This is a genomic window from Tardiphaga sp. 813_E8_N1_3 (genome assembly GCF_051811025.1).
GTDB lineage: Bacteria > Pseudomonadota > Alphaproteobacteria > Rhizobiales > Xanthobacteraceae > Tardiphaga.
Window position 1 is genome coordinate 5169332 of the sequence record NZ_JBPWQE010000001.1, and the last position, 114888, is coordinate 5284219.

Genomic DNA, 114888 nt, shown 5'->3' on the forward strand with positions numbered 1-114888 from the left:
TTGCTGCTGTCCGGCGTCACCACGGTGGTTGATCTGTCGATGCCTCATCCGCAGTGGCTCGATCTCGCAGCGGAAAGTGGCCTGCGCGTCTATATTGCTCCGGGATTCCGCTCGGCGCGCTGGTTCACGCCGAATGGCACGCTCGTCGATTACGAATGGAACGAGAAGGCCGGCGAAGAGGCCATGCTGCAGGCTTTCGCGCTGATCGATGCCGCCGAGAGCCATCCGTCCGGCCGTCTCTCCGGAATGATGTATCCCGCGCAGATCGACACCTGCACGCCGCAACTGATGAAAGACAGCTACGCCGAAGCGAAGCGCCGCAACATTCCGTGGCAGACCCATGCGGCGCAATCGGTATCGGAATTCCACGAAATCGTCCGCCGCCATGGCATGACGCCGATCCAGTGGCTCGGCGAGCTCGGCGTGCTCGGCCCGACCTCGCTGGTCGGCCACTCCATCTTCGTCGACGACCATCCGCTGACTCCGTGGCACACCAAGCGCGACCTCGCACTGCTGGCCGAGACCGGAACGACAGTGGCGCATTGCCCCACCGTATTCATGCGCCGTGGCATCGCGCTGCGCGATGTCGGCCGCTACCGCGCAGCCGGCATTTCGGTGGCGATCGGCACCGACACCTATCCGCATAATATGATCGAAGAGATGCGCAACGTGACGATGACCTCGCGGCTGATGGCCGGGCATCCGCGCGGCCTGAACTCGACCATGCTGTTCGAGGCGGCCACCACCGTCGGCGCCAAGGCGCTCGGCCGCAACGACATCGGCAGGCTCGAGGCCGGCTGCAAGGCGGATTTCGTGATGGTCGACGTCACCCATCCGATGATGCAGCCGCATCGCGATCCGATCCGCAGCATGATCTATGCGGCAGCGGAACGCGCGGTGCGTCACGTCTATGTCGATGGCCGGCAGGTGGTGAAGGACGGCGTGGTGCAGACGTTCGACTATCCGGCCGCGGCGCTGCGTGTGCATGAAGCGCAGATCCGCGCGGAAGAGCGCACACCGGGTCTCGACTGGGCCGGCCGCAAGCTGACGGAAATCTCGCCGCTGTCGTTCCCGATGGCGTGGCCTTCAAACGAATGAGCCGGACGCTTTCGCGCCCGGCTCATTCGGATTAGACGAGTTAGCGGCGTTATACGCGCTCGATGATGATCGCCGGTGCCATGCCGCCGGCGGCGCACATGGTGACCAGACCGCGCTTCAGGTTGCGGCGCTCAAGTTCGTCGAGAACCGTGCCGATCAAGATCGCGCCGGTAGCGCCGATCGGATGGCCGAGCGCAATCGAACCGCCATTGACGTTGACCTTGCTGCGATCGAGATCGAGGTCGCGGATGAACTTCTCGGCGACCACGGCGAAGGCTTCATTGATCTCCCACAGATCGATGTCTTCCTTCTTGAGACCGGCCTTTGCCAGCACCTTCTTCGCAGCCGGCACCGGCGCATTCAGCATCAGGGTCGGGTCGTCACCGATATTGGCCATGGCCACGATGCGTGCGCGCGGCTTCAGGCCATGCTTGTCGGCATAGGACTTCGAGGTCAGCAGCAAGGCTGCGGCACCATCGACCACGCCCGACGAATTGCCGGCGTGGTGGAAATGCTCGATCTTCAGATCCGGATACTTCTGGTTGATCTGCTTGCGGAAGGTCATGCCGCTTTCATCCAGCGGATGATCGGCCATCGCAGCGAAAGCAGGTTTCAGACCGGCGAGACCTTCGGCAGTGGTTTCCGGACGTGGATATTCGTCCTTGGCGAGCACGATGTTGCCCTCGTCATCCTTCACCGGGACGATGCTCTTGTCGAAACGGCCTTCCTTGATCGCGATCGCGGCGCGGCGCTGGCTTTCCAGACCGAGCGCGTCGAGCGCTTCACGCGAAATGCCTTCCATCGAGGCAATGGCGTCGCCGCAGATGCCCTGATGCGACTGCGGATGCACCTTGGCGAGGCGCTTGTTGCCCGAGCCCATGCCGAGCGGCGCCTTGCCGGCGGCCATGTCCTCGGCGGCCATCGCACCGGTGAGCGACATCATCTCGGTGCCGCCGGCGATGACGACGTCTTCCATGCCCGACATGATCTGCGCCGCGGCGAAGTTCACCGCGGTGATGCCGCCGCCACAGAAGCGATCGAGGGTGGTGCCGGACGCCTTGATGTCATAGCCGGCATCGAGCGCGGCCATGCGGCCGAGATCGCCACCCTGCTTGCCGCGCTGGGTCGAGGTCGACCAGATCACGTCATCGACGTCAGCGGTGTTGAGTTTGTTGCGCTCGGCAATTGCCTTGAGCACGGTGGCGGCGAGATGCTGCGGATGTTGCTCGGCGAGCTTGCCCTTGCCCACTTTGCCGATGCCACGCGGCGTGCGGACTGCGTCGATAATATAGGCGTCGGCCATGATCTTCTCCCAAGAGTTTTGAAGTGTTTTTCTGACCGCGAGATTGGCCAAGCGACCCGTGAAGTCAAGGTGCGCAGGCGGCATGCACGTCTGCCAAAATTGGCGGGCATCCGGTGCAATTTCATCCACTACTGGAAAATTGGCACAACCCAGGCACGATATTATAACCATACCGGTGCTATGTGGCAGAGGCGGCCGCGCCGCTGCACGCTCATTGCGCTCAACAGCCAGAAATCCAGGAACAATCTTCATGGATCAGCCTCATGTCACCCGCCGACGCTCGCGCGTATTTACGCCCGGCCTCGCCGTTGCCGCGCTGCTGCTTCTGCTGCCTGTAGCGGTATGGCTCGACCTGACCAATCTGGTTGACGCCGCCTTGCGCCGGCAGGCCAATGACCTGAACTCCGTGATCACCAGCGTGCGTGGTTATTACGCAAGCAATGTGGTCGGGCGCGTACTGGCCCATCAGGGCACGACGCAGGTGGTTCACAATTATGAAAGCGTACCGGGCGCGATCCCGATTCCGGCGACGCTGTCCCTCGAACTCGGCCGCGTCATCGGCGCACAGCAGGAGAATATCAACTACCGCTTCGTGTCAGATTATCCGTTCCAGAACCGCGCGCCGCACCAGCTCGACGATTTCGAAAAGACCGCGCTGCGCAGCCTGCGTGACAATTCCGAGCAGAAGATCATCGACACCAAGGCGTCGCTGTTCAGCGACACGGTCCGCATCGTCGCGCCGGTGCTGATGGGCCCGGCCTGCGTCAGTTGCCACAACAGCCATGCGGAAAGCCCGAAGAAGGACTGGAAGGTCGGCGACGTGCGCGGCATCCAGGAAGTCATCATTACCCAGCCGATTGCGGCCAATCTGTTCTCGTTCAAGTTCCTGCTGGCCTATTTCGCGCTGGCAGCCGTCAGCGGCGTCTCGTTCCTGACACTGCAACGCCGTCAGTCGCGGCGCATCGCTGGGATGAACCAGGAACTGGAAGCCAATAACGATTTCCTCGCCACGCTCTCCATGAAGATCTCCCGCTATATCTCGCCACAGGTCTACAAGAGCATTTTCAGCGGCCAGAAGGACGTCACCATCCATACCGAGCGCAAGAAGCTGACGATCTTCTTCTCCGACATCCAGAATTTCACGGCCACGACTGAGCGGCTGCAGCCGGAGCTGATCACGCATCTGCTCAACGAATATTTCACCGAGATGTCGGCGATCGCACACGAGCACGGCGGCACCATCGACAAGTTCATCGGCGATGCGATGCTGATCTTCTTCGGCGACCCCGAGACCAAGGGCGACCGTCAGGATGCGCAGGACTGCCTGCGCATGGCGTGGCGGATGCAGCGCCGCCTGACCGAACTGAACGCGAAGTGGCGCACCGAAGGCATCGAGGAGCCGTTCAAGGCCCGCATCGGCATCAATTCCGGCTATTGCAATGTCGGCAATTTCGGCAGCAGCGACCGCATGGACTATACGATCATCGGCGCCGAGGCGAACCTCGCAGCGCGGCTGCAGTCGATCGCGGAACCCGGCGGCATCGCCATCAGCTATGAGACCTTCGCGCTGGTGAGCGACATCATCACCTCGCATCCGCTGCCGCCGATTACCATGAAGGGCATCAGCCGCGAGGTCGTGCCCTATGCGGTGGACAGCATCATCGACGACAAGCCGGTGCAAACCGATATCGTCGTTGAACGCATGCCGGGGCTGGATTTCTATCTCGACCCGTCGGCCGTGCGGCCCGGCGACACCGAACGCCTGCGCTCGGTGCTGAACGAGGCGCTCGCCTCGCTGGAGCGCAAGGTATAATCGGCGCAAAATCAACGCCCCAGCGCCACACAGCTGTGTCTATCGCCGGCAGGCAGGTTGCCCCGATTCAGCGAACACCATAGTCATGGCTGAACGACGCTGCGCCTGAAGAACTGCCCGGAATCAGATGCTCCAAGACGATCTTAGCCTGCAGGACGATCCCGGCCTTGCCGCCATGGCGGACACGCTCGCCAGATCCACCGACTATCGCGTCCTCCGCCGGCTGATCCCGCGCACCGAATTCGCGCCGGCCAATGGCCAGCCGACCCGATCCGGAATCCTCCTCGACGTCGAGACCACCGGTCTCGATCAGGTGCGCGACGAAGTCATCGAGCTTGCGATGGTCAAGTTCGACTATCTGCCGGATGGCAACATCACGCGCGTCGCGGATGTCTTCACCGCGTTCAACGAGCCGTCGCGGCCGATCCCGCCGGAGATCACCGAGCTGACTGGCATCACGGACGAGACCGTTGCGGGACACCGCATCGATCCCGATGCCGTCGCCGCTTTCGCCGACGACGCCGTCATCGTCATTGCGCATAATGCGGGTTTCGATCGCAAGTTTTCAGAGCGCTATTGGCCGGTGTTCCAGCACAAGGCCTGGGGCTGTTCGGCGACTGAAGTCGACTGGCGCAAACACGGCTTCGACGGCTCGCGCCTCGGCTATCTGCTCGCCGGCGCAGGCTTCTTTCACCAGGCCCATCGGGCGATCGACGACTGTCATGCGCTGCTCGAGATTCTTGCATTCGAATTGCCCGATCTCGGTGCGCCGGCACTTGCGGTTCTTCTGGAACGCGCCCGGAAGAAAACGATGCGGGTCTGGGCAGAGCAGTCGCCCTTCGATCTCAAGGACGAGCTGAAGCGGCGCGGCTATCGCTGGAGCGACGGCTCCGATGGCCGGCCGAAGTCCTGGTATATCGATGTCGAAGAAAGCAAGGAAGCGAGCGAAATCGAATTCCTGCGCAAGACAATTTACATGCGCGATGTCGAGCCGCGCGTGCAGGCGCTCAACGCGCTGAGCCGGTTTTCGGTACGAGCGTAATACAGCGCGCAGCGACGCTATGTTCACCTCTCCCCACCGGGGAGAGGCGAACAGGAATACTACACCGGCTGCAGGCCGAGCGCCTGTGCTGCCTCGATCCAGACCGGCAGCTCCTTCTGATACAGCGCATTGGTCTCCTTGAAGCCAAGCGCCGGCTCAAGCACGAAGGTCTTCAGCACTTCCTTCACTTTGGGATCGCTGTTGGCGGCGACGTAAAGCTGCGATAGCCGATCGACGATCGGCTGCGGCGTCGCCTTGGGTACGGCCCAGCCCGTGAAGCCACTCACCGTGAAGAACTTCGACGTCGCCCCCTGTTCAGGCAGCGTCTTCACGTTGGGGATGGCGTCGACCTTCTTCGAATGCACGGCGAAGACGACACCACGATCGCCTTGCAGCACGGTCTGCGCAGCGGTGTAGCTGCCCATCGCAAAATCGATCGAGCCTTCGGCCAATCCCGTCCACATCGGCGCTTCGCCACGATAATGAATCGGCTCGATCTTGAGACCGTACTGCTTGTTGAGTTCGTTGATCGTCATGTGCGGGGCCGAGCCAACGCTATAGGTGCCGAAGTTCACCTTGTCGTTCTTGCGCGCGAAGGCGACGAAGTCTTCCAGCGTCTTGACGCCGGATTTCGGACTGGCGACCAGCGGCAATCCGGCACCGGGAATAACGCTGACCAGCGTCAGGTCTTTGTCCATGTCGTAGCCGGGCGTCTTCAGCATCACCCGGTTCATCACATAGGTGGTCGAGATGGAGCAGAGAATCGTGTGGCCGTCTGGCTCGGCGCGCGCAACTTCCGCTGTGCCAATGGCGCCGGACGCGCCGGCCTTGTTTTCGATGACGACAGTCTGCCCGACCTGTTTGGAAATATATTCACCGAAGGCGCGCGCGAGCAGATCGGTCTGGCCGCCGGCTGGATAACTGCAGATCATGCGGATCTGCCGTGATGGCCACGCCGCTTGTGCGGACGCGCCGCGCGCGACGAACGGCATGGCGGCGGCGGCTGACCCGGCAGCAATGAAGTGACGACGATTGATGATCGCAGACATGTTTCCCTCCCTTGTTTTTTGTGACGGTACCTGATCGCTCCCTCATTCGCCACGACGATAGGCGGGACAGATTGGCGCATTGGAAAAGCAAATCGCTTCCAGCTCTGCACGTATCGACTCACGCCATCTGGATCGAAACGCAGCGGTGCAGTAGTGTCCGCGCAACTAAAAATGCCGGACCGTTCGGATCTGGCGCGCACACATCACTTGAGGAACGAAACACCATGGCGCGGAATATTCTGATTCTCGGAGCTTCATACGGCTCGCTGCTGGCAACGAAGCTCCTGATGGCGGGTCATAACGTGACCCTCGTGTGCCGGAAGAAGACCGCTGAACTCATCAATCGCGATGGTACTGAAGTGCGCATCAAACTGCGCGACGAACCAAACCACCGCGCCATCTTCTCACGCGACCTGCCAGGCAAACTGGATGCGACCTCACCGGATCAGGTCGACCTGTCGCGCTACGATCTGGTCGGTCTTGCGATGCAGGAACCGCAATATACCAACCACACGATCCGCGTCCTGATGATCAAGATCGCCGCGGCGAAGCTTCCATGCCTGTCGATCATGAACATGCCGCCACTGCCCTATCTCAAGCGCATTCCGGGGCTGGCCGACATGAAGCTCGAAGAGGCCTATACCAATGCCCAGGTGTGGGAGCGCTTCGAGCCCGGCCTGGTCACGCTGTGCTCGCCCGATCCGCAGGCCTTCCGGCCGCCGGAAGAAGCCGCGAATGTCCTTCACGTCGGCCTGCCCACGAATTTCAAGGCATCGGCCTTTGCCGATCCGGCTCACAACAAGCTGCTGCGCGAACTCGAAGCGGACATCGACGCCGTGAAGCTCGATGGCCAGGACGTGCCGGTGAAGCTGAAAGTATTCGACTCGCTGTTCGTGCCACTGGCGAAGTGGTCGATGCTGTTGACCGGCAACTATCGCTGCATCACGCCCGAGGAGCCGCAGTCGATCCGCGAGGCGGTTCACGGCGATCTCAAGGTGTCGCAGTCGATTTACGAGCATGTCGATGCCGTTGCACGGCGTCTCGGCGCCGATCCCGAGGATCAGGTCCCCTTCGCCAAATACGCCAAGGCAGCGGAGAGCCTGCTCAAGCCGTCATCGGCGGCACGCGCCGTGGCGGCTGGTGCGCCTTTCATCGAGCGGGTCGATCTTCTGGTGAAACTGATCTCGCATCAGCTCGGAATGACCAATGCAAATATCGACCGCACGGTCGAAGTCGTCGATCAGAAGCTCAATGAGCGGCTGGAGTCCAGCGCGGGAATCTGACGCGCTGGTGTGACGGCGCTGCGAGACTATCGGCTTCGCGACTGATGTCAGACGCGAAGCCACCGCCGCGACGGGATCCTCTATTTGATCGATATGATCTCGAGCTCCTGGGCGCCCGCACCGACGACATCACCGACGGCCTTGCCCATCAGCGATTTCGCCACCGGCGAGACGAAGGAAATCGAGCCGGCCTTGGGATCCGCCTCGTCCTCGCCCACGATCCGATAGGTCTGCACGCGTCCGTCGTTGCGGGAGAAGGTCACCGTGCTGCCAAAGGCCACGGTGTCGGTCGATGTCGGGGCTGGAACGAGCTGGGCCGTGCGAACGCGGGCCGCGAAATAGCGCATGTCCCGCAGCGGGATCGCCGCCTGACGCCGTCGCTCGTTCACGTCGTCGATCGCGCTCGCCGCGTCATGGGCCTCGCGCGCCTGCTGGAGCTGCGTCTCCAGCGCCTGCAAACCTGCCTCGGTCACGAGGTTCGGATGAGGCGAGATCGGGCGGTCGGGCAGCAGGGTTTCCGCAGCCGTTTCGGCACTTTCTTCCTTGGTGAAGGCAACGCTCAATCTCGAACTCCGTATCGACGCGATCCGCTGTGACGGCGCAGGAAGCGATTACCCCATTGGTTTGTCAAAACCATGCAGAAATAGCCTGATTGCGTAAATGGCACCCGGAATTTTGCTGCTTTGCGGCACCGGGCGGCGACAAGGCAGCCTTGTTCCAGCAGAGGGGCAATCCGATTGTGTTTGCGATCTTCGGGGGTTATGCACTGGCTAGACCGATCCTAAATTGGATCGTGGACGGACCCTGCCCTGACCGCAGGGTCTGACATGCGCCCATGCCGAGCGCCGGCAGCGGTGCATTCAAGCCTCGCAGATCAAGAACGCCGTCAGGAAGGAATTCGTCGTGTCCAAGTCGCCCGTCGTCACCATCGACAACCATCCCGGCCGCTCCGCGCAGACCATTGGCATGGCGCGTGTGCTCGGCACGGACGAGACGCTCATTCATGAGCCGTCGGTGGGCGTGGTAGGCACCAAGGGCGACAGCCAGTGCTATATGGGCGTGATGTCCAAGGTCGACGCGATCCATGAGAGCCTGAAGAAGCGGATCGGTCGCGGCAACGGTCAGCTCCCCTATCGCCTCGTGCAGCCGGAATACACCATTGCGACCTCGGACGGCATCCGCAACGGCACCCGCGAGATGCGCTATTCGCTGATCGGCCGCGAAGTCACCAACGACTCCATGAGCGAGCATCTGAGCGCCACCGGCCTGCTCGGCACCATTGCCGTGGTCGCCTGCGACAAGCCGCCAGTCGGCACGCTGGCCGCGCTGCTCGAACACAACGAGCCGTCGATCATCATGTCGGACGGTTCGATCCATCCCGGCACCGATCCGAACAATGGCGAGAAGCTGGACATCGTCAGCGCCTATCAGGTCGCCGGCAGTCCGGACCCCGAATATCGCCACCACATCGCCTGCCATGCATGCCCCGGTATCGGCAGCTGCGGCGGCATCTTCACCTACAACACCATGCAGACCTTCATCGGCGTGGTCGGCATGCAACCACTGCACATGGTGGCGCCGCCATCTGACGATCCGCGCCGCCTGAAGGAATTCCCGGAGCAGCTCGTCAGCTATCTCGCCAACATGATCGCCAAGGGCATCAAGCCGCGCGACATCGTGAGTCGTGACTCCATCCGCAACGCGGTGATCGTGTCGATGGCGATCGGCGGTTCGACGAACGTGACGCTGCATGCGCCGGAAATCGCGCGCGCCGCAGGCTTCGCCGACTTCTGGAAGGAAGTCATGACGCCGGCAGAGTTCAACTATCTGTCGCAATATCTCGTGCCGGTGCTCACCGACGCGCGCCCCTATGGCAAGTATTCGATGGTGGACATCGACAATGTCGGCGGCGTGCAGGTGATCGTGCGCGAGCTGATGGAAGCCGGCCTTATCAATGGCGACGTGCTGACCTGCACCGGCGAGACGCTGGCCGAGCAGATCAAGCGCCTCGAGACCAAGCCAGCCGACGGCAAGGTCGTCTACACCGTTGCCAAGCCCTACAAGCCGACCGGCGGGTTGCGCGTGCTCGGCGGCAACCTGTCGCCGGAATTCTCCGCCATTCTCAAGCTCGCCGGTGTCGAGGGCGGCCTCGAGGACAATCTGTTCCGCGGCACTGCGCGCGTGTTCGAAGGCGAGCGCGGCCTGATCGCAGCGCTCGACAAGCATCCGGAGAAATTTGCGAACCACGACATGGTGATCGTGCGTTACGACGGCCCGGTCGGCGCGCCCGGCATGCCGGAGATGCTTGACCCGACCTCGCGCATCACCACGCTGTGCCGCGAACGCAATATCGTCGTCGGCCTGATGACCGATGCGCGCTTCTCCGGCGGCTCAGTGGGTCTGGTGATCGGCCATGTCGGACCGGAAGCAGCACTGGGCGGCGCCATCGCGCTGATCGAGGATGGCGACGAGATCATCGCGGATCTCAACGTCAACGAGTTGAACTGCACGCAGCTCAAGGATCCCGCGGTCTTCAAGCAGCGCAAGGCGGCATGGGACAAGGTGGTCGCGGACAATGGCGGCATTCATCCGAGCTGCGGCGAGGCCGATACGCGCCTCTTGCATCGCGCCCGCACCAGCGCCGTGCCCGCGACCCGCGGCGCCGGCCTGCATCCCAATCGCGAGGTCTGGGTGCGCAACCAGCGCGAAGCCACGCGCTCGGGCTTCGTGCCGAAAAATACGCATCGGCCGGACTCCAACAAGGCTTTCTAGACCTGCGGACGGACAGTCAGGGCCGGGTTTGCTGCAAAGCTCCCGGCCCGAGCCATTTCCCTTCATCTTCCATCAGCTCTTCCCAAAGCGGCTGAAGCATTTTTCTCTATTGACGCAAGATCTTATCCGAAAACCGGCAGCCACTTTTCGGGATCAGCTCTAGCCCTCTCCCGCTTCAAGCATTTTGAGCGCCTCGCGGTTATCGGCGGCGCGCGCATCGTCGATATAAGCGACGAGCAACCGGTTGATGGCGACCGAATCAAGCAGCCTGAATTCGCGGGGCCTGATCCAGCCATCGAAATAGCGGTCGATATAACCGATAGGGCTGTCGCGCTCCTCCACCCAGTTCGGCCCAATCAGGCCTTGGGGGTGCCGTTCCCAGTAGCAGGAAATGAGGTGGCCGCCCTGGGCACCACCTTGGGCAGAGTGGCCAAGGATCCGCTGACCGTCGCGTGGCGCCTCACTAATCGGCCGAAGGAAGTGGCCGTATTCACGTAAAATCCGCTCAACCTGCATGCAACGCGATTCCATTCACGGAGGCGCCGACCGGCACCACGCAAACATCTAACGGGTCGCGCGTTTTTTGTTTCCAATGTCAGATGGGGCGGCGGCGCAATCCACGTTTTCGCACCGTGAGACGGACGTGCCAAACGTGATTCGAGAAGTTGCGGACGACGCAAACGGAGCGCTGTGGTTTAGGTGATCACAATAAATCTATCTGGAGTAAAACCAAACTAGTGCGGGTCAGCGCGAGCGGTACCAGCGTCCTCCAAACCCCTGTAAATTAAGGCCTCTTTCAGCTTTTATTAAGGCGCCGATAAGCATGCCGTTTCGCCAATCCGGATTGTGTCGGGTTGTCGATTGCTGTGGCGAATGGGTGACAGCATTTTACGCAAAAGCTGTCTAAGTCCACGCCATAGACGGAGCGAACGCGCTCTCGCTCTAAAATGGTTTTCTGGAGAAGAAGAAAATGAAGAACTTCCTGATGGGCACCGTTGCCCTGATCGCCCTGGGCGCCTCGGTTCCGGCAATGGCCGCTGACCTGGCTGCTCGTCCCTACACCAAGGCTCCGGCTTACGTTGCAGCCCCGATCTACAACTGGACCGGTTTCTACATCGGCGGTCACGTCGGCGGCGCATTCGGCGGCAACAACGGCTTCGCCGGCGTTGCTTCGAATAACAGCGATGGCGTGTTCATGGGCGGCGTGCAGGGTGGTTACGACTACCAGTTCGCCCCGAACTGGGTGCTCGGTATCGAAGCTAACTACAGCTGGACCGGCAACAGCTCGAACAACGTTGCTCTCGGCGCCTACACCTACAACAGCAACCTGAAGGGCCTCGGCTCGGTCACCGGCCGCATCGGCTACACCTGGGGTCCGGCTCTGCTGTACGTCAAGGGCGGCTACGGCTTCGCCGACCTGAACCAGTCCGCTGTTGGCCCGCTGGCCGTTGGCATCAACACCAGCAAGGACGGTTACACTGTCGGCGCCGGCCTCGAATACATGTTCACCCAGAATTGGTCGGGCAAGGTCGAGTACCAGTACTACGACTTCGGCAAGACCACCTTCACTGCTCCGGCAGCGCTGGTTGCCTTCGGTTCGTCCCGCAACGACGAGCACACCGTCAAGGCTGGCCTGAACTACCGCTTCAACTGGGGTGGCCCGGTCGTCGCGAAGTACTGAGCTTCACGCCTGATTTCAGGCTCATGACTACGGAAAGGCCGGCGGAAACGCCGGCCTTTTTCGTTTTACCCTTTGGTAACCTCGCAAGCCCCGCGACAGCCAAAGGTTGCCGATTTACCCGAATATTAACCCGGTACCGACATACTCTCTGCGTGATCCGCCCCCAGCACGGCGGACGTGGGGGCATCATGGCACTGACGTCATTTATCGGAAAATTTGGACGGTTTCGGTTCTCGCGGCCCCGTTGGGGCATCCGCGGCAGCCTGTTCGCCGCCTTTGCTGTTATTGCGGGCATGGCGATCCTGATCAGTGCCGGCGCCGGCATGATTCTCGGTCAGCTCGGCGGCATGATGACGGAGCTGAACGGCCGGGACATTCCGAAACTGACCGCCAGCCTTCAACTGGCCACCGCCAGCGAGAGCCTAGCCAGCCAGGGCCCGATGCTGCTGGCATCGAGCAGCCCCGATGTTCTGAAGGAACGCTCGCAGCGCATGCGGGATACACACAAGATTGCAGTCGAGAGGCTCGACACCATCGCCAAGCTCGGCGCCGACAAGGCCGTGGTCGCCGCCCTGGCCGAGACCGTTAAGAACATCGAAGACACGATTCGCAGCCTTGGCGCTGCTACCCAGGAACGTCTCGATGCCGTCGCCCAGCATCAGAAGCAATACGACTCCCTGCGCGCCGCCGCGGCGAACTTCGTCAAGATGTCGGAGCCAGCCGCCACCGACGCCCAGAACGTGATGAACGACACGCTGCGGGCAACAGTCTTCTCGGCCGAAGATTCCGGCGAAGCCGCGCGCGTCATCGTGCAGGTTGGCGAAGTCGTCGCCAGCACTAACCTAATCTCTTCCGATCTGATGGCTGCGCTGTCGGCCGGTTCGTCCGAAGCACTCTCTCCGATCGAAGAGAGCTTCAAGGCCGCCCAGACTCGCGTCAAATCGAATCTCGATGCTCTCGTCGGCATCAAGGGCACGAAGGAGCTGAAGGAAGCCGCCTTGCAATTGCTGGCGATCGGCGACGGCAAGAACAGCGTCTTCAAGGTGCGCCAGAAAGAGATGGACACCGTCGAATACGGCGAACTCATCCTCGACGAGACGCGCAAGCTCAATGTCGGCCTCGGTATGAGCGTCAAGCAACTGGTCGACAAGGTGCGCAGCGAAACCGACGCCGCCACGACACAGGCGCAGACGACAATCACGCTGGCGACGCAGGTGATGCTCGGCCTCGGCGCACTGACGCTGATCGGATCGGCATTGTTCGTCTGGCTCTATGTCGGCCGCAGCATTCTGCGCCGCCTCGCGCAATTGCAGCGCGCGATGCAGCGGCTGTCTAGCGGAGATCTCGACACCGAGATCGCCCGCAGCCGCCAGCAGGACGAAATCGCAGCGATGGCGGGCACGCTCGAAGTGTTCCGCGACAGCATGATCAACGCCCGCACGCTCAGCGCGGAGCAGGATCAGGACCGCATTGCCAAGGGCGAACGCACGTCGCGCATCGAAGCCCGCATCGTCGACTTCGAGAGCAAGGTGCGCAACGCTTTGGAGAAGCTGCAGACCTCGGCCGATTCCATGCAATCGACCGCGCAGAGCATGACGGCCACCGCCGATCGCTCCAGCGCGTTGGTCAGCGCCGTCGCATCGGCCGCAGAGGAAACCTCGGTGAACGTCCAGACGGTGTCGGCCGGGACCGAGCAGCTGTCGTCATCGATCAACGAAATTAGCCGACAGGTCGTAACGTCAACCGAAATCGCCGCAAAGGCCGTCAACGAGGCTGGCGAAACCGATGCAACGATGCAGGGCTTGGCCGACAACGCCAATCGTATCAGCGTGGTGATCGATCTGATCCAGACCATCGCGTCGCAGACCAACCTTCTGGCGCTCAACGCAACCATCGAGGCGGCACGCGCGGGCGATGCAGGCCGGGGTTTCGCCGTGGTGGCCTCCGAGGTGAAGAGCCTTGCCGATCAGACCGCAAAAGCCACCGACGAGATTCGCACACAGATCGTGTCGATGCAGCAGGTCACTTCCACAGCCGTCGGGGCGATCCGCAACATCGGGCAGACCATCGCCGAGATCAATCATGTGAGCGCTGCCATCGCCACCGCCGTCGAACAGCAGGGTGCGGCAACACGCGAGATCGCACGCAACATCCAGCACGCCGCCGGCGGCACCAGCGAAGTGTCGAGCAACATCATCGGCGTCAGCGATGCATCGACGCAGGCCGGCACAGCTGCCAACGACGTGCTCGGCGCCTCGGGCGAACTGCGCCGCGAGGCCGACGTTCTTCGCGGTGAAATCGACGAATTCCTGTCGAGCATCCGCGCGGCATAGGAGCGGCGATCCAGCGCATGGCTGCACCCGGCCAGCGTCATTGCTCCAACCCTCAAAATCATGGACTGCTTTCACAGCAGCCATGATCGGTGGCTGCGCAGAATGTAAGGATTGCGTGAATGCCCCCAACACCCTCTGCATGGACCTCGACCGAACTGCGCCACGACTGGCAGCGTCATGAAGCCCAGGCCCTGTATGACTTGCCGTTTGCGGACCTGATTTTCCAGGCGCAGAGCACCCACCGCAGCAATTTCGATCCGAATCACGTCGAGACTGCGAGCCTGCTCAGCATCAAGACCGGCGGCTGCGCGGAAGACTGCGGTTATTGCTCGCAAAGCGCCCACTACAACACTGACGTCAAGGCGACCAAGCTGATGGATCGCGACGCCGTGGTCGCCACGGCGCAGCGCGCCAAGGAAGCCGGCGCGAGCCGCTTCTGCATGGCCGCGGCCTGGCGCAATCCCAAGGACAAGGATCTCGACCGCGTCTGCGACATGGTCAGCGCGGTGAAGGATCTCGGCCTCGAAACCTGCGCGACGCTGGGCATGCTCACGGAAGATCAGGCCAAGCGCCTGCAGGACGCCGGTCTCGACTTCTACAATCACAATGTCGATACCTCGCCGGAATTCTACGGCAAGATCATCACCACGCGGACGATGGAAGATCGCATCGAGACATTGGCGCGGGCGCGCCATGCCGGTCTCAAGGTCTGCTGCGGCGGTATCATCGGCATGGGCGAGCAGGTCGAGGATCGTCTGGGCATGCTGATGCTGCTGGCCAACCTGCCGCATCATCCGGACAGCGTGCCGATCAATATGTGGAACGAAGTGAAGGGCGTGCCGGTCAACGACACCGCCGAGCGCCCCGATCCGATCGCACTCGTCCGCATGATTGCCGTGGCGCGTATCATGATGCCGAAGAGCGTGGTGCGGCTTTCCGCCGGACGGCAATATATGACCGATGAATTGCAGGCACTGTGCTTTGTCGCCGGCGCCAATTCCATCTTCATCGGCGACGTGCTGCTGACCACGAAAAACCCGCAGACGGACCGCGACGCCAACCTGCTGGACCGGCTCGGCATGACCTCGCGGCTCGCCGACGTGAGCGGAAAAAGCACGCCGGCTCTCCCGGTTACCGCTTCAGCACAGGCGGATATGCGCGCCAGCGCATAAACCCATGCCCTGCGCCAGCCGAATTTGTGCTGGCGCAGGGGTCCTTGGCCCGCTAAGCCGGATGAAAAGGACATTGTGACAGAACCGATGCATTCGAAAACAGACGCCAGCACAAAGCCAGCCGATGACCTCCGCTATCCCTGGGAGAACCATCCCGGGACCGATCAGGTGGTCGAAATTGCTCCGGGCGTTCTCTGGATCCGGCTCGACCTGCCGTTTCGCCTCAACCATGTGAACATCTATCTGCTCGCCGACGGCGATGGCTGGGCCATGGTGGATACCGGCATCGGCAATGACGCGACCATCGCTGCATGGACGAAGCTGTTCGAAGGTCCGCTGAAGGGCAAACCGATCAGCAAGGTGATTGTCACCCACGCGCATCCCGATCATGTCGGCCAGGCCGGCTGGATGGTGCAGAGGTTCAACTGCCCGTTCTATATGTCGCAAGTCGAATACCTGCAGGGCGTCTATCACCAGCACCGCCGCACCGAAGAGCGCATCGTCAATATGCGGCAGTTCTTCCATCGCCACGGCATGGATGCAGATATCACCGAGCAATTGCTCGGCCGCGGCCAGGAATATCTCAAGAAGACGGTGCCGCTGCCGGCGGCCTATCGCCGGCTCTCTGATGGCGACGATCTCGTGATCGGCACGCGTACATTCCGCGTGCTCACAGGCGCCGGCCATTCGCCGGATCAGGTGATGCTGTATTGCGAGGCCGACAAACTGTTCCTGTCGGCCGATCAGGTGCTCAGCAAGATCTCGCCCAATGTCAGCGTCTGGGCCCATGAGCCCGACGAGAATTCGCTTGGCTCCTATCTGCATTCACTGAAGCGCCTTGCGGATACGCTACCCGACGATGTGCTCGTCCTCCCCGGTCACGGCGTGCCATTTCACGGCCTCAAGATCCGCATCAAGCAGCTCGCCGACCATCATGAAGAGCGCTGCCAGATGATTGCCGCCGCATGCAAGGATACCGGCAAGACCTCGGCTGAGCTGGTGCCGGTGGTGTTTCACAAGCACAAGCTCGACGCCCACCAGACCGGCTTTGCCGCCGGCGAGTTGATTGCGCACGTCAATCACATGCTGGCACAGAAGCGGCTGACCTCGACAATGGGCACCGATGGCATGCTGCGGTTCAAATCGGCGTAACCTGCAGCGCAGCAAAAATTAGTGAATGACCTCAGGCTCTTGATGCACATCAAAAGCCGCAGGACTTGGTCAAATTGACCAATTGCGCCTCGACAGCCAAGCTGGAAAAGCTCTAAAACGCACCTGACGCAGGGTTCGGGTTCGGTTTTTGGGTCTTTTGCGATGGATTACAGCAAGTTCTTCAGTGACGCGCTCAATCGTTTGCATGACGAGCGCCGCTATCGTGTTTTCGCCGATCTTGAGCGCATTGCCGGTCGGTTCCCACATGCGGTCTGGCACACGCCCCAAGGCCCGCGCAATGTCGTGATCTGGTGCTCCAACGATTATCTCGGCATGGGCCAGCACCCGAAAGTGGTCGGCGCCATGGTCGAGACCGCGACCCGCGTCGGCACCGGCGCCGGCGGCACCCGCAATATCGCAGGCACGCATCATCCCCTCGTCCAGCTCGAGGAAGAACTCGCCGACCTCCACGGCAAGCAGGCGGCCCTGCTGTTCACCTCTGGCTATGTCTCGAACCAGACCGGCATTTCGACGCTTGCCAAGCTGATGCCGAATTGCCTGATCCTGTCCGACGCTCTCAATCATAATTCGATGATCGAAGGCATCCGGCAGGCCGGCTGCGATCGCGTGGTGTTCCGCCATAACGATGTCGCGCATCTCGAGGAACTGCTGAAGGCCGCCGATCCCGCGCGGCCGAAGCTGATCGCCTGCGAGAGCCTTTATTCGATGGACGGCGACGTCGCGCCACTGGCGGCAATCTGCGATCTCGCCGAGCGCTATGGCGCGATGACCTATGTGGATGAAGTCCATGCGGTCGGCATGTATGGTCCACGCGGCGGCGGCATCGCCGAGCGCGACGGCGTGATGCATCGCATCGACGTGCTCGAAGGCACGCTAGCCAAGGCCTATGGCTGCCTCGGCGGCTATATCGCAGCAAACAAGGACATTGTAGACGCCGTGCGCTCCTATGCGCCGGGCTTTATCTTCACCACTGCACTGCCGCCGGCGATCTGCTCGGCCGCGACCGCTGCGATCAAACACCTGAAGAGCTCAAGCTGGGAGCGTGAGCGTCATCAGGATCGCGCCGCGCGGGTCAAGGCGATCCTCACCGCGGCCGGCATTCCGGTGATGTCCACCGACACCCATATCGTGCCGGTGTTCGTCGGCGATGCCGAGCTCTGCAAGAAGGCCTGCGATCTGCTGCTCGAAGATCACGGCATTTACATTCAGCCGATCAACTATCCGACCGTTGCCAAAGGCGCCGAGCGCCTCCGCATCACGCCGTCGCCCTATCACGACGACGTGCTGATCGATCATCTCGCAGAATCGCTGCTGCAGGTGTGGGATGAACTCGGCCTGCCACTGCGCACCAAGGCGCTGGCGGCGGAGTAAAACTGCAAATAGCTAGAATACCGTCATGCCCGGGCTTGTCCCGGGCATCGATCTTTTCGGGTTCGCGTGCAAGAGAAGCTGGAGGGTCGGGTCAAGCCCGGCCATGACGAGTTCTAATTGCATGTATGCCCTTCCGGGGAATCGGAGAACTTTCGTGGACATCATCTGGAAAGGTATTCTCGGCGGGCTGCTCACCGCCCTGATTGCCTGGTTGTCCAAACGGGGCAACACGCTGCCCGGCATTCTGCCGCTGTTTCCGACCTTTGCGATCATTGCGCTCCTCATCGTCGGCGCAAAAGGCGACAGCGCGGGTTTCCGGGAAGCCTGCATGGCCGGCGCGAAGACCATTCCGGCCTATCTCGCTTTTCTCGGCATCTGCTATCTCACGGTCGGCACGTTCGATTACCGCCTCGCTCTGCTGGCCGGCGTGACCGCGTGGCTGTTCATTATCCTGATCGCCTTTTTCGGCCCGCGCTGGATTTAACGACGATCCGGCATTCCCCGGCGTCCGGCCAAATCCCTGTCGCCTGCACCGGCGCAACCGGCTAGATTTTCGCCGGACGGACGGGCTTCTGCCCGCCAAAGGGAGCACGCAGGATGCTGCACGACTGGGGCGTGATTGTTGCCGCCCTCTGCTACATCGGGTTTCTGTTTTGCGTCGCCAGCTATGGCGACCGGATCGCGCTGTTCCAGAGCGGCCGCGCCAAGGCCGTCATCTATCCGCTGTCGCTGGCGATCTATTGCACGTCATGGACCTTCTTCGGCTCGGTCGGCGTGGCGAGCCGGACCAGCGTGGATTTCCTCGCGATCTATGTCGGCCCGATCCTGTTCTTTGCCTTCTTCTCGCCCGTGCTGCGGCGTGTGATCCATCTCGCCAAGACCCAGAACATCACCTCGATCGCCGACTTCATCGCCGCACGCTACGGCAAGAGCCAGGCCGTCGCCGCCACCGTCGCCGTGATCGCCATCATCGGCTCGGTGCCGTACATTGCGCTGCAGCTGAAAGCCGTCGCATCCTCGCTGGAAACGATCCTCGGCGAGGACAAGGCTATTGCCGGCGTTCCCATCGTCGGCGACATGGCACTGGTCGTGACGCTCGCCATGGCGATGTTCGCCGTCCTGTTCGGTACAAGGCAGACCAATGCGACCGAACATCAGCACGGCTTGATGCTCGCCGTGGCTACCGAATCCATCGTCAAGCTGGTGGTGTTCATCATCGCCGGCGCCTTCGTGACATTCTGGATGTTCGGCCCCTCGGAGCTGATCGAGCGCGCGATGAAGACACCAGAGGCGATGCGCGCCATCAACTATGTGCCGTCGTTCGGTAATTTCCTCACGATGGTGCTGCTGTCGTTCTGCGCCATCATGCTGCTACCCCGGCAGTTCCACGTCAGCGTCGTCGAGAATTCCAGCGACTCCGAAGTGAGCCGTGCGCGCTGGCTGTTTCCCACCTATCTGATCGCCATCAACCTGTTCGTCATTCCGATCGCCCTGGCCGGCCTTGTGACCTTTCCGTTCGGCGCCGTCGACAGCGACATGTATGTGCTGGCGTTGCCGATCGAAGCCGGCTCCAGCGCGCTCAGCATGGCGGTGTTCATCGGCGGCTTGTCGGCTGCCACCGCCATGGTGATCGTCGAATGCGTTGCGCTGGCCATCATGGTGTCCAACGATATCGTGTTGCCACTGGTCTTGCGACGCGGACCGCAGACGCAGAATGAGCAGACCGACTTCGGCAACTTCCTGCTCAAGGCGCGGCGCTTCTCGATCTTCGCCATCATGGTGATGGCCTATTTCTATTTCCGCGCGCTCGGCAATACGCAACTGGCCGCCATCGGCCTGCTGTCATTTGCCGCCATCGCGCAACTCGCTCCAGCTTTCTTTGGCGGCTTGATCTGGCGACGCGCGACGGCCCATGGCGCCATGGGCGGCATGGTGGTCGGCTTCATCGTCTGGGCCTATACGCTGTTCATCCCGAGCTTCCTCGAAGGCAGTACCGCGGGCGTCCTGTTCCTGCAGCACGGCCCGTTCGGCATCGAGGCGTTGCGGCCACAGGACCTGCTCGGCACTGAATTGCCACCGCTGCTGCACGGCACGCTCTGGAGCCTGTCGCTCAATATCCTGACCTATATCGTGCTCTCGCTGATGCGAGCGCCGTCGTCGATCGAACGACTGCAGGCCGATGTCTTCGTACCGAACACGCTGGCGCCGATTACACCGGCGTTCCGGCGCTGGCGGACCACAGTCACGGTGCAGGATATCCTCAGCACCGTGACCCAATATCTCGGCCCGGACCGCGCGCGTGAATCCTTCGATGCCTTCGCCACCCGTCGCCGTGTCGATCTCGATCCGGCCGCACCTGCGGATTTCGAATTGCTGCAGCACGCAGAGTATCTCATCGCGTCATCGATTGGCGCAGCCTCGTCCCGCGTGGTGATGTCGCTCCTGCTTCGCAAGCGTACGGTGTCCGCCAAGGCGGCGCTGAAGCTGCTCGACGATTCGCATGCGGCGCTGCATTTCAACCGCGAGATCCTGCAAACAGCGCTCAATCACGTCCGTCAGGGCATCGCCGTCTTTAACCCCGACCTGCAGTTGATCGTCTCCAACCGGCAGTTCGGCGAACTGCTCGGCCTCCCACCGCAGATCGTACAGATCGGCATTCCGCTGCGCGAGATTCTGGAATTCATCGGCATTCAGAGCGCGTCGCCTTACGGCGACAGCGAAACCCTGACGCAGGCGCGGCTGGCGGCCTACACGACTGAGGGCGAGCCTTATCTCGAACGTCTTCAGGACCGCCAGATCGTTATCGAAGTGCGTACCAACAAGATGCCCGATGGCGGGCTCGTGCTCACCTTCTCCGACGTCACGCCCAGCTTCGAGGCAGCAGAAGCGCTGGAGCGCGCCAATGCCACGCTGGAAAAACGTGTCCGCGACCGCACCGAGGAACTGACGCGACTGAATTCCGAACTGGCGCTCGCCAAGAGCACCGCGGAAGACGCCAACATCTCCAAGACCCGCTTTCTGGCCGCCGCCAGCCACGACATTCTCCAGCCGCTTAACGCCGCACGTCTCTATGTCACCAGCCTGGTCGAACGAAAGAGCGGCGGTGAGGATGCGCGGCTGGTCGAGAATATCGACGACTCGCTGGAGGCCATCGAGGAAATCCTCGGCGCGCTGCTCGACATCTCGCGCCTCGATGCGGGCGCCATGAGTCCCGCGATATCGAGTTTCCGCATCGGCGACCTGATGCGCTCACTCGAGATCGAATATGCACCGATTGCGCACGCCCGCGGCGTCAAGCTCACATTCGTGCCGTGCTCACTGCCCGTCGAATCCGATCGCCTGATGCTGCGGCGTCTTCTACAGAACCTGATCTCGAACGCGATCAAATACACGCCGCATGGCCGCGTGCTGGTCGGCTGCCGGCGCCGCGGCAAGGCCTTGCAGATCGGCATCTACGACACCGGCGTCGGCATCCCGATTCTCAAGCGCGGCGAGATCTTCAAGGAATTTCACCGGCTCGAACAGGGCGCGCGGATCGCGCGTGGCCTCGGGCTCGGTCTGTCGATCGTCAAACGTCTCGCCCATGTGCTCAATCACGGCATCGCGCTGGATTCCAATCGCAGCGGCGGCTCGTTCTTCTCAGTGACGGTGCCGGTGGCCAAGGCGATCAATCACACCACCGCGGTCACCAGCGCGACGCCACTGTCGAAGTCACCTATGTCGGGCACGCTCGTTGTCTGTATCGAGAACGACATGGCGATTCTCGATGGCATGAAGACGCTGCTGCAGGCCTGGGGAGCCGAGGTCGTCGCAGTCCCTGATCCGGAAGCCGCGATGAATGCGATTGCCGAAATCCAGGCCTCAGGCCGACGCCTTACGGGCCTGCTGGTCGACTACCATCTCGACCGCGGCAACGGCGTCGCCGCTATCCGGGAAATCCGTACCCGCTTCGGCAAGGAAATTCCGGCCATCCTGATCACCGCCGACCGCAGCCCGCACGTGCAGTCCGCCGCGCGGCAAGACAAGATCGCCGTGCTGAACAAGCCGGTCAAACCGGCGTCGCTGCGCGCACTGCTCGGGCAATGGCGCACGCAGCAGATGATCGCGGCGGAATAGTCCGATTATTGCGGCGTCTGTTCGCCCTGGCGCCACTGGCCGCCGGCGATCTTTGCCGCAGCGATCACGGCCTGGGTGCGGCTCTCGACGCCAAGCTTCTGCAGGATCGCCGAAACATGCGCCTTGATGGTCGCTTCTGACACGCCGAGCTCATAGGCGATCTGCTTGTTGAGCAGACCCTGCGACAGCATCATCAGCACGCGGACCTGCTGCGGCGTCAGCGTCACCAGCCGATCACGCAGTTTGCTCATTTCCGGATCGGCCGCTGCGGACATGTCGACGTCCGGTGGAACCCAGACGTCGCCATCCATCACGCGCACGATGGCATCGCGCAGCGTATCGACGCCGAAGCGCTTTGGAATGAAGCCTGACGCGCCAAAGTCCAGCGATTGGCGGATCGTACCGACGTCATCGCTAGCGGAGACGATGACCACCGGAATCGCGGGATACTGTGCTCGGAGGTAAATCAGTCCCGAGAATCCGCTGATCCCGGGCATCGACAGATCGAGCAGGATCAGATCGACGTCGGAATCCTGTTCCAGCAGTTTGGTCAGATCCTCGAACGTACCGGCTTCATCAACCGTGGTCGTCGGCAGCACGGTGCTGACCGCCTGCCGCAATGCACCGCGGAACAACGGATGATCATCGGCAATAATGAGGCGCGAGGGAGCGATAACGGTCATCAAAATCCATGCAAAAATCTTGCGGCAAACCAGCAACCGCGTTGAGACGACGCGCAAAAGCGCATTTCGCCACAAGTGTCCCCCGCGCGACAACGTCTTGCAAGCGTCCAATGCTGCCACGCGGTAAATTGGTGAACGCGGGCCATTGTGCGACGCAATATTTCATATGCACGCGCACGTCCGAAAGGATGTTTTCGCCACTGCGACGTCTGCGCGCAGCCCCTTGCGCACGGCCTAAAGTCGTATTGGGTCGCATTTCCCCGCAATGCTACCTTTTGCATCGAAGTTCTCTGCAATGAGCCGACAGAAGTTCGGCGCAGCGAGCGAGAAGCCACGATAAATTTTGCAACGGATTTGGGGAGCGATTCAAACATGTCCACCATCGCAGCAACATCGGCGAAAGCCCAGGGGATGACGAAGGACGAACGCTTCGTCATCTTCGCGTCATCGCTCGGCACTGTTTTCGAATGGTATGACTTCTACCTGTTCGGCTCGCTTGCCGGCATCATCGGCGCGCAGTTCTTCGGCGTGATCGATCCCGCCACCAAGCTGCCGATGTTCAATCAGGCCACGCGCGACATCTTCGCGCTGCTGGCCTTCGCCGCGGGCTTCATCGTTCGTCCGTTTGGCGCCATCGTGTTCGGACGCGTCGGCGACATCGTCGGCCGCAAGTATACGTTCCTCGTCACCATCCTCATCATGGGCCTGTCGACCTTCATCGTCGGCATCCTGCCTAACGCAGCGACCATCGGCATCGCGGCTCCGATCATCCTGATCGGCCTGCGTCTGCTGCAGGGCCTTGCGCTCGGCGGCGAATATGGCGGCGCGGCAACTTATGTGGCGGAACACTCGCCGGCCGGCAAGCGTGGCTACTACACGTCGTTCATTCAGACCACGGCCACGCTCGGCCTCTTCCTGTCGCTGCTCGTGATCCTGTTCACGCGGTCGGCGCTGGGTGAGCCTGAATTCGCCGCCTGGGGCTGGCGCATTCCGTTCCTGGTCTCGGTGGTTCTGCTCGGCATCTCGGTCTGGATCCGTCTGCGCCTGAATGAATCGCCCGTGTTCCAGAAGATGAAGGACGAGGGCAAGGGCTCCAAGGCTCCGCTCACCGAAGCCTTCGGCAACTGGAGCAACGCCAAGATCGTGCTGATCGCACTGTTCGGCGGCGTGATGGGCCAGGGCGTGGTCTGGTACACCGGCCAGTTCTACGCGCTGTTCTTCATGCAATCGATCCTCAAGGTCGACGGTTACACCGCGAATCTCCTGATCGCGTGGTCGCTGCTGCTCGGCACCGGCTTCTTCGTGTTCTGGGGCGCCCTGTCCGACAAGATCGGCCGCAAGCCGATCATTCTGGCAGGCTGCCTGATCGCAGCGCTGACCTTCTTCCCGATCTTCCGGATGATCACCACCAACGCCAACCCGACGCTGGAAAAGGCGATCGAAACCGTGAAGGTGGAAGTTGTTTCAGATCCCGCGCTGTGCGGCGACCTGTTCAACCCGGTCGGCACCCGCGTGTTCACCACGCCTTGCGATACGGCGCGCGCCTATCTCGCCCAGTCGTCGGTCAAATACTCGACCGCCTACGGTTCGGCAGGCTCGGGCGTGAAGGTTGTCGTCAACGGCAAGGATGTGCCCTACACCGCGGCCGCAGCGTCGAACCCACAGGTTCTCGCAGCGGTTCAGGCGGCGGGCTATCCGAAGGCTGGCGACGCGCAGATCGTGAAGATGGCGCATCCGTTCGATATCTTCCGTCCGCAGGTCGCGGCGGTGATCGGACTACTGTTCGTCCTGGTGCTGTTCGTGACCATGGTCTACGGGCCGATCGCGGCAATGCTGGTCGAACTGTTCCCGACCAAGATCCGCTACACCTCGATGTCGCTGCCCTACCACATCGGCAACGGCTGGTTCGGCGGACTTCTCCCGGCGACCGCCTTCGCCATCGTGGCCTCGACCGGCGATATCTATGCCGGCTTGTGGTACCCGATCATCTTCGCGGCAATTACCGTGGTCATCGGCTTCTTCTTCCTGCCGGAGACCAAGGACGTCGATATCAGCGCGAACTAATCTCGCCAAGCCGGCAGCAAGGCTGCCGGCGGACTCGACGACAACAAACCGGCCGCGGAGCAATCCGCGGCCCTTTTTTTTTTGTTGCAGCAGATCTGCGAGCGTCAGGTTGCGCCGACGAACTGCAGCACCACCTCGCGCCGATGCGGGCGGGCGCGGTGTTCGATCAGATAAATCCCCTGCCAGGTTCCAAGCGCGAGCTTGCCTGACAGAACGGGGATGTGCAGCGAGGTTGCGGTCAGCATGGTCCGAACATGCGCCGGCATGTCGTCGGGACCCTCCGTGTCGTGCGTCCAGTTAAAATCCTGAGGCGCAAGACGATCGAGCGTTGTCATTAGATCGACCAGCACGGAAGGATCGGCGTTTTCCTGGATGGTGAGCGACGCTGAGGTATGGCGGATGAACAGCGTCAACGCACCTTCACGGGCGCCGATCTCGCTCAGAAATTTGCCGACCTCGCGGGTGATATCGATGAAGCCGGCACCGGATGTCTGCACAGTCAGCAGCGACGACATCACGGTCTCGACACGAACTGAAGACGGCGCGCTGCGCGTAACGGATCTGGCAGATGTCATGAAGTCCCCTCTTGGCCAATTCCACCTTGGCTGATGAACCAAAACGCCGAGATGGCGTTCCCCCTTCAATCAAGATCGACAAGGGAAAACGCCATGAAGCCTAAAACATCAAGGGAGATTCCGGGGCCGAGGCCGCGCAAGGACGAACAGCGCGCACAGGAGGACGCAGACAAGACCGATCAAGCCGATCGCGACACCATCCATGGCGACGGCGAGAATATCGGGCTCGACCGCAAATAAGAACTGCGCACTGCGTTAATCGTCGGAGCTAACCACGTCTGCGCGGTGAATTTCCTCGCCCTCCTCGTTGCGGACGGAAATGGCGAAGTGCTTGCCGCGGAGCTCGGGCCTGATCTTGTAAATATCGCCTGCGAGCTTGTCGGCGACCTCAGCGGCCAGCAATTCATTGCGCAAAATCTGCCCGGAAGCGTCGGGCACGGTCGTCCCATCGACCAGATCGAAATAAAATCTCGGCATCAAAGTACTCCTCCCTTGGGTCGAAAACCTTGAAGCGAAAAATGTACGATTTGGCTCCTGTCTGCTTGTGCTGAACTATTCTCGATATCGCGGCAAAAGGCCCGCGCATCATATCAATCAACGATGTGAGCACTGCTATCCGTAGCGCAACTGGCAGCGCTCAGATTTTCCCGCTGGAATCGCGCTGGATGCGGCTGGCCATATCGACAAGGCGACGCCACGCGTTTTCGACAAAGGCCATGACCCGATCGACGTCGCGTTCGCTCGGCAGCGGAATCTCGATCTTCCTCTCGCCATCCGCACTCCCCGACTTCCCGGGCTTCAGCGAGTCCTGCTTCGGGAGCGCTTCATCGGTCTTGCCGGCGACGGCTGGACCGCGCTGGGCAAGCTCCGCCTTCAGCTTGTCGTTGTCCTTCTGCAGTCGTCCTATCTCGGTATCGAGCGCGGCACGTTCATCCGGCAAAATATAGCAGGCCCAGCCGGATCCCTTATCCGTGCATGTCGAAACCGTGCCGGTGCGGGTATCCAGGCGAATGACGCCTTCAGTGATCGGCGACAGCGAATAACGGCCATTTTCGATGTCCGGGAGGGCCTGCGCAGACGCACTGACAATTCCGGCCATCAGAACCGCGCCAACCCGCGCGGCGTACCGCATGGGCTGCTCGGGGAAGGCCAAACGCACCACAGCATTCTTCATGGAGATGCTCCGCGTTGCGAGTTCGGGGCGATAGCCGCCTTTGCTCTCAGATGTGCTCAGATTTGAGATTTGAAAGGCGCCCGCTTTGCTTTCAACGCGTCAGCCAGCAATTCGAGCCGGTCCTGCCCCCAAAATACTTCACCGTTGAGCACATAGGCCGGCGAGCCGAACACGTCAGCCGCAATCGCCTCCTGACGGTTCTGTTCGTATTTCGCAGCCACATCGCTCGACGCCGCGCGCTCTACCAGTTTCGCGCCCGGCAGCCCCGAATCATCCGCCAGCCTGGTCAGCACGGCCGTATCGCCGAGATTGAGCTGACCTTCCCAGACCGCAGGAAATGCGCGGCGCAGGAACGGGTCCGGATCGAGTCCGGCCTCGAGCGCCGCGATCACCAGACCATCGGCGAGCCGGCCATCGAATGGCCAGTTCTTCGGCTGCAGATGGAAATCCAGACCGCGCTTGTCGCGCCAACGCTGCAATTCAAGCATCCGGTAGCGCTGCCGCACCGGATGACGCTTGCCGAGCGGCAGGCCGCCGGTTTCCGAAAACAGCTCACCGAGAAATACCGGTTTATGATTCACCTTGAGATCATAAGTACTTACGAGATCGCGAAAGAGCGTGTGGCCGATATAGGCCCAGGGCGATGGCAGCGAAAAATAGTAGTCGATCTCTTGAGACATTCCGGGCTCCGGCAGGGGCGTTTTTAAACTCTGCGGTACTCCAACAGAGCGCCCTGCGCCGTGCAAGATAGATCACCTCGAAAGTCATTCTTGCGCTGCGGCGATCCCGCGCAGCGGGATTCGAATTTCGCCAATAAAATCAAATGAATCAAAGCACTAACAGGCGATCAGCGAATCTTGACTTGGCAAGATGCGCTAAGTATGGTCCGCCCGGCTTTGAAGGGTGACGGGGCGTTATTTCCAGCATTTGCAGCGTTATTTCGAGTGTCGCAAGCATGACTAACGGCACACGGGACGATGACAGTGAACGCAGAAACGATGGCAAATCGTCGCCCGATGAGGCTGCGCTTTCCGCAAGGCTCGGAAGTTTGAATCAGCGTCTGTCCAAACTTCAGGATGAGCGCAAACTTCAGACTGACCAATCCGAAACTGGAAGCGGAAACGCACAGTCCAGGGCATCAGCCATGGCGGTGGGTCTCCGTCTTTCTTCGGAACTGGTCGCGGGCGTCGTCGTCGGAACGATTCTGGGCTGGGGCTTCGATCGTTTACTGTCGACATCGCCGTGGGGGCTGATCGTTCTCATGCTGCTCGGCTTCGTCGCCGGGGTAATGAACGTGATGCGCTCGGCTGGTGTCGGAAAAAAAGCGGAATAAGAAATTCGCGCCCAAGACCTCTGCGTCGTTGGCGCAGCATTTGAGTGCCGGCTGTCCGGCAAGGAAACGCCGGACGTTCCGGCCGAATTGAAAGACCGACGTGGATGGCCGATCCGATCCATCAATTTGAGATCCACAAGATCTTCACCCTGGGCCATATCGGCAATCAGGAAATCGCCTTCACCAACTCATCGGCCTATATGTTCGGCGCCGTCGCCGTCGTGTCGCTGCTGATGATCGGCGGAAGCGCCGGGCGCGCGCTGATCCCGAGCCGTTTCCAGTCGGTCGCCGAGCTGTCCTTCGAATTCGTCTCGAATACGGTGCGCAGTAGCATCGGCGAAGAAGGGATGAAGTTCTTCCCGTTCGTGTTCTCGCTGTTCATGTTCATCCTGACGGCGAATCTAATCGGCATCATCCCCTATACCTTCACCGTCACCAGCCATCTGATCGTCGCCGTCGCACTGGCATTGATGGTGTTCCTGACCGTGCTGCTCTACGGCCTCTACAAAAACGGTCTCGGCTTCTTCAAGCTGTTCGTGCCGCACGGTATTCCGATTTACATCCTGCCGCTGGTCACGGTGATCGAGGTGATCTCGTTCCTGTCCCGCCCGGTGTCGCATTCGGTTCGTCTGTTCGCCAACATGCTGGCCGGCCACATCACGCTGAAGGTTTTTGCCGGCTTCGTGACCTCGCTCAGCGCACTCGGCGCACTCGGCATTTTCGGTTCGGTGCTGCCGCTGGCTATGACCACGGCGCTGACCGCGCTGGAACTGCTGGTCGCCTTCCTGCAGGCCTATGTGTTCACGATCCTGACCTGCATCTATCTCAACGACGCACTTCATCCGGGCCACTAACTGCGTTTTAGTGTCTTGGCGGAATTCCACCCCTCAACTGTCTTAATCCCTATCCCAAGAAGGAGTTTTACTATGGATCCCATCGCAGCGAAGTACATCGGCGCCGGCATTGCTTGTCTCGGCATGGGTGGCGCTGGCATCGGCGTCGGCATGATCTTCAGCCAGTTCCTCAACGGTGCGCTCCGCAATCCGTCGGCTTCCCAGGGCCAGTTCGCTAACCTGATCTTCGGCTTCGCCGTGACCGAAGCGCTCGGCATCTTCTCGCTGCTGATCGCGCTGCTGCTGCTGTTCGCCGTCTAAGCTGAAAACGGATCCGGTTGCCGCTCCGTCCTGGAGCGCTTCCGATCGATAAGGAGACTGCTGTGGCTGAAGGTCAGGGCAAATCCAAGGGCGCCGATCACGGGACTGCCGCACACACTGCGGCAGACGGTGGTCACAAGGCGTCGTTTCCGCCGTTCGAGAGCAACACCTTCGCTTCACAGCTGGTGTCGTTCGCGATCGCGTTCGGCTTGCTCTATCTGATCGTGTCGCGTCTGGCGCTGCCCCGCGTCGGCGGCGTGCTTGCGGCCCGTCAGCAGGTTCTCGATACGGACCTGAACGAAGCCGCCAAGCTCAAGGGCGATTCCGACGCTGCGTTGAAGGCTTACGAAACCGAACTCGCCAATGCCCGCGCCAAGGCGCATGCGATGGCGACCGAGGTTCGTGAGAAGCTCAATGCAGAACAGGAGCAGGCCAAGGCGAAGCTCGAAGAGAGCCTTGCCAGCAAGCTTGCTGCAGCGGAGCAGACCATTGCCACCACCCGCGCAACGGCGATGGGCAATGTGCGCAGCATTGCTGCGGACACGGCCTCGGCGATCGTCGAACGCCTGACGGGCATCAGCCCGGATGCAGGTGCCGTCAACGCCGCGCTCGACGCGTCGCTGAAAGGATAAACGGATGTTCGGACTTCAAGCTGAATTCTGGGTCGCCGTCGCTTTTGTCCTTCTGATGGCGGTGTTCGGCTGGTTCGGTATTCACCGCACCATCCTGACGGCGCTCGATCACCGCAGCGTCCGCATCAAGCAGGAACTCGACGACGCCCGTCGCCTGCGTGATGAAGCTGCTGCGCTGCTCGTCGACTACAAGAAGCGTCATGCAGCGGCCGAGCGCGAAGCGCAGGACATCATCACTTCCGCCAAGGAAGAGGCCGAGCGCATTGCCGCCGAAGCCAAGGCCAAGATGGAAGATTTTGTCGCCCGCCGCACCAAGAGCGCAGAGGGCAAGATCGCAATGGCGGAAGCCCAGGCTATCGCAGACGTTCGCGCAGCCGCAGCCGAAGCCGCAGTGAATGCCGCAGCCTCGGTGCTGTCGCAGTCCGTAAAGGGCTCGGTGGCCGACGACCTGATCGCCAAGGGTATCGGCGAGGTTCGCTCCAAGCTGAACTAAGCGAAACACTTCAAACTAAAAAAGCCGGCGCGAGATGATCGCGCCGGCTTTTTTGTTGGCTCGGATACCCCCTTAGCGCCGCTTGCGTGCGGGCGCCTGCGATTTCAGGGCCTGCGGATCGAAGCCGATATAGAAGATGTAGGAATCGCCTGCAGTGCCCGTCGGCACCGGATAGACGAGATCCTCGCCGACCAGGCTGAACGGCACGCTGGTCTCGCTGCCGATCTGCACTGTGGTCTGGAATACCTTGGTGGCAATGGTCTTCGGCGTCACGCCTTCCTGCACCACGGCGACACGCAGCGGCACATCAACTGCCGCAGGCGCACCGGCCGGCCCGACGATGACGCGGCCCTGGATGCCGAGCTTGACCGAGATCTGACCGGCATTGAGATCGCAGGAGCGCGCCGTCCGGGTGATGGTGGCCTGGAAAGCCAGATCGTTGCCGACCGCCGGCTTGCCCGCAGCGCCAACCGCATAGGTCGAGGCGCCCGGCCGGATGCTGACGCTCGGGCAGGTCAGGTCGTTCTCATCGGTCTGCGGCGACTGCGGCGCGCCGACCTCGGTGGACTTGCCCGAGAACAATTGGGTGAAGCGATCGGTCATCGACGGACTACCACCACCGCTGCTCGGCGAGCCGCCACCAAACATGCTGCCGCCGCCACAACCGGCCAGAGTCAAGCTTGCTGCAGTGATCACCAGCATGCTGCGGAGCGCGCCGGTGCGGCCGCTGATCGGCATCGAACGAATGTTGCGCATTATGAAGATATCCCCGGAAATTCAGTCGTTTGCGCAGCCACGCCCAAGGCGTGCGCAGGGCCTTATAACAGCGCAATGGCGGCGAACCCAAGGCGCTTGAGAGAGGACAGATGCGCGCCATTGCGCCACATCCGGACATCGCGTTGCAGCACGGTTACCCGCGGAAGTCCTCATGCAGCATGCCGTAAAGCAGGTGATCCTGCCAGATGCCATTGATGCAGAGATAACGCCGCGCCAGTCCCTCGCGTGCGAAGCCGCATTTCTCCAGCACCCGCACCGACGGCATGTTGGTGGGAATGCAGGCCGCTTCGATGCGGTGCAGGTTCAACTCGCCGAACAATGTTGGCAACAGCACCCGCAGCGCCGCCGTCATGACACCCTGCCCGGTATAGGGCTGGCCAACCCAGTAGCCGATGGTGCCGGCCTGGACGATGCCCCGGCGCACATTGGCCAGCGTCACGCCGCCCAGCAGCGTGCCGTCGGACTCGCGAAACACCAGAAACGGATAGGCGCGATCGGCCGCAGCATCGTCGGCATAACGGCGCAGCCGGCGGCGAAAGCCGGAGCGCGTCAGGTCGTCTGACGGCCAGATCGGCTCCCACGGCGTGAGATAGCCGCGGCTCTCTTCACGCAGATCGGCCCATTGCGGAAAATCGCTCATCACGGGCGCACGCAATGCAACACCGTAGCCGCGCGGCGCCAGCGCCGCCGGCATGCTCGATGGCAAACGAAACAGGGCCATAGGCTCGCTCCCTGATGCCTCGGACCTCACCTGCCTAGTGGAGCAGGCTCTTGTCCTTGGCGCGGGTCAATCCTTCCGCAAAAGCCACCGCCGTGTCCAGCCCCCGGCCGCTGCCGAGCGCCGCCACGGCCGGGCGGCTGCGCGTCAGCAGGCCACGGGCGACATTGCGGGTCGATTCCACGCTGACATCATCGATGCGCTGGACGAGCTCTTCCACGGTGAGTGGACGGCCATAGGCCAGCATGTGCCGCGCCAATTGCTCGGCGCGCGAGCTGCAGCTCTCCAGCGCCATGAGCAAACCGGCCTTCATCTGCGCCTTGGCGCGGGCGATTTCGGCTTCGGTCAATGTCTCGACCGACTCGTTGATGACGTCGACGATGACTTCCATCATCTCCGGCGCATCGGCGGGATCAGTGCCGGTATAGAGACCGAAGAAGCCGGTGTCGGTATAGGGCGCATGAAAGGTGTAGATCGAATAGCACAGGCCGCGCTTCTCGCGCACTTCCTGGAACAGCCGCGAGGACATGCCGCCGCCGAGGATATTGGTGAAGACCTGCAGGCTGAACAGCGACAGATCCGACTGTGGCAGACCTTCCAGCGCCAGTGTCAGATGCGCCTGCTCTAGATCGCGATTGACCACGCGCGAGCCGCCCTTGCCGAACATCGCCGGCTGCGGCTTCGGGGCTGCGGTGCCCTCGAAGCTGGAAAAGCGATCGGACGCCTCATGCACGACCTGGCGATGATTCACAGCGCCGGCCGCGGCCACCACCATGTCCGGCCCGCGATAATGCGTGGACAGATAGTTCTGCAGCTTATCGCGATCGAAGCCCTTCAGCGTCTTGGCGGTGCCCAGAAGCGAACGGCCCATCGGCTGGTCAGGATAGCAGAGCTCGTTGAGATGTTCGAACACGACATCGTCCGGCGTGTCCTGTGCCGCACCGATCTCCTGCACGATCACGCTCTTCTCGCGCTCCAGCTCGTCCGGCACGAAAGTGGGGTTGGCGAGAATGTCCGAGAGCACATCGAGCGCCAGCGGCACATCGGCCTTCATCACGCGAGCGTAATAGGCCGTGGTTTCGGTCGAGGTCGCGGCATTGAGATCGCCGCCGACCGCCTCGATCTCCTCGACGATCTCGCGCGACGAGCGTTTCTTGGTGCCCTTGAAGGCCATATGTTCGAGCAGATGCGAGATGCCGTGCTCGTCGGACTTCTCATCGCGGCCGCCGACGCCGGTCCAGACGCCAAGCGCGGCGGTTTCCAGATGCGGCATGGTATCGGTGATGACCGTCAGGCCCGAAGGCAGTTTGGTAACTTCGACGGTCATCAGGAAACTCCTTGCTTCGCAGCACGGCTGATCGACAGCACGAACTGCTCAATATCGCTTTGGTCATTCTTCATGACCTTAATATGCTCAGGTCTGGTCATCAGCCCTTCCAGATAGACCGGCAATGCCGGCCGCACCCCGCAGGCGGCTTCGACCGCATCGGGGAATTTCGCCGCATGCGCCGTCGACAACACGACGTTCGGCACATGCATCTCGGTGGTGTCGCGATCGGCGACGGCCAATGCCACGGCGGTATGCGGATCGATCAGATCGCCGGTTTCGCGCCATGCAGCGCGAATGGCGGCCGAGGTCTCGTCCTCGTCGGCGCGGCCGGATTCGAAATCGGCGCGGATCGCGGTCAGCACTTTCTCGGGCAGCACGAAACGACCGGACTGCTTCAGCGAATCCATCAACCCGCGCACCAGCGCAGCATCGCGACCGGAGGCTTCAAACAGCAGACGCTCGAAATTCGACGACACCTGAATGTCCATCGAGGGGGACGACGAGGCGTGAACCTCACGCACCTCGTAGATGCCGGTCTTGAGCGTGCGATCGAGGATGTCGTTGACGTTGGCGGCGACGCGCAGCTTGCGCACCGGCAGACCCATGCGCTTGGCCACATAGCCCGCAAAGATGTCGCCAAAATTGCCGGTAGGTACCGTGAAATCAACGCTGCGTGCAGGCGCGCCGACGGCGACGGCCGAGGTGAAGTAGTAAACCACCTGCGCAACGATACGCGCCCAGTTGATCGAGTTCACACCCGACAGCGACACGGCGTCACGAAACTTGTGATGATTGAACAGGCCCTTCACGATCGCCTGGCAATCGTCGAAATGGCCCTCGACGGCGAGCGCATGGACGTTCGACGCGCCGGTCGTGGTCATCATGCGACGCTGCACGTCGGAAATACGGCCGTTCGGGAACAGTACGACGAGATCGACATTGTCGCGGCCGGCGAAGGCATCGACGGCGGCACCGCCGGTGTCGCCGGAGGTCGCGACCACGATCGTGGTGCGCTGATTGCGCTTGGCGAGGACATGATCCATCAGCCGCGCGATGAGCTGCATGGCGACGTCCTTGAACGCCAGCGTCGGGCCGTGAAACAGCTCGAGCACGAACTGGTTCGACGCGGTCTGATCGAGCGGCACCACAGCGGGATGGCGGAAAGTGGCATAGGCCTCATTGGCCATGCGCCCGAGATCCTCGTCGGAAATCTCGCCGGCCACGAACGGCCGAAGCACCTCGACGGCGACTTCCCAATAGGGCCGGCCGAACAGCGACGCGATGGTCTCGGCTGACAACTGGGGCCAGACCTCGGGAATGTAGAGACCGCCGTCGCGGGCAAGCCCGGTCAGCATGACATCGCAAAAGCCGAGTTTCGGGGCCTCTCCCCGCGTCGAGATATAGGTCGTCAAGGCGTCCTCCAAAGGCGCGGAAACCGCCAAGCCTTTGATAATAATGGGGTTAAAACTTCACGCCGCGTGAAATCAGAGGGCACCATAATGGGTTTCGCCGGGCGAGGAAACCGACTTTGGCCGGGGTTCAGCCCCGACGCTGCCCCCGGATCCAGACCCCGAAGGCAATCACCACGGCCGCCGCGAGGCCAAACCATGTGATCGCATATTGCATGTGGTCGTCCTTGAGGCGGATTTCGAGCGGGCCGGGCTTTGGAATGGCATTGGCCGGCACGGGGCTTTCCAGATCGACATAGAACGGGGCCACGGCGCCCCAGCCGAGCGCCTGCGCCATGGCGCGCTGGTCGCGGTTGAACCAGAGACGCTTGTTGACGTCGTCATGGGGCGTCAGCGTGCCCGCGGTTTCGGGGAAACGCAGATAGCCGGTCAGGGTCACGGGGGCGCCGGTGACGAGCTTCTGCACGGCGCGGTCCTGCTGCGCGCGATCCTGCATCGTGTTTTGCACGAAGCCGGCATTGATCACGACGGTCTCGCCGGATGTCAGTTGCGCCGGCAGGAAGGCCCAGGTCACCGGACCCGGTACATCCGGCCGCACGCCGGAGCCGGAGCTGTAGACCATGCCGTCCGGCACGGGTTTGTAGGTCGCCGAGAAGCTGACGCGACGGAATTCATCCTTCGCCGGGCTAAGTGCGCTCCATGTCCCTGGCGCAGGCAATGCACCGGGCGCGCCTGCAAGGCGTTCCGTGAGCGCGGCGATCAACGCATGTTTCTCGGTACGGCGCTGCAACTGCCAGAAGCCGAGGCTGAGGAGCACACCGACGATGATGAGCGTGACGATACCGAGACCGGTGATACTGCGCCGGCGCGCTGCAACAGTGTTCATTTCGGCGTGCGATCGATCAACTGGCCTTCAGAGGCCTTGTGGTGGAATTGCAGGGCGATCAGCAGCGACTTCATTGAGCGCAACGGCAGCAGCGTGGTCGCGAGAATCAGCGGCAGCCACAGCGCGGCGTGCAGCCAGAACGGTGGCTGGTACTTGACCTCCACCACCAGCGCGCAACCGACCACGATGGCACCGGCGAGCATGATGATGAAGATCGCCGGACCATCGCCGGTATCGATGAAAGCATAGTCCAGTTCGCAACGCTCGCAGCGCGGCGCCAGATTGATGAAGCCCGCATAGAGCCTGCCCTCACCGCAGCGCGGGCATTTGCAGGTGAGGCCGCGAATGACGGTCTGGCCAAGACTGACGGGAACAGCGGCTTGATCGGGCATCGAATCGAATTCTTTCACGGCGCAAGCGCCAAACAAAAAGGGCGGCCCTGCGGCCGCCCTCTTGTAGCACCTGAATGCGGTCAGTGCGCGGCTGCGCCGACGATAGGGCCGCCGTAGCCCCAGACATAGATCGTGATGAACAGGAACAGCCAGACCACGTCCACGAAGTGCCAGTACCAGGCGGCGAATTCGAAGCCGAGGTGCTGTTTCGGCGTGAAGTGACCGGCATAGACGCGGAACAGGCAGACCAAGAGGAAGATGGTGCCGACCAGCACGTGGAAACCGTGGAAGCCGGTCGCCATGAAGAAAGTCGCACCGTAGATGTTGCCCTTGAAACCGAAAGCAGCGTGGGCGTATTCGAACGCCTGCACGCAGGAGAAGGCAGCGCCGAGCAGCACGGTGAGGATCAGCGCATGCTTCACAGCCTTGCGGTCGCCTTCCAGCAGGGCGTGATGCGCCCAGGTCACTGTGGTGCCCGAGGTCAGCAGGATCAACGTATTGAGCAGCGGCAGGTGCCAGGGATCGAAGGTCTGAATGCCTTTCGGTGGCCAGACGCCACCAAACAGCGCCTCGCGGGTGGCGTGGACGGGATCGCCGGGGAACAGGGATGAATTGAAGTAGGCCCAGAACCAGGCGACGAAGAACATCACTTCCGAGGCGATGAACAGGATCATGCCGTAACGGTGGCTGATCTGCACCACGCGGGTGTGGTCGCCCTTGTACTGGGCTTCGCGAACCACGTCGGTCCACCAGCTTGCGAATACGTAGAGCACGCCGATGGTGCCGACGCCGAACACGATGGGCGCCGCGGCATACATGTGGTGCATCCAGCTGACCGCGCCGACCGCCATGATGAAGGCGAACAGCGAGCCTACCGCCGGCCACGGCGAGGGATCGACGAGGTGATAGTCGTGGTGCTTTGCTTGCGCCGTAGCCATTGCGGTTCTCTCCGTCAGCTGCGCCGGTTGAAGCCGGTGCGAGTTCTCTCAATTTTATAACTCGGAACGCTCCAGGATTTCTCCTGGAGGTTCCCCGTATCTCAGAGGTTTCCCTTGCGCTTGTCAGTCTCCGTCGCCGCCAGCGGCTTCGGCGCCGGATCGCGCAGGGGGTAGAACGTGTAGGACAGTGTGATCGACTTCAGTCCGTCATTCTCGCTATCCGCGGCCAGCGCAGGATCGACATAGAATACGACGGGCATTTCGCGCTTCTCACCGGGCGCCAGGGTCTGGTCGGTGAAGCAGAAGCAATTGATCTTCTGGAAATACGCGCCCACCGTCAGCGGCGCCACATTGTAGGCAGCCTGTGCGGAGGTGGTACGGGCCGACTGGTTGGTCACCGTATAGAATACGGTCACGACCTCGCCGATCTTGACCTCGATCTCGCTCTGCTCGGGAACGAACTTCCACGGCAGGCCGCCCGACACATTGGCATCAAAACGCACGGCGATTTTGCGCGCGATCGGGCCGCTCGCAGGCGCCGAGCTGGCCACCATCGTGGTGCCGTTGAAGCCAGTGGCGCGGCAGAACCAGTTATACAGCGGCACGGCGGCGTAGGACGCGCCGACCATGAAGGCCACCAGCAGACCGCAAGCCGCAGCCACCGTCGCATCGCGACCGAGGCGCGGCTTCGAGGCTTTGATGTTTTGCGGCTGATCGGTCATGTCACTCAGCTTCTGTCATTACATGGGCCGGATGAGAACGGCCGGCCCTTTGACCATGGTGACGGCAAAGAACAGCACGACGAGGATGCCGAGCGCCCAGGCGATGGCCAGCGAGCGTTCGCGCCTGCTCTTCTTCTGGGCCTCGGTGAGGACGATGCCGTCCGGCTGTTCAGGCTTGTGCTCATTGTCCATCGGATCATGCGCCCCTCTACCAGACCAGCGGGAGGATGGCCTTCACGACCACCTCAAGCAGCAGAATGGCAAACAGCGCGAACAGATAGACGATCGAGAAAGCAAACAGCTTGCGCGTCGCACGATTGGCAGGCGTGCCTTCGCGCAGACGATAGACCTCGACGGCGAGATACATCATGCCGGCGCCGAGGATCAGCGAAGCAGTGCCATAGATGGCCGAGAAATAGCCAAGCGGCCACGGGGCCACGGCAGTCGCAACCAGCACGACGGTGTAGAGCAGTATCTGCAGCCGGGTCGCATCGGGACCGGCGACCACAGGCAGCATCGGCACGCCGGCGCGGGTGTAGTCGTCATTGCGGAACAGGGCTAGCGCCCAGAAATGCGGCGGGGTCCAGAAGAAGATGATCAGGAACAACAGGACCGGCTCCATCGAGAGCGTTCCCGACGCCGCAGCCCAGGCAACGACCGGCGGCAGCGCACCGGCGGCACCGCCGATGACGATGTTCTGCGCAGTCCAGCGCTTCAGAGCGATGGTGTAGATCACGACATAGAAGAAGATCGTGAAAGCGAGCAGCGCGCCGGCCAGCCAGTTGACGAGGATGCCGAGCGTCATCACCGAGAAGAAGGCCAGCACCAGACCGAAGGTCAGTGCTTCCGGCCGGGTGACGCGGCCGCGCGGAATCGGGCGGTTGGCGGTGCGCGACATCAGCGCGTCGATGTCGGCTTCGTACCACATGTTCAGCGCGCCGGAGGCGCCGCCGCCGACAGCGATACAGAGGATCGAGGTGATCGCCAGTACCGGGTGATGATCGCCCGGCGCCAGGAAATAACCGACCATGGCCGTGAACACGACCAGCGACATCACCCGCGGCTTGAGCAGCGCGATGTAGTCGGCAACACCCGCTTCGGAGATGCGAGGGGCAGACAGGTCGATGGTGTGGTGGTCGAGGACGGACAAGATCATTCTCACTTTTGTTACGAGCACTCCGCCGAAACCCTTGCGAGTTCGGCGGAGGCATTAACCCGGTGCGGCACCCAAGAGCGCCGCACGAAAACCACTTACTGAACGCGCGGCAGCACTTCGAACTGATGGAACGGCGGCGGCGAGCTCAGGGTCCATTCCAGCGTGGTCGCACCCGAACCCCACGGATTGTTCGCAGCCTGTTCCTTGCGGACGAAGGCTTCGATCACGCCGTAGATGAAGATGAGCACGGCAAAGCCGGAGATGTAGGAGCCGATCGACGAGACCAGGTTCCAGCCGGCGAAGGCATCCGGATAATCGACATAGCGGCGCGGCATGCCCGACAGACCGAGGAAGTGCTGCGGGAAGAAGACCAGATTCACGCCAATGAAGGTGACCCAGAAATGCGCCTTGGCGATGGTTTCCGAATACATGTAGCCGAACATCTTCGGGAACCAGTAATACCAGCCGGCGAAGATGGCGAACACCGCGCCCAGCGACAGCACGTAGTGGAAGTGCGCGACCACATAGTAGGTGTCCTGCAGCACGCGATCGACGCCGGCATTGGCCAGCACGACGCCGGTGACGCCGCCGAGGGTGAACAGGAAGATGAAGCCCACGGCCCACAGCATCGGCGCCTTGAACTCGATGGAACCGCCCCACATCGTGGCGATCCAGGAGAAGATCTTCACGCCGGTTGGTACCGCGATGACCATCGTGGCGGCAACGAAGTAGGCCTGCGTCGCCGACGACATGCCCACCGTATACATGTGGTGTGCCCAGACGACGAAGCCGATGCCGCCGATGGCGACCATCGCATAGGCCATGCCGAGATAGCCGAACACCGGCTTCTTCGAGAAGGTCGAGATGATCTGCGAGATCATGCCGAAGCCGGGCAGGATCAGGATGTACACTTCGGGGTGACCGAAGAACCAGAACAGATGCTGGAACAGGATCGGATCGCCACCACCGTCTGCGGCAAAGAACGTGGTGCCGAAGTTACGATCCGTCAGCAGCATGGTGATAGCGCCCGCCAGAACCGGCAGCGACAGCAGCAGCAGGAAAACGGTGACCAGGATCGACCACACAAACAGCGGCATCTTGTGCAGGGTCATGCCCGGCGCGCGCATGTTGAAGATGGTGGTGATGAAGTTGATGGCACCGAGGATCGACGACGCACCGGCGAGATGCAGCGCCAGAATCGCGAAGTCGACGGCGGGACCCGGATGGCCCGATGTCGAGAGCGGCGCATACATGGTCCAGCCGGCACCGACGCCGTTGGCGCCGGGTTCGCCTTCCACGAAGGTGGAGATGATGAGCAGCGCAAAGGCGGCAGGCAGCAGCCAGAACGACACGTTGTTCATGCGCGGGAAGGCCATGTCCGGTGCGCCGATCATCAGCGGCACCATCCAGTTGCCGAAACCGCCGATCATCGCGGGCATCACCATGAAGAAGATCATGATCAGGCCGTGCGAGGTGACGAAGACGTTGTAGGTGTGGCTCTCGTGAAAGATCTGGACGCCCGGATACATCAGCTCGATGCGGATCAGGATCGACATGATGCCGCCGATGACGCCCGCCACGATCGCGAAGATAAGGTACATCGTGCCGATGTCCTTATGGTTCGTCGAATAGACGTAGCGCCGCCACCCCGTCGGATGCGCATGCGCATGATCGTCGTGGGCGTGATCATCGTGAGCCGGTGTTGCCGCGGTCGTTGCCATTTTCAAATCCTGCTTTGTCTTCTTCTGGCAGTCTTTGGACCTTGCGGTCCCCTCGCCCTAATTTCTTACAGTGCGTGCGGAGCCTCGCGGCTCCGTCACCCGCTTACTGCGCCACAGCAGTTCCGGCCGAAGCGTAGGAATTCGCCGGATTGGACGCGAACTTCTTCTTCGCGGTCTCGACCCATGCGGTGAATTCCTGATCGCTGACGACGCGGATCGCGATCGGCATGAACGCGTGATCCTTGCCGCACAGTTCCGAGCACTGGCCGTAGAACATGCCGGTCTTGGTGGCCTTGAACCAAGTCTCGTTCAGACGGCCCGGAACGGCGTCGATCTTGATGCCGAAGGACGGGATCGCGAAGGAATGGATGACGTCGGCGGCGGTCGTCTGCACGCGCACGACCTTGTTCACGGGAACGACGACTTCGTTATCGACGGCAAGCAGGCGTGGCTGCTTGTCGGTGGCCATCAGCGAGTCGAATTCGAACGGACCGTTGTCGGGATAGCTGTAGGTCCAGAACCACTGCTTGCCGGTTGCCTTGATGGTCAGGTCGGCTTTCGGAATATCGAGTTCCAGGAACAGCAGACGGAACGACGGCACCGCCACTGCGACCAGGATCAGAACCGGGATGATGGTCCACGCCACTTCGATCAGCGTATTGTGCGTGGTCTTGGATGCGACCGGGTTGGCCTTGGAGTTGAACTTCATCACCACGATGACGAGAAGTACAAGCACGAACAGTGTGATGGCAGTGATCAGCCAGAGCAGGAAATTATGAAACCAGGTGATGTTCTCCATCACCGGCGTGGCAGCTTCCTGCAGCTTGAATTCCCACGGCGCGGGCTGGCCCATCACCTCTGCGAATGCAGCACCGCCAAAAGCAAGCCCGGCCCCAACAACTGCTAACCCCAGCAACCGGCGGCCAATCTGGCCCCTCGACATCCTCATGCCGCTCGCGCTCCCATATTTACTGTCGCATTTCGGCCTGTCGCCGAATTATGCCGCCCGATCCGCACCCTGCCAATTTGCCAAAACGCCCAAGTGATTGGCCTGGAGGCAGTTGTTAGAATGCGTCGAAATCTAGCCTCTCAAACCATAATTCGCGGTCTGTCGCAATGCAGGAGTGGCGCATCCCGTAATGCATTCGGAGGTATTGAACGAAGGTCGCAATTGCTGCATGAAATCAGGCATAAACAAGCGTGCGGCAGCCGAACGGCGCTTGACAGCGGAATTGTCCGATGTAGGCACAGATCAGGCGATCGGCAGGATGCTGATTCGCGCCTGCGAGCGCTTTCGTGGCTCCGTGGATGCCTTCAAGGCGCCGTCATTGCCGTATCATTCCGTGGTCTGGAAAAATCCTCCGGACAGACAGCGTCAAGCGTGCTGCCCTGGACTACGACCACCACGTCACCGCCTAAGGAATCGACCCGGATGGGGCACTCGAAGTTGCTGCATAAACCGACCCTGAACCGCCCGGCCCGCGGGATCGCAGGCTGGCGCCGGCTGGCGCTCGGTTGTCTGGCCCTGGCAGCGATCGCCGCCGTCCCGGCTACCGCCCACGCCCAGGGCGCGGTGCGCTCGGTCCATGGCGACTGGCAGATCCGCTGCGACACCCCGCCCGGCGCCCAGGCCGAACAATGTGCCCTGATCCAGAGCGTGGTGGCGGAAGACCGCTCCAATGCCGGCCTGACCGTGATCGTGCTGAAGACCGCCGACCAGAAGAGCAAGCTGATGCGCGTGGTGGCGCCGCTCGGCGTGCTGCTGCCGTCAGGCCTCGGCCTCAAGCTCGATAATCAGGATGTCGGCCGCGCCGGCTTCGTGCGCTGCCTGCCCAATGGCTGCGTTGCCGAAGTCGTGATGGACGACAAGCTGCTCGCCCAGCTCCGCACCGCCAAGACCGCCACCTTCATCATCTTCGAAACGCCCGAAGAAGGAATCGGCTTCCCGCTCAGCCTCAACGGCATCGGCGAGGGTTACGACAAGCTGCCCTGATCGGCAGCGTTGCGTCCTACTCTCCGGGCACCAATCCGGGAGCACGGCGATCGCGGCGGCTTGGTCGCGACGCGGCGCGCAGGCGGCGGCGCGAGAAATACAGGATGAAGCCGGTCACGGTGAACAGCGGCATCAAGGCCGCGGCCAGCAAGAACACGATGCGGCCGGGCAGCCCCAGGAATGCACCGGTGTGGATGTGCAGCACCGCGGCCAGAATGCGCTCACCGAATGTCTTGTCGTTGTAGAGCTCTGCCGACACCATGCGGCCGGTCACGCCATCGATGCGGAAATCGTCGCGCGCTTCATCGAATGACGCATCCTTTGCCACCGAGCGGATACGCACCACACTGCCCGGCTCGTTCGGCACCTGCATGATCGCCATCGCATAGCGGCTGCCTTGATCGGCCAGAAACGTCGACCAGACCTTATCGAGTGACGGAGTCGCAGGCGCATCAGCGGCAGGTGCTTTGGCGCCCCCCTTTGCTCCACGCATGGCCGGCGCACTCGCAGCGGGCTTGCTCGACAGCAACCAGGTGGCGCTGGCCTTGTACCAGTCGAACGACCACCAGAGGCCGGTGAGAATGGTCACCAGATAGACCGGCAGCAACCACGTGCCGACGACGCTGTGCAGCGACCTGTGAAACGGACGGCCGGGTATCGCCAGATTAGGCTTCAGCCAGGCCTTGATGCTGCGGATACGGCGCGGCCAGCGCAGCACCATCCCGGAGACCAGCAATACGAACAGGCCAAGCACCGCGACGCCGGTGATCAGACGGCCATAGCCATTGCCGTTGCCCGGCAGCAGCAGAAAGCGATGCAGATTGCGCAGCGTCGCGAAGAAACTCTCCCCCTGCATCGCCGAGACGACGCGGCCATCATAGGGATCGACATAGACCGAGGAGCGCTCTCCAGTCTCGCTGCGGGCAAAGCGCATACGCACCGCCACACCCGGTTCGCTCGAAAAGACGATGAGACCAACCTTGCCCGCCCCCGGCACCGCCTGAACCCGCGACACCAGCGCATCGGGTCCGAGCATCGGCGCCGGCCGCGGATCTACCTTCGTCACATCGCGATTGAGCGCGGCAACGATTTCGTCCTCGAAGCTCAGCATGGCGCCGGTCAGACCGATCAGACCCAGGATCAGCGAGATCGCCAGGCCGATGATGGAATGGACTTGCAGGAAGGCGGATTTGGTTCGTGAGGCCATGAAAAGCGATGATTGCCAGAAGAGACTGTCCTGCAAGGAATACCGTTAGCGCAGGATGCGTGCTGGGAGGTCTACCGCAACGCAGCTTGAGGCGCACCGGAGTGCAGTTTGTAATAGCTCCAAGGTAGCGGCCGTCGGCGCGGCTTCCATCGCTGCCAGAGGAGCCCGTCGACTATGAGCAGGCCTCCCTTTTTGTGAACACAGCACCTATCTTGTGCCTTAATCGCCTGTATCGTCGCGAGGTTACGCCGTTGTAAGGGGACCAATCCCGAGGTTGCCGCTACAACGCGAAACCGGCGAAGCCGCCCGTCTCTGACGCAGATTTGGGCGCAAACACGTCCGTTAATTTGGAGCCCGCATGACCAGCCCAGCCACCACCTCCCTGATCGACCGCGCCAATCTGGACCGCGACGAAGTTCGCCGCGAGCTCATGCGGGGGCTCCAGGGAGCTGACGATGGCGAGCTGTTTCTCGAATACAGCCAGTCCGAGGCGCTCGGTTTCGACAACGGCCGGCTGAAGCAGGCCACCTACGACACCGCGCAGGGTTTCGGCCTCCGCGCCGTCAAGGACGATGCGGTCGGCTACGCCCATTCTTCCGATGTCTCGATCCCGGCGCTGATCCGTGCGGCTGATGCGGTCAATGCGGTCCGTGGCGGCTATGCGGGCACCTTCGCGGCGGCGCCCTCGCACACCAATGTGCGGCTCTATAGTGACGACAATCCGCTGGACGCGCCGGGCTTCGAGGCCAAGGTCAAGCTGCTGGCCGAGATCGACGCCTATGTGCGCGACAAGGATCCGCGCGTCCGCCAGGTTTCAGTCTCTCTCGGCGCCACCTGGCAGGTGGTGGAAATCCTGCGCCCGGACGGCGAGAGCTATCGCGACATTCGCCCGCTGGTGCGCGTGAACATCTCCGTCGTCGCCGGTCAGGGTGATCGGCAGGAAAGCGGCTCGAAGGGCTATGGCGGCCGCGAGGGCTATGCGCGCTTCATCGAGAGCGGTTCGTGGCGCACGGCAGCCGACGGCGCGCTACGCGAGGCACTGGTCAATCTTGAATCGATCCCGGCCCCTGCCGGCGAAATGGACGTGGTGCTCGGACCAGGCTGGCCCGGTGTGATGCTGCATGAAGCCGTCGGCCACGGGCTCGAAGGCGATTTCAATCGCAAGCAGACCTCGGCTTTTGCCGGCCTGATGGGTCAGCAGGTTGCTGCCAAGGGCGTCACTGTCGTCGATGACGGCACCATCTCGTCGCGCCGCGGTTCGCTGTCGATCGACGACGAGGGCACACCGACCAACCGCACCACACTGATCGAGGATGGCATCCTCGTCGGCTACATGCAGGACCGCCAGAACGCGCGCCTGATGGGCATGAAGCCGACCGGCAACGGCCGCCGTCAGGGCTATGCCCATGTGCCGATGCCGCGCATGACCAACACCTACATGCTGGCCGGCCAGCGCGATCCCGCCGAGATCCTCGCCTCCGTGAAGAACGGCATCTATGCGGTGAACTTCGGCGGCGGCCAGGTCGACATAACCTCCGGCAAATACGTGTTTCAGTGCACCGAGGCCTACAAGATCGAGAACGGCAAGATCGGAGCGCCTTTGAAAGGTGCGATGATGATTGGCAACGGCCCGACCGACCTGCATCGCATCAGCATGATCGGCAACGATCTCGCGCTCGATGACGGCATCGGCACTTGCGGCAAGCATGGCCAGGGCGTGCCGGTCGGCGTCGGCCAGCCGACGCTGCGCATGGACAAAGTAACCATCGGAGGAACGGGCCAGTGACCACGGATACGGAAACCACAACGGTGACATCGACGGCCAAGCGCTGGTCCGGCCAGATCGCGCAGATCGCCGCGATCGTCGGCATCGTATTCGTCGCCAAGGGCGCCCTCGCCGAACCGTTCTATGTGCCGTCCGCCTCCATGGAGCCGACACTGCTGATCGGCGACGCGCTGCTGGCGACAAAGTTTCCCTACGGCTATTCGACAGCCTCGCTGCCGATCCATGTCTCCCTTCCCGAGACCGGCCGCGTCTTCGCGACCACGCCGAAGCGCGGCGATGTCGTGGTGTTTCGCTGGCCCGGCGACCGCTCCCAGGTCTGGGTCAAGCGTGTGATCGGCCTGCCCGGTGACCGCGTCGAACTGCGTGGCGGTCAGGTCTGGCTCAATGGCGTCGCGACTTCGGTGAAGGCCGACGGCATCGGTGCCGCGGAAGACGACAGCGGCGGCTCCGAACCGGCGCATCGTTATGTCGAAACCCTGCCCGGCGGCGTGTCGCATCCGATCTTTAAGCTGCGTGACAACGGCCGCCTCGACAACACGCCGGAGGTCACGGTGCCGCCCGACCATCTGTTCGTGATGGGCGACAACCGCGACAACTCAGCCGACAGCCGCGTACCGGTAAGCCAGGGCGGTGTCGGCCTGCTGCCGATGGATAATCTTGTCGGCCGCGTCGATGCCATTGTCGGCTCATGGGATCTCGGCGTGCGCAGCCAGCCGGTCGCGAATTGGCTGTCTGGCTTCCGCATGGCGCGGTTCTTCACCGGGGTGCATTGAGCGCCGCGACAGCTGCGCGCTGGCTGGCCATGTGGCCTGAACTCAAGCGTCAATCTCCGGAAGCTTGGCATCTCGATATGACCGGCGAGGCAGGGCCGCTATGACGTACGACGACATCCGCAAACTGGCGCTGTCATGGCCCGAGGTTGAGGACGGCACGTCCTACGGCACACCGGCTCTCAAAGTGCGCAAGAAACTGCTGGTGCGACTAAAGGAAGACGGCGACTCGCTGGTGATGCCCGGCGTTCCGCGGGACGAGCGCGACATGCTCGTCGAGAACGAACCGAAGATCTTCTATTTCACCGATCACTATCGCGATTATCCGATGGTGCTGATCCGCCTCTCCAAGGCGAAGCGCGCTCTGGTCGAACCGCTCTTGCGACGACAGTGGCTGGCGCTGGCCTCAAAGGCTGCGCGCAAGGCGTTCGAGACCGAAGGCTCTTCCCGTCAGAAATAGGCAATCGCGCGGCCGCATATGGCGACCGCGAACCAGATGGCCATTGATGCCAGCGCGCCTTGCCGCGCGCCCGCAGGCATCGGTGACAGCGGCGGCAACGCGGCGATCTTCGGCATGATGATCGCCTCGACCCAGACGACATTGAATAAGCCCAGCGCGATCAGAGCCGCCTTGATCTGAAATACGCGGTTCAGCACGACATGGCTCGCTTCGGCGGTAAACAGAATGCCGCCGGTGAGCACGAGGCCGAGAAATCCGGCAATGGCAAAGCGGCGCGCCCTGCGCAGCAGCAGGGCAGGCTGAGTGGCGGCAAGGCCTCCCGCGAGCCGGACATCGATTACCGCAATGGCACCAGCGAAGCACATCAGCGCAACGATGTGGCCGATATTGGCGGACATATAGAGCCAGCGCGATTGCCGGATCGCAGCGCCAATTGCGGACGCTTCCATGGCCATGAAGATTGCGGGCGCGCCCTCGGTCATGGGCCGGACGCTATCGCAATTCGTAGGTTTTGCCGTCCACGGTGATGCGCTCGGCGCGCATCTCGTCCTTCTCGACGGTGGATGGATAGCCGAACGCCGAGACCATCTTGCCGACAGCCACGACATCGGCAGATGCTCCGCGCGCCGTCATGCGGGAGGTCGGCGCAAGAGTGACGGTCCAGGCCTTGTCGGCCCCCTTGATCATGATAGTCGCGTGCGGGTTCTCGAATTTGGTGCTTTCGACAGGACCGTTCACGGTGACCGGATTGGCGGCGTCGTAGCTGCCCCATCCGTGATGGGCGACGGCGGCGACTGTCGTAACAGAAATCAGTAATCCAGCGAATGTTACTGCGGGCAGGAGACGCGTCATGGCTCAACTCCCTTCGTTGCTGGAATGCTACCTCACAACGCCCGAGATGAAACCCGGTTTTCGCCGCGGCGGCTTGATGTCGTTCTTCAGGAAGCAGCGCGCATTCTTGCCGGCATAACCGGGCCGCGCAAAGGTCCAGGCGCGGCATTTATTGTCGCCCTGGCAGGCATCGCGGCAGGCGTCGCCATGCTCGACCTTGTCATCGTTCTTGATCTCAAACGAACGATAGTCGCCGCCAAAACGATCAGTCGAGGTTTCCACCGGACCGGTGCGCGGCTCGATGACACCGGCACCACGCACGCCGGAGACGCAGCAATAGCTCTCGATCCGCGGCGGGACCTTGTCTTTCAGCCAGCACACTGCGTTTTCGGAATTGTCGCTCGGGTAGTTGAAGCTCCAGGCACGGCACTTCTTGTCACGCTCGCAGATCAGCGCGCATTCGGCGGGATCGCCGGACAGCGAGACCGAGCGCGAATAGTCGCCGCCAGGACGATCGAAATTGGTTTGCGCCTGGGCGGGCGTAACGGCTGCGAGCAACAGCATGGCGAGGGCTGTCAGACACGCTCTGAACAGGTTCCTCGGCATGCAGGATGACTTTCAGCGGTTTGCAAACGGCGTAAGAAGGACGCCATTGGAACGCCGGTCACCTGTACCGCTGATGAACAGATTTTCAGCTTCACCAAGCCGCTGATCTAGAAGCAGTATTCCTTATAGGCTGGCACCACCGAGCCACCCCAAGCGCCATGGAACCTGTCGAGCATCTGCTCGGCCGGAGTCTTTCCGGAATCCAGTATCCGATCGAGTGCCTCCAGATGGTGGGACTCATCGCGGCCGTGCGCGTCGAGTTTGCCGCGCCGGCGCAGGCCACCATGGGCCAGCTGCAGACACTCTTTGGCGATTTCGAACAGATACCGATCCTTGATCTTCGCCTTGAAGCCCAACTTCGGCACATCGTCGCGCAACGCCTGTCGCTCCGCCGTAGTCCAGTTCTTGACGATATCCCAGGCCGCATTGAGGGCGCTGTCATCATAAAGCAATCCGACCCAGAACGCCGACAGTGCCGGCAAACGATCCGACGGCACGCCATCGGCGCCGCGCATCTCGAGATAGCGCTTGAGGCGGACTTCCGGGAAAATCGTCGAGAGATGATTGGCCCAATCCGAGAGAGTGGGTCGCTCGCCGGGTATCTTTTCGTTCTTGCCCGCGAAGAAATCGCGGAACGACGAGCCGGACACGTCGATGTAAGTGTCGCCGCGCTTGACGAAATACATGGGAACATCCAGCGCGTAATCGACCCAGCGCTCGAAGCCCATACCGTCTTCGAACGCCCAGGGGATCATGCCGGAGCGCGCATTGTCGGTGTCGCGCCAGACTTCGGACCGGAACGACAGGAAGCCGTTCGGCTTGCCTTCGGTGAACGGCGAATTGGCGAACAAGGCGGTCGCGATCGGCTGCAGCGCAACGGAGACGCGGAGCTTCTTGACCATGTCCGCTTCCGAGGAAAAATCGAGATTGGTCTGCACCGTGCAGGTCCGGTACATCATGTCCAGACCGTACTGGCCCACTTTGGGCATGTAGTTGGTCATGATCTTGTAGCGGCCCTTGGGCATCACCGGAATCTGCGCGCGCGACCACGAGGGCGTGAGACCGAGACCCAGAAAGCCGATGCCGAGCGGCGTCGCCACTTCACGCACCTGCGCCAGATGCGCCATCAGTTCTGACTGCGTCTGGTGGACTGTCTCCACCGGCGCGCCCGACAATTCAAACTGGCCGCCGGGCTCGAGCGAGATTGCGCCGCCGCCGGTGACGTCATAGAGGCCGATGATATTGCCGGCTTCCATGATCGGCTCCCAGCCGAGCAGGTGCTTCATACCGTCGAGCACCGCGCCGATGCCGCGCGGTCCTTCGTAAGGCACGGGATTGTGACCGACCAGCGTGAACGGCGTCTTCTCGTGTTCGGTGCCGATGCGGAATTCCGATGGCGGCTTCACGCCCGCCGCCAGCCACGCCACGAGTTCGTCGCGCGATTGCAGCGGCGTCATATCGATTTGGTCACGCGCCATGGAAATTCCGAATGAAAGGCGCTGCAATCTGTTGCGCGCGGTGTCGGGAACGCCCGCGGCCCGTGCGGGTCGCGAACGCAGGCAAAAATTTAAGGTTCATCGCGCCGGCGCGGCGTCTCTGGCGGCCGGCGATGTCACTGTCGATGCCGCTTCTTGGCACGCGCAGCCGAGCCGGTCGAGCAGGCCGCACAGTTTTGCTGCATCTGCGTCGGACAGTTTCGAGCCGACATGTTTCTCGATCGCCGTTGAATAGGCGCAGCCCATCTTCTTGTGCAACTCGCGCCCGGCAGCCGTGATCTCGACGAACAGGCCGCGCTTGTCCATCTTGCATTCGCGGCGCGCGGCCAAGCCTTCATCGACCAGACGGTCGATCAGCCGCGACGTCGAATATTGCGGTATCAGCATCTGCTTTTCGAGCTCGACCGGGCGCATCTCGCCAGTCGGCGAGCGCGACAGCTCGGCCAGCGCGTCGTACCATGCGAGCGGTGGAAAACCGGCGCGCTTGAGGTCCTGCTCGACGCCGTCCAGCACCCGGCTCTGGATGCGCATCAGGCGGATCCAGGCGGCTGTCGCCTCGGTGGAAGGTTTACGTTTCATGGCTCAGTCCAAATGGTGGCGGCACCCTAGCCCATTTGATGCAGCTGCATCAATCTTGACTCTTTCATGCAGATGCATTTAGTCACCCTCGTGGTTAAACCAATGTCTTCAGGGAGGAATTTTCGATGAAGCTGTATTATTCGCCGGGCGCCTGCTCGCTCTCCCCTCATATCGCACTTCTCGAAGCCGGCCTGCCTTACGATCTCGTGAAGGTCGACCTCAAAGCCAAGAAGCTGGAAAATGGCGACGACTATCTCGCCATCAACCCCAAGGGCCAGGTGCCGGCCCTCGGCCTCGACAACGGTGAGCTCGTGACCGAAGGTCCGGTCATCGTGCAGTACATCGCCGACAAGGCGGCCGCCAAGAATCTGGCGCCGGCTCATGGCAGCGACGAGCGCCGCCAGCTGCAGGAGTTTCTTGGCTTCATCAATGGCGAGCTGCACAAGAATTTCAGCCCGCTGTTCCAGCCGGTATTCGACGACGAGGTCAAAGGCTTCTTCAAGACCCGCCTGATGGGCAAGTTCAAATATCTCGACAGCCATCTGGCGGGTAAGGACTACCTGCTGGGCAAGGATTTCAGCGTCGCCGACGGCTATCTGTTCGTGATGCTGAAATGGGCCGACCGGATGAGCATCGATCTCTCCGAGTTCAAGAACCTGATGGCCTATAAGGATCGCGTCGCTGCCCGCCCGCAGGTGCAGGCCGCGCTGGAGAAGGAAGGCCTGATGAAGGCAGCGTAAGCTGCGGTTTCATTGAGCGAGAATGCGAAAGGGCCGGATCGATGATCCGGCCCTTTTTTGTTTGTCTGTTTTTTTGAAAAGCGAAGCCGCAAATGCCGTAGTCCCCTCCCCCTTGCGGGGAGGGTTAGGGTGGGGGTGACACAAACGCCGGAGCTTGGGGTTCCCCCCTCCCCGGCCCTCCCCCGCAAGGGGGGAGGGAGCACTGCTGTCCGTGTTACGCCGCCGCCAGTTTCTTCGGCGGAAAGCGCCCGTAGAACGTCTCGCCCTTGGCGGCCATCTCTTCGAGCAGCTTCGGCGGGGTAAAGCGGGAGCCATACTTCGCCTCAAGCTTGTGGCAGAGCTCGACGAACTTCTTGGTACCCATGAAGTCGATATAGCTCAGCGTACCGCCGGTGAACGGCGCGAAACCGAAACCGAGGATCGAGCCGACATCTGCCTCGCGCGGATCGACGATCACGTGATCCTCGACGGTGCGCGCGGCTTCCACCGCCTGCACCACCAGGAAGCGCTGTTTCAGCTCTTCGACATCGAGCGTATCGGGATCGACCGGCTTCGGCAGCAGCGGAGCGATGCCCTTCCAGAGAGCTTTCGAGCCCTTGCCCTTCGGCGGATACTCGTAAAAGCCCTTGCCGTTCTTGCGGCCGAAGCGCTCCTGCTTCTCCACCATCTCGACGATCAGCTTCTTCTGCGCCTGATCGACGGCCTGCGAACCCAAATCGGCTTCGGTGGCCTTCATGATCTTCAGCACGAGGTCGAGCGCAATCTCGTCCGACAGCGACAGTGGCCCGACCGGCATGCCGGCCATCTTGGCGGTGTTCTCGATCATCGCCGGCGGCACGCCTTCAAGCAGCATTTCCAGGCCCTCGGCCGTGAAACGCAGTACACAGCGATTGGCGAAGAAGCCGCGGGAGTCGTTGACGACAATGGGCGTCTTGCCGATGACGCGGACATAATCCAGCGCGGTGGCCAGCGCGACGTCGCCGGTGTTCTTGCCGACAATGATCTCCACCAGCATCATCTTCTCGACCGGCGAGAAGAAGTGAATGCCAATGAACTTGGACTGGTCGGCGAACTCCTCAGCGAGCGAGTTGATCGGCAGCGTCGAGGTATTGGACGCAATGATCGCGCCTTCCTTGAGCAGCGGCTGCACCTTCTTGTAGATCTCGGCCTTCACGGCGCGGTCCTCGAACACGGCTTCGATGACGAGGTCGCATTCCTTGATCACATCAAAGTCGGCAGTCGCGGTGATCCTCGCCATCAGCGCGGTCTTATCCGCCTCCTTGGCGCGGCCCTTGGCGATCAGGCCATCGATGGCAGCGATGCAGTGACCGAGGCCCTTGTCGGCGCTGGCCTGATCGCGATCAATCAGCACGACCTCTATACCACCGCGCGCGGAGACGAAGCCGACACTGGCACCCATAAAGCCGGCGCCGATGATAGCGAGCTTCTTCACCTTGGTCGGCGGCACGTTCTGCGGACGACGCGCGCCCTTGTTAAGCTCCTGCATCGACAGGAACAGGCTGCGGATCATCGCCGCCGCTTCCTTGGTCTGCAGGATATGCGCAAACTGACGGGACTCAACACGGAGCGCCGCATCCATCGGCAGCTGCAGGCCTTCATAGACGCACTGCATGACCGCGCGGGCGGCCGGATAATTGTCGAAAGTCTCGCGGCGATAGATCGCATTGCCAGCGGGGAACATCATCATGCCCTGCTTGGAATAGACGGGGCCGCCGGGCAGCTTGAAGCCCTTCTCGTCCCAGGGCGCGACGGGTTTGCCGCCAGCCTTGATCCATTCCTTGGCAGCCGAGATGAGATCGGCCGATGGCACCACCGCGCCGACGATGCCCATCGCCTTCGCCTTGACGAGATTGATCGCCTCACCCTTCAGCAGCATCTGCATCGTGTCCTGCGGCTGCAACATGCGCGCGAGGCGCTGCGTGCCCCCGCCACCTGGGAATAGACCGACCTTGATCTCGGGCAGACCGAGACGCGTCTTCGGGTTCTCAGCCGCAACGCGATAGTGGCAGGCCAGCGTCAGCTCGAACGCGCCGCCGAGCGCAAGACCGTTGATGGCCGCGACCCATGGCTTGCCCGATGTTTCAATCTTGCGCAGGGTCAGCGACAGCTTGCGGCTCTCATCGAACAGCATCTGCTGCGCGGCTTCCTCGCCCTTGGCTACCTTGGTCTCGGCGAACACCTTGCCCATGCCTTCCAGCATCGACAGATCGGCACCGGCCGAGAAAGCTTCCTTGCCGGAGGTGATGACGACACCCTTCACGGCGGCATCCGCAGTCGTCTGATCGACAATGGCGCCGAGTTCCTCGATGGTCGCCACGTCGAGCACGTTCATCGAACGGCCGGCAATATCCCAGGTGACGAGGGCGATGCCATCGGCGTCGGTCTCAACCTTGAAATTCTTGAAGGTCATGTTGGCCGCTCCTTACACGCGTTCGATGATGGTGGCGGTGCCCATGCCGCCGCCGATGCAGAGGGTGACGAGGGCCGTCGACTTGTTAGTGCGCTCGAGTTCGTCCAGCACAGTGCCAAGGATCATCGCGCCGGTGGCACCGAGCGGATGGCCCATGGCGATGGCGCCGCCGCAGACATTGATCTTCTCATTGTCGATCTCGAATGCCTGGATGAAGCGCAGCACCACCGAGGCGAAGGCCTCGTTGAGCTCGAACAGATCGATGTCCGACAGCTTCATGCCGGAACGCTCCAGCACCTTCTTGGTGACATCCACCGGACCGGTGAGCATCATCGCCGGCTCGGAACCGATATTGGCGAAAGCGCGGATCTTCGCGCGCGGCTTGAGGCCGGCCTTTTTGCCGGCCGCTTCGCTCCCGAGCAGCACCGCGCCAGCGCCATCGACGATACCCGACGAGTTGCCGGCGTGATGGACGTAGTTGATGCCTTCGATTTCCGGATGCGACTGGATAGCCACCGCATCGAAGCCGCCCATCTGCGCCATCGTTACGAAGGACGGCTGCAGCGCGGCCAGCGACTGCATCGTCGTGGACGGACGCATATGCTCGTCCTTGGCCAGAATGGTGAGGCCATTGATGTCCTTGACCGGGATCACCGAGTTCTTGAAGCGGCCCTCGTCCCAGGCCTTGGCAGCGCGCTGCTGGCTCTGCACCGAATAGGCATCGACGTCATCGCGGGAGAACCCGTATTTGGTTGCGATCAGATCGGCCGAAACGCCCTGGGGCATGAAATAGGCGGGAACGGCGATCGACGGATCGACCGGCCATGCGCCACCGGCAGCACCAATGCCGACGCGGCTCATGCTCTCGGCACCGCCGCCAATGGTCATGTCGTGCTGGCCAGACATGATCTGCGCCGCGGCGAAGTTCACGGCGTCGAGGCCGGAAGCACAGAACCGGTTGATCTGGATGCCCGGCACGTCATTGCCGTAGCCGGCCGAGAGGGCCGCCATGCGCGCGATATCGCCACCGGCTTCGCCGACCGGATCGACCACGCCGAGGATGACGTCATCGATGGTGCCCGGCTGCAGGTTGTTGCGCTCCTTCAGAGCCTTCAGCGGTGCGGTGGCGAGCGCCAGCGCCGTCACCTCATGCAGCGAGCCATCGGCCTTGCCGCGGCCGCGCGGCGTGCGAACGTGATCGTAGATATATGCCTCGGGCATTCATTCTCTCCCGGTTGTCGGATAGTTGATCTATCGGCTCGTCATTGCGAGGAGCACTTGCGACGAAGCAATCCAGTCTTCGCTTGTGGCTTTCTGGATTGCTTCGCTGCGCTCGCAATGACGGCGTGTGTTGGTGATGACAGAGTACTTATTAATCTCAGAACGCTTCCGCCGGAAGCTCCATCGTCGTCGCGCTGCCGGTCTGGATGCGGGCGAGATGAAGGGCGGTCTCGGGCAACATCCGCTCCATGAAGAAGCGGCCGGTGACCAGCTTGGTTGTCAGATAGGGCGTCGCGCCATCAGTGGCAATCTTGTCCTGCGCGACCTTCGCCATTTTCGCCCACATGTAAGCAAAGGCCGTGAGACCGAACAGCTGCATGTAGTCGGTCGCGCCCGCGCCGGCATTGTCGGGCTTGGCCATGGCGTTGTTCATCAGCCACATGGTCGCCTGCTGCAGATGACCGAGCGCGTTCGAGAGCGGATCGAGGTAAGGCTTCATCGCTTCGTCGCCGCCGTGCTCCTTGGCAAAGGCTGCAACCTCGCCAAAGAACGCCATAGCCGCACGGCCACCGTCGCGTGGCAGCTTGCGGCCGACGAGATCGAGTGCCTGAATGCCGTTGGCGCCTTCATAGATCATGGCGATACGCGCGTCGCGGACGAACTGTTCCATGCCCCATTCGGCGATATAGCCGTGACCGCCGAACATCTGCTGCGCCGACACCGCATTGGCGAAACCGCCATCGGTGAGGATGCCCTTCAGTACTGGCGTCATCAGGCCCATGTGATCGTCGGCGGCCTGGCGCTCCTTCGGATCGTCGGAGCGATGCGCAACGTCGCTCTTCAGCGCGGTCCACACCACCATCGCGCGGGCGGCTTCGTTGAAGGCGCGGATGGTCAGCAGCGTGCGGCGCACGTCCGGATGCACCATGATGGAATCGGCCGGCTTGTCCGGCGACTTCGGACCTGTCAGCGAACGGCCCTGCAGGCGGTCCTTCGCATAGGCGACCGCGTTCTGATAGGCGACTTCCGACTGCGCGAGACCCTGCACGGCAACGCCGAGACGGGCTTCGTTCATCATCACGAACATGCCCTGCATGCCCTTGTTCTCTTCGCCGATCAGCCAGCCGGTGGCGCCGTCGTAATTCATCACGCAGGTGGAGTTGCCGTGGATGCCCATCTTGTGCTCGATCGAGCCGCACATCACGCCGTTGCGTGCACCGAGCGATCCGTCCGCGTTGACCAGGAACTTCGGCACGACAAACAGCGACACGCCCTTGATGCCGGCTGGTGCACCCTCGATGCGGGCCAGCACCAGATGGATGATATTGTCGGCAAGATCGTGCTCACCGGCGGAGATGAAGATCTTGGTGCCGGAAATCTTGTAGCTGCCGTCCGGCTGCGGCGCGGCCTTGGTGCGCAAAAGACCCAGATCCGTGCCGCAATGCGGCTCGGTGAGGTTCATGGTGCCGGTCCATTCGCCGGCGACCATCTTGGGCAGGAACATCGATTTCTGCTCGGGCTTGCCGTGCACGATGAGTGCTGCGGTCGCACCCATGGTGAGGCCGCCATACATCGAGAACGCCATATTGGCGGAGATCTGAAATTCGGCGACGGTCTGCGACAGCGTCACCGGCAGGCCCTGGCCGCCGAATTCAGCGGGAGCCGAGAGGCCGAGCCAGCCGCCCTCGGCGACCTGCTTGTAGGCTTCCTTGAAGCCTTTCGGCGTGGTCACGCTGCCATCATCGTTGCGCTTGCAGCCTTCGAGATCGCCGACACGATTCAGCGGCTGCAGCACGTTTTCGCTGAGCTTGGCGGCTTCGCCCAAAATTGCTTCGCGCACATCGGCTGACGCGTCAGCAAAGCCGGGCAGATTGTTGTAGCGATCGAACTGAAACACGTCGTTGAGCAGGAAGCCGACGTCTTCGAGCGGGGCTTTGTAGCTGGGCATGGAATTCTCTCGGTTTGAATTCGATTGATCGGATGATACGGCGCCGCCGTGTCAGATTTACGCAATTGTTATCGGAGATGAAGCAAGCAGCTGGCGGCTCATTGCCGCGCCAATTCCTCGCCCATCAACCGGTGCAAAAGGTTGATGGCCTTGAGCGGCCTGACCATCACCTTGAAGTGGGTAATGCGCCCATCATCGGCGAAGGTGATCATGTCGACGCCATTGATTTTGATGCCTTCGATCTCGTTCTCGAATTCGAGCACCGCGCCGTTGTCGCTGCGCCATTCGCCTTTGTAAGCGAAGCCGGGGCCACCCAGCACTTTCTCTGCAGTCGTCAGATACTTGAACACGATCTCACGGCCCCGCTGCGGCGCATGCACGACCGGGCTTTCGAACACGGCATCCGGATGCAGCAGGTCCCACAGCATCGCCCGGTCATGAGACCGCATGAAGCTGTACCATCTATCGAGGCCGGTCATACTCATTTGCGATCTCCGCACGAGGCAAGTGACAATTGCGAGAAGTGGATGCGGGACAGAAGGCAACGGTTTGCGGATGGCATGTTCACCTCAAACACCTGATGTAATCGTGCCGAACGCGATCAGCGCGACCGCCGCCGCCATCAGCATCCAGCCTGGATGACGGCCGTGCGTCGCCCAGAAATTGAACACGGCCCCAAACAAATAAGTGCCACCGACCAGCAGGCTGATCGCGAGCCGGGCATCACGGTCCAACACATTGGCGGCGATAACCAACGCTATTCCGCCAAGAAACCAGACAACCGTACTAAAATGCAGCAGCGGAGCCACCAGGCGTCGCGTTGTGCCGGAAAAGCGCCTGTCCGCCATCGCAATCGCCTCGAATGGCCTGACCATGAGGCGCTGAATCAGAATGCCGTGGAACACAGCTACACCGGCCCCGATCACCCCCGCCACGCCGAGCGCTGTATTCTGCCAGACCATCTCCATACACCTCTGCATGGACGTTAACGCCAGAGCGTGGATTTCGTCAATACACATGTGTATGGTCGGGGAATGGATGACCAACTGACCAAGGACCGCCTGACGCGCTCGGCCTGGCTCGACCACGGGCTGAGAATCCTCGCGCGGCAGGGCGCCGACGCGTTGAAGGTCGGCGCACTGGCAACCGGGCTGAACGTGTCACGGGGAAGTTTCTATTGGCATTTCAAGGATATATCCGAGTTTCGGCTACAGCTTCTGCAGCGTTGGCAAGAGCGGACGACAGATCAGGTGATCGAGGGGATCGATGCGTCGATCGTGGGAGCCGCACGTCTGACCCACCTGATGAAGCTCGCCTTCAACGAAGATCGCAGCCTGGACCGCGCGATCCGTGCGATGGCCTCGACCGACGCAGACGTCGCCAAAATGGTCGCTTCGGTCGATGCCCGACGCGTTGGCTACATGGCAAAATGGCTGATCGAAGCCGGGGTCGAAAGCCAGCGGGCGCTGCCGCGGGCCGAGTTTCTCTATTGGGCCTATATCGGCCAGTCGGCGGTGATGGACCCGCGCCACAGCGCCATCACCGAACTGGATGTCGACGATTTGAGTGCGCTGTTTACGCGCTGACGCCGAAGCCAGAGACATCCGATCCTACCTGCAAATCGGCGCAAGTGTATCAGCGAGTTAACTTTTAAGGCTGGCCGAGCCCGATCCTTAACCCGTTATTTACCCTAACCCTGAAAAGTCCGGATCAGAGGCAGACGACCCGCGCACGTTACGATTGTCTTCACAATGGGACGCGCGGGGGAGGCTGCAGGCGCTGGTGGGCGTCAAGCTCGGAACCGGACCAAAGCATGAATTCGCGCGTATCGTGGAGTGTTGACGGGATTGAGCCATCGGTCCGCGAGCGGGCCGAAGCTGCGGCGCGCCGTGCCGGCATGTCGCTCGGCGACTGGCTGAACTCGACCATCGGCGAAGCCCCCCCGCGCTACAACTCGCCCAACGCACGCCCGCGCGACCAGGAACGCCCCCTCACCCCGCGTGCGGCGCTGCCGCAGCGCGACGCTGCCGATGTCGTCGAAATCCACGAGCGGCTCGACGCCATTGCCCGGCAGATCGAACTGTTCTCGAAGCCTGCACAGCGCAACAGCGAGCCGGGCGTTGCGCGCCAGCTCAACGATGCGATTTCACGGCTCGATGCGCGCCTGTCGCAGATCAGCGAGCCCACTCACCGCCAGCCCCATATGCCGCCACAGCAGCCGCGTATCGATATGGTCGAGCGTGCCGCCAATCAGGTCTATAGCGCCTCACCGCCGATCGATCCGTTCTCGCTGGACTTCGCCATCGCCGAGATTGCCGCCCGCCAGGGTGAGCTCGACGGCACGCCGCGCATGGCCCCGCGCAGCGCGCCGCCGATTGCACCGTCATTTGTACAGCCGCCTTACGCACAACCTGCCGCGCCGCCGCAGAGCTTCATGCCGGACATGTCTGGCCTGGAACGCCAGCTGTTCCAGATCACGACCAAGATCGATGCGCTGCAGCGCCCGGACAATAATATCGAGCAGTCGATCGCGGCGTTCCGCGGCGAACTTGCCGACATCCGCAACGTCATCACCGAAGCGATGCCGCGTCGCGCGATTGAATCAATCGAGAACGAGATCCGTGAACTCGGCCGCCGCATCGACGACACCCGCCACAGCGGCATCGACGGCGACGTGCTGGCCAATCTCGAACGCGCACTGGCCGACATCCACAAGACGCTGACCACGCTGACGCCGGCCGAACAGCTTGCAGGCTTCGACGAGGCGATCCGCAATCTCGGCGGCAAGATCGACTTGATCGTGCGCTCGAGCAACGATCCCGGCACCATGGAGCAGCTACAGGGCGCGATCGCCGCGCTACGCGCCATCGTTTCCAACGTCGCTTCCAACGAAGCGCTCGGCCGTCTCAGCGACGACCTGCAGACGCTGTCGTCGAAGGTCGATCAGCTCGCACGCGCCGACAACAGCGATTCCTTTGCCGCGCTCGAGGCGCGCATCATGACGCTGACGGCAGCGCTGGAAAATCGCGAGCGCCCGGCTGTCATGGCCAGTTCCGATCATCTGGAAACCGCATTGCGGACACTGTCGGAGCGTCTCGACCATATGCCGGTGGGCAATGACTCGTCGTCGGCCTTCGCGCATCTCGAACAGCGCGTCTCCTATCTGCTCGAGCGGATGGAGAGCATCACCGATACGCGCGGCAACAATCTCGGCCGCGTCGAGGACGGGCTGCAGGACATCCTGCGCCATCTCGAACGCCAGCAGTCGATGTTCGCCGGGCTGGACGATCCCCGCAGCAAGGCGCCATCGGTCGATCCCGGGCTGGTCGACACGATCAAGCGCGAATTGTCCGACATGCGCTTCAGCCAGTCGGAAACCGACCGCCACACGCAGGATTCGCTTGAGGTCGTGCACTCCACGCTCGGCCATGTGGTCGATCGCCTCGCAAGGATCGAGGGCGATCTGCGCGCGGTCAGCGCCGCGCCTGCCAAGCAATCCGCGCCCGTTGCAACGCCCGCTCCGACCCCGCGCCCGGCGAGTGCACCAGCCGTTTCGGTGCCGGCTCCACCGCGTCCGCAGATGCCCAATCCGGTGAAGCCACAGGCTGCACCGTCGCAGGTCGAGGTGCGTCCGCCGCAGGTGCATTTCGATGCCGCACCGCGCGACTTCGCCGCGACTGCGATCTCGCACGAACCGGCATCGGCCTTCCCGATGCCGAAGGCGATCAGCGACATTCTCGATCCACCGCCCGCGCCAAAGCCGGTCGCGCAGTCTGCATCCGCTGCCGAGCGTTCCTCGCCGCGCCCGATGGTTGACCCGGCTTTGCCTCCGGATCATCCGCTCGAACCCGGCACGCGTCCGCAGGGCCGCGGCGCATCGCCATCTGAACGCATCGCCGCGTCGGAAGACGCGATCAGCGAAATCGCCATCGATGCCCCCGAACAGGCCACCGCGTCGAGTTTCATTGCTGCCGCACGTCGCGCCGCACAGGCCGCCGCCGCAACCGGCAACGACAAGTCCAGGTCTGACAAATCCAGGACCGACAAATCGAAGGCCACCAAACTCGGGCCGCAGCTTCCCGATAGCGAAAAGTCGTCCTCCACGATCGGCTCGAAGATCCGCTCGCTGCTGGTCGGCGCCAGCGTGGTCGTGATCGTGCTCGGCTCGTTCAAGATGGCGATGACGCTGCTGGACAGTGGCTCGCCGGCGCCGGTGGCCGAGAATATTCACTCGGCACCGCCGCTGCAGCTGAACGCGCCTGAGCCGGCCGAAATCCAGAGCAAGCCTGCTGCACCCGCGCCGGCCACGCCGTCGATGACATCGCCGACCCCGATCGGCAAGCAGTCGCTGATCGCCCCACCGCCCGCCACCGTCGAGCCTGCGCCTCAGCCGGTACCACAGGCTGCGCCTGTGCCATATGTGTCGCCCGATGTGACCGGCAGCATTGCCGCGCCGCAGGCCGGCGCCGCCGGGCCGGTGCTGCCATCCAGTGGCCAGAAGATCACCACAGCCTCGATCCCCGCCGGCGAGCGTCTGCCCGAGACCATCGGCAGCACCACGTTGCGCAACGCGGCGCTTAAGGGCGACGCCTCGGCCGCGTTCGAAATCGGCGTCCGCTACGCCGAGGGCAAGGGCGTGGCGCAGAACTACGACGAAGCTGCCAAGTGGTATGACCGCGCGGCGCAGGCCAATGTCGTGCCGGCCATGTTCCGCCTGGGCGCACTGTTCGAGAAGGGCCTTGGCGCGAAGAAGGATCTCGACGTCGCCCGCCGCTATTACGTGCTCGCCGCCGACCGTGGTAACGCCAAGGCGATGCACAATCTCGCCGTGCTCGATGCCGATGGCGGCACCAAGGGCGCCAACTACAAGAGCGCGTCGTACTGGTTCCGCAAGGCCGCCGATCGCGGCGTTGCCGACAGCCAGTTCAATCTCGGCATTCTCTATGCCCGCGGCATCGGCGTCGAACAGAACCTCGCCGAGAGCTTCAAGTGGTTCAGCCTCGCCGCAGCCCAGGGCGACGTCGATGCCGGCCGCAAGCGCGATGACATCGCCAAGCGCCTCGATCCGCAATCGCTGGCCGCGGCCAGGCTGGCGGTCCAGACTTTCGCGCCGGAAGGCCAGCCCGAAGACGCCATTAACGTGGCCACTCCCGCGGGCGGTTGGGATGCCACGCCGGCACAGGCCGGGGCGAAAGCATCGATGGGCAAGCGGGCTGCACGCTAAGCCAGATTTCTGGACCGCCGGATCGAACCGACGGTCTTATTTCCTCAACAAACCTTCAGCAGACTTGACGCGGTGAAGTGTGCGCCGAGCCGGACTGAACGACGAGGAAATGGATTTGTCTTTTCGGAACGACGACACATCGGGGGACGCGGAACGCCCATCAGGGATCCCTACGGTCAACCCCTGGGCCGCACGTCCCGCCGAGCCGCCTGCCCCATCGCAGCCTCCGCCGCCCGAGGCACCGCGCAGCAAATGGTTCAACTGGCCCTCGGTCGCATTCGCAGTCGTGATATTCGGCGGCATCGGCGCGCAGGCCTATCAGGAGCTCTCCAAACCGGAGGCCTGGGCCTATTGGAAAGACCTCTATGTCTCGCCGAGCATGGCGTCTTCGGAGGTCGCAAGTCTCGATCCGGACAATTCAGGCCGTGGCCGCCCGGCGCTAGCGATCACGGGCGAGATCGGCCCGGCCACTGCGAGCTGGTTTCGCGAAAAGCTCGATGAAGCCAAACTCACGCCCGGCGATACCGTATTGCTGTCGTCTCCGGGCGGAAACGTCGGCCAGGCCATCATCATGGGCGAGATCATCCGTGCTCGTGGGCTGACCACCGCCGTGGGCACGGTGGATTCGACGGGCCGCATCAAGCCGTCCTACTGCGCCAGCGCCTGCGTGATGACCTATGCCGGCGGCAAGGCCCGCATCGGCGTCGAGGGCTCAAAGCTGGGCGTTCACCGCTTCGTGTCGCCCAAGCCGGGGGCAGATCCTGTTGCGTCCGCGCAGCGCACCATGGGCTATGTGCTGAGCTACATGACCAAGATGGGGGTGGCTTCGTCGGTCGTCGAGGCGATGTCAGCCACCGAGAAAATCCGCTGGCTCGGCACCAGCGAGGCCGCCGCCATGAACCTCGTTACCGATCCGGCCATGAAGTCCTGACGCCGCCGGCCTGCGCCTCGCCCAACAAAATTTACCACCTTGAAAGGTGCATCATCGGTAGAGGCGGAAAACCCTGCCTTTACCGAATTCTTTAATCCCATCAACGGACGATATCGTCTAAGACGGGGACGCGGCTCGCAATCCGCGCCGCCTCCAGAACCACGCCGTGAGCGGTTTCGGCCCAACTCAGGGCCAGAATTCCGAAGCGAACGCGCGTGCAACTGTATCTCCCGATCGCCGACATTCCGATCAATGTGTTGCTCATCCTGGCGATGGGCGCTGCAGTCGGCTTCGTCTCCGGCATGTTCGGGATCGGCGGCGGCTTCCTGATGACGCCGCTGCTGATTTTCGTCGGCATCGCTCCCGCGGTGTCGGTCGCGTCGGTGGCGAGCCACATTGCAGCCTCGTCTTTCTCCGGTGCGCTGTCCTACTGGCGACGCCGCGCCATCGATCCCGCGCTTGCGAGTGTGCTTCTGACCGGCGGCGTGGTGGGCACGGCGCTCGGGGTGTGGGCATTCACGCAGCTGCGCAATCTCGGCCAGCTCGACCTCACCATCTCGCTGTCCTATGTGATCCTGCTCACCGCCGTCGGCAGCTTGATGTTCTGGGAGGGCCTGCGCGCGCTGCTGCGCATCCGGCGCGGTGATCCCGTGAACTTGCGCCGCTCCGGCAGCCATAGCTGGGTTCACGGCCTGCCGCTGAAGATGAGGTTCAAGCGCTCCAAGATTTATCTCTCGGTGATCCCGGTGATCGCTGTCGGCCTCCTGATCGGCTTCATCGGCGCCGTGATGGGCATCGGCGGCAGCTTTATCCTGATTCCGATCCTGATCTACTGGCTGCGCATTCCGACTTCGACGGTCATCGGCACATCCATGGTGCTGACGCTGGTCACCATGGTGATCGCGACATTGCTGCACGCCGTCACCAATCATCTGGTCGATGCAGTACTGGCCCTCATCCTGATGGTCGGGGGCGTCACCGGCGCACAATTTGGCGCCCGCGCCGGGCAGAAGATTCGCGGCGAGCATTTGCGCCTGTTGCTGGGCCTGCTGATCCTGGCGGTCGGCGTCCGCTTCGCCGTGGAACTGGTCATTCGCCCAGCGGATCTGTTCACGATCCGCGAGACCGGAGGCGTCGCTCCATGATACGCGCGCTCCCGATCATCGCCGCACTCGGCATCGGAATGCTCGCCCCGGCCCGCGCCGAACAACTGATCGTATCGGTGTCGAACCACCGCGTGACCGTGACGCCGAACTACGCCGGCGAGGAACTGGTGTTGTTCGGCGCTGTCGAGAAAGACGACAAGACACCGCCCGGCCGCAACAACTACAATCTCGTCGTTACCGTCAACGGACCGCGCACCGACCTCATGACCCGGCGCAAGGAGCGCCGCTTCGGCATCTGGATCAACACGGATTCGCGCCAGTTCCTGCAGGTGCCGTCCTATCTCGCCGTGTTTTCCAACCGTCCGATGGACGCCATCGCGCCTGCCGACGTACAGCGCCGCCAGCAGCTCGGAATCAACAACGTCCTGCTGACCCAGCGCGTCGGCACCGACTATGCCGACGTCGTGGCCACCGACCCGTTCCGGAGCGCCTTTGTGCGACTGCGCAAGGAACATGGACTGTATCGCGAGGAGACCTCGGCGGTGACATTCCTGACACCGACGCTGTTCCGAACCAGCATTCCGCTGCCCGCCGAAGTCCCCATCGGAACCTACGATGTCGAGATCAAACTGTTCGCCGACGGTGCACTGATCTCGAAAGCGGAGACGGCGTTCGATATCGTCAAGGTTGGCTTCGAACAGTTCGTCGCCAATGCCGCACGCAATCATGGTTTCATCTACGGGCTGCTCACCGCCGCGATGGCGCTGATGTCCGGCTGGGCTGCATCGATTGTGTTCAGGCGGGATTAAAGAAAGATCCCGGCGACCATCGCCACCACGCTGATCGCCATTGCTGCCGTCGACAGCCAACCGAGCCAGTGCAACGGCCCCTTGATCACAAAATCGCCCATCACATCCTTGCGGCGTGACATCACCATCAGCAGCACCATCACCGGTACTGCCAGAACGCCGTTGATGACGGCGCTCCAGTACAGCGCCGAGATCGGGTTGATCGAGGTGAAATTCAGCGCGATCCCGATCACGGCAGACAGAGCCAGCACCGCGTAGAACGCCACAGCCTCGCGTGGCTTGCGATCGAGACCGACCAGCCAACGCTGGCCCTCGCCCACGGCATAGGCCGTGGAGCCCGCAAGCACCGGGATCGCCAGCAGACCGGTGCCGACGATGCCCAGCGCAAAGATCCACTCCGCGAATACTCCGGCGATCGGACGCAAGGCTTCAGCCGCCTGCGCCGAGGTCTCGATATCCGTCTTGCCGGAAGCATTGAGCGTGGCCGCAGCCGTGATGATGATCGACAGCGCGATCAGGTTCGAAAATGCCATGCCGACGATCGTGTCGGCGCGAATGCGCGAAAACTCCATCGCGGCACCAATCGGCCTCTCGATCAGCGGGGCCTTGTTGGGATCGATACGTTCGTCCTCCGCCTCCTGCGAGGCCTGCCAGAAGAACAGATAGGGCGAAATCGTCGTCCCGAGAATGGCCACTATGGTGGTGAGATACGAGCCGCTCCAGGTGATTTGCGGCAGCAGGATGCCTGTGAGAGCTGCGCTCCAGTCGACCTTCACGACCGCAAGCGCGGCGACATAGGAGAACAGGCAGAGCGTCAGCCATTTCAGCACCGAGACATAGCGCTTGTAGTCGAAGAAAATCTGCGCGCCCACCGAGAGCACGCCGAACAACACGACATAGATGATGCTGTGGCCTCCAACGAGCAGCTTGGTGGCATCGGCCATCGCGCCGAGATCGGCCGCGATGTTGATCGTGTTGGCGATGAACAGGAGCGACACGATGAGATGCAGCAGCGGCGCCGGATAGTGCCGACAGACATTGCCGGAAATGCCACGACCGGTCACGCTGCCGACACGTCCGGAAATTTCCTGGATCGCGACCATCAGAGGGAAGGTCAGCAGCATGGTCCAGCCGATGCCGTAACCTAGTTGTGCCCCCGCCTGACTATAGGTGCCGATGCCGGAAGGATCGTCGTCGGAAGCGCCGGTGATCAGACCAGGACCAAGCCGTTTCAGAAAACTTTTCGGACCAGCAGCTTCTCCCTCCTGATCATCAGACTTCTTCTCGCTCGACTGGTCCGACATCTGATCCCTGCCATCTCACCGCTCGGCAACGTGCCGTCGCAGCTAACGTTCCGAATCAGGAACTGGCAATGGGCTGGATCAAGGTCCGCACACCCGGTTCGAGGATACGCAGACGGGCACCGAAGCCGAGCGTATCGAAGGATGCGCGCAAGTCGTCGGCGGTTTGTTTGAAATGCGCCCATCCGTCGGTGTGGACGGGCACAATCGTCGCATCGGGAAACGCGCGCGCCGTCTCGATCGTGTCGTTGGTGTCCATCGTGAGGTGGAATGGCCCGCGGGTTTGCGCGGCGCCGGCGAAGGGCAGCACGACGCCGGCCGGAAAACGCCGTGCGACCTCGGCGACGCCATCGAACCAGACGGTGTCGCCTGTAATGTAGATCGGCCTGCTCCCCGGCGCGTTCGAGCTCAGCACGAAGCCGATGACATCGCCCGACAGCGGCTCGATGCCGGCCGGGCCATGACGCGCGGGCGTCGCGGTGATTGTCAGCGAGTGGCCATCCTTGCCTGTAAGCTCGGTGCTGTCCCATGGCGCGAGACCTTCAACATCCCCACCTAGGCGCTTGGCCCCCGCAATGGTTGTCAGCACGCGCGGCGCGTGACGCAAGAAATCGCGCCCGGAATTATCAAGATTGTCGGAGTGCTGATCGTGACTGAGCAGCACCGCATCGACCGCGCCGACTTGCGCAGCGGAGATCGCGGGGCCGACGAGTTTTTCCAGCGTGACATGCGGCAGCTTGTAGGCGCCCGGATGATCGAAGGTCGGATCAGTGAGCAGCCGGAAGCCGTCGAATTCAATCAGCGCGGTGGGGCCACCGATCAGGGTGATGGTGAGAGACACGAATTACTCCTGTCGCAAGGGTGCTGGTGAAGCGGCCGGTCTGGTGACGAGATAGATACCGAGGGCGACCGGGACGATCCCCAGGAGATCACGACTTTCGACATGCTCGCCGAGCACCATCCAGGCGAACAGCATGCCGAGGGGTGGCATCAGGAAGTGATAGGCGCTGGCCGCGGTGGCGCCGCAGGTCTTCAGGAGATGAAACCACAGCAGATAACCGAGGATAGAACCGCCCAATGTCAGGAATGCAAACGAACCGATCAATCGCGCACTCGGCACGATCGCGCCAATATCGGAAAACGTGAGCGCCACCGGGATCAGCACCACGCCGGCCACAAGATTCTGCACGCCGTTGCCGAGCCACAAGCTGCCCTTCGGTGCCAGCAACTTGAACAGGATCGTCCCGGTCACGATGGACGCGAGCGATGCCAGCGTGAATACGATGCCCTGCGCGCTGTCGGTGCCCACCGATATGCGGTGCCAGACGATCGAGGCGACGCCGGCGATGCCGAGCAAGAGCCCGGCGACCTTGCGTCCGGTGAGCGGCTCCTTCAGCAACAGCGCTGCGAACACAGCCGTAAACACCGGGTTTGCGCTGACGACCAGGCCACCGAGACCGGCGGAGATGGTTTGCAGGCCGGTATAGCCGAGGCCGAGATACAGCGCGTTATTGGCCAGGCCGATGACGGCGTAAGCCGCGACATCGCGCCAAGACAGCGACCATGCATCCCGGCGCAGGGCAGAAATGCCAAGGATCAGAACACCCGCGATCGAGAACCGCGCGGCGAGCAGAATGAGCGGCGGGCAATCGGTGACGGCGATCTTCCCTGCGACGAAGGAGAAACTCCAAAGCAGACAGAAGATGCCGATATAGATCGGCAACGGATTGAAGGCGGCACGAGGGACCGCGACTGACGGCGCGAGGGACATCGGAAACTCCTTTGCCACTGGTCTATGCGCACGCCTTCTCATTTGGAAATTAAATGATATACTTATTGTCAGTTGAAAAACGAATGGACAGCCGATGCTGGATCTCGAACTCCTGCGCAGCTTCGTCTCGGTGGTCGATGCCCGCGGCTTTACCCGCGCCGGCGAGCGCGTTCACCGCACCCAATCCACCGTCAGCCAGCAAATCAAGCGACTGGAAGAGGATATCGGCCAGCCGCTGCTGAACCGCACCGGCAAGGACGTGACCCCGACCGAAGCCGGCGAGCGGCTCTTGTCCTATGCGCGACGGCTGCTGGCGCTGGCGGAGGAAGCCCGTGACGTGCTGGCCCGGCCGACCAATGAAGGCGCTGTCAGGCTCGGCATCCCCGAGGATTTCGCGGCCTATCGCCTGACCGAATTGCTGGCGAATTTTTCGCGGTCGCGGCCCGGTTTGCGGCTCGACGTACGCGCCGATCAGAGCACGTATTTGCGCCGCGATCTCGAACGCGGCGAACTCGACCTGGCACTGTTCAAGCGCGCCGCGGGTGAGAAAGGTGGCATTGCGGTGTGGCCTGAGCGGATCCATTGGGTCACGAGCAAGGCGCATCCGATCGACCCCGCCATCCGGTCGGTCCCGTTGATCGGCTTTCCCGCCGGCTGCCTTTATCGGACCCGCGCGATCCATGCCATCGAGGCGGCAGGCCGCAGCTGGCACATGGCCTATACGAGCTCCGGCCTCGCCGGCATCCAGGCCGCGGTCGCCGCCGGACTTGGCCTCAGTATCCTGTCCGACATGGCTATCCAGGCCGACCATCGCATCCTGACGGCGAAAGAAGGCTTCGCGCCGATCGACCAGACTGAAGTGACGCTGATGGCCGCCCCCGACGCGAGCCCGGCAACGCTGCGGCTTGCCGACCACCTCGCCGAGTTCTGCGATACGGTGCAGGCGAAGGCGGCGTAAGGCCGCTCTTTCTTTTAAATGCTCGTCGGTTTGCAAGGCCATGGAAGCCATGCTTCAGACACGAGCCGCAGGAGCCCTCCATGCCGACATCCAACGCTGTTATTGTCGAGCCTCTGAGTCCCACGTCGTTCGAGGCCTTCGGATGGGTGCTCGGCAAAACCGATCCGTTAAGAAAAGACGCGGTCAGTTTTCGAAGCCCGGCCAGCGATTTCTGGCACGAACACTTTTTTGATCCCGGCACGGGAGGCAACACCGAGGTCTTGTGGGTCGAGTATCGCGACAACAATCCGCTTGTCTCAAAGCTCGAGGTCCATCACGTGACCCAGCAGGCGGTCGTACCTCTCACGAAAGAGATCGTTCAGATCCTTTGCTTGAGTGACGCACACCAGCGGCCGGATTTGTCGACCCTCCGAGCTTATCGTTTGTCTCCCGGTGTCGGAATCTGCATGCGTCCCGGCGTTTGGCACGCCACGCGCGCCGACAATGCGACCTGCCTGATGCTGACCCGTGGCTCGACGACTGAGGATCTTATCGACCATCTCGTCAACAGGCAGCCCGCAAAGGAGTCTGCCATCCTGGAAATCCCGCAGGTTCGCCTTCTCCTGGACGGGTAGAATGACGATGTATGAAATGTTGCTCTAGCAACAGCGCGAGGCCGCGATCGCGTGCATACGCCGGTCGCCGAGCACATGGGCAACGAAGCCGAGGGTCTGGAAGATTCGCGCGAATGCCGCGTCGCGGATGTTGAGCCCGCCGGTATAGGCGCCGAAGGCCGGCATCACCGCACGGGTGCCGTCGCTCGCAAAGCAACGACGTTCGACGGCGCGACCGCGCGTGCTGACGCGCGCCTTTGGATGCAAATGACCGGCAATCTCGCCGGCAGCACCTGTCGGCTCATGACGGAAGGTGATCGGACCGATGGCGACCTCGTCTGCGACGGTGCCGCCGAGATCCGGCGGCAATGCCGGATCATGATTGCCTGATATCCAGATCCAGTCGCGGCGCATCTGCAATGCGGACAGCACCTCGCGATTGGCCGGCGACAACCGTTCGTGCGCGTCACGGTCGTGAAAACTGTCGCCAAGCGCAATCACGATGCGCGGATCGTGACGCGCGATCACCGCACCAAGGCGGCCGAGTGTTGCGATCGTATCGTAAGGCGGCAGCAACACGCCGCGATTGGCATAGCTCGATCCCTTTTCGAGATGCAGATCAGACACCACGAGAAGTTTCTGCTCTTCCCAATACAAGGCGCCCGACAGGTCCGCGGCCAGCGTGACGCCGGCGATGCTGACGGTGCTCATATCGGCGGTGACGGTTTCAGCGTGCATGGTGCTCTTTTAAGACGAATGCGAGATTCGCAAAACCCTTACGATCCCGTCTCTTCGAATCCCGCCGCTTCCTTCACGAGTTCCTCGGCGGCTTCTGCCAGAAGTTCGTCCGATGCCTCGCCGTATACCGCTTCACGGCCGATTTCCAGCATCACCGGCACCGCCAGCGGCGAGACGCGGTCGAGTTCCCGATGAACAATACGGCCCTGAATCCGCGTCAGCATGTCGCTTAATCGCCGAATGTCCAGCAACCCCGTCGCCGCATCGGCTCGCGCGGCGCGCAGCAGCACATGATCGGGCTGATGCTTGCGCAGCACGTCGTAGATCAGGTCCGTGGAGAACAGCACCTGACGGCGCGATTTCTCCTCGCCGGTGAAGCGCGTGTGGATCAGCCCCGAAATCACCGCGCAGGTGCGGAACGTGCGCTTCATCAGCGCCGATTCCGCGAGCCATGCTTCAAGATCGTCGCCGAGCATGTCGGGATCGAACAAAGCGTCGAGATCGAGCCTGCCCTGCCTGATCATGTGCGATGTGTCGCCGAGGCCCCATATCGCCAGCGCATATTCATTGGCAACGAAGCCCAGCGGCCGCGCGCGGGCGCGTTCAAGACGGCGTGTCAGCAGCATGCCCAGCGTCTGATGCGCGAGGCGACCTTCGAAGGGATAGCAGACGAGATAATGCTTGTCGGCGCGCGGAAACGTTTCGACCATCAGTTCACGCGTGCCAGGCACATGCGAGACATGGGCCTGCAGCGACAACCATTCGCGCACCTGGTCGGGCAGGCCTTTCCAGGCGTGTTTGTCATCCAGCAGCTTTCGCACGCGTTCGGCAAGGTAAGTCGAGAGCGGAAACTTGCCGCCCATATAGGACGGCACCTTGGCATCCTTGTCGTTGGCGCGCGAAACATAGACCTGGTCCTCGACCAGGGATTCATAGCGCACGACTTCCCCGCCAAAGACGAAGGTGTCGCCGACCACGAGGCCTTCGATGAAATATTCCTCGATCTGGCCAAGCATGCGCCCCCCGCGCGCCAGCGCACCAGTGACGCCCTTTTTGCCCTTTCCGCTGCCTCCACGCACCAGCCGCACCTTCAGCATCGTCTCCTCGACGATGGTGCCGACATTCATGCGATACATCTGGCGCACCTTGGGATTGGTGACGCGCCATTTGCCCGAGGCATCCTGCTTGATGCGGGCGAAACGTTCGTAGATTTTCAGCGCATAGCCGCCGGACGCCACGAACTCCACGGTGTCGTCGAAATCGACACGCGACAGTTCGGCATAAGGCGCCGCCGAGCGCACCTCGTCATAGAGATCGTCCGCGCGAAACGGCGTGCCGCAGGCGCAGCCGAGCACGTGCTGCGCCAGCACGTCGAGGGAGCCAGTCCGCAACGGCGGTGTGTCCTGTGCATTTTCGGCAACGGCATCGATGGCGACGCGACATTCCAGCACCTCAAAACGATTGGCCGGAACCAGCACAGCGCGCGAAGCTTCGTCGATCCGGTGATTGGCGCGACCGATCCGCTGCATCAGCCGCGAGGCGCCCTTCGGCGCGCCGACATTGATAACGAGATCGACATCGCCCCAGTCGACGCCGAGATCGAGCGACGAGGTACAGACTACACCGCGTAGTTTCCCGGCCGACATCGCGTCCTCGACCTTGCGGCGCTGCGCGACGTCGAGGGAGCCGTGATGCAGCGCGATGGCGAGGCCATCGTCGTTCATGCGCCAGAGATCCTGGAACAGCATCTCGGCCTGGCTGCGGGTGTTGACGAAGACCAGCGTCGTCTTGTTGGCCTTGATGAGATCGTAGATCTCGCCGAGCGCGTGGCGCGCCGAGTGCCCGGCCCAGGGCAGACGTTCCTTGGTATCAAGCATTTCGACCACCGGCTCGGCCGCGCCGCCGGCGACGACGATATCGGCCGAGACGCTTTCGCCAACAGGCTGCGGCACGAGGAAGCGCGCCAGCGAGTCGGGCTCGGCGACCGTCGCCGACAGGCCGATGGCGCGCATGTCAGGCGCGAGCTTCCAGAGACGCGCAAGGCCGAGCGCAAGAAGATCACCGCGCTTCGACGTCACCAGCGCATGCAACTCGTCGAGCACAACGCGTTTGAGTGACGAGAACAGAAACGGCGCATCATCGGATGACAGCAGCAGCGCCAGCTGTTCCGGCGTGGTCAGCAGGATGTCCGGCGGATAACGCCGCTGCCGCGCGCGGCGCGACACCGGCGTGTCGCCGGTGCGCGTCTCGACCTTGATCGGCAGCTGCATCTCCGCAATCGGCGTTTCCAGATTGCGCGCGATGTCGACCGCGAGGGCTTTGAGTGGGGAAATGTAGAGCGTGTGCAAGCCACCGGTGCGCTGAACGGTGCGGCCGGTGGAAATCACCTTGCTCGGCGCGCTTCCGGCAAGCGCAGGTGCTGCTTTCTTACCTCCCCCCTTACGGGGGAGGTCGGCAGCCCCAGGCTGCCGGGAGGGGGATATCGCTGGTACGACGACGCTTGTGGACCCCCCTCCCCGGCCCTCCCCCACAAGGGGGGAGGGAGCAGGCCCCGCGGCGTTTTTGTTGCCGCTCAATTCCACCAGCGTCGGCAGGAAACCGGCCAGCGTCTTGCCGGCGCCGGTCGGCGCGATCAGTAGCGCCGAGCGATCGTCCCTCTGCAGCAGCGCCAATTGATGTTCGCGCGGCGACCAGCCGCGCATGGCGAACCAGCGCAGGAAATGATCGGGCAACAGGTCGGGTTTGGCGACGGATTTACGGGGCGGCACGCGTCAGAACTAAGCACTCTCGGCCGTCATTGCGAGGTCAAGGAAAGTTGTCGTGCAACTTTCCCCTAAGCCCTTGCGACGAAGCAATCCAGAAAGCAGCAAGGGAAGACTGGATTGCTTCGCCCGAACGAAATTGGCTGCGCCAATTTCGCCGAGGCTCGCAATGACATGGAGAGACCTCTGGTCTTATTGCGTCACCGACTTGTCGGAGATGATCCAGTCCTTGCCGTCAAACCGCTGGGTGTACAGCGTCGCCATCGGAACATAGGCGTCATTGGTATAGCTGTAACTCACCCCCGGCAGCATTTGCGGAGCGCGGAAGCCGTTCAGGCCGATGGCCTGTTTCAGTACGTTCTCATGGGTAAGCTCGTCGCCGCAGCGGCGCAAGATCTCCGCCATGGACACGGCCTGACCATAGCCGAAGAAGGCGATCGAATTATCGGCAGACACCGTGGGCAGATATTTCGCGCGCAGCGCTTCGAATGCCACGATGTCGGGATCCTTGGCATAGAGCGGCGAACCGATATCCTTGCCATAGGCAATCGAGACGATGCCCTTGGCGTTCTCCAACCCTGCCGCCTCCAGGATCGATCGACCGGTGGAGCCCGCCGACAACAATTGCAGCGGCTTCCAGCCGAGTTCGACCACCTTGCGGATTGACTGCGACGTCGCCTTGCCGGTGGTGATGTTATAGAAAACATCGGCACCGGACTTGGCGAGATTGATCAGCTGCGAGTCGATCGTGGGATCGGTGAGATCGTAGGTCACCTCGGCGATCACCTTCGCGGTGCCGCCGGCTTTCGCGAGTTCATCCTTGAACGGTCCCAGGAAATCCCGACCGAAATCATCGTTTTGATAGAGGATACCGACTTTCGCATTCGGATTCATGCTGACGGCATACTTGGCGAGAATGCGCGCCTCGGTCGGATAGAGCGGCAGGCCGGCCATGGTCCATTTGTTGTTCTTCGGATCGTTCCACTTCGATGCGCCGGTGTTGAGCAGCAACTGGGGCACGCCCTTGGAATTGAGATATTTGTGCACGGCCGTCTGCGGCGCTGTGCCGAGCGAGCCGTACAGAGCCAGGACTTCTTCCTGCTCAACGAGACGGCGCGTGGCCTCGACCGCCTTCGGCGCGCTGTAGGAATCGTCCATCGTCAGAAACTTGATCTTGCGGCCATTGATGCCGCCTTTCTCGTTCAAGCTCTGGAAATAGGCTTCGCCGACGCGGCCGAGCACGCCATAGAGCGAACCGGGGCCGCTATGCGGAATGGTTTGCCCGATCTTGATTTCAGTATCGCTGGCGCCCGAATCGTATTTCTTGTCGGCGGCGAAGGCCGAATGGGCCAGTATCGAGACAACTGCAGCGAGTGTTGCGGTCCTGAAGACGGACCTGTGGCGCGAAGGCATCTGGCGTTTTCTCCCTGAGACCCGCTTGTGCGGATGCGTTTTATGACCCGCCGCCGCGTTGATCGCGGCTGTGCGGGCTTGCCCACATCCTCTGCGGACGCGGCAGGGTTGGCAATCCCCGGCGAGTTGCGACATGTTTTCCGTGGGTTGGGGATATCGACAAGCCGCCAGCGCACCAGAACGTGACGAAATACGCACCGCGCAACGGTATCTAAACGCTTATTTAACCGGCTTTTTTGGGCTCCGCCCTCTGCGGTTGCAATGTCGGACAGTGTGGCCGCCCGGATACAGCCAATATGGCCCGACTCCCCTATTCTAGCGGTTCAATTCTGAATTGGGGTCGAACCATGAAACGTATTCTTCTTGCGAGCGCCGCGCTGCTCGGAACCGCTGTGAGCGCGCAGGCTGCCGACCTGGCCGTCAAGGCCCCTTATTACAAGGCGCCGATCGTCGCGGTCTACAACTGGACCGGCTTCTACATCGGCGTGAACGCCGGCGTCGGCATTGGTCGCGACCGCACCACCCACAATCTGAACGGCGACTCGCTGTACGTCTCGCCGCAGGGCGGCTTCGGCGGCGGCCAGATCGGCTACAACTGGCAGGCCGACTCGCTGCTCGGCCCGATCGTTTACGGCCTCGAAGCCGACATCCAAGGCGCAGGCCTCACGGGCGGTGGTGCTTCGGTCGCTCCGGCAACCATCTACAGCCAGAAGTCGGATTGGTTCGGTACTGTTCGTGGCCGCGTCGGTCTCGCGACTGGCCCGGTTCTTAGCTACTTCACCGGCGGTTTCGCTTACGGCAACATCAAGAGCACGATCACCGAAGGCGGCGTGACAGCGTTCTCGGAGAACCGCACTGCGACGGGCTGGACCATCGGCAGCGGCGTCGAAGCCGCGCTGGGCGGCAACTGGACCGGCAAGATCGAATATCTCTATCTGAACCTCGGCAACAAGACGAACGCCTTCGGCGCGCCGTTCGCTGGCCAGTTCACCAATAACGAAATCCGTGAAAACCTCTTCCGTGTCGGCCTGAACTACCGCATCGGTGGCAACAGCGCTTACACCCCGGTGGCTGCGGCTAACTGGACCGGCTGGTATCTCGGCGGCAACGTCGGTTCCGGCACCGGCCGCAACCGCACGACTCTGACAGGAGCTCCTATTGCTCCCCTGGAGCAGTTCAGCCTGAATCCGGACGGCATCAATGGTGGCGGTCAGATCGGTTACAACTGGCAGGCTTCGAACTGGGTTTACGGTCTTGAAACCGATATCCAGGCGTCCAGCCAGCGCGACAACAAGACCGTCGTTGGCCTCGGAACCATTGGCTACGAGTCCAAGCTGCCCTGGTTCGGCACCGTTCGCGGTCGCGTCGGTTACTCAGTCGGCTCCAGCCTGTTCTACGCAACCGGCGGCTTCGCTTACGGCGGCGTGAAGAACAAGATCTTCAACAACGGCGTTCAGGTTGCTGACCTGTCCAGCACCAAGACCGGCTGGACCGCCGGCGCTGGCCTCGAAACCCCGTTCAAGCTGCTCGGCCTGTTTGGACCGCAGTGGACCAGCAAGACCGAATATCTCTATGTCGATCTTGGCAAATCCACGGATCTGGTCGCTCCCGGCGTGACCAACGAGAGCAAGGTCACCGAGCACATCTTCCGCACCGGCCTGAATTACCACTTCAACAGCCCGGTCGTTGCGAAGTATTGATCTCAGCGACATCCGCTAAAATCGAAAACCCCGGCCTCGCGGCCGGGGTTTTTGTTTGCGTCCTGAACAACGCTGTTCCGAGAAAATTAACCACAAGGAACCCAATATCCAAATACCGCAATTTCTGATCGCACGGCTGCTGACAGCACTCTGTTACCCCTTCATAGTTCGACCAGAAACCTGAACTGGAACCCATTATGAAAACCCTTCGCCTCTCCGCCGCGGCGCTGCTCGCTCTGACCGCCGGTGCGCAAGCCGCCGACATGGCCGCGAAGGCGCCCTACTACAAGGTTCCGGTAACAACGGTTTACGACTGGACTGGCTTCTACATGGGCGTGAATGCGGGCTACGGCGTCGGCCGGGATCGACTGCAAAACAACGACCCCATCACTCCGGGCTCAGCCACCTCGACCTATCTGCAGCCCGCCGGTGGATTCGGCGGCGGCCAGATCGGCTACAACTGGCAAACCGGTTCGATGTTCGGCCCGCTGGTCTACGGCGTCGAAGCCGATATTCAGGGCGGCGAGTTGAAGGACAGCTATCCGTTGCTGAACAACGGCGCCTTTCCGCTGGCGCCGCAGGACACCTACAGCCAGAAAATCGATTGGTTTGGCACGGTGCGCGGCCGCGTTGGTCTCGCAACGGGTCCGGTGCTCAGCTATGTGACCGGCGGCTATGCCTATGGCAACGTCACCACCATCACCACCTCCCTGGGCTTTCCTGCCTTGGCTACGAGCCGCGTCCAAAGCGGCTGGACCGTCGGCAGCGGCGTCGAGGCATCTCTCGGCGGCAACTGGACCGGCAAGATCGAATACCTCTATCTCAACCTCGGCAACAAGACCGACCAGGTGATGGTGCTCGGCACCTTCCCTCAGACCACCACCACAGAAGTGCGCGAGAATCTGTTTCGCGTCGGCCTGAACTATCGCATCGGTGGCAACAACAGCGCCTATGTGCCGGCGCCCACAGCGAACTGGACCGGTTGGTATCTCGGCGGCAATGTCGGCTCCGGCATCGGACGCGACCGCACCACGGTCTCCAAAGCCGGCGACGGCCTTGGCGACTTTCCCTCATACGACGCCTTCAACCTCGCTCCCGATGGCATCAACGGCGGCGTACAGCTCGGTTACAACTGGCAGATGGCGAACTGGGTCTACGGTCTGGAAACCGACATCCAGGCCTCCAACCAGCGCGACAACAAGACGGCCATTGGCCTCGGCGACGTCCCGTTCGATGCTAAGCTGCCCTGGTTCGGCACCGTTCGTGGTCGCCTCGGTTATTCGATCGGCTCAACGCTGTTTTATGCCACGGGCGGTTACGCTTACGGTGGCGTGAAGACCAAGATCCGCGAAGACGGCGCCCAGGTACTCAATGCTTCGACAACCCTGAGCGGCTGGACCGCGGGCGCCGGCATCGAGACGCCGTTCACCCTGCTCGGCCTGTTCGGCCCGAGCTGGACCTCGAAGACGGAATATCTCTATGTCGACCTTGGTTCGACCTCAAACCTCGTCAACACCACGACCGTCACGACCGCGGTCACCGAACACATCTTCCGCACCGGGCTGAACTATCACTTCAACAGCCCGGTCGTTGCGAAGTACTGATCCTGGTGACATTGCTGAAACGCAAAACCCCGGCCTCGCGGCCGGGGTTTTTATTGGTAGGACGCTTGGCGCTCACAGACGTTATTACCCGGCCGTCATTGCAAGGAGCCCTTGCAACGAAGCGACCGTCTCTTCGTTTCGATTTCTGGATTGCGCCAGCAAACTTGCCCTGGCTGACCCCGACGGCGTTAAAGCCGACGCTTGATCGCGACGGCCACGAGTCCTGGTGCGGCAACGCCGCGTTCCATACGAGACGAAACGTGTTCAAGATGAATGAGCGCCAGGCCGGCAGCTGCGATCAGGCCGCGCAGATGATCATCGCTCTGCGCATAACGCAAGCCCGCGCCAAGAGCGACACCGTCGCCCTCATGGGTCTCGGCCGTGAAGGCGAGCAGCCCGTCTGGGGCCAGCACGCGCGTAGCTTCTCGCAAAACCGGCGCAAGGTCGTGCAAATAGATCAGCACGTCTGCTGCGATGACCAGTTCGACACTGCTATCTGACCGGCGGCACAAACCCTCGACGATCTCGGCCACTTCAAGCTCGGCGTAAAGTCCGGTGGCATAAGCGCGCTCGATCATGCGCGGCGACAGGTCGATGCCGATGATGGCGCCGGTGCAGGCGGCAAAAGCGGCGGCCGCCAGCCCGGTGCCGCAACCGAGATCGATGGCGCGGGGAAAGAGCATCGCCCTATCCGTCGCAGCGCATACGGCACGCACGGCGCCCAACAGAACCGCCGGTCCGCGATAACCGAGCGTATCGACCAGAGCGGCGTCGAACTTGGGCGCGTATTGATCGAACAGCGCCGTCACATAGGTCGCCGGCATGGCCGAGAGATCGTCAGCGCCGAGCCGCATCAACCGCAGACCAGCACCGTTGCGATCATCGGGATCGCTGGCCTGCGCGCGGCGAAACGCGGCGATGGCGGCGGCGGTGTCACCCAGCTGCTCCCGGACCTCCCCGAGCACGAACCATGCGGTGGCAAAGCCCGGCGCCAGATCAGTGGCCTGCTCAAACAGATCGGCGGCCGCCACCAGATCGCCCTGCACCTGCAGGTCGCGCGCATAGTCGAAACGCCGGTCGGCGTTCATATCGCCGGATGACATGAACAAGCGCGCGGGCATGATGGGAACCGATCGGAGGGCGGGGCGTTCGCAGGATGACTCGAACCAACCCAAGGCGGACCTATATAACCGAGATGCGTCCGCTAGACATCCTTATCCCGGTTCCCGCCGGCCTTTGCTGCAAACCGGGCGGCTTCCATATCGACCCGGTCAGACCGGTCGAGCGCGCCGTGATCACCCACGGCCATTCCGACCATGCCCGCCCCGGCCATGGCGCGGTGCTGGCGACGCAAGAGACCCTCGACATGATGCGGCTGCGCTATGGCGACAATTTCGCCGGCAGCACGCAGGCCATTGCCTATGGCGAGACGATGAAGCTCGGCGACGTCACGGTGTCCTGCCATCCCGCCGGCCATGTGCTCGGCTCGGCGCAGATGGCGGTGACCTGCAAGGACATCTGCATCGTCGCCTCCGGCGATTACAAGGACGCCTATGACCCAACCTGCACGCCGTTCGAGGTGGTGCCCTGCGACGTGTTCATCACCGAAGCGACATTCGGGCTTCCGGTATTTCGTCATGGCAATGCCGCCGACGAGGTGAAGAAGCTGTTGGCCTCGGTCGCGCTGTTTCCGGAGCGAGCGCATCTGGTCGGCGCCTATTCGCTGGGAAAGGCGCAGCGGGTCATCAAGCTGATCCGTCAGGCCGGTTATGACGCGCCGATCTATCTGCATGGCGCGATGGAGAAGATCACACACTATTATCAAAGCCGCGGCATCGATCTCGGCGACTTGCGCCCGGTGAAGGGCGTCAGGAAAGCCGATCTCGCCGGCACCATCACGCTGGCGCCGCCATCGGCCACATCGGATGTGTGGACGCGGCGTTTTCCTGATCCCGTCACGGCCTTTGCGTCCGGCTGGATGCGCGTGCGTGCCCGTGCGCGGCAGCGCGGCGTCGAGCTGCCGCTGGTGATTTCGGATCACGCCGACTGGGATGGATTATGCGCCACTATCGGCGCGACCGGTGCCGGCGAAATCTGGGTTACCCACGGCCAGGAAGATGCGCTGGTGCACTGGTGCCAGAGCCAAGGCCTGACCGCGCGGCCTCTTGCGCTGGTCGGCTATGGCGACGAAGAGGAAGAAGAGACACTTCCACCCGGCGAAAGCGCCGAGGCATGAACCGCTTCGCCGAACTGCTCGATCGCCTGGCCTATGAACCCGGCCGCAACAACAAGCTGCGGCTGATCACGGGCTATTTTCGCGAAGTGCCAGATCCCGACCGTGGCTACGCGCTGGCGGCACTGACAGGTGCGCTGTCGTTCAAGCATGCTAAAGCTGGATTGATCCGCGACCTCATCGCATCGCGCACGGATCCGGTGCTGTTTGAGCTCTCCTATGACTATGTCGGCGATCTCTCGGAAACGGTCGCGCTGATGTGGCCGAAGTCTCCAGAAATCGCCCACAACAACCCGCCGCCACCCACGCTGACCGAAGTCGTCACCACACTGCGCACGCTCGGCAAATCCGAGCTACCCGCGCAGCTCACACGCTGGCTCGATGAACTCGACGAGACCGGGCGCTGGGCATTGCTGAAGCTCGTCACCGGCGCGATGCGCATCGGTGTTTCGGCGCGGCTGGCCAAGACCGCCGCCGCGGCGCTCGGCGACAAGGACCCGCATGACGTCGAGCTGATCTGGCCCGGCCTCGCGCCGCCCTATGGCGAGCTGTTTGCCTGGCTCGAAGGTCGCGCGGAGAAGCCGGTCAATCGCGATCCTGCACCGTTCCGCCCGGTGATGCTCGCGCATGCCATCGAAGAGTCCGACTTCGCCAATCTCGATGCTGCGGATTTCGTCGCGGAGTGGAAATGGGATGGCATCCGGATTCAGGCGGTCAGCGGCAAAGGCGATGACGACAGGATCGTCACGCGGCTCTATTCGCGCACCGGCGAGGACATCACAGGAAGCTTCCCCGACCTCACGCCGTCGCTGCGATTGCCCGGCGCGATCGATGGCGAGTTGCTGGTCCTGCGCGAGGGACGCGTGCAGTCATTCAACGTGCTGCAACAACGCCTGAACCGGAAAAGCGTGACGCCGAAGCTGATGAAGGAATATCCCATTCATCTGCGCGCCTATGACCTGCTCAGCGATGGCGAGACGGATTTGCGCGAACTGCCATTCGAACAGCGACGAACCAAACTGGAAAGATTCATCGCAGAACTCGATGACGACAGGATCGATCTGTCCGACCAGATCCCGTTCGCAACATGGGATGCCCTCACCGCAGCACGTGCCGATCCTGTCAGTGCCGGAGCCGGCGAAGATGCCGACGCCGTCGAAGGCGTGATGCTGAAGCGGCGCGATTCTGCCTATCTGCCCGGCCGTCCGAAGGGCCAATGGTGGAAATGGAAGCGCGACCCGCACATGATCGACGCGGTGCTGATGTATGCGCAGCGCGGCCACGGCAAGCGCTCGTCCTATTATTCGGATTACACCTTCGGTGTCTGGACCGCAGGCGAGAGCGGCGACCAGCTGGTGCCGGTCGGCAAAGCCTATTTCGGCTTCACCGACGAGGAGCTGCTGCAAATCGACCGCTTCGTTCGCCGCAATACCACTGAGAAATTCGGGCCGGTCCGCCACGTCACCCACGAGCCCGACAAGGGGCTGGTGCTAGAAGTCGCCTTTGAAGGGCTGGCGCGCTCGCCCCGGCATAAGTCGGGGGTCGCAATGCGGTTTCCCCGCATCAGCCGACTGCGCTGGGACAAGCCGCCACGTGAGGCCGACCGGCTGGAGACGCTTGAGCGCATGCTGAAGGCGGAGACCACAATTGCGCCGCCCGAGCCTGCGACGCCTTGACGGCCCATACTTGACGAACGAGCCGGGTTCCCCATTTGCGTGGGACCACCTATGATCAGCGCGCGATTTGCGCGCAGGAGACCACGATGCAGCCAAATGAGACCCGGGATCTGCCGGCCAACAATGACGGCCTGTCGCGCTTTCTCGGCGGATCGCCGCTGGCTGTGCTCGGCCGGCTGATCCTGCTGTCGATCCTGGTCGGCGTCGTTCTCGCCGCCATCGGCTTCGATCCGTGGAACATTGTCACCAGCATCCGCCGCCTGTTCCAATGGGTCTATGATCTTGGCTTCGATGCCATCAATGGTCTGTGGCGCTACTTCCTGCTAGGTGCCGTGATCGTGGTGCCGATCTGGCTGATCATGCGATTGTTCAGCGCGCCACGCGGCCGCTGAGGCCTTTCAAAGTTACGGATAGCTGACGTTTGTCGACTGACGCCGCTACGCCATCGCAAGCGTTCCAGCCTGCCACCACCCGCGACATCTTTGCGATCGCGGGACCGGCGATGCTGGCCAATCTCACGACGCCTCTGCTGGGCATCGTCGCCACCATTGCCGTGGGCAGATTGGGCGATGCGACATTGCTCGGCGGCGTCGCGATGGCGTCGGTGCTGTTCGACTGCCTGTTCTGGCTGTTCGGCTTCCTGCGCATGGGCACGGTGGCGTTCACCGCGCAGGCGCTCGGCGCGAGCAACCAGCAAGAGCTGCGCGCGCTGCTGCCGCGCGGCTTCATCATCTCGGCCGTGATCGGCGGGCTACTGATCTTGCTGCAGGTGCCGCTCGCGGCCGGACTGCTGACCGCCATGGGCGGCGGCGACGGCGTCACCAGCGCAGCGCGCACTTACTTCACCATCCGCATCTGGTCGGCGCCCCTGGTGCTGGCGAATTTCGTCATCCTCGGCTGGCTGGTCGGCCAGGCCCGTGCCAGTCTTGCGCTGACGGTGCAAATCGCGATCAACGCGATCAACATGGTGGCGACGCTGCTGCTGGTTCTGGTGCTGGAGATGGGAATTGCGGGCGCCGCCTATGCCGCGATCATCGCCGAGCTCTCCGGCTTCGCGATTGGCACGCTGGTGGCCTGGCGCATCACGGGCGGCCGTATCACACAGCCATGGGCCGTGCTGCTGGAACGCGACAGGCTGATGCACATGATGGCCGTCAATCGTGACATCATGATCCGCACCGCCGCGCTGATCGCGGCGTTCCTGTTCTTCACGGCACAAGGTGCGCGGTCCGGCGACCTCACGCTCGCTGCCAATGCGGTGCTCAACAACTTCCTGATGATCAGCGCGTTCTTTCTTGACGGTCTCGCCAACGCTGCCGAACAGCTCTGCGGCCGCGCCTATGGCGCACGCAACCGCGTCGGATTCTCCAGCGCCGTGCGTCTCGTTGTCATCTGGGGTCTCAGCTTCGCCATCGTGCTCAGCGCGATCTACGCTCTCGGCGGATCGGTGCTGATCGATACCATGACCTCCAGTGTCGATGTTCGCCAGGTCGCGCGCGATTATCTCTGGCTGGTCGCACTGGCGCCGGTGCTCGGCGTCTTCGCCTTTGCCTATGACGGCGTCTTCATCGGCGCCACCTGGGCGCGCGACATGCGCAATCTGATGTTGCTGTCGCTGGTGTGTTTTCTGGCCGCGTGGCTTTTGCTGCGCCCGCTCGGCAATACCGGGCTCTGGCTGGCGCTGCTGGTGCACTATGTCGCCCGCGGCGGGCTGCAGGCGTTGCGCTACCCGGCGCTGCTGCGGCGATCGTTCGGGTAACTTCCGTAGCCCGGATGAGCGAAGCGATATCCGGGATCTTTCTTCGCCACATTCGCAACGGCCCCGGATCTCACTATGCTCATCCGGGCTATAGGCTCGTCTTCACCCCGGCCAATCTTCCGCAGTAATCGTCGCAGCATCCGCGCCGACGATTTCCGACAGCGAATCACGGCCGGTGCGCAGCAACGTCGAGGACAGATCGGCCTTGATGCTTTCGACGAGGCCGACGCCTTTATAGACCAGCGACGAATAGAGCTGGATCAAGCTGGCGCCGGCACGAATCTTGGTGAGCGCCGCGCCGCCGCTGTCGATGCCGCCAGCGCCGATCAGCGGAAATGCACCTTCGACACGTACGAAGGTCTCCGCCACCATGCGGGTGGACAGCCTGAACAAGGGCCGCCCGGACAATCCGCCCTGCTCTTTCGAGCGTGCCTGTTCGCGCAAGGTCGAGGGACGACCTATCGTGGTGTTCGCGACGATCATGCCGTCAACGCCGCGCGAGCGCGCGACATGGACGACATCGTCGAGGTCGGCGAGGCTGAGATCGGGCGCGATCTTCAGCAGCACCGGAGAATCTCCCGCATTCTTGCGGACGCGCTCACGCGCGTCGATGACCCGCGCCAGGAGATCGTCGAGCTCGGCGGCCTGCTGCAGATTGCGCAGGCCCGGCGTGTTCGGCGATGACACGTTGACGGTGAAATAGCTCGCCACCGGCGCAAAGGTCTCGATCAGCCGCACATAATCCTGCGTGCGATCGGGCGAATCCTTGTTGGCGCCGACATTGACGCCGACGATACCGCCATTCTGCGCACGTGCAGCCAGCCGACGCAGCACGACCTCCGCACCGTCATTGTTGAAGCCGAGCCGGTTGATGACCGCTTCGTCACGCTCCAGCCGAAAGATGCGCGGGCGTGGATTGCCGGATTGCGGCTTCGGCGTCACCGAGCCGATCTCGGCAAAGCCAAACCCGAGACGGAGCAACGCGTCCGGCACCTCGGCATTCTTGTCGAAGCCGGCGGCGATCCCCACCGGATTGGGGAAGTTCAGACCGAATGCACGGACTGCAAGTTTCGGATCATCCGGCCGCGGGCGGGCGTAAGGCAGCATGCGCAACCCGCGGATCGCGAGGCGGTGCGCGTCTTCGGCATCGAGCATGCGCAGCATCGGCAGGGAAAAGGCATCGAAAGCACGGATCACGATTTGAGCTCCGGAATGTCGTGGTTGCCGTCGGAGCGCGCACGCAGATCCATGACGGCCGTGACGGCGCCGAGATCGAGTTCGCCATAGAGATGCGGGAACAGGTCGCCGCCGCGGGATGGCTCCCAGCGCAGGTCGTCACCGAGTGCGTCTGCGTCCACAACGACCAGAAACAGGCCGGTCTGGCCGAAATAGTACTTCCGGAGCGTCTCGGGGAGCTGTGCCGCGGTCGAGAAGTGGATGAAGCCGTCCCTGGCATCGTCGGCGCTGCCGCGATAGGTGCCCTGACGCTCGGCCTCTCGCCAGCTCGAGGCCGGACAGATTTTATAGATGGTGCGCAACCGCCCAGACTTCCAATTTGGTTGAATCAGCTGTTTTTCGATGTGGTGCGGACGCCAGTCGCTCGATTCAGGCTGGAGTCGGCAGCCGACCGTATCGGCGGCACCCCTCCACTTCAAGGCTGCACATTTTTTTCAAATGCCTGTTGCGAAATCCGTGCATTCACGGCAATAATTCCTAGATTTCGCCACGATTCACCGCCCCGTAGAAATCCGGGCCAACGGACTGAAACCGATGATGCTCTCGCACGCCCAGATCTGGAACGCCCTCGACCGCCTCGCGGAACGCAACGGCATGTCAGCCTCCGGCCTTGCCAAGAAGGCGGGGCTCGACGCCACGACTTTCAACAAGTCCAAGCGCATCACCAATGACGGTCGCGAGCGCTGGCCATCGACGGAGTCGGTCTCGAAGGCGCTGACCGCGACCGGCGTGACCATCGACAGCTTCGTCGCGCTGATCGAAGGCACCAAGCGCATCGTGCAGTCGGTGCCGCTGCTTGGCTTCGCACAGGCCGGCCATGGCGGTTACTTCGACGACGCGGGTTTTCCCGCCGGCAGCAAGGGCTGGGATGAAGTCGGCCTGCCGTCGGTGAACGACGAGCACGCCTATGCGCTGAAGATCTCCGGCGACTCGATGAAACCCGCTTATCGCGACGGCGACATCATCGTCGTCTCGCCTGAAGCGCAGATCCGCAAAGGCGACCGCGTCGTGGTCAAGACCAAGGATGGCGAGGTGATGGCGAAGGAATTGAAGCGCCGAACCACGAAGATCATCGAACTGCAGTCACTCAATCCGAACCATGTCGACCGCAGCTTTCCGACCTCCGACATCGCCTGGATCGCGCGCATCGTCTGGGCGAGCCAGTAACCCAACGCACTCTGGACTGGCGTCCGGCCTCCGAATGATCTATGCGAGTTCCCCATCCGGAACTCGCAACCATCGGTGGAGCCATGAAAACCAGAACAATCGTTGCCGGCGCGATCGCGCTGGCCTTTGTCAGCGCAGGTTCTCTCGCACATGCGAAGCCGATGACCTGCGCGGTCGTCACGACGAAGCAGATCGAAGCGCTGTTCGACCGCTGGAATGCCTCGCTCGCAACGCTCGATCCCGCCAAGGTCACCGCCAACTACGCCCCCGACGCGGTGCTGCTGCCGACGGTGTCGAACACACCGCGCACCGACAGCGCCGGCATTCAGGATTACTTCGTCCACTTCCTGGAAAAGCACCCGCAGGGCAAGATCGACACGCGGACCGTCAAGATCGGCTGCAACATGGCATCCGACGTCGGCACCTACACCTTCACGCTGTCCGGCAAATCCCCCAGCGATACGCAAATCGTCAAGGCCCGCTACAGCTACGTCTATGTCTACCGCGACAAGAAATGGCTGATCGCGCATCACCATTCGTCGGCGATGCCGGAGCCTGTCACGCCGGCGGCAGCGACGGCAGCACCGAAATAGGCATCAAGAAAAAGGCGCGCTCCATCAGGAAGCGCGCCTTTGACGTTTCTTAGGGGTGTAAGCCTCAGGCTGAGCGCGCCAGCGCGCCGTCAATCATGTTGATCGCATTCTGCACGCCATAGACCGCGACGAAGGACCCGAAGCGCGGACCTTTCTCCTGGCCGAGCAGCACCTGGTACAGCATGTTGAACCAGTCGAGCGACACGCCGGGCCGGCCATCCTTGGCGAGCTTCTTGTGGTCGAGGAACGGCTCGCGGCGGCCGATCTCATAGACCGCGTTCTGGATATCTTCTGGCGTGGCCTCTGCCGGCAGTTGCGACAGCGCATCGCGCAGATCCTGCAACGCCACACGCTCGACATCGCTCGGCTCGCAGAACGTCTTGGTCGGCGCGACAAAGTCCCGATAGTAGTTGATGGCATAGCCAACCATCGCGTCGAGCCGCGGATGCGTCGCCGCGGAGACGCCCGGCCGATAACGCCGGATGAAGCCCCACAGGGTTTCGGCATTCTCGGCATTCGACGACGACACCAGTGTCAACAGCAGTTGGAACGTGACAGGCATATCCGCCACCGGCGGATCGCCGGCATGGATGTGCCAAGCCGGATTGGACAGGCGCTGCTTGGGATCCTGCTTCGCATAGCCTTCGACGAACTGCTGATACTCGTCGACATTGCGCGGGATCACGTCGAAGAACAGCCGCTTGGCCGCCTTCGGCTCGCGATACATGAACAGTGACAGCGATTCCGGCGACGCGTAGCGCAGCCATTCGTCGATGGTCAGGCCGTTGCCCTTCGACTTCGAAATCTTGCCGCCCTTGTCGTCGAGGAAGAGCTCATAGTTGAAGCCTTCCGGCGGCGTGCCGCCGAGCGCCGCGCAGATCTTGCCGGACAGCTTCACGGAGTCGATGAGATCCTTGCCAGCCATTTCATAGTCGATGCCGAGCGCAGCCCAGCGCATCGCCCAGTCGGCCTTCCACTGGCACTTCACAGCGCCGCCGGTGACCGGCGTCTCGACTTCCTCGCCCGTATCGGGATCGACATAGGTGATGGTGCCGGCAGCCACGTCGCGCCGGATCATCGGCACCTGCAGCACCACACCCGTTGTCTTGCTGATCGGCAGGAACGGCGAATAGGTCGCACGGCGATCCGGGCCCAGCGTCGGCAGGATGATGTCCATGACCTTGTCATAGACCGCGAGCATCTTCAGCAGTGTCGCGTCAAACCGCCCGGATGTGTAGTAGTCGGTCGACGAGGCGAACTCGTAGTCGAAGCCGAACTGATCCAGGAAGACGCGCAGCCGCGCGTTGTTGGCCGCGCCGAAAGACGGATATTCGTTCGAGAACGGATCCGGCACCCGCGTCAGCGGCTTGCCGAGATGCGCGGCGAGCATGTCCTTGTTCGGCACATTGTCCGGCACCTTGCGAAGACCGTCCATGTCGTCGGAGAAGGCAATCAGCCGGGTCTTGATCTTGTCCTCGGTGAGTACGCGAAAGGCATGGCGCACCATGGTGGTGCGCGCGACCTCGCCGAAGGTGCCGATATGCGGCAGGCCCGACGGACCGTAGCCGGTCTCGAACAGCACTTCATCTTTCGGCGTTTTCTTCAGACGCGCCACCAGGGCCTTCGCCTGCTCGAATGGCCAGGCGTTGGAATTCTCGGCGAGCGCGCGCAGATCGCTCGGGCTGATGGCAGGATTGGTCGTGGACATAGTCAAAGGGCCTCCGGGCCGCGGAACCTAGCGGCTCCGCACGAAAATGCCAAACCGCGAATTGAGAGATTTAGAAGGGGCTGACCGAGAAATAACGCAGCCACAAATCAGTGTAGCGGCCTTTCTCCCAGACCCGGAACAGGGCCCAGTTCAGCGCCTGGCGCAGCGTGTCGTTTCCTTTGCGGACGGCGATGCCGATGCCTTCGCCGAAAAAACGGCTCTCGATGAAAGGCCCGCCGCTGAAGGCGCAACAATCGGCGGAATCGCTGCCATTGATCCAGAAAGCGAACGAGATCGCATCACCGAAGATGAAATCGACCTCGCTGCGTTTCAGCGCCTGACGCAGCGCATCGTCGCTTGGGAAAGGCACCAGCACGGCATCGGTGAACATCGCCTTCAGATAGGCCTCATGGGTTGAGCCCGCGATCACGCCGACCTTCTTGCCTTCGAGATATTCCGGGCGGATCTCCGGCAACACCGCATTCTTGCGGGCCACGAAGCGCGCCGGCGCACGGTAATAGGGATCGGTGAAATCGACGCGGGCTCGGATCTGCGGTGTCACAGCCATGGAAGCAATGATGGCATCGCCACGGTTGCTGGAGATGGCATCGAGCAGCGTCTCGAAGCGGCGCATCTGCACGGTACAGGTGACCTTGATCTCCTCGCAGAGAAGACGCGCAAGATCGACATTGAAGCCCGCCGGATTGCCGTCGGGGCCGGTGAAGTTGAATGGCGGATAGTCGGTTTCGGTCAGGAAGCGGATCACGGTGATGCGCGACAGGTCCGGCCGGTCCGGACGGCGACGCGGATCCCAGAAGCCCGGCACGGCCTGCGGGCCGGGCTGGCTCGCGGCTGGAGCCGACGTCTGCGCGAAGCCGACCGTCGCCGAAAGCAGCGAGATCCACGCACCCAACAGAATGCCAAGGGTCAGCGCAGTTGCGCGACGCCATGCCAGAGGTATTTGGTTGCTGGAATTAACCATCTGTGGTTGCATATAGGTGCTTCCGGATCGCGGTCTTATAGACCATCCGGCGCGAGACGCGAGTAGCGTTTGTGGCGTGAGGGCGTTGCATGGGCGTGCAGCAATCTTTCCGGGTTCATGGGCCCCGCGCGTGGCGCCAGCCGGCTGGCGCGCTACGCCCGCCTCCCGCACCGGTCGGCAGGACGTCCTCCCTCCCCGTGCCGGACCCTGGCATCCGGTCAGACCGCGGCAAAAATCCGGCCAGCGAGCTCGACTGCCTGCGCGGCATACTCCCGGTCCCGCTTCTGCACGCCGCGGAGCGACGGAGCCGCGAGCTCAATCTGGGCGCCGATCAGATCCTGATACAATGGGGCGTCATCAGCGAAGAAAAGTATGTCGCGCATCTGGCTCGCCACCTTGGCATCGGCTTCGACGATCTCTCGACAGTCGGGCGCGCTCACTGCCCCCTGGCGGATGCTGACCTTCCGGGGATTGCAGAGTTCGGCATCCTGCCCCTCCAGGAGGATGACACACTCAACTGGGTCGTCGCACCGCGTGCCTTTACGGCACGACGCCTGACGCGTTTCTCCGCCACGTATCCATCACTGATCGCGCGCATTCGGCTGACCACGCGGCGTCACCTGCATCAATATCTGACCGAGCAAACCGGCGACGCGCTTTCGGATATCGCAACCGAAGGCCTGCTGCAGAAGCAACCTGCCATGTCGGCCAAATCGGTCATCGGCTGGCGCAAAGGATTGCAGCCGGCGATTCTGCTGCTGGTATGTGCGGTTCTCGCGCTTCTGTATCCGACGCTGGCGATGGATCTGATCGGCGGCCTGGCGGCGATCTGGTTTCTCGCCTTTTCACTTCTCAGGCTGACTTGCGTGCTGGTGCCGCCACAGCCGGAGCAACAGTTTCCGCCTTTGCGCGACGACCAATTGCCAATCTACTCCGTGGTCGTCGCGCTCTATCGCGAGGAAGCGTCCGTTCCGGGCCTGTTGCGATCCTTGCAAAGGCTCGACTATCCCTCCGAGAAACTCGATATCATTCTGGTGCTTGAGCCCGACGATCTGCGGACCCGCGCAGCCGTTGCCAGAGCCCAGCCGGGGCCGCAGGTTCAGGTCCTGATCGCACAGGCCAGGGATCCGAAGACCAAGCCGAAGGCGCTGAATGTTGCGCTTCCCTTCGTGCGCGGCAGCTTTCTGACGGTGTTCGACGCCGAAGACGATCCCGACCCCGACCAATTGCGCGCCGCGCTCGGCATGTTTCGCCAGCACAACGACGACGTCGCCTGCGTTCAGGCGGGACTGCATTTTGACAATCTGACGCACAGCCTGCTGTCGCGCATGGCGGCAGTCGAATATGCCGGGCTGTTCGCGGTCTTCCTGCCCGGACTGGTCGCATTGGGCATGCCGCTCCCCCTCGGCGGCACCTCCAATCATTTCCGCACGGACACCTTGCGCCGCATTGGCGGCTGGGATGCCTATAACGTCACGGAAGATGCCGACCTCGGGATCCGCCTGGCGCGGCTGGGCTATCGCTCGGTGACTATTCCATCGGTCACGCTTGAGGAAGCACCGATCGCGTTCGGCGCGTGGCTGCGACAACGCTCACGCTGGATGAAGGGCTGGATGCAGACCTGGGCCGTGCATATGCGCGATCCCCGAAAACTGTGGGACGAAGCCGGCGCGCGGGGATTCCTCGCACTCAACATCGTCTTCGGCGGCAATATCCTGACGTCGCTGGCCTTTACGGTGCTGGTCGCCAAACTGATCGCCTGCGTGCTGCTTGCCGATAGCACCCTGCTGTTTGGCGACCGGTTGTCGTCACTGCACATGCTGGCCATCGCCTGCGGCTTCATCGCGACCTGCGTCCTGGGCCTCACCGGCCTGATGCGCCGTGGCCGCCTGCGCGATGGCTGGATCCTGGCCCTGACGCCGATTTATTGGGGATGCCTCTCGATCGCGACCTGGCGCGCCCTGTGGCAATTCTGGACCCGGCGCCATCACTGGGAAAAGACCGAGCACGGCCTCGTGCACCGGGCCGGGACGATGGCAGCGAGCCGCGGGCGAGTTCAAAGATAGCGCTTGAGATCCGCGACGGCTTCTTCCGGCTTGCGCTTGATGTTGAACGGCGAGACGAAATTGCCGTCCTTGTCCATCAGATAAATCAGCGCGGTGTGATCCATCGTATAGTCGCCATCCTTGGTCGGCACCTTCTTGGCATAGACGCGGTAGCCGGAAATCACCTTCGCCACGGCATCGGGCGTGCCGGTCAATCCCTTCAGGTGCGGATCGAAACTCGTCAGGTAGTCCTTCATGATCGCCGCGGTATCGCGCTCGGGATCGACCGAGACGAAATAGGTATTGATGCGATCGGCATCCTTGCCCATTGCGCGCAGCACTTCCGACATTTCGAACAGCGATGTCGGGCAGATATCCGGGCAATGGGTGAAGCCGAAGAAGATCAGCGTCGGCTTGCCCTTGAGGCTCTGCTCGGTGACGGTCTGGCCGGACTGATCCGTGAGCTGGAACGAACCACCGATCGAGGCCGGTGCAGCGACATTGCGGAAACCGCCCGTCAGCCACAGCACGACCAGCAATCCCGCCGCGAGGCTGCCGGCGAAGGCAGCAATAATGACCAGCGGCCGGGTGGTTCGATCAGTCATGGAATGTCCCCTGAATTGCCCTTTGGCAGCCGATCACATGCAGGCGGCGATGCCGGTCTTGATCATCTCGAAAAATACGGCCGTGCCGTAATGTGCCCACAGCCCGATTGCGCCCACCAGCAGGAGCGCCACGAACGCCGCGGCCGATGCGACAATGACCGACGCAAGCCGTGACGGCCGCTCGGACGCGGGCATCGTGCTCTCGGGCGTCGATAAAGGCTGCACCATCAGACGATCTCAGAACGGCTAGGGCCCGAGATCATTCAAGAGCCCGCCATCCGGGTTCCAGATAGGCTGAGATGACGGCGCGGGCAAGCGCTCCCGGCGCCGCAGGGCATCACGTCATGCTGATGGAATAGAAATCAGATCGGCTCTAGAGCCTTATCGGTTCTGATTGCATCAGAACCGGGCTCTAGCTTTTTGTTTTGACGCGTTTTCTTGACGCGAACCGGTACCCACTTCGCTAGAAAACGCTCTAGCGCGCGCTGGAAGCGTGGGCGTCCATGTAACAGGGCTTGTACATGCCCATCAGCTGGCGGCCGCGCAGAAAGATCATCTGCGTCTTCAGCCCGCCGCGTTTGGAGATCCAGCGCCGGATTTGGGTCGGATACATCGAATACAGCATCTGGGTGGCTTCCGGATTGGTCACCGCACGACCATTGGCACCCATGTCCCAGGCCGCATGAAAGCCGAGATTGGCATTGGAGGTGACGCAGATCCGGTCACGCGGAACCGCGCCGAGCACGATCGTGCAGGCCGAGGCGCACAGGCCATCGATGATCACGGTTTCGCCGGAAGTGCGCAATCCCTGATACCTGTCGACATAGGTTCCGATCCGTCCGCCACGATCATCCGCGATCCGAACCACCGCGTGACTTGCCCCGACGCCCGCGAACAGCAAGACCGCCGCCAGCAAACCCGTAACGAACTTCATGTCCAGCCCCAAAACCTGTCGATCCCGAATCTGAGCGCCTTGGTGATGCAAGGCATGGTCAGCGTGTTGCCAGATCGTGGCTTTGTCCAGACGAGCATGACGCTTCCAATGCGATTCAAATCGAGTGTTGCGCGCGGGATGCACCTCGTTCCCTCGCGGTATCAATCTGAAACAGTGCCGCCCTTCGCGCGCAATTTCCGTTGACCAAAGTTCCCGCGCCGACTTCAATCTCCGTTAACAAGATGGGGGAAACAGTATGGCCGTTGATGCGGATGTCATCGTCGTCGGCGGCGGACTCGCGGGCCTCGTTGCGGCCACGGAAATTGCCGATGCCGGCAAGCGCGTTATCGTGGTCGATCAGGAAGGCGAGCAGAATCTCGGCGGGCAGGCATTCTGGTCGTTCGGCGGTTTGTTCTTCGTCAACTCGCCGGAACAACGACGACTTGGCATCAAAGACTCTTATGACCTGGCGATGCAGGACTGGCAGGGCACTGCCGGTTTCGATCGTGATGAGGACCTGTGGCCACGGCGCTGGGCCGAAGCCTATGTCGCTTTCGCCGCCGGCGAGAAACGCGATTGGCTGCGCGCCATGGGTCACCGCGTGTTTCCCGTGGTCGGCTGGGCCGAGCGCGGCGGTTACGACGCGATGGGCCACGGCAATTCGGTTCCGCGCTTTCATGTCACGTGGGGCACTGGCCCCGGCATCGTCGAGCCGTTCGAGCGGCGTGCGCGCGAGGCGCAGAAGAAAGGCCTGCTGAGCTTCAGGTTCCGCCACCGCGTCGATGCGCTCAGCGTCACCAACGGAACTGTCGACGGCGTGAGCGGCGCGGTTCTCGAACCATCCAACACAGAGCGCGGCGAAAGCAGCTCGCGCAACGTGATCGGCGACTTCTCGCTGCGCGCGCAAGCTGTGATCGTCGCCTCCGGCGGCATCGGCGGCAATCATGATCTGGTGCGGCAGAACTGGCCGAAGCGCCTCGGCGAGCCGCCGACGCGCATGATCTCCGGCGTGCCCGCCCATGTCGACGGCCGCATGATGGGCATCACGGAAGCCGCCGGCGCGCGGCTGATCAATCGCGATCGCATGTGGCACTATGTCGAGGGTATCGAGAACTGGAATCCGATCTGGCCTAAACACGGCATCCGCATCCTGCCCGGCCCGTCGTCGATGTGGTTCGACGCCACCGGCAAGCGGCTGCCGGCGCCGCTGTTTCCCGGCTCCGATACGCTCGGCCAGCTGCAATATATCCAGTCCACCGGCTATGATTATTCATGGTTCGTGCTGACGCAGGCGATCATCAAGAAAGAGTTTGCGCTCTCGGGCTCCGAGCAGAACCCTGACCTCACCGGCAAGAGCTGGCTGATGACCGCGCGCCGCGCCACCAACAAGGGCGCGCCGGCGCCGGTCGAAGCCTTCAAGGATCACGGCATCGACTTCGTGGTGCGCGACAATCTCGACGACCTCGTCAGCGCCATGAATGCGCTGACCGGCGACAATCTGCTGAAGCTCGATGAGATTCGGACGCAGATTGAGGCGCGTGACCGCACCATGGCCAATCCCTATGTCAAGGATGCGCAGGTGATGAACATCCACAATGCGCGCAAATATATCGGCGACCGCCTGATCCGGACCGCGAAGCCGCATCGCATTCTCGATCCCGCGCAGGGCCCGCTGATCGCCGTGCGGCTGAACATCCTGACACGCAAGACGCTGGGCGGCTTCGAGACCGATCTGGACTCGCGCGTATTCGGCAGCAACGGCCAGATCATGCCCGGCCTCTACGCAGTCGGCGAAGCCGCGGGCTTCGGCGGCGGCGGCATGCACGGCTATCGCTCGCTGGAAGGCACGTTTCTCGGCGGATGCCTGTTCACGGGGCGCACCGCGGGCCGCGCGGCGGCGAAGGCGGTGGGGTAAGAAGCACAAATGAGCTGCAGCACGGAGTCGGCAAAAACCACATATGGTAAGTTCGCGTGAACTAGCTTCCAAAAGGAGCTTCAGGCTTTCAAAACCCAACTAGCTCGTTTCTCTAAATTTCAGCGAAAATTCGTAGTTGAGCAGCTTAAGTCCTACCGTTCGTTTTGCCGCAGCCTTTATGCGATCCGGGAATTCGGCAGCAATCAAAAGCACTCTCACGTCCTCACCGCGTTCATCGGACAATGCCTGCGCGTAACCCAAAGCTTGCTCCATAGCACCGGGCGGACATTTACCGGCCTTGAGTTCAATTACTACAAGCTTTCGTTGAGTGTCCCGCGCGACAATATCGATGTATCCGGTTGCGACACTAACTTCCTTTCCGCCATCATCCTCTATCAATCCAGACTCGATATTTGCCAACTGCTTACGAACCGCGGCGTGCATTTCTTTCTCAAGCCTAAATGCCAATCCAGCAGCGTTGGCATTTGCCTCATCTTGAACCAGGTCCTCTTCCTTCGGATCAACCGGCGCTTCCTTAGCTAAGAAAAACTGTATGTACTTATTTACACTCGTTCGCGCTTGTGACGGGTAAGTATCGAACGGAGCACGCGTCTCCTTTGCAAGCCAAGCTAACATCTTATCGACGCCATCTTTTTGGAGAGCTTCGTCCAATCCCTCGATGAGAGGATCGCAACGATTGACATAAGAAACATAAGTATTGATCGCGCCAGTAGAGAGACCACTCGCTGCTAGATAACTTTTGAACTCATCTCTGCGGTATGTCATGCTTCCTGCTCCCCCTGTGTCTCACGTTCCTGACGCGCCGACGGCCATATTGTGAACGAGCCTAGTCGACCTCAAAGTCAGTCGCCACAGTAGTTCGGCCAGAATTCGACCCACTAGCGGCGAAAAGTCTGCGAAAATGTAAGTGGTCGGACGGCGGGGCGGGCTGCGGCGAAGGCGGTGGGGTGATCGTCTCGTCGATCACAGCCATCCGTTGCGCTTGAAGCGGGTATACAGGTAACCGCAGATCGCGGCGATGCCGCCCAGCACGACGTAATAGCCGTAAGCCCATTTCAGCTCCGGCATGTGTTCGAAATTCATGCCGTAGATTCCGGCAATCGCCGTCGGCACCGCCAGGATCGCCGCCCAGGCCGCAAGCCTGCGGGTAATTTCGGTTTGCTGCGACTGCCCTGACATCAGACTGGCTTCAAAGGCAAAGGCCAGCACTTCGCGCAGCGAGTCGATATCTTCTTCCGCGCGTTTGACGTGATCCAGCACATCGCGGAACAAAGGTTTCATTTCGTCGTCGATAAACAAAATGTCGATATGTTCGAGTCGGTGACAGACATCGACCAGCGGCCCGACCGCGCGACGCAGCCGCAGCAGCTCACGGCGCAGCTTGTAGAGCCGCTCGAATTCGGCCCGCGTCAGCATGCGGTGCAGGACACCATCCTCGAGCTCGTCGATCTCTGACAGGATGGATTCGATGACTGGACGATAATTGTCGACGATAAAATCGAGAATTGCGTAGAGGATGTAGTCTTCGCCGTGCGTCAGGTTGGTCGGGCAAGCCTCACATCGCTCGCGGACAGACGCATAGGACGTCGAAGCGCCATGGCGCACGGACACGACGTAGCCTTTACCTAAGAAGATATGCGTCTCGCCGAAAGCAACAGTCTGATCGACCAGCTGCGCCGTTCGCGCGACGATGAAGAGCGCTTCGCCATATTGCTCCACCTTGGGATGCTGATGCGACTTCAGCGCGTCCTCGATCGCGAGCGGATGCAAATCAAACTGCGCGCGCAGTTTCTCGAGCAGTTCAAGGGACGGTTCAAACAGTCCGATCCAGACGACATGGCCCGGCTTCTGCGCCCAGACGCCCGCCTCCTCGACGGGGATATCCGCAACACGGCGGCCATCGGCATAGACGCTGGAGGCGACAACACCGGGCACATTGCCGGGGGTTGCAGCTGAGAGAGGAAACGTCATTCAAGACCCTTGTGTTGTGCGAACAGCAACGGGCGCCTTTGAAGAACGGCGGGAATGCCAAACCGTTCAATCGCCATGCGGCACCGATCATCTGGAATGAATGACGGGGCTGGAGCGGACGGAGGGAATCGAACCCTCGTATGCAGCTTGGGAAGCTGCCGTTCTACCATTGAACTACGCCCGCATCGTCGCGCCATCTGATCTAGCCGAGACGGGCCGATCCGCCAAGCGGATTGATGGCAGCCGGTTACAGTTTCCTTGCGCTGCACACTCGGCCGCGCCCTTCGAAAGGTGATCGCTCAAAAGATTCCAGATGACGGTTTCAATTCGCCTGCTAACATCGCCTTCGGGATGGCTGGGCACGGATACACAACCTTCGACACGTCGGTGGGCCGATGCGGTATCGCATGGGGCGATGCCGGCATTGTTGGCGTGCAGTTGCCGGAAGCGCGCGAGATCGAAACCCGGCGCCGCCTGCTGCAGCAATTTCCCGATGCACGCGAATTCCGGCCGCCCGCCGATGTCAACTATGCCATCGAGGGCATCGTTGCGCTGCTGCGCGGCCAGTCCGTCGACCTCGTCGATGTCCCCGTCGATATGTACGGCCTGCCGCTGTTCAATGGCCGCGTCTATGAGGCGATCCGGATGATCCCGCGTGGCGAAACCCGCACCCATGCAGAGATCGCAGCAAAGCTCGGCGCCAGCGGCGCAGTCTATTCAGTCGGCCAGGCCGTCGCCCGCAATCCGTTTGCGATCCTCGTACCATGCCACCGTGCACTGGCCGTTGCGGGCCAGACCAGCGGCTTTGCCGGCAATGGCGGCATCATCACCAAATCGCGGCTGCTCTCGATCGAGGGCGCGCTGGCCGGCCGGACGACCACCCTGTTCGATGCCCTGCTGTCGGTTGCCCCACCGCGCCCGCAGGGCTAAATTCAGCCCATGCAGGCAACAACACTGTTCCAGAGCAACGCGATCACCGTCACGGACTATCGCTGTACGGCGGGTCCGGACGACCAGCCGTTTTCCGAACAGCACGCCGGCCATTCGCTCTCCTATGTTCGCAAGGGCAGTTTCGGCTGTCGCTGCCGCGGGCAATCGCACGAACTCATCGCCGGCGCGCTGCTGATCGGACACCCCGGCGACGAATATACCTGCCATCACGAGCATCACGGCTCTGGCGACGAGTGCCTTTCATTCTCCTTCGCGCCTGAGCTGATCGATACCGTCGGCGACGCCAGGGACATCTGGCAGCAGGGCGCCATCGCGCCACGCGCCGAATTGATGGTGCTCGGCGAACTCGCGCAGGCAAGTGCCGGTGCCCATAGCGATCTCGGGCTCGATGAGATCGGCTATGCCTTCGCCGCGCGCTTTGTCGACGTCGTCTCGGGCGAGCCGCGCAGACGTGTGACCGGCAATGCACGGGATCGCCGGCGCGCGGTCGAGGCCGCGCTGTGGATCGACGCCCATGCCAGCGACGAGATCGATCTCGATGCAACCGCCCGTCAGGTTGGACTGAGCCCGTTCCATTTCCTGCGCCTGTTCAGGAATGTGCTCGGCGTGACGCCGCACCAGTATCTGGTGCGGGCCCGGCTGCGGCGGGCCGCAAACCTGCTGGCGGAGAAAGACCGCGCGATTACCGACATCGCCTTCGATGTCGGATTCGGCGACCTCTCGAATTTCGTGCGCAGCTTCCATCGCGCTGCCGGCGTCTCGCCCCGTGCATTTCGACAGGCTTCCCGCGGCGACCGCAAGATTTTCCAAGAACGGCTCGCCGTCCACTGAGTAGCTTGCCGTCCTGATCAACCGGGAGGCACAGCATGGCATCGATTCACAAAGAGATTTTCCTCGGCGCATCGGCAGACGATGTCTGGTCCGCACTGGCCGACTTCGGCGCGCTGCACACCCGGCTGGTGCCGGGCTTCGTCACTGACACAAAGCTAGACGGCGACGCGCGTATCGTGACGTTTGCCAATGGGTCCGTCGCCCGCGAAAGACTGGTCGATTGCGACCACGACCGACGGCGCCTCGTCTATGCCATCGTCAGCGAACGGATCAGCCAGCACAGTGCATCAGCGCAGGTATTTGCTGATGGCGATGCGCGCTGCCGGTTCATCTGGATCGCGGACGTGCTGCCGAACGAGATCGCGCCCTATATGAGCAGCCAGATGGATCTGGGCCTCGCAGCGATGCAGAAGCAATTCGGGAAAGTGGCGGCATGACAGCCTCTTTCCTCGATGCGCTCAAAGCCTATGGCCCTGCCCCGGATCGCATCGGCCAGATGGATCTCTATGGCTGGCTGATCGGCGGCTGGGAGCTCGATGTGGTCAGGTATATGCCGGACGGCGGAGAGCGCCGGCGCAAGGGCGAATGGCATTTCGGCTGGGTGTTGGAAGGCCGTGCCATCCAGGATGTCTGGATCGTGCCGCCGCGCGGCCAGTTGCGCGACGGCGACGCCGCAGCGAATGCCTACTCGTATGGAAGCACGCTGCGGATCTACGACCCACGTATCGATGCGTGGCAGATCCAGTGGACCGACCCGGTGATGCAGAATTTTCTCACCATGACCGGCCGCAAACAGGGCAACGACATCGTCCAGCTCGGCCGCGATAACGACGGCCGCCCGATCCGCTGGAGCTTCTCGCAAATCACGCCGCGCTCGTTTCTGTGGCGCGGCGAGACCTCGCATGACGACGGCGCGACGTGGCGGCGCGATGTGGAATTTTCCGCGACGCGCGTCGGCTAGAAACTGCTCAGACGAGCTCCGGCCGGATCTCGGGCACGGGACCGGCCTTCGGTCCCCACGACGTCAGCAGTACGCTGAGTGCCGACAGCACGCCGAGCAGCACCATGGACGCCGCCGCGAGCCAGAAAAAGCTTGTGGCTGAGGCATCGATAGACAGCAGCCACCAGCCTCCAACGCTGACGAAGACCAGCCGCGCGGTTTGCGCCAGCACCGGGCCGAGCACCTTGGCGGCGCCCTGCGAGGCAAAATAGGCCACCGTGGACAGCCCCAGAAAGGCATACATTGGCGCACAGGTGGCCAGATAGGTCCGGCTTGCCGCGCGCACACCGGCATCATTGGTGAACAGATTGACCCAGGCATCGGGGAAGATCGCGATCAGTGTGCCGAGCAGGCCGACAACACCGAAGGCGATCACGCTGCCAGTCCAGGTCACGCGGCGCGCACGCGCGATGCGGCCAGCGCCGATTGCCATGCCGACGATCGGCACCGAGGCGATACCCACCGCGAAAGCCAGCGTGCTCAGCATGAATTCGAGCCGCGCACCGATGCCGTAGCCGGCCAGCACCGCGGTGCCGTAATGCGCCAGCATATGGGTGAAAATCAGGAGAGTCAGAACGCCCTGTAGCGGATTGAAACAGGCGATGGCACCCACTTTCAGAATATCGAAGAACATTCCGCGCTGAATACGGAAGCCCTTGATCTGAGGCCGGACTCGCGCACGACCGGAAAAGACATACCAGCCCATGACGCCTGTGCCGATCGTGAATGCAATCAGCGTGCCCGCCGCGACGCCGGGCATGCCGAATTGCGGGATCGGACCGAAGCCGAGGCCCAGCACGCCACCGAGAACTACCTGCAAGGCAGCCCCCGCCATCTGCATGGCGGAGGGGATCTTCATGTTGCCGGTGCCGCGCAGGATCGCCGCGAAGGTATTCAGCAGCCACGGGATCACGCCACCAGCGAAGAAGACGGTGATATAGCCCTGCGCCTGGCTCAGCACATTGCCGCGGCCACCAAGCAGTTGCAGCAGCATGGAGCCGAAGGTCAGCATGCCGACCGTGAAGGTGAGACCGAAGCAGATGGCGATCAGCAGCGCGTGCCCGGCCAGTGTGGAGGCCCGCTCGCGGTCGCCCGCACCGATCGCCCGCGCAATCGCCGATGACACACCGCCGCCCATGGCCCCGCCGGACATGGTCATGGTGAGCATCACGAAGGGAAACACCAGCGCCATCGCCGCCAATGCTTCGGTGCCGAGCCGGCCGACATAGGTGGTCTCGAAAATAACGACGACGGCGCCTGCCGTCAGCGCGACGACATTGGGCCAAGCCAGCCGCAGGATGGTCGGCAGAATGGGATGATCCAGTAGGGGATTTTTGGCCGGCGCCTTCAGGCTCGGAAGCGGCTGCTTGTCGGCATCGACCAATCGGGGTTCGGCGACGACAGCGTCGGACATGCATTCTCCCTGAGCTTCCGGTCTTGCCTGCCGGACACCTCGTTCCTAGCACCGATCGCCGACAATGCCATGCGCGACGCACGCATGGGGGATGTTCGATTTGCACTGCAGTATCAAGGGGTCGAGGCGCTAGCCGATTGACCAGATGAACGGCAGCGCACCGCCTCGCGCCGGTGTCATCGCGATGGGTATATTGCGACCGCATCCAGCGGCAAGGCCCTCGACTAGCCCCTGCAAGGCCCTCGCACAGGCGATATTGTTGTCGGCAACGCCGTCCATCAGTTTCCAGCTCTGCTGCCGGATTTCGAACTGCCCCTCGGATGCGCTGATCTCCACGACGTCGTCCTGCGCTGCGAACAGAACGCCGAGGAATTCCGCGAAGGCCCTGGCGTCGCCACGCTGCAGGCCGAAGCCGGCAGAGACCTCGTCGAAATACTGCATGCCGATCAGCTTGCCGGTGAGATGCAGCAAATAGCCGGCATCGACCGGACCGAACAGTTGAACCGCCACAGGCGCTGCGGTCCGTACATATTCCATGGCGTAGTTGCGATAGGCCTTCTCCAACCGGGCCTTTGGCCAGCTATCGACGGGCAGCGCCGGCGCCTTCGCGGGATCGAACAACGGCGCTTCCAGATGACGCGCGAACACCAGACGCTGATCGATATCCAACTCATGGTCGTATTCGCAGTAATAGCCTTCGAGGCCATCCTGGCCATCGACGCTCTGCTTGGTGCAGACGAAACCCATGCGGGGATTGCCGAGCGAGACGCCATTATTGGCGTGCCAGCCACGCAGCATCGCGCGGGAGACTTCGCCGGGCACACTGCAGATCGCGGTGCCGCGCCAGATCCAGCGTGGCGGCGGATAGCGGATCCAGGCCTTGCGATCGCTCTCAACCATGTACTCGACCGACACGCCGCCGATCCAGTTCGAGAGATAGTGATACTGGGCCGCAGCGACCGCGGGTGGCAGGCCGGACAGACCAAGCTTCACGAGTCCCGGCAGAAAGCGCTCCTGCTGCTGGCGGCGGAAGATGCGAAACATGAACTCGGTGGCATCTGCGGTGCCGCGGCGCGTGACCGTGGTCAGGATCAGGCCGGTGAAATAGGCGTGATAGAGATCCGCGACGCTACGCCAGCGCGTCCAAGTGGTTTCGTCGCTCGTATTTGTCGATCCGGTCATCGTTTCTTCCCTGATTATTGGGAAGGACCATAGCCGCGCATCACTCCGGCTTCACATGAAATTCATGCAGGGAGGTCGAACGTTCCTGCATTGGCCGCATTAGATCGTTTCAGTCACCAGGACATTCCATGCGCCAGAAATTCCTGCTTTGAGCCTGTCTCGTCGCTCTGACGCGTGACGCCATCGGGCGCGAAAGCAGCGGCGTTGAACTGGACCTCGTCATTGCGAGAAGCGAAGCGACGAAGCAATACAGTACTTCCTTCGTGTGGCTCTGGATGACTTCGCTGGACTCGCAATGACGGCAGAGAGTTCACGTCACCGGTGCCGGGTTGAACAGCACAAGATCGTTATGCAGTCCCCATTTATCCGCCCAGACCTGCTTGCGGCCGCTGGCGACGTCGAGGATCAGCTGGAACAGCTCCCAGCCTGCTTCCTCGATAGTCATCTCACCGCTGGCAATGCGACCGGCGTCGAAATCGATCAGGTCCGACCAGCGCTTCGCCAGTTCGGTGCGCGTCGAGACCTTGATCACCGGCGCCTGCGCCAGCCCATAGGGCGTGCCGCGCCCCGTAGTGAAGATCTGCATCTGCATGCCAGCGGCGAGCTGCAACGTGCCGCAGACGAAATCGCTTGCCGGTGTTGCTGCAAACAGCAGTCCCTTCGTCGTCGCGCGTTCGCCCGGGCCGATCACACCGCTGATCGCACTCGAGCCAGACTTCACGATGGAGCCCAATGACTTTTCGACGATATTGGCGAGACCGCCCTTCTTGTTGCCGGGCGTTGTATTGGCGCTGCGATCGGCGCCGCCGCGCGCCAGATAGGAATCGTACCAATCCATCTCGCGTATCAGCGCGCGGCCGACATCCTCGTTGACCGCACGGCGCGTCAACAATTCGATGGCGTCACGCACCTCGGTGACTTCGGAGAACATCACCGTGGCGCCGGCGCGCACCAGAAGATCACTGGCGAAGCCGAGCGCCGGATTGGCGGTCACGCCGGAAAACGCGTCACTGCCGCCGCATTGCAGACCAATTACGAGGTCGGAGGCCGGACAGGTTTCGCGCTTGCGCTGGTTCAGGATTTTCAAGCGCGCTTCAGCCATGGTGATGATCGTATCCACCATATCGCCAAAGCTCTGATTGCCCTCGTCCTGCAAGCGCATCAGGCTGGCCGGGTCCTCCTTCGGCAGCAAACGCTCCGGTGCGAGTTTCTCGCAGCCGAGGCCGACCACCATCACCTCGCCGCCGAAATTGGGATTGCGCGCGATGTTCTGCAGCGTGCGGATCGGGATATAAGCGTCCGGTGCATTGATGGCGACACCACACCCGTAGCCATGGGTGACGGCGACAACGTCATCGACATTGGGATAGCGCGGCAGCAGCTCGGCCTTGATCTTCTTGAGCGCAAATTCTAGCGTGCCGGCGACGCATTGCACCGAGGTGCTGATGGCGAGAATGTTCTTCACACCGACGGAGCCGTCGGGATTGCGAAAACCTTCGAACGTATAATCGGTCAGCGGCGGCTGGGGTTCCGGAACCGCATTGGCAATCTCAAGGCTGTCGAGGTCCGGCGCATCGGGCATGTGGATACGCGCCTCCTCGACCCATTCGCCGGCCGAAATCATATCCAGCGCATAGCCGATGATCTCGCCGTAGCGAATGATGGGCGCATCCTTGGCGATATCTTCCAACGCCACCTTATGCCCCTGTGGCACGAAATTGCGCAGTTCCAGACCGTCGGTCATTCTGGTGCCTGCAGGCAGGCCAAAATCATTGACGATGATGGCGACGTTGTCGCGCGCATTCAGTTTGATGTAGCGCGGCGCATATGCGTCTGATGCCAGCGTGGTGGCCATCGTCTCGTCCTTCCCAAATCTGCCGGCATTCGCGCCGGTCTCGTGAGCGAGCAGTACCACAAAAGATGACGGAGTCGCGCACTTGACCGACACGCTCTGCAGCCCAAATGATGACCTTGAAATGGGCCGGCGCGCCCGAATTCATGCAGAAATGGGATGACCGTGCGTCTTTTCGTCTTCGGGCTCGGCTACAGCGCAAACCGGTTCATCGCCCAGCATGGCGGTCCATTTACCGCGATTGCCGGCACTGTCCGCACGGCCGGTAAATCGGCGGACTTGGCGCCAGCCCGCGATATCGAGACGCTCATCTTCAACCCGGACGCCACCGACCCCCGCATTGCCGATCGCCTCGCAAATACCGACGCACTGCTCGTCTCGACCCCGCCCGGTGCAGATGGCGATCCCGTGTTGCAAGCCTTCGGCGCGCAGATCGCCGCCAGCGGCATCCGACGTATCGTCTATCTCTCCAGCGTCGGGGTTTACGGCGATCATCAAGGCGCCTGGATCGACGAAACCGCCCCGGTCTCCGGCGAGGGCCGGCGCAAGGCACGTATCGATGCTGAAGCCGGCTGGTCTGCCGTGGCCGGCGATCGCACGACAATCCTGCGCATTGCCGGCATCTACGGCCCCGGCCGCAATGCGCTGGAGAATCTCAAAGCCGGAAAGGCCCATCGCATCGTCAAGCCGGGCCAGCTGTTCAATCGCATTCATGTGGATGACATCGCGGCGACCATCGCGGCTGCATTCGAACATCCGCAGACCGGCATCTGGAATCTGTGCGACGACGAGCCGGCGCCGCCGCAGGACGTCGTGACATTCGCCGCATCGCTGATGGGAATCGCGCCGCCGCCCGAGCAGAATTTCGATGACGCCGAGATGAGCCCGATGGCGCGCAGCTTCTATGCCAGCAGCAACCGCATCTCAAATGCGCGGCTGAAACGCGAGCTCGGCGTGAAGCTCGCGTTTCCGACCTATCGCGAAGGCCTCACGGCGCTGTGGCAGCAGCGCGAGACCTAGGGAGCGCGTGACCTGCGGACTACCGGCCGGTCATCGCCTCCAGCCTGTCCGGATAGCGGTTGCCCTGCACGGTGATCTTTGCAGCAGCGCTGTCGATGTCCCGCAGATCACCGACTGTCAGCTCGATGGCCGCCGCACCGAGATTTTCTTCGAGCCGATGCAGTTTCGTGGTGCCCGGGATCGGCACGATCCACGGCTTCTGGGCCAGCAGCCATGCCAGCGCGATCTGCGCCGGCGTCGCCTGCTTGCGTCCGGCGATCTCGCCAAGCAAATCGACCAGCGCCTGATTGGCCTTGCGCGCTTCGGGTGTGAAGCGCGGGAGAATGTTGCGGAAGTCACCGCTGTCGAGCGTCGTGCTCTCATTCATGGCACCGGTGAGGAAGCCCTTGCCGAGCGGGCTGTAGGGGACGAAGCCGATCCCGAGCTCATCGAGCGTCGCCAGCACTTCCTTTTCAGGGCCACGCGTCCACAGCGAATATTCGCTCTGGATTGCGGTGATCGGCTGTACGGCATGGGCGCGGCGAATTGTCGTCACGCCCGGTTCGGACAGACCGAAGTGCTTCACCTTGCCTTCGGCGATCAGGTCCTTCACCGCGCCGGCCACATCCTCGATCGGCACGTCGGGATCCACGCGGTGCTGATAGAATAGATCGATGGCATCGGTCTTCAAGCGCCTGAGCGATGCTTCAGCGACCTCGCGAATATGCGCGGGTCGACTGTCGAGACCGACCTGCTGACCGGTTGCGGGATCGAGCCTGAAGCCGAATTTGGTGGCGATGACCACCTGATCACGGATCGGCGCGAGCGCCGCGCCGACGAGTTCTTCATTGGTGAACGGACCATAGACTTCGGCGGTATCGAACAACGTGACACCGCGCTCAACAGCCGCGCGGATCAGTGCGGTCATTTCTGTTGTGTCGGCCGGAGGCCCGTAGCCGAAGCTCATCCCCATACAGCCGAGCCCAATGGCTGACACCTCCAGTCCGCTTGCCCCGAGTTTGCGTGTCTTCATTTCAGATCTCCTGCGCCAGACAACGAGCGGCTCCGCACTGGTGGGATGTTGCCGCCGACATGCGACATCTGGAGATCGTGCGCCCATGAGATTAGATGATATAATCTGCACGCACTTATCAGCCGGATTCATGAATGGCCCGCCAGACAATCGACGACCTCCTTGCTTTCTTCGCCGTCGCGAGAGAAGCGAGCTTTACGCGCGCAGCCGCCAAGCTCGGCGTCTCGCAATCCGCACTCAGCCACACCATTCGCGGTCTTGAGGAGCGGCTCGGACTGCGGCTATTGACCCGAACGACCCGCAGCGTTGCGCCGACCGAAGCCGGCGAACGCCTGATCCGGACGATCGGCCCGAAGCTGGAAGAGATCGACGCCGAACTCGCGGCTGTCACGGAGTTGCGCGAGAAGCCGGCCGGCACCATCCGCATCACCACCGGTGAGCATTCCGCCGAGACGATCATCTGGCCTGCCCTCGCGAAGCTGCTGCCGCGCTATCCAGACATCAAGGCCGAACTCGTCGTCGATTACGGCCTTATCGATATCGTTGCGGAACGCTACGACGCGGGCGTTCGCCTGGGTGAACAGGTCGCAAAAGACATGATCGCCGTTCGGATCGGGCCTGATTTTCGCATGGTCGTGGTCGGCGCACCGTCCTACTTCGCCAAACGACCGCTGCCGAAACGCCCGCAAGACCTCACCGCGCATGACTGCATCAATATCCGTCTGCCGACCATGGGCGGCCTCTATGCGTGGGAGTTCGAGAAGCGCGGGCGCGCCTTGAAAGTGCGCGTCGATGGCCAGATCGTGTTCAACAACATGTCAATGCGCCACAAGGCGGTGCTGAACGGATTGGGGCTAGCCTATTTGCCGGAGGATCGCGTGCGCGATCACATTGCCTCAGGCCGGCTTGTTCAGGTGCTGGACGATTGGTGCCAACCGTTCTCGGGTTATCACCTTTATTATCCGAGCCGCCGGCAACCGACATCCGCATTCGCGGCGCTGGTTGAAGCGTTGCGTTACCGCGGCTGATCGGGGATCGACGTCGGGTTCCATCGCCTCAATCGGAACATTATAGAAGCCAAATCGCACATCGTGAAAAGTTCCTGAATCAATTTGGGCAATGCTGTGTCTTAAGCGCGACGTGGTCGCCAAAGCTGCCTTTTTCGTTTGAAGCGCTGTTGCACGCGTGTGACAGCAATCACTGCGCAATAGTCTAGGTTGCCTTCGTCATCCCCGTTGGGATTGAGAAGGAACACCTGATGAAGAAGCTTCTACTGTCTACCGCTGCTCTGGCCCTCGTCGCCTTGGCTGCTCCTGCGTCTGCTGCCGACCTCGCTGCGCGTCCCTACACCAAGGCTCCTCCGGCCTATGCTCCGGCTGTTCCGATCTACAACTGGACCGGCTTCTATATCGGTGGCCACGTCGGCGGCGCGTTCCCGGGCAACGACAACAACCTGCTCGGTGGCAGCAATGACGGTACGTTCATGGGCGGTGTGCAGGGTGGTTACGACTACCAGTTCGCGCCGAACTGGGTGGTCGGTCTCGAAGCCAACTACAGCTTCCTTTCCACCAGCAGCAACTTCGACAATCGTGGGCTCGGTTCGGTCACCGGTCGTCTCGGTTACACTTGGGGTCCGGCACTGCTTTACGTGAAGGGCGGTTACGCCTGGGCTGACTCGCGTTTCACCAACGGCTTTGCCGGCGACGGTGGCCGCGATGGCTACACGGTTGGCGGCGGTCTCGAATATCTGTTCACCCAGAACTGGTCGGGCAAGGTCGAATATCAGTATTACGACTTCGGCAACGTCAACTTCATCACGCCGACCCTCGCCGTTGGCGGTTTCAAGAACGACGAGCACACGATCAAGGCTGGCCTGAACTACCGCTTCAACCTGGGCAACTTTGGCGCAGGCTTCGTTCAGTAAGCCTGACGATCTATCGTCTACTTCGTCTCCAGAAAAAACTTAGGCCCGCAGCAATGCGGGCCTTTTTTCGTACGTATTTAAGTGGCCAGCGATCACACCTTGAAGTGCTTCGAGAGCTTCAGGCTCTGGCCCTGATAATTCGAGCCGATGCGCTGGCCATAGAGTGCATCCGGGCGATCCAGCATCCGCTCATAGACGAGACGGCCGACGATCTGGCCATGTTCGAGAATGAACGGCACTTCGCGCGAACGCACTTCGAGCACGGCACGAGAGCCCTTGCCGCCGGCACCGTCATGACCGAAGCCGGGATCGAAGAAGCCGGCATAATGCACGCGGAATTCACCGACCAGCGGATCGAACGGCACCATTTCGGCGGCGTAGTCCGGCGGCACCTGCACCGCTTCCTTGGACGCGAGAATGTAGAACTCGCCGGGATCGAGGATCAGCGTGCCGTCCTTGCGCGCCGAGATCGGCTCCCAGAATTCATTGACGCTGTAGCCACCGCGACGATCGATATCGACGACGCCGGTATGACGCTTGGCGCGGTAGCCGACAAAGCCGGAAGCGTTTTCGCCGGAGAGATCAACCGAGAGCGCGAGGCCATTGTTGAGATCGGCCGTGTCGCTGTCGACCAGCGGCTCCTGCGCGTGGAGTTCTTCCAGCGCTTCGGTATCGAGCACGGCATCGCCGACGCGGAAGCGAACCTGCGACAGACGCGAGCCCTCACGCAGCAGCACCGGAAATGTCTTCGGGCTGATCTCGGCATAGAGCGGGCCGTGATAGCCGGCACCGATCACGTCGAAGCGGCGCGTGCCGTCGGCGATGACGCGGGTGAACACGTCGAGGCGCCCCGTGGAGCTCTTCGGATTCGCGGCAGCGAAGATATTCGGCGGCAGCGCCAGGCTTTCGATCAGCGGGACGATGTAGACGCAGTTGGTTTCCAGCACCGCGCCATCGGACAGATCGATCTCGTGCAGCTTCAGCTCGTCGATGCGCTCGGCAACGGTCGAATTCGGCCCCGGCAGGAAGCTGGCGCGCACGCGATAGGCGATGGAGCCGAGCCGCAGATCGAGGCTGGCGGGCTGAATCTGGCTCTCGACGAAGGGATATTCCGGCAGGATCAGGCCGGCATCGGCCATCGCCGCAATCATGCGGTCGGGCAGAATTCCATCGGCATCGGGGGCAAGCGTAAACGGCACAGGTCTCGTCCTTCGGTCGTCCTTCAGCGAGAATACACTGAAAAATAGCGACTTTACCGGTTATCTCAGCCCCGCCTTGACGAAAAGGGCAAGCGGGAATATGCACATCGTTATCCCGTGGTGATTTGAGCCGGCCGGCTTGCAGCCACGTAAAATAAGTCGCTAAACAGGCCGGGGACACATGTCCTTCCAGCATGCGATCCCGGCCTGAGGACGTCCGTCCAGGCCGGTTTTTTGTGCCCGTGTCACGCGGGTACGTTGGAGGTCACATGTCTACGAAGTCCTATCGCCCCGAAACCCGGCTCGTTCATTCCGGCGCGCTGCGCTCGCAATTCAACGAGACGTCCGAAGCCCTCTTCCTCACGCAAGGCTTCATCTACGAGACCGCTGAAGCCTGCGAGGCGCGGTTCAAGGGCGAAGATCCCGGTTTCATCTATTCGCGCTTTTCGAATCCGAATACGTCGATGTTCGAGAGCCGCATGATCGACCTCGAAGGTGCGGAGGCTGCACGCTCGACGGCCACCGGCATGGCCGCCGTGACCACCGCCATTCTCGCGCCGCTGCGCATGGGCGATCACGTCGTCGCCGCCAAGGCGCTGTTCGGCTCCTGCCGTTACGTCATCGAAGAGCTGTTGCCTCGCTACGGCATCGAATTCACGCTTGTCGATGGACTCGACCTCGACCAGTGGCAGAAGGCAATGCGCCCGAACACCAAGTCGCTGTTCCTGGAAAGTCCGACCAATCCGACGCTCGACGTGCTCGACATATCAGCCATCGCGGAGATCGCTCATGCCGGCGGTGCGCGACTGATTGTCGATAACGTGTTCGCGACGCCGCTCTGGCAGAGCCCGCTGGCGCTCGGTGCAGATGTCGTCGTGTATTCGGCGACCAAGCATATCGACGGTCAGGGACGCTGTCTCGGCGGCATCATCCTGTCGTCGAAGGACTTCATCGACGAGCATATTCATAACTATCTGCGCCAGACCGGCCCCTCGATCTCGCCGTTCAATGCATGGACGCTGGTGAAGGGACTGGAGACGCTGGCGATCCGCGTCGAGCGGCAAACCCAGACGGCCGCGGCGGTCGCGGATGTGCTGGCCCAGCATCCGAAGATTTCGCGGCTGATCTATCCGGGCCGCGAGGACCATCCGCAGGCGGCGACGGTGAAGAAGCAGATGCGTGCGGGTTCGACGCTGATCGGCTTCGAGGTAAAGGGCGGCAAGGCAGCGGCGTTCCGCGTCCTCAACGAGCTGAAAGTCGCCCGCATCTCCAACAATCTCGGCGACGCCAAGAGCCTCGTTACGCATCCGGCGACGACGACGCATCAGCGCCTGCCGCTGGAAGCACGGCTCGAACTCGGGATCACGGAAGGCTTCATCCGCTTCTCGGCCGGCCTCGAGCATCGTGACGATCTGATCGAGGATCTTCAGGCGGCACTGGCGAAGGCTTGATCGACTAGTATTGAAAACTGCGGCCGGCTAAATGTCGGCCGCAGTACTACAGCGGCTTCTGCGCCTGCTGAATCTGCGGCTCGTTGATGCCGAGCTTCACCTGGCCGACCGACTTGATGATGTTGTCGCCGAGCAACTGCGCGAAGCAGGCATAGCCCCAATCGTTCATATGCAGGCCGTCGGCAATAACGAAGCTGTCGAACGACATCTGCTGGCCTTCGTGCCATTCCTTCATCACTTCGAAGCGCGGGAAGATGCCGACCTTGCGTAGTTCGGCCACCTTGTGCAGCAGCGAGACCATCTTGCTGGTGCCTTCGGGACGCGTATTCACCAGCGGCGAATATTGCGGATCGACCAGCACCAGATCGGCACCCGCCGCCTGAATGCGGGCAACGCCGTCTTCCACCATCTTGCTGGTTTCGCCGGGATCGAGATTGCGCAGCACCGCATTGGTGCCGACCTGCCAGATCACGAGATCAGGCTTCGAATTGATCACTTCGCTCTGCAGCCGCGCCATCATTTCCGGCGCGTCTTCGCCGCCCTTGCCACGGTTGAGCACGGTGATGTTGGCCGACGGGTAAGCACGATGTAGCTGCGCCGCAAGGCGGTTCGGATAGGTGAATTCCGGCGCCGTCGAACCGTAGCCTTCAGTGGAGGACGAGCCGAACGCAACGATGACCACGGGTTTGCCGGCAACGAGCTTGCTGGCCACATGCGGCAACGCGCCCATCGCCTTCATGCCGCCTTTCGGTGTGCGGCAGGGGACGCGGCTCAAGATATCGGTCGCGGTCTTTGCGACTTCCTTGACCTTGTCGATGGCCTTCGCAGCGACGCCCCTCTTCGCGGCGTCCGCGGGATCATTCACCGCAACGCTCTGGTCGGCGCCCTTGCTGTCGGCTGGAGCGGCCTGCGCCGCTTCGGCGTGCGCGATGGACGATGAGATCGGGAGTGCGAGAGTCGTAGAGGCGGCAAAGGCAGCGACGACAGCAAGACGAGACAAATGGCCGACGAAACTCATTAACGCTGAATCCTCAAATCCGCTGCTTTGATCTTGGCCGCATCGACGACAAAGGTCGAAAGCGCCCGGCCAAGACAATCATGCACCCGCTTCGCCAGCTCCATGCCGGGCGACGCGCTGAACAGGTCGAAATCACCGCTCTCATTCCAGTGCCGCATGATGGCGAAACGGTCGAACAGCGGAACATCGTGCTGCTGCGCCACCACACGCATATTATCTAGGTAGGCGGAGCCGGAAATCATCGTCTCCGTGCGCGGACTGTACTGCAGATTCATTAAAATGACGTCAGTTCCGGCCTTTTGCATGGCGGCAACGCCCTCATCCAGGGCATTGCGGAAGTCCTCGGCGTCGGCCTGTTTCATGGCATCCACGGTTCCGGTCTGCCAGATCACCAGGTTCGGCTTCTTGTCCGTCACCAGCTGTTCCAGGGTCGGGGCCATTTCCTCGGCGGTCTTCTTGACCTGCAGTTCCAGCGCCACGTTCACCTCGACGCCCGGCAGCTTCTCCTTCAGATAGGCCTGCAGGCGGTTCGGATAGGCTGCGGAATGGTCGGAGACCCCGATCACCGAGGATCGGCTGCCAATGACCAGAATATCGAGCTTTCCGCCCGGTTTTGCCGCGGCCTCGACCTTGGGCAAGGTGCTTTCGGATGTCAGGAGGTAGGCGGGAACCTCACAGGTATGCGCGGGCGGTTCGGCCCGGACAGGAGCCGCCACCAGCAGGCCAGCCAGCATCGTGAGCCGCAGAACGGCCTTCATGCTTCCCCTCCTGCGAGATCCGCGTCGGATCGTTTGGCGCGGGATCCGCCTTTGACAGTGACGCCCTTGTACCACGAAAACACCCAGGCGGCGGTTGACATAACAACTATGCCGAGGAAGCTGATCAGGGCATGCATGCCGGCCCCGCCGGCGACCTCAGCCAGCACGAAATGGCCGGCAAAGGCCAGGAACACCCCGATACAGAAGATTTCGAGTGAGTGCTGGCCGCACAGCACCATCGGCCGCAGCCAGACCGATTTCAGCCCCGGCCACTCCTTGGGCAGGAAACGGACGGTGAGCGCCGCCAGCGCCAGGAAGTGGGCGAAGCGCAGCACGTCGAGATCAGTCTTGTTGATGGGATACATCCACTGCTCGATGACCTTCGGCAACAGATGATGGATCTGCGGAATGTACCAGGTCAGCGTCACCCAGAACGCCGCCAGAAGATAGGCCACGCAGAGCCACAGCGTGATGTTGGATGACAGTATCCGCGACATCCTGACGGCGCCGCCCAGTGCACACCAGGCGCCGAACACGAACAGCAACTGCCAGGCGAACGGATTGAAGGCCCAAACGCCGTTCGGGTAGGCGGTCAGATGCAGGTCGAATTCCCAGGTCAGCGCATAAAGACCGACCGACAGCGCCAGCGTGAGATCGGCGCGGCGCCGCATCAGCCAGAGGATCGGCGGCAGGAACAGCATGAGGACGATATAGAGCGGCAACACGTCCATGTTCACCGGGCGAAATTTCAGCAACAGCGCCTGAACGATGGTCACATCGGGCTGTTTGAGAAAATCGAGAATCCCCATTTCTTCCGAATAGAGCGGGTTCTCGAACCGCGTCGCGACATAGGAGATTTCGGCAAGGAAGATCGTGAACAGGAAGACGTGGGCGACATAGATCTGCCAGACCCGCTTGAAAATGCGCGCGCTGGCGACCAGCGTGCCCTGCTCCTGCATGGCGCGGCCATAGACGAAGGCGGCGGTATAGCCGGAGATGAAGATGAAGATCTCGGTGGCGTCGCTGAAACCGTAATTACGGATCGTCAGCCAGGTCAGGATATTCGGCGGCAGGTGATCGATGAAGATCAGCCATAGCGCCAGCCCGCGAAACAGATCGAGGCGCAATTCGCGCTCGGTGCCCGCGATGGGAAACGACACGGCATCGGCACGCGTCGAGGCGCGCGACGCGGACACGTGGGAGGACGCATCTGCGTGGGACTGGCCGGCAATCGGGTCGGCAACAGAGGTCATTCAGCACCGCTCAACGGAAATCGTCGCATGATGAAAATCGACCGCCCCACACCACGCAGGCCATTTGCTGGGGACGATCCGTCACGTCATAGCCAAATCAGGGATCGATTATGCGGTAACTATGTTGAAACCGCGATGGGTCGCCGCCGTTCCGCGCAGCACTCCACGCCGATTTTCCCTGGATTTGGCCGGTAACGTGTTTTTCGCTATGCTTGCGACGCATTTTGAACGATGACACCGCCATGTACCGCGCCATAACACGACAGATCGAAGTCACCGTCGAACCGAATTTCATGCCCGAACGCTCGTCGCAGGAGAAGCGTGAGTTCTTCTGGTCCTATACGGTCGTCATCACCAATGCCGGCAAAGAGACCGTGCAGCTGAAGACCCGGCACTGGATCATCACCGATGCGTCCGGCCGTATGCAGGAAGTGCACGGCGAAGGCGTCGTCGGCGAGCAGCCCGTGCTCGGCCCCGGCGAACGCTTCGAATACACATCGGGCGTGCCGCTGCCGACGACGTCCGGCTTCATGGAAGGCACCTATCAGATGGTGACCGATACCGGCGAGCCGTTCGAAATCGACGTGCCGCTGTTTTCACTGGACGGACCAGACGGAAAGCGCGTGCTGAATTAGTAGGGGCTGCTTCTTCTCCCTCCCCCGCGCTTGCGTGGGGTCTGGCGGACGGTTCGTCCGCCATGGGTGGCCGGCCGAAGGCCGGTCGGGTGGGGGCGGTGCAACAAGCTCGGAGTATGCGGAGATGCCCCACCCCGGCCTCCACTTCAGCGACGCTGCGCATCGCCTCGTTCGGCCGCCTAAGGCGGACGAATTCGTCCGCCGGACTCCACTGCGCGGCTTCGCCGCTTGAGGGAGGGATATCGCGACCGCCTGCGCGTCTCAGCTTCTTCGAATGTCAAACAGCCACTGTCCTTCAGACATGCGTCATCGCCCCCATTGTTTGCGGCGCGGGGGCGCCGTCGTGTTTGGCATTCCCGCCCTCCTGTGAGAGGGCGTGCGGAACGCCGGGTGCCCGTTGCACCCTTGGGCCTGATGCTATGCGGTCTTCCGCAAGTAAGAGTGCATCAGGACTTTCGGACGCGCCGAGCAAGTGCCCAGCGTTCCGCCTGCGGTGTTTTTTCGGTTGCTTGCGCGTTGCCATGGCGAACGATCCGATCACCGAATTAAAGTCCCAAGGCGAATGGGACAGGGTGCCTCAAGCGAGTAAGCCGAACGCGTTTTGACTTGGTCGTCCGTCACACTGTCCAGGGGTCTTTCCATCCCAAGGCCGGCCGTCTCCTTGCCAGTGGCAGTGCTGGCGCAGATCCGTCCTGCCCGAAGACAGACGTCACCCATGAACCGCGTAACGCCGCATCTCCGGCGTCCACCGCATCCCACCCCGCGAACGTGACGATCGCGATCGCCCCTCTCGGTGGGGCAGGACGGAGGAGAATATAAACCTGATAGGGATTCTGTCAATGAGAAATAGGAAAAAATGTTTAGCGCTGTCCCGCCCCACACTGTCATTCCGGGGCGGGACCGGCGCCGCAGGCGACGGGACCGAGCCCGGAATCCCGACCTGTTCAGCGCAAAACACTCTGGGATTCCGGGTTCGCCTGCGTGCGACTTCGTCGCACTCCGACGCCCCGGAATGACGAGTGTGGATTGAGATTCCCCGCCACTCCATGTGGAGTGGCCGAGGTTCGCGCTCTGCCGGCTTAGCCGCTTTCGCATGCCCTCAGGCACACCAGTTGGTGTGCCTGGTAATGACAGCGGGGCGTGACGCGGGCGAACGCCCTATTCCACGCCCGCTTCCTGCGGTGTGAACTCATAGACCGACG

General features: G+C 62.2%; 107 protein-coding genes, 1 tRNA gene and 1 riboswitch (2 of these 109 only partly in view). Of the genes, 50 read left to right on the top strand and 58 right to left on the bottom strand.

The annotated features are described in order from the left end of the window. A protein-coding gene (locus AB8A33_RS24495; RefSeq protein ID WP_439095126.1) for an amidohydrolase family protein crosses the window boundary here: on the top strand, positions 1 to 1098 show its 3' portion. 351 nt of this gene lie to the left of the window's left edge; 1098 of the gene's 1449 nt are visible here — the last part of the coding sequence; its start codon lies off the left edge, out of view; the stop codon is at positions 1096 to 1098. A 49-nt stretch (positions 1099 to 1147) separates the two neighbouring features. On the opposite strand, the gene AB8A33_RS24500 is transcribed toward AB8A33_RS24495, so the two are convergent. After that, positions 1148 to 2401 (bottom strand): acetyl-CoA C-acetyltransferase, encoded by a 1254-nt coding sequence (locus tag AB8A33_RS24500; RefSeq protein ID WP_092141800.1) that lies wholly within the window; start codon positions 2399 to 2401, stop codon positions 1148 to 1150. Positions 2402 to 2651: 250 nt separating this feature from the next. Here AB8A33_RS24500 and AB8A33_RS24505 point away from each other — a divergent pair, with 250 nt between their 5' ends. Further along, entirely contained in the window at positions 2652 to 4214 is a 1563-nt protein-coding gene (locus AB8A33_RS24505; protein ID WP_439095127.1) for an adenylate/guanylate cyclase domain-containing protein, read from the top strand. Positions 4215 to 4341: 127 nt separating this feature from the next. Continuing rightward, a complete protein-coding gene (locus AB8A33_RS24510) occupies positions 4342 to 5256 on the top strand; it encodes a 3'-5' exonuclease (protein WP_315840353.1) in 915 nt (304 codons plus the stop codon). Positions 5257 to 5315: 59 nt separating this feature from the next. Here AB8A33_RS24510 and AB8A33_RS24515 read toward each other — a convergent pair whose 3' ends face one another. Next, positions 5316 to 6305: a Bug family tripartite tricarboxylate transporter substrate binding protein gene (locus AB8A33_RS24515; RefSeq protein ID WP_315840352.1), complete on the bottom strand. Its 990-nt coding sequence runs from the start codon at positions 6303 to 6305 to the stop codon at positions 5316 to 5318. Between the two features lie 224 nt (positions 6306 to 6529). Between AB8A33_RS24515 and AB8A33_RS24520 the strand changes: the two genes are divergently transcribed. After that, a complete protein-coding gene (locus tag AB8A33_RS24520; RefSeq protein WP_439095129.1) occupies positions 6530 to 7588 on the top strand; it encodes a ketopantoate reductase family protein in 1059 nt (352 codons plus the stop codon). 80 nt (positions 7589 to 7668) lie between these two features. Here AB8A33_RS24520 and greA read toward each other — a convergent pair whose 3' ends face one another. Beyond that, entirely contained in the window at positions 7669 to 8151 is a 483-nt protein-coding gene (gene greA / locus AB8A33_RS24525) for a transcription elongation factor GreA (RefSeq protein ID WP_439095131.1), read from the bottom strand. A gap of 340 nt (positions 8152 to 8491) precedes the next feature. On the opposite strand from greA, the gene AB8A33_RS24530 reads away from it, so the two are divergent. Beyond that, positions 8492 to 10360, top strand: coding sequence for a dihydroxy-acid dehydratase domain-containing protein (locus tag AB8A33_RS24530; RefSeq protein WP_439095132.1), 1869 nt, complete (start codon positions 8492 to 8494; stop codon positions 10358 to 10360). A gap of 159 nt (positions 10361 to 10519) precedes the next feature. Here AB8A33_RS24530 and AB8A33_RS24535 read toward each other — a convergent pair whose 3' ends face one another. Next, on the bottom strand, positions 10520 to 10876 hold the full coding sequence (locus AB8A33_RS24535; RefSeq protein ID WP_439095134.1) for a hypothetical protein: 357 nt from the start codon (positions 10874 to 10876) through the stop codon (positions 10520 to 10522). Between the two features lie 454 nt (positions 10877 to 11330). On the opposite strand from AB8A33_RS24535, the gene AB8A33_RS24540 reads away from it, so the two are divergent. From AB8A33_RS24540 to AB8A33_RS24570, 7 genes are all read left to right on the top strand, one after another. Then, on the top strand, positions 11331 to 12041 hold the full coding sequence (locus tag AB8A33_RS24540) for an outer membrane protein (protein ID WP_439095136.1): 711 nt from the start codon (positions 11331 to 11333) through the stop codon (positions 12039 to 12041). A 188-nt stretch (positions 12042 to 12229) separates the two neighbouring features. Next, positions 12230 to 14374, top strand: coding sequence for a methyl-accepting chemotaxis protein (locus AB8A33_RS24545; protein ID WP_439095138.1), 2145 nt, complete (start codon positions 12230 to 12232; stop codon positions 14372 to 14374). 119 nt (positions 14375 to 14493) lie between these two features. Continuing rightward, entirely contained in the window at positions 14494 to 15546 is a 1053-nt protein-coding gene (gene bioB / locus AB8A33_RS24550) for a biotin synthase BioB (protein WP_439095140.1), read from the top strand. A gap of 87 nt (positions 15547 to 15633) precedes the next feature. Further along, positions 15634 to 16698, top strand: coding sequence for an MBL fold metallo-hydrolase (locus AB8A33_RS24555; RefSeq protein ID WP_439095142.1), 1065 nt, complete (start codon positions 15634 to 15636; stop codon positions 16696 to 16698). Positions 16699 to 16860: 162 nt separating this feature from the next. Beyond that, positions 16861 to 18090: a 5-aminolevulinate synthase gene (hemA, locus tag AB8A33_RS24560; RefSeq protein ID WP_089266846.1), complete on the top strand. Its 1230-nt coding sequence runs from the start codon at positions 16861 to 16863 to the stop codon at positions 18088 to 18090. A gap of 154 nt (positions 18091 to 18244) precedes the next feature. Continuing rightward, positions 18245 to 18574 carry a GlpM family protein gene (locus tag AB8A33_RS24565; protein ID WP_068732644.1) on the top strand — a complete coding sequence of 110 codons (330 nt, stop codon included), beginning with the start codon at positions 18245 to 18247 and terminating at the stop codon, positions 18572 to 18574. 113 nt (positions 18575 to 18687) lie between these two features. Continuing rightward, entirely contained in the window at positions 18688 to 22206 is a 3519-nt protein-coding gene (locus AB8A33_RS24570) for a hybrid sensor histidine kinase/response regulator (RefSeq protein ID WP_439095144.1), read from the top strand. Positions 22207 to 22211: 5 nt separating this feature from the next. On the opposite strand, the gene AB8A33_RS24575 is transcribed toward AB8A33_RS24570, so the two are convergent. After that, positions 22212 to 22889, bottom strand: coding sequence for a response regulator (locus tag AB8A33_RS24575; protein WP_439095145.1), 678 nt, complete (start codon positions 22887 to 22889; stop codon positions 22212 to 22214). Between the two features lie 411 nt (positions 22890 to 23300). On the opposite strand from AB8A33_RS24575, the gene AB8A33_RS24580 reads away from it, so the two are divergent. Then, complete coding sequence (locus tag AB8A33_RS24580) at positions 23301 to 24953, top strand: MFS transporter (RefSeq protein ID WP_439096038.1); 1653 nt, start codon at positions 23301 to 23303, stop codon at positions 24951 to 24953. 104 nt (positions 24954 to 25057) lie between these two features. Here the strand turns inward: AB8A33_RS24580 and AB8A33_RS24585 are convergent, their stop codons facing one another. After that, positions 25058 to 25528 carry a secondary thiamine-phosphate synthase enzyme YjbQ gene (locus AB8A33_RS24585; protein WP_309940524.1) on the bottom strand — a complete coding sequence of 157 codons (471 nt, stop codon included), beginning with the start codon at positions 25526 to 25528 and terminating at the stop codon, positions 25058 to 25060. A gap of 93 nt (positions 25529 to 25621) precedes the next feature. Between AB8A33_RS24585 and AB8A33_RS24590 the strand changes: the two genes are divergently transcribed. Beyond that, a complete protein-coding gene (locus tag AB8A33_RS24590) occupies positions 25622 to 25768 on the top strand; it encodes a hypothetical protein (RefSeq protein ID WP_439095146.1) in 147 nt (48 codons plus the stop codon). Between the two features lie 15 nt (positions 25769 to 25783). Here AB8A33_RS24590 and AB8A33_RS24595 read toward each other — a convergent pair whose 3' ends face one another. The 3 genes from AB8A33_RS24595 to AB8A33_RS24605 form a co-directional block, all read right to left on the bottom strand. Continuing rightward, positions 25784 to 26005 carry a DUF6894 family protein gene (locus AB8A33_RS24595; RefSeq protein ID WP_089266842.1) on the bottom strand — a complete coding sequence of 74 codons (222 nt, stop codon included), beginning with the start codon at positions 26003 to 26005 and terminating at the stop codon, positions 25784 to 25786. Between the two features lie 160 nt (positions 26006 to 26165). Then, complete coding sequence (locus AB8A33_RS24600; RefSeq protein ID WP_439096040.1) at positions 26166 to 26660, bottom strand: hypothetical protein; 495 nt, start codon at positions 26658 to 26660, stop codon at positions 26166 to 26168. A 98-nt stretch (positions 26661 to 26758) separates the two neighbouring features. Then, the gene (locus AB8A33_RS24605; RefSeq protein ID WP_439095148.1) at positions 26759 to 27382 is read right to left on the bottom strand and encodes a 2-hydroxychromene-2-carboxylate isomerase; all 624 of its coding nucleotides are present in this window, start codon (positions 27380 to 27382) and stop codon (positions 26759 to 26761) included. Between the two features lie 275 nt (positions 27383 to 27657). On the opposite strand from AB8A33_RS24605, the gene AB8A33_RS24610 reads away from it, so the two are divergent. From AB8A33_RS24610 to AB8A33_RS24630, 5 genes are all read left to right on the top strand, one after another. Continuing rightward, positions 27658 to 28035, top strand: a complete 378-nt coding sequence (locus tag AB8A33_RS24610) for an AtpZ/AtpI family protein (protein ID WP_089266840.1) — start codon at positions 27658 to 27660, stop codon at positions 28033 to 28035. Between the two features lie 104 nt (positions 28036 to 28139). Next, on the top strand, positions 28140 to 28889 hold the full coding sequence (locus tag AB8A33_RS24615) for a F0F1 ATP synthase subunit A (protein WP_089266839.1): 750 nt from the start codon (positions 28140 to 28142) through the stop codon (positions 28887 to 28889). 72 nt (positions 28890 to 28961) lie between these two features. After that, a complete protein-coding gene (locus AB8A33_RS24620; RefSeq protein ID WP_068732626.1) occupies positions 28962 to 29189 on the top strand; it encodes a F0F1 ATP synthase subunit C in 228 nt (75 codons plus the stop codon). A 62-nt stretch (positions 29190 to 29251) separates the two neighbouring features. After that, positions 29252 to 29821 carry a F0F1 ATP synthase subunit B family protein gene (locus AB8A33_RS24625; RefSeq protein ID WP_315840336.1) on the top strand — a complete coding sequence of 190 codons (570 nt, stop codon included), beginning with the start codon at positions 29252 to 29254 and terminating at the stop codon, positions 29819 to 29821. A gap of 4 nt (positions 29822 to 29825) precedes the next feature. After that, complete coding sequence (locus AB8A33_RS24630; protein ID WP_439095150.1) at positions 29826 to 30314, top strand: F0F1 ATP synthase subunit B family protein; 489 nt, start codon at positions 29826 to 29828, stop codon at positions 30312 to 30314. 72 nt (positions 30315 to 30386) lie between these two features. On the opposite strand, the gene AB8A33_RS24635 is transcribed toward AB8A33_RS24630, so the two are convergent. The 12 genes from AB8A33_RS24635 to coxB form a co-directional block, all read right to left on the bottom strand. Then, the gene (locus AB8A33_RS24635; RefSeq protein ID WP_439095152.1) at positions 30387 to 31070 is read right to left on the bottom strand and encodes a hypothetical protein; all 684 of its coding nucleotides are present in this window, start codon (positions 31068 to 31070) and stop codon (positions 30387 to 30389) included. A gap of 154 nt (positions 31071 to 31224) precedes the next feature. Beyond that, positions 31225 to 31812 carry a GNAT family N-acetyltransferase gene (locus tag AB8A33_RS24640; protein ID WP_439095154.1) on the bottom strand — a complete coding sequence of 196 codons (588 nt, stop codon included), beginning with the start codon at positions 31810 to 31812 and terminating at the stop codon, positions 31225 to 31227. Positions 31813 to 31846: 34 nt separating this feature from the next. Further along, complete coding sequence (locus AB8A33_RS24645; protein ID WP_439095156.1) at positions 31847 to 33136, bottom strand: M16 family metallopeptidase; 1290 nt, start codon at positions 33134 to 33136, stop codon at positions 31847 to 31849. Continuing rightward, entirely contained in the window at positions 33136 to 34551 is a 1416-nt protein-coding gene (thrC, locus tag AB8A33_RS24650; protein WP_439095158.1) for a threonine synthase, read from the bottom strand. The genes AB8A33_RS24645 and thrC overlap by 1 nt, the downstream gene beginning before the upstream one ends. A gap of 127 nt (positions 34552 to 34678) precedes the next feature. Next, positions 34679 to 35434 carry an SURF1 family protein gene (locus tag AB8A33_RS24655; protein ID WP_439095160.1) on the bottom strand — a complete coding sequence of 252 codons (756 nt, stop codon included), beginning with the start codon at positions 35432 to 35434 and terminating at the stop codon, positions 34679 to 34681. Continuing rightward, positions 35431 to 35826 carry a DUF983 domain-containing protein gene (locus AB8A33_RS24660; RefSeq protein ID WP_439095161.1) on the bottom strand — a complete coding sequence of 132 codons (396 nt, stop codon included), beginning with the start codon at positions 35824 to 35826 and terminating at the stop codon, positions 35431 to 35433. The genes AB8A33_RS24655 and AB8A33_RS24660 overlap by 4 nt, the downstream gene beginning before the upstream one ends. Positions 35827 to 35906: 80 nt before the next feature. Continuing rightward, positions 35907 to 36764: a cytochrome c oxidase subunit 3 gene (locus AB8A33_RS24665; RefSeq protein ID WP_439095163.1), complete on the bottom strand. Its 858-nt coding sequence runs from the start codon at positions 36762 to 36764 to the stop codon at positions 35907 to 35909. A gap of 101 nt (positions 36765 to 36865) precedes the next feature. Further along, positions 36866 to 37486, bottom strand: a complete 621-nt coding sequence (locus AB8A33_RS24670) for a cytochrome c oxidase assembly protein (protein ID WP_093761654.1) — start codon at positions 37484 to 37486, stop codon at positions 36866 to 36868. 18 nt (positions 37487 to 37504) lie between these two features. Further along, complete coding sequence (locus tag AB8A33_RS24675; RefSeq protein WP_089266830.1) at positions 37505 to 37678, bottom strand: CoxF protein; 174 nt, start codon at positions 37676 to 37678, stop codon at positions 37505 to 37507. Positions 37679 to 37694: 16 nt separating this feature from the next. Then, the gene (locus tag AB8A33_RS24680; protein ID WP_439096042.1) at positions 37695 to 38636 is read right to left on the bottom strand and encodes a heme o synthase; all 942 of its coding nucleotides are present in this window, start codon (positions 38634 to 38636) and stop codon (positions 37695 to 37697) included. A gap of 101 nt (positions 38637 to 38737) precedes the next feature. Next, positions 38738 to 40363 carry a cytochrome c oxidase subunit I gene (gene ctaD / locus AB8A33_RS24685; RefSeq protein ID WP_068732612.1) on the bottom strand — a complete coding sequence of 542 codons (1626 nt, stop codon included), beginning with the start codon at positions 40361 to 40363 and terminating at the stop codon, positions 38738 to 38740. 103 nt (positions 40364 to 40466) lie between these two features. Beyond that, entirely contained in the window at positions 40467 to 41312 is an 846-nt protein-coding gene (coxB, locus tag AB8A33_RS24690) for a cytochrome c oxidase subunit II (RefSeq protein WP_089266828.1), read from the bottom strand. Positions 41313 to 41795: 483 nt separating this feature from the next. Between coxB and AB8A33_RS24695 the strand changes: the two genes are divergently transcribed. Then, positions 41796 to 42356, top strand: a complete 561-nt coding sequence (locus AB8A33_RS24695; RefSeq protein ID WP_439095165.1) for an invasion associated locus B family protein — start codon at positions 41796 to 41798, stop codon at positions 42354 to 42356. 16 nt (positions 42357 to 42372) lie between these two features. On the opposite strand, the gene AB8A33_RS24700 is transcribed toward AB8A33_RS24695, so the two are convergent. After that, positions 42373 to 43563, bottom strand: coding sequence for a PepSY-associated TM helix domain-containing protein (locus tag AB8A33_RS24700; RefSeq protein WP_439095166.1), 1191 nt, complete (start codon positions 43561 to 43563; stop codon positions 42373 to 42375). Positions 43564 to 43921: 358 nt separating this feature from the next. Between AB8A33_RS24700 and tldD the strand changes: the two genes are divergently transcribed. From tldD to AB8A33_RS24715, 3 genes are all read left to right on the top strand, one after another. After that, positions 43922 to 45349 (top strand): metalloprotease TldD, encoded by a 1428-nt coding sequence (gene tldD, locus AB8A33_RS24705; RefSeq protein WP_089266822.1) that lies wholly within the window; start codon positions 43922 to 43924, stop codon positions 45347 to 45349. Continuing rightward, entirely contained in the window at positions 45346 to 46122 is a 777-nt protein-coding gene (gene lepB, locus AB8A33_RS24710) for a signal peptidase I (RefSeq protein ID WP_439095168.1), read from the top strand. Before tldD ends, lepB begins: the two co-directional genes overlap by 4 nt. Positions 46123 to 46222: 100 nt before the next feature. Further along, entirely contained in the window at positions 46223 to 46579 is a 357-nt protein-coding gene (locus AB8A33_RS24715) for an MmcQ/YjbR family DNA-binding protein (protein ID WP_439095170.1), read from the top strand. Here the strand turns inward: AB8A33_RS24715 and AB8A33_RS24720 are convergent. From AB8A33_RS24720 to AB8A33_RS24740, 5 genes are all read right to left on the bottom strand, one after another. Further along, positions 46570 to 47061 carry a DUF6644 family protein gene (locus AB8A33_RS24720; RefSeq protein ID WP_439095171.1) on the bottom strand — a complete coding sequence of 164 codons (492 nt, stop codon included), beginning with the start codon at positions 47059 to 47061 and terminating at the stop codon, positions 46570 to 46572. The genes AB8A33_RS24715 and AB8A33_RS24720 overlap by 10 nt on opposite strands. Before the next feature lie 10 nt (positions 47062 to 47071). Beyond that, positions 47072 to 47431, bottom strand: a complete 360-nt coding sequence (locus tag AB8A33_RS24725; RefSeq protein ID WP_439095173.1) for a DUF6152 family protein — start codon at positions 47429 to 47431, stop codon at positions 47072 to 47074. A 27-nt stretch (positions 47432 to 47458) separates the two neighbouring features. After that, entirely contained in the window at positions 47459 to 47974 is a 516-nt protein-coding gene (locus AB8A33_RS24730; RefSeq protein ID WP_439095174.1) for a PAN domain-containing protein, read from the bottom strand. Positions 47975 to 48123: 149 nt separating this feature from the next. Beyond that, positions 48124 to 49494 carry a glutamate--cysteine ligase gene (locus AB8A33_RS24735; RefSeq protein WP_439095176.1) on the bottom strand — a complete coding sequence of 457 codons (1371 nt, stop codon included), beginning with the start codon at positions 49492 to 49494 and terminating at the stop codon, positions 48124 to 48126. A 96-nt stretch (positions 49495 to 49590) separates the two neighbouring features. After that, positions 49591 to 50091, bottom strand: a complete 501-nt coding sequence (locus tag AB8A33_RS24740) for a MarR family winged helix-turn-helix transcriptional regulator (RefSeq protein ID WP_068732586.1) — start codon at positions 50089 to 50091, stop codon at positions 49591 to 49593. A gap of 125 nt (positions 50092 to 50216) precedes the next feature. On the opposite strand from AB8A33_RS24740, the gene gstA reads away from it, so the two are divergent. Further along, positions 50217 to 50831, top strand: coding sequence for a glutathione transferase GstA (gene gstA, locus AB8A33_RS24745; RefSeq protein ID WP_439095177.1), 615 nt, complete (start codon positions 50217 to 50219; stop codon positions 50829 to 50831). A 214-nt stretch (positions 50832 to 51045) separates the two neighbouring features. On the opposite strand, the gene AB8A33_RS24750 is transcribed toward gstA, so the two are convergent. The 5 genes from AB8A33_RS24750 to AB8A33_RS24770 all read right to left on the bottom strand — a co-directional run bounded on the left by AB8A33_RS24750 (position 51046) and on the right by AB8A33_RS24770 (position 57399). Continuing rightward, positions 51046 to 53262 (bottom strand): 3-hydroxyacyl-CoA dehydrogenase NAD-binding domain-containing protein, encoded by a 2217-nt coding sequence (locus AB8A33_RS24750; RefSeq protein ID WP_439095179.1) that lies wholly within the window; start codon positions 53260 to 53262, stop codon positions 51046 to 51048. A gap of 12 nt (positions 53263 to 53274) precedes the next feature. Next, positions 53275 to 54483, bottom strand: coding sequence for an acetyl-CoA C-acetyltransferase (locus tag AB8A33_RS24755; protein WP_439095180.1), 1209 nt, complete (start codon positions 54481 to 54483; stop codon positions 53275 to 53277). Positions 54484 to 54640: 157 nt separating this feature from the next. After that, positions 54641 to 56431 (bottom strand): acyl-CoA dehydrogenase C-terminal domain-containing protein, encoded by a 1791-nt coding sequence (locus tag AB8A33_RS24760; protein ID WP_439095182.1) that lies wholly within the window; start codon positions 56429 to 56431, stop codon positions 54641 to 54643. Positions 56432 to 56529: 98 nt separating this feature from the next. Continuing rightward, positions 56530 to 56916, bottom strand: a complete 387-nt coding sequence (locus AB8A33_RS24765; protein WP_068732577.1) for a nuclear transport factor 2 family protein — start codon at positions 56914 to 56916, stop codon at positions 56530 to 56532. 84 nt (positions 56917 to 57000) lie between these two features. Continuing rightward, positions 57001 to 57399 carry a hypothetical protein gene (locus AB8A33_RS24770; RefSeq protein ID WP_439095183.1) on the bottom strand — a complete coding sequence of 133 codons (399 nt, stop codon included), beginning with the start codon at positions 57397 to 57399 and terminating at the stop codon, positions 57001 to 57003. Between the two features lie 66 nt (positions 57400 to 57465). Here AB8A33_RS24770 and AB8A33_RS24775 point away from each other — a divergent pair, with 66 nt between their 5' ends. From AB8A33_RS24775 to AB8A33_RS24795, 5 genes are all read left to right on the top strand, one after another. Further along, the gene (locus tag AB8A33_RS24775; protein ID WP_439095185.1) at positions 57466 to 58017 is read left to right on the top strand and encodes a TetR/AcrR family transcriptional regulator; all 552 of its coding nucleotides are present in this window, start codon (positions 57466 to 57468) and stop codon (positions 58015 to 58017) included. Positions 58018 to 58244: 227 nt separating this feature from the next. Then, on the top strand, positions 58245 to 61655 hold the full coding sequence (locus AB8A33_RS24780) for a hypothetical protein (RefSeq protein ID WP_439095186.1): 3411 nt from the start codon (positions 58245 to 58247) through the stop codon (positions 61653 to 61655). Positions 61656 to 61764: 109 nt separating this feature from the next. Then, positions 61765 to 62586 (top strand): hypothetical protein, encoded by an 822-nt coding sequence (locus AB8A33_RS24785; RefSeq protein ID WP_439095187.1) that lies wholly within the window; start codon positions 61765 to 61767, stop codon positions 62584 to 62586. A gap of 215 nt (positions 62587 to 62801) precedes the next feature. After that, positions 62802 to 63731, top strand: a complete 930-nt coding sequence (locus AB8A33_RS24790; protein WP_439086751.1) for a sulfite exporter TauE/SafE family protein — start codon at positions 62802 to 62804, stop codon at positions 63729 to 63731. Then, positions 63728 to 64501 (top strand): TIGR02186 family protein, encoded by a 774-nt coding sequence (locus AB8A33_RS24795; protein WP_068737508.1) that lies wholly within the window; start codon positions 63728 to 63730, stop codon positions 64499 to 64501. Before AB8A33_RS24790 ends, AB8A33_RS24795 begins: the two co-directional genes overlap by 4 nt. On the opposite strand, the gene AB8A33_RS24800 is transcribed toward AB8A33_RS24795, so the two are convergent. The 3 genes from AB8A33_RS24800 to AB8A33_RS24810 are packed head-to-tail and all read right to left on the bottom strand — an operon-like array spanning position 64498 to position 67573. Further along, positions 64498 to 65805 carry an NRAMP family divalent metal transporter gene (locus AB8A33_RS24800; RefSeq protein WP_439095189.1) on the bottom strand — a complete coding sequence of 436 codons (1308 nt, stop codon included), beginning with the start codon at positions 65803 to 65805 and terminating at the stop codon, positions 64498 to 64500. The genes AB8A33_RS24795 and AB8A33_RS24800 overlap by 4 nt on opposite strands. A gap of 55 nt (positions 65806 to 65860) precedes the next feature. Next, positions 65861 to 66643, bottom strand: a complete 783-nt coding sequence (locus tag AB8A33_RS24805) for an MBL fold metallo-hydrolase (RefSeq protein WP_439095191.1) — start codon at positions 66641 to 66643, stop codon at positions 65861 to 65863. A 3-nt stretch (positions 66644 to 66646) separates the two neighbouring features. Next, complete coding sequence (locus AB8A33_RS24810) at positions 66647 to 67573, bottom strand: DMT family transporter (RefSeq protein WP_439095193.1); 927 nt, start codon at positions 67571 to 67573, stop codon at positions 66647 to 66649. A 94-nt stretch (positions 67574 to 67667) separates the two neighbouring features. On the opposite strand from AB8A33_RS24810, the gene AB8A33_RS24815 reads away from it, so the two are divergent. Next, the gene (locus AB8A33_RS24815; protein ID WP_116664696.1) at positions 67668 to 68531 is read left to right on the top strand and encodes a LysR substrate-binding domain-containing protein; all 864 of its coding nucleotides are present in this window, start codon (positions 67668 to 67670) and stop codon (positions 68529 to 68531) included. An 80-nt stretch (positions 68532 to 68611) separates the two neighbouring features. Next, positions 68612 to 69145 (top strand): ureidoglycolate lyase, encoded by a 534-nt coding sequence (locus AB8A33_RS24820; RefSeq protein ID WP_439095195.1) that lies wholly within the window; start codon positions 68612 to 68614, stop codon positions 69143 to 69145. Positions 69146 to 69169: 24 nt separating this feature from the next. On the opposite strand, the gene pdeM is transcribed toward AB8A33_RS24820, so the two are convergent. From pdeM to AB8A33_RS24835, 3 genes are all read right to left on the bottom strand, one after another. Beyond that, on the bottom strand, positions 69170 to 69862 hold the full coding sequence (pdeM, locus tag AB8A33_RS24825; protein ID WP_439095196.1) for a ligase-associated DNA damage response endonuclease PdeM: 693 nt from the start codon (positions 69860 to 69862) through the stop codon (positions 69170 to 69172). A gap of 38 nt (positions 69863 to 69900) precedes the next feature. Beyond that, entirely contained in the window at positions 69901 to 72630 is a 2730-nt protein-coding gene (locus tag AB8A33_RS24830; protein ID WP_439095198.1) for a ligase-associated DNA damage response DEXH box helicase, read from the bottom strand. Positions 72631 to 72816: 186 nt separating this feature from the next. After that, positions 72817 to 74037, bottom strand: coding sequence for an ABC transporter substrate-binding protein (locus tag AB8A33_RS24835; protein WP_439095200.1), 1221 nt, complete (start codon positions 74035 to 74037; stop codon positions 72817 to 72819). A gap of 347 nt (positions 74038 to 74384) precedes the next feature. Between AB8A33_RS24835 and AB8A33_RS24840 the strand changes: the two genes are divergently transcribed. Together AB8A33_RS24840 and AB8A33_RS24845 are read left to right on the top strand one after the other, a co-directional pair. Continuing rightward, positions 74385 to 75737 carry an outer membrane protein gene (locus AB8A33_RS24840; protein ID WP_439095201.1) on the top strand — a complete coding sequence of 451 codons (1353 nt, stop codon included), beginning with the start codon at positions 74385 to 74387 and terminating at the stop codon, positions 75735 to 75737. Positions 75738 to 75934: 197 nt separating this feature from the next. Further along, on the top strand, positions 75935 to 77341 hold the full coding sequence (locus AB8A33_RS24845; protein ID WP_439095203.1) for an outer membrane protein: 1407 nt from the start codon (positions 75935 to 75937) through the stop codon (positions 77339 to 77341). Positions 77342 to 77529: 188 nt separating this feature from the next. On the opposite strand, the gene AB8A33_RS24850 is transcribed toward AB8A33_RS24845, so the two are convergent. After that, on the bottom strand, positions 77530 to 78462 hold the full coding sequence (locus AB8A33_RS24850) for a methyltransferase domain-containing protein (RefSeq protein ID WP_439095204.1): 933 nt from the start codon (positions 78460 to 78462) through the stop codon (positions 77530 to 77532). Positions 78463 to 78536: 74 nt separating this feature from the next. On the opposite strand from AB8A33_RS24850, the gene AB8A33_RS24855 reads away from it, so the two are divergent. The 4 genes from AB8A33_RS24855 to AB8A33_RS24870 all read left to right on the top strand — a co-directional run bounded on the left by AB8A33_RS24855 (position 78537) and on the right by AB8A33_RS24870 (position 83009). Beyond that, entirely contained in the window at positions 78537 to 79577 is a 1041-nt protein-coding gene (locus AB8A33_RS24855) for a ligase-associated DNA damage response exonuclease (protein WP_439095206.1), read from the top strand. Continuing rightward, positions 79574 to 81250, top strand: a complete 1677-nt coding sequence (locus AB8A33_RS24860) for an ATP-dependent DNA ligase (protein WP_439095207.1) — start codon at positions 79574 to 79576, stop codon at positions 81248 to 81250. The genes AB8A33_RS24855 and AB8A33_RS24860 overlap by 4 nt, the downstream gene beginning before the upstream one ends. An 86-nt stretch (positions 81251 to 81336) precedes the next feature. Next, positions 81337 to 81642, top strand: a complete 306-nt coding sequence (locus tag AB8A33_RS24865) for a DUF6460 domain-containing protein (RefSeq protein WP_439095209.1) — start codon at positions 81337 to 81339, stop codon at positions 81640 to 81642. Between the two features lie 110 nt (positions 81643 to 81752). After that, positions 81753 to 83009: an MATE family efflux transporter gene (locus tag AB8A33_RS24870; RefSeq protein ID WP_439096044.1), complete on the top strand. Its 1257-nt coding sequence runs from the start codon at positions 81753 to 81755 to the stop codon at positions 83007 to 83009. Between the two features lie 102 nt (positions 83010 to 83111). Here the strand turns inward: AB8A33_RS24870 and AB8A33_RS24875 are convergent, their stop codons facing one another. Continuing rightward, positions 83112 to 84206, bottom strand: coding sequence for a quinone-dependent dihydroorotate dehydrogenase (locus AB8A33_RS24875; protein WP_439095210.1), 1095 nt, complete (start codon positions 84204 to 84206; stop codon positions 83112 to 83114). Then, on the bottom strand, positions 84203 to 84547 hold the full coding sequence (locus tag AB8A33_RS24880) for a DUF952 domain-containing protein (RefSeq protein ID WP_439095212.1): 345 nt from the start codon (positions 84545 to 84547) through the stop codon (positions 84203 to 84205). The genes AB8A33_RS24875 and AB8A33_RS24880 overlap by 4 nt, the downstream gene beginning before the upstream one ends. A gap of 235 nt (positions 84548 to 84782) precedes the next feature. On the opposite strand from AB8A33_RS24880, the gene AB8A33_RS24885 reads away from it, so the two are divergent. Next, the gene (locus AB8A33_RS24885; RefSeq protein WP_439096046.1) at positions 84783 to 85412 is read left to right on the top strand and encodes a S24 family peptidase; all 630 of its coding nucleotides are present in this window, start codon (positions 84783 to 84785) and stop codon (positions 85410 to 85412) included. Between the two features lie 83 nt (positions 85413 to 85495). After that, complete coding sequence (locus tag AB8A33_RS24890; protein WP_439095214.1) at positions 85496 to 86005, top strand: SgcJ/EcaC family oxidoreductase; 510 nt, start codon at positions 85496 to 85498, stop codon at positions 86003 to 86005. Positions 86006 to 86069: 64 nt separating this feature from the next. Here AB8A33_RS24890 and AB8A33_RS24895 read toward each other — a convergent pair whose 3' ends face one another. Beyond that, positions 86070 to 87713 (bottom strand): lysine--tRNA ligase, encoded by a 1644-nt coding sequence (locus tag AB8A33_RS24895; protein WP_439095216.1) that lies wholly within the window; start codon positions 87711 to 87713, stop codon positions 86070 to 86072. A 70-nt stretch (positions 87714 to 87783) separates the two neighbouring features. After that, a complete protein-coding gene (locus tag AB8A33_RS24900; protein ID WP_439095217.1) occupies positions 87784 to 88695 on the bottom strand; it encodes a transporter substrate-binding domain-containing protein in 912 nt (303 codons plus the stop codon). A gap of 197 nt (positions 88696 to 88892) precedes the next feature. Between AB8A33_RS24900 and AB8A33_RS24905 the strand changes: the two genes are divergently transcribed. Continuing rightward, entirely contained in the window at positions 88893 to 90761 is a 1869-nt protein-coding gene (locus tag AB8A33_RS24905; RefSeq protein ID WP_439095219.1) for a glycosyltransferase, read from the top strand. Here the strand turns inward: AB8A33_RS24905 and AB8A33_RS24910 are convergent. The 3 genes from AB8A33_RS24910 to AB8A33_RS24920 all read right to left on the bottom strand — a co-directional run bounded on the left by AB8A33_RS24910 (position 90752) and on the right by AB8A33_RS24920 (position 92279). After that, positions 90752 to 91345, bottom strand: a complete 594-nt coding sequence (locus AB8A33_RS24910; RefSeq protein WP_439095221.1) for an SCO family protein — start codon at positions 91343 to 91345, stop codon at positions 90752 to 90754. The genes AB8A33_RS24905 and AB8A33_RS24910 overlap by 10 nt on opposite strands. 33 nt (positions 91346 to 91378) lie before the next feature. Then, positions 91379 to 91540 (bottom strand): hypothetical protein, encoded by a 162-nt coding sequence (locus AB8A33_RS24915; RefSeq protein WP_439095223.1) that lies wholly within the window; start codon positions 91538 to 91540, stop codon positions 91379 to 91381. 280 nt (positions 91541 to 91820) lie between these two features. Then, positions 91821 to 92279, bottom strand: coding sequence for a hypothetical protein (locus AB8A33_RS24920; protein WP_089266785.1), 459 nt, complete (start codon positions 92277 to 92279; stop codon positions 91821 to 91823). Between the two features lie 256 nt (positions 92280 to 92535). On the opposite strand from AB8A33_RS24920, the gene AB8A33_RS24925 reads away from it, so the two are divergent. After that, a complete protein-coding gene (locus AB8A33_RS24925) occupies positions 92536 to 94194 on the top strand; it encodes an FAD-binding dehydrogenase (RefSeq protein ID WP_439095225.1) in 1659 nt (552 codons plus the stop codon). A gap of 99 nt (positions 94195 to 94293) precedes the next feature. Here AB8A33_RS24925 and AB8A33_RS24930 read toward each other — a convergent pair whose 3' ends face one another. The 3 genes from AB8A33_RS24930 to AB8A33_RS24940 form a co-directional block, all read right to left on the bottom strand. Beyond that, positions 94294 to 94980, bottom strand: a complete 687-nt coding sequence (locus tag AB8A33_RS24930; RefSeq protein WP_439079047.1) for an endonuclease NucS domain-containing protein — start codon at positions 94978 to 94980, stop codon at positions 94294 to 94296. Between the two features lie 198 nt (positions 94981 to 95178). Next, positions 95179 to 96186, bottom strand: a complete 1008-nt coding sequence (gene corA / locus AB8A33_RS24935; protein ID WP_439095227.1) for a magnesium/cobalt transporter CorA — start codon at positions 96184 to 96186, stop codon at positions 95179 to 95181. Between the two features lie 110 nt (positions 96187 to 96296). Next, positions 96297 to 96370 (bottom strand) — tRNA-Gly (locus AB8A33_RS24940). Between the two features lie 167 nt (positions 96371 to 96537). Here AB8A33_RS24940 and AB8A33_RS24945 point away from each other — a divergent pair. From AB8A33_RS24945 to AB8A33_RS24960, 4 genes are read left to right on the top strand one after another with little or no spacing between them, the layout of a single operon-like run. Beyond that, complete coding sequence (locus AB8A33_RS24945; protein ID WP_439095229.1) at positions 96538 to 97116, top strand: methylated-DNA--[protein]-cysteine S-methyltransferase; 579 nt, start codon at positions 96538 to 96540, stop codon at positions 97114 to 97116. Positions 97117 to 97125: 9 nt separating this feature from the next. Continuing rightward, positions 97126 to 97968, top strand: a complete 843-nt coding sequence (locus tag AB8A33_RS24950) for a helix-turn-helix domain-containing protein (RefSeq protein WP_439095231.1) — start codon at positions 97126 to 97128, stop codon at positions 97966 to 97968. Positions 97969 to 98003: 35 nt separating this feature from the next. After that, positions 98004 to 98405: an SRPBCC family protein gene (locus AB8A33_RS24955; RefSeq protein WP_439095232.1), complete on the top strand. Its 402-nt coding sequence runs from the start codon at positions 98004 to 98006 to the stop codon at positions 98403 to 98405. Continuing rightward, complete coding sequence (locus AB8A33_RS24960) at positions 98402 to 98929, top strand: hypothetical protein (RefSeq protein WP_439095234.1); 528 nt, start codon at positions 98402 to 98404, stop codon at positions 98927 to 98929. The genes AB8A33_RS24955 and AB8A33_RS24960 overlap by 4 nt, the downstream gene beginning before the upstream one ends. Before the next feature lie 7 nt (positions 98930 to 98936). Here the strand turns inward: AB8A33_RS24960 and AB8A33_RS24965 are convergent, their stop codons facing one another. The 3 genes from AB8A33_RS24965 to garD all read right to left on the bottom strand — a co-directional run bounded on the left by AB8A33_RS24965 (position 98937) and on the right by garD (position 103419). Continuing rightward, complete coding sequence (locus AB8A33_RS24965; protein WP_439095236.1) at positions 98937 to 100382, bottom strand: MATE family efflux transporter; 1446 nt, start codon at positions 100380 to 100382, stop codon at positions 98937 to 98939. A gap of 129 nt (positions 100383 to 100511) precedes the next feature. Beyond that, on the bottom strand, positions 100512 to 101564 hold the full coding sequence (locus AB8A33_RS24970) for a hypothetical protein (protein ID WP_439095238.1): 1053 nt from the start codon (positions 101562 to 101564) through the stop codon (positions 100512 to 100514). Between the two features lie 310 nt (positions 101565 to 101874). Continuing rightward, complete coding sequence (garD, locus tag AB8A33_RS24975; protein ID WP_439095240.1) at positions 101875 to 103419, bottom strand: galactarate dehydratase; 1545 nt, start codon at positions 103417 to 103419, stop codon at positions 101875 to 101877. A 162-nt stretch (positions 103420 to 103581) separates the two neighbouring features. On the opposite strand from garD, the gene AB8A33_RS24980 reads away from it, so the two are divergent. Beyond that, positions 103582 to 104436 carry an NAD-dependent epimerase/dehydratase family protein gene (locus AB8A33_RS24980; RefSeq protein WP_439096048.1) on the top strand — a complete coding sequence of 285 codons (855 nt, stop codon included), beginning with the start codon at positions 103582 to 103584 and terminating at the stop codon, positions 104434 to 104436. Positions 104437 to 104455: 19 nt separating this feature from the next. Here the strand turns inward: AB8A33_RS24980 and AB8A33_RS24985 are convergent, their stop codons facing one another. Continuing rightward, positions 104456 to 105448, bottom strand: a complete 993-nt coding sequence (locus AB8A33_RS24985) for an aldo/keto reductase (RefSeq protein WP_439095242.1) — start codon at positions 105446 to 105448, stop codon at positions 104456 to 104458. A gap of 134 nt (positions 105449 to 105582) precedes the next feature. On the opposite strand from AB8A33_RS24985, the gene AB8A33_RS24990 reads away from it, so the two are divergent. Next, entirely contained in the window at positions 105583 to 106476 is an 894-nt protein-coding gene (locus AB8A33_RS24990) for a LysR family transcriptional regulator (protein WP_439095243.1), read from the top strand. 230 nt (positions 106477 to 106706) lie between these two features. Then, entirely contained in the window at positions 106707 to 107372 is a 666-nt protein-coding gene (locus AB8A33_RS24995) for an outer membrane protein (RefSeq protein ID WP_439095245.1), read from the top strand. Between the two features lie 92 nt (positions 107373 to 107464). Here the strand turns inward: AB8A33_RS24995 and AB8A33_RS25000 are convergent, their stop codons facing one another. After that, positions 107465 to 108571, bottom strand: a complete 1107-nt coding sequence (locus AB8A33_RS25000; protein ID WP_068737579.1) for a 2'-deoxycytidine 5'-triphosphate deaminase — start codon at positions 108569 to 108571, stop codon at positions 107465 to 107467. 107 nt (positions 108572 to 108678) lie between these two features. Continuing rightward, positions 108679 to 108758, top strand: a riboswitch (SAM riboswitch). A gap of 82 nt (positions 108759 to 108840) precedes the next feature. On the opposite strand from AB8A33_RS25000, the gene AB8A33_RS25005 reads away from it, so the two are divergent. Continuing rightward, positions 108841 to 110022, top strand: a complete 1182-nt coding sequence (locus AB8A33_RS25005) for an O-succinylhomoserine sulfhydrylase (protein ID WP_439095247.1) — start codon at positions 108841 to 108843, stop codon at positions 110020 to 110022. 46 nt (positions 110023 to 110068) lie between these two features. On the opposite strand, the gene AB8A33_RS25010 is transcribed toward AB8A33_RS25005, so the two are convergent. The 3 genes from AB8A33_RS25010 to AB8A33_RS25020 are packed head-to-tail and all read right to left on the bottom strand — an operon-like array spanning position 110069 to position 113051. After that, positions 110069 to 111040, bottom strand: coding sequence for an SGNH/GDSL hydrolase family protein (locus AB8A33_RS25010; protein ID WP_439095249.1), 972 nt, complete (start codon positions 111038 to 111040; stop codon positions 110069 to 110071). Further along, positions 111040 to 111798 carry an SGNH/GDSL hydrolase family protein gene (locus tag AB8A33_RS25015; RefSeq protein ID WP_093758060.1) on the bottom strand — a complete coding sequence of 253 codons (759 nt, stop codon included), beginning with the start codon at positions 111796 to 111798 and terminating at the stop codon, positions 111040 to 111042. Before AB8A33_RS25015 ends, AB8A33_RS25010 begins: the two co-directional genes overlap by 1 nt. Continuing rightward, positions 111795 to 113051, bottom strand: a complete 1257-nt coding sequence (locus AB8A33_RS25020; RefSeq protein ID WP_439095251.1) for an OpgC domain-containing protein — start codon at positions 113049 to 113051, stop codon at positions 111795 to 111797. Before AB8A33_RS25020 ends, AB8A33_RS25015 begins: the two co-directional genes overlap by 4 nt. A gap of 242 nt (positions 113052 to 113293) precedes the next feature. Between AB8A33_RS25020 and apaG the strand changes: the two genes are divergently transcribed. Next, the gene (apaG, locus tag AB8A33_RS25025; RefSeq protein WP_439095253.1) at positions 113294 to 113686 is read left to right on the top strand and encodes a Co2+/Mg2+ efflux protein ApaG; all 393 of its coding nucleotides are present in this window, start codon (positions 113294 to 113296) and stop codon (positions 113684 to 113686) included. 1158 nt (positions 113687 to 114844) lie between these two features. Here the strand turns inward: apaG and AB8A33_RS25030 are convergent. Beyond that, positions 114845 to 114888, bottom strand: the end of a protein-coding gene (locus tag AB8A33_RS25030; RefSeq protein WP_439095255.1) for an Hsp33 family molecular chaperone. Its footprint extends 955 nt past the window's final position; only the last 44 of its 999 coding nucleotides appear in the window; its start codon lies off the right edge, out of view — the gene reads right to left on this strand; it ends in the stop codon at positions 114845 to 114847.

Coding starts and splice junctions, on each gene's coding strand:
- garD (WP_439095240.1), bottom strand. CDS start 103,419: ATGGCCACCACGCTGGCATCAGACGCATATGCGCCGCGCTACATCAAA.
- AB8A33_RS24675 (WP_089266830.1), bottom strand. CDS start 37,678: ATGGACAATGAGCACAAGCCTGAACAGCCGGACGGCATCGTCCTCACC.
- AB8A33_RS24885 (WP_439096046.1), top strand. CDS start 84,783: ATGCTCTCGCACGCCCAGATCTGGAACGCCCTCGACCGCCTCGCGGAA.
- AB8A33_RS24555 (WP_439095142.1), top strand. CDS start 15,634: ATGCATTCGAAAACAGACGCCAGCACAAAGCCAGCCGATGACCTCCGC.
- AB8A33_RS24640 (WP_439095154.1), bottom strand. CDS start 31,812: ATGGCCCTGTTTCGTTTGCCATCGAGCATGCCGGCGGCGCTGGCGCCG.
- AB8A33_RS24740 (WP_068732586.1), bottom strand. CDS start 50,091: ATGAAACGTAAACCTTCCACCGAGGCGACAGCCGCCTGGATCCGCCTG.
- corA (WP_439095227.1), bottom strand. CDS start 96,186: ATGACGTTTCCTCTCTCAGCTGCAACCCCCGGCAATGTGCCCGGTGTT.
- AB8A33_RS24725 (WP_439095173.1), bottom strand. CDS start 47,431: ATGACGCGTCTCCTGCCCGCAGTAACATTCGCTGGATTACTGATTTCT.
- AB8A33_RS24795 (WP_068737508.1), top strand. CDS start 63,728: ATGATACGCGCGCTCCCGATCATCGCCGCACTCGGCATCGGAATGCTC.
- AB8A33_RS24815 (WP_116664696.1), top strand. CDS start 67,668: ATGCTGGATCTCGAACTCCTGCGCAGCTTCGTCTCGGTGGTCGATGCC.
- AB8A33_RS24810 (WP_439095193.1), bottom strand. CDS start 67,573: ATGTCCCTCGCGCCGTCAGTCGCGGTCCCTCGTGCCGCCTTCAATCCG.
- AB8A33_RS24535 (WP_439095134.1), bottom strand. CDS start 10,876: ATGCAGGTTGAGCGGATTTTACGTGAATACGGCCACTTCCTTCGGCCG.
- AB8A33_RS24755 (WP_439095180.1), bottom strand. CDS start 54,483: ATGCCCGAGGCATATATCTACGATCACGTTCGCACGCCGCGCGGCCGC.
- AB8A33_RS24985 (WP_439095242.1), bottom strand. CDS start 105,448: ATGAAGACACGCAAACTCGGGGCAAGCGGACTGGAGGTGTCAGCCATT.
- AB8A33_RS24570 (WP_439095144.1), top strand. CDS start 18,688: ATGCTGCACGACTGGGGCGTGATTGTTGCCGCCCTCTGCTACATCGGG.
- AB8A33_RS24730 (WP_439095174.1), bottom strand. CDS start 47,974: ATGCTGTTGCTCGCAGCCGTTACGCCCGCCCAGGCGCAAACCAATTTC.
- AB8A33_RS24820 (WP_439095195.1), top strand. CDS start 68,612: ATGCCGACATCCAACGCTGTTATTGTCGAGCCTCTGAGTCCCACGTCG.
- AB8A33_RS24890 (WP_439095214.1), top strand. CDS start 85,496: ATGAAAACCAGAACAATCGTTGCCGGCGCGATCGCGCTGGCCTTTGTC.
- AB8A33_RS24700 (WP_439095166.1), bottom strand. CDS start 43,563: ATGGCCTCACGAACCAAATCCGCCTTCCTGCAAGTCCATTCCATCATC.
- AB8A33_RS24960 (WP_439095234.1), top strand. CDS start 98,402: ATGACAGCCTCTTTCCTCGATGCGCTCAAAGCCTATGGCCCTGCCCCG.
- AB8A33_RS24545 (WP_439095138.1), top strand. CDS start 12,230: ATGGCACTGACGTCATTTATCGGAAAATTTGGACGGTTTCGGTTCTCG.
- AB8A33_RS24635 (WP_439095152.1), bottom strand. CDS start 31,070: ATGCGCAACATTCGTTCGATGCCGATCAGCGGCCGCACCGGCGCGCTC.
- pdeM (WP_439095196.1), bottom strand. CDS start 69,862: ATGCACGCTGAAACCGTCACCGCCGATATGAGCACCGTCAGCATCGCC.
- AB8A33_RS24575 (WP_439095145.1), bottom strand. CDS start 22,889: ATGACCGTTATCGCTCCCTCGCGCCTCATTATTGCCGATGATCATCCG.
- AB8A33_RS24670 (WP_093761654.1), bottom strand. CDS start 37,486: ATGACCGATCAGCCGCAAAACATCAAAGCCTCGAAGCCGCGCCTCGGT.
- AB8A33_RS24800 (WP_439095189.1), bottom strand. CDS start 65,805: ATGTCGGACCAGTCGAGCGAGAAGAAGTCTGATGATCAGGAGGGAGAA.
- AB8A33_RS24855 (WP_439095206.1), top strand. CDS start 78,537: ATGCGTCCGCTAGACATCCTTATCCCGGTTCCCGCCGGCCTTTGCTGC.
- AB8A33_RS24915 (WP_439095223.1), bottom strand. CDS start 91,540: ATGCCCGCGTCCGAGCGGCCGTCACGGCTTGCGTCGGTCATTGTCGCA.
- AB8A33_RS24930 (WP_439079047.1), bottom strand. CDS start 94,980: ATGACATACCGCAGAGATGAGTTCAAAAGTTATCTAGCAGCGAGTGGT.
- AB8A33_RS24655 (WP_439095160.1), bottom strand. CDS start 35,434: ATGAACACTGTTGCAGCGCGCCGGCGCAGTATCACCGGTCTCGGTATC.
- AB8A33_RS24925 (WP_439095225.1), top strand. CDS start 92,536: ATGGCCGTTGATGCGGATGTCATCGTCGTCGGCGGCGGACTCGCGGGC.
- AB8A33_RS24595 (WP_089266842.1), bottom strand. CDS start 26,005: ATGCCGAGATTTTATTTCGATCTGGTCGATGGGACGACCGTGCCCGAC.
- AB8A33_RS24760 (WP_439095182.1), bottom strand. CDS start 56,431: ATGCCCAGCTACAAAGCCCCGCTCGAAGACGTCGGCTTCCTGCTCAAC.
- AB8A33_RS24695 (WP_439095165.1), top strand. CDS start 41,796: ATGGGGCACTCGAAGTTGCTGCATAAACCGACCCTGAACCGCCCGGCC.
- tldD (WP_089266822.1), top strand. CDS start 43,922: ATGACCAGCCCAGCCACCACCTCCCTGATCGACCGCGCCAATCTGGAC.
- AB8A33_RS24580 (WP_439096038.1), top strand. CDS start 23,301: ATGACGAAGGACGAACGCTTCGTCATCTTCGCGTCATCGCTCGGCACT.
- AB8A33_RS24780 (WP_439095186.1), top strand. CDS start 58,245: ATGAATTCGCGCGTATCGTGGAGTGTTGACGGGATTGAGCCATCGGTC.
- AB8A33_RS24660 (WP_439095161.1), bottom strand. CDS start 35,826: ATGCCCGATCAAGCCGCTGTTCCCGTCAGTCTTGGCCAGACCGTCATT.
- AB8A33_RS24970 (WP_439095238.1), bottom strand. CDS start 101,564: ATGACCGGATCGACAAATACGAGCGACGAAACCACTTGGACGCGCTGG.
- AB8A33_RS24900 (WP_439095217.1), bottom strand. CDS start 88,695: ATGGTTAATTCCAGCAACCAAATACCTCTGGCATGGCGTCGCGCAACT.
- AB8A33_RS24870 (WP_439096044.1), top strand. CDS start 81,753: ATGCTGGCCAATCTCACGACGCCTCTGCTGGGCATCGTCGCCACCATT.
- AB8A33_RS24735 (WP_439095176.1), bottom strand. CDS start 49,494: ATGGCGCGTGACCAAATCGATATGACGCCGCTGCAATCGCGCGACGAA.
- AB8A33_RS24665 (WP_439095163.1), bottom strand. CDS start 36,764: ATGGCTACGGCGCAAGCAAAGCACCACGACTATCACCTCGTCGATCCC.
- AB8A33_RS24895 (WP_439095216.1), bottom strand. CDS start 87,713: ATGTCCACGACCAATCCTGCCATCAGCCCGAGCGATCTGCGCGCGCTC.
- AB8A33_RS24840 (WP_439095201.1), top strand. CDS start 74,385: ATGAAACGTATTCTTCTTGCGAGCGCCGCGCTGCTCGGAACCGCTGTG.
- AB8A33_RS25010 (WP_439095249.1), bottom strand. CDS start 111,040: ATGAGTTTCGTCGGCCATTTGTCTCGTCTTGCTGTCGTCGCTGCCTTT.
- AB8A33_RS24610 (WP_089266840.1), top strand. CDS start 27,658: ATGACTAACGGCACACGGGACGATGACAGTGAACGCAGAAACGATGGC.
- AB8A33_RS24630 (WP_439095150.1), top strand. CDS start 29,826: ATGTTCGGACTTCAAGCTGAATTCTGGGTCGCCGTCGCTTTTGTCCTT.
- AB8A33_RS24920 (WP_089266785.1), bottom strand. CDS start 92,279: ATGAAGTTCGTTACGGGTTTGCTGGCGGCGGTCTTGCTGTTCGCGGGC.
- AB8A33_RS24860 (WP_439095207.1), top strand. CDS start 79,574: ATGAACCGCTTCGCCGAACTGCTCGATCGCCTGGCCTATGAACCCGGC.
- AB8A33_RS24765 (WP_068732577.1), bottom strand. CDS start 56,916: ATGAGTATGACCGGCCTCGATAGATGGTACAGCTTCATGCGGTCTCAT.
- AB8A33_RS24585 (WP_309940524.1), bottom strand. CDS start 25,528: ATGACATCTGCCAGATCCGTTACGCGCAGCGCGCCGTCTTCAGTTCGT.
- AB8A33_RS24845 (WP_439095203.1), top strand. CDS start 75,935: ATGAAAACCCTTCGCCTCTCCGCCGCGGCGCTGCTCGCTCTGACCGCC.
- AB8A33_RS24965 (WP_439095236.1), bottom strand. CDS start 100,382: ATGTCCGACGCTGTCGTCGCCGAACCCCGATTGGTCGATGCCGACAAG.
- AB8A33_RS24620 (WP_068732626.1), top strand. CDS start 28,962: ATGGATCCCATCGCAGCGAAGTACATCGGCGCCGGCATTGCTTGTCTC.
- AB8A33_RS24600 (WP_439096040.1), bottom strand. CDS start 26,660: ATGCGGTACGCCGCGCGGGTTGGCGCGGTTCTGATGGCCGGAATTGTC.
- AB8A33_RS24520 (WP_439095129.1), top strand. CDS start 6,530: ATGGCGCGGAATATTCTGATTCTCGGAGCTTCATACGGCTCGCTGCTG.
- bioB (WP_439095140.1), top strand. CDS start 14,494: ATGCCCCCAACACCCTCTGCATGGACCTCGACCGAACTGCGCCACGAC.
- AB8A33_RS24505 (WP_439095127.1), top strand. CDS start 2,652: ATGGATCAGCCTCATGTCACCCGCCGACGCTCGCGCGTATTTACGCCC.
- gstA (WP_439095177.1), top strand. CDS start 50,217: ATGAAGCTGTATTATTCGCCGGGCGCCTGCTCGCTCTCCCCTCATATC.
- AB8A33_RS25020 (WP_439095251.1), bottom strand. CDS start 113,051: ATGACCTCTGTTGCCGACCCGATTGCCGGCCAGTCCCACGCAGATGCG.
- AB8A33_RS24910 (WP_439095221.1), bottom strand. CDS start 91,345: ATGACTGATCGAACCACCCGGCCGCTGGTCATTATTGCTGCCTTCGCC.
- AB8A33_RS24720 (WP_439095171.1), bottom strand. CDS start 47,061: ATGACCGAGGGCGCGCCCGCAATCTTCATGGCCATGGAAGCGTCCGCA.
- coxB (WP_089266828.1), bottom strand. CDS start 41,312: ATGAGGATGTCGAGGGGCCAGATTGGCCGCCGGTTGCTGGGGTTAGCA.
- AB8A33_RS24715 (WP_439095170.1), top strand. CDS start 46,223: ATGACGTACGACGACATCCGCAAACTGGCGCTGTCATGGCCCGAGGTT.
- apaG (WP_439095253.1), top strand. CDS start 113,294: ATGTACCGCGCCATAACACGACAGATCGAAGTCACCGTCGAACCGAAT.
- AB8A33_RS24510 (WP_315840353.1), top strand. CDS start 4,342: ATGCTCCAAGACGATCTTAGCCTGCAGGACGATCCCGGCCTTGCCGCC.
- AB8A33_RS24945 (WP_439095229.1), top strand. CDS start 96,538: ATGGCTGGGCACGGATACACAACCTTCGACACGTCGGTGGGCCGATGC.
- AB8A33_RS24950 (WP_439095231.1), top strand. CDS start 97,126: ATGCAGGCAACAACACTGTTCCAGAGCAACGCGATCACCGTCACGGAC.
- AB8A33_RS24500 (WP_092141800.1), bottom strand. CDS start 2,401: ATGGCCGACGCCTATATTATCGACGCAGTCCGCACGCCGCGTGGCATC.
- AB8A33_RS24615 (WP_089266839.1), top strand. CDS start 28,140: ATGGCCGATCCGATCCATCAATTTGAGATCCACAAGATCTTCACCCTG.
- AB8A33_RS24955 (WP_439095232.1), top strand. CDS start 98,004: ATGGCATCGATTCACAAAGAGATTTTCCTCGGCGCATCGGCAGACGAT.
- AB8A33_RS24775 (WP_439095185.1), top strand. CDS start 57,466: ATGGATGACCAACTGACCAAGGACCGCCTGACGCGCTCGGCCTGGCTC.
- AB8A33_RS24850 (WP_439095204.1), bottom strand. CDS start 78,462: ATGCCCGCGCGCTTGTTCATGTCATCCGGCGATATGAACGCCGACCGG.
- AB8A33_RS24995 (WP_439095245.1), top strand. CDS start 106,707: ATGAAGAAGCTTCTACTGTCTACCGCTGCTCTGGCCCTCGTCGCCTTG.
- AB8A33_RS25005 (WP_439095247.1), top strand. CDS start 108,841: ATGTCTACGAAGTCCTATCGCCCCGAAACCCGGCTCGTTCATTCCGGC.
- AB8A33_RS25015 (WP_093758060.1), bottom strand. CDS start 111,798: ATGAAGGCCGTTCTGCGGCTCACGATGCTGGCTGGCCTGCTGGTGGCG.
- AB8A33_RS24785 (WP_439095187.1), top strand. CDS start 61,765: ATGGATTTGTCTTTTCGGAACGACGACACATCGGGGGACGCGGAACGC.
- AB8A33_RS24515 (WP_315840352.1), bottom strand. CDS start 6,305: ATGTCTGCGATCATCAATCGTCGTCACTTCATTGCTGCCGGGTCAGCC.
- AB8A33_RS24865 (WP_439095209.1), top strand. CDS start 81,337: ATGCAGCCAAATGAGACCCGGGATCTGCCGGCCAACAATGACGGCCTG.
- AB8A33_RS24835 (WP_439095200.1), bottom strand. CDS start 74,037: ATGCCTTCGCGCCACAGGTCCGTCTTCAGGACCGCAACACTCGCTGCA.
- hemA (WP_089266846.1), top strand. CDS start 16,861: ATGGATTACAGCAAGTTCTTCAGTGACGCGCTCAATCGTTTGCATGAC.
- ctaD (WP_068732612.1), bottom strand. CDS start 40,363: ATGGCAACGACCGCGGCAACACCGGCTCACGATGATCACGCCCACGAC.
- AB8A33_RS24540 (WP_439095136.1), top strand. CDS start 11,331: ATGAAGAACTTCCTGATGGGCACCGTTGCCCTGATCGCCCTGGGCGCC.
- AB8A33_RS24590 (WP_439095146.1), top strand. CDS start 25,622: ATGAAGCCTAAAACATCAAGGGAGATTCCGGGGCCGAGGCCGCGCAAG.
- AB8A33_RS24770 (WP_439095183.1), bottom strand. CDS start 57,399: ATGGAGATGGTCTGGCAGAATACAGCGCTCGGCGTGGCGGGGGTGATC.
- AB8A33_RS24750 (WP_439095179.1), bottom strand. CDS start 53,262: ATGACCTTCAAGAATTTCAAGGTTGAGACCGACGCCGATGGCATCGCC.
- AB8A33_RS24990 (WP_439095243.1), top strand. CDS start 105,583: ATGGCCCGCCAGACAATCGACGACCTCCTTGCTTTCTTCGCCGTCGCG.
- AB8A33_RS24605 (WP_439095148.1), bottom strand. CDS start 27,382: ATGTCTCAAGAGATCGACTACTATTTTTCGCTGCCATCGCCCTGGGCC.
- AB8A33_RS24645 (WP_439095156.1), bottom strand. CDS start 33,136: ATGACCGTCGAAGTTACCAAACTGCCTTCGGGCCTGACGGTCATCACC.